The organism is Streptomyces sp. NBC_01352 (assembly GCF_036237295.1).
Lineage (GTDB): Bacteria > Actinomycetota > Actinomycetes > Streptomycetales > Streptomycetaceae > Streptomyces > Streptomyces plumbiresistens.
This window is the reverse complement of record NZ_CP108354.1, coordinates 511,856-627,198: the sequence shown is the minus strand read 5'-3', so window position 1 is coordinate 627,198 and position 115,343 is coordinate 511,856. Positions and strand designations below refer to the sequence as shown.

The following is a 115,343-nucleotide window of genomic DNA, read 5'->3' as shown; positions in this document are numbered from 1 at the left end:
CGACGGCCGGCTCACCCTGGATCCCGGCCGGCGGAGCGGTGGCCGGCCCACCGTGGTCGCGGCCCGGATCGCGGCCCGATCGGCAGGTGTCGTACGCGTTTCGGTCCGCGTGCCCGACGCCCCACGATGGAGCCCGGCCTCGCCCCACACGCTCACCGCCCGCGCCACCCTGACCGCCAGGAAGCCCTCAGGGTCGCGGGTGGACACCTTGTCCACCGTGTACGGGGTGCGGGAACTGTCCGTCGGTGACGCGCAGTTGAGGTTGAACAACAAGCCTCTGTTCCTCAAGGGCCTCAACTGGCACGAGGAGACGGCCGCGCACGGCAGGGCGATGACGCCCGCCGAGTACGACCGGGAACTTGGCCACTTCACGGCGCTGGGCGCCAACTTCCTCCGCAACTGCGTCTACAACCGGCACCCGTACGTCTACGACTGGGCGGACGAGCACGGCGTGCTGGTGATGGACGACATCGACACCATGTGGCTCAACACCGCCCAGGAGAAGCTCCAGACCGAGCGCTACGGCCTCGCCCGCGCCCAGGCCCTGACCATGGCGTGGAACCAGCACAACCACCCCTCGGTGATCCTCTGGGGGCTCCAGAACGAGTCGGAGATCGACGCCGAAGGCGCCCCGGTCTACCGGGCCTGGCTCGCCGACCTGAAGGCGGCCGTGAAGGCGGTCGACCTCACCGCTCGCCCCGTGACCTGGGCCTCCAACACCAGCAACGACCCCGCCTTCGATCTCGCCGACGTGATCGGGTTCAACGAGTACTTCGGCTACTTCTACGGCAAGGACTCCGACCTAGGCCCCACCCTGGACGCCGTGCACGCGAAGTATCCCGACAAGCCGATCCTCATCACCGAGAACGGCACCTGGTCCCTGGCGGGCGAGCACGGCCCCAGCACCACGCAGGGTACGGAGGAATGGCAGGCGGCAAGCTTCACCGCCCACTGGGCACAAGTGGCCGCGCGCAGCGAGTTCGTCGCCGGTTTCACGTACTGGGTCCTCAAGGACTACAAGCAGCGGGCCGGGTACAACCAGACCTACAACGGCATCTCCGTCATGGGCCTGCTCACCTTCGCAGAGGAGCGGCCCAAGCTCGTCTACGACGCGTTCCGGAAGGCTGTCCGTCCCGAGGGCAGGTGACTTTCAGAAGCGGCCGACGAGGCGGCGCCAGGGGTCGGGGTCGGCGAGTACCTCCTCTACGGCGCCGTCACGGCCGTCGGTGCGGTACTGCCCGCCCGCCATGCGCAAGGGCGGCCGCCGGGGCGCTGCTGTTCACCACCGGCGGGCTCCGTGCAGATGGTCGGCAACGTCAACGCCGCCGCGGCGGCACAGCGCATCTGCGTGATCAACCTGCACCCTCCCTACGTCCGCACCCGAGCAGACCGCTTCCCTGTACTGGGAGTTGTACGAACGCAGCCACCGCTCCGAGGCCGTCTGCAACGGCTGACCGGTGGCCTGCTGTCAGGGGGAGGGGCGAACAGACCCTCCCCCTCTCTCAGCCCTTGACGCTGCCCTGGGTCAGGCCGGAACGCCAGAAGCGCTGCAGGACGAGCATCGCGGCGGCCAGCGGGAGGATCGAGAGGAACGCTCCGCCGATCGTGAGCTGGTAGAGCTCGGGATTGCGGTCGGCCGCCGACTGCCAGGTCGTCAGGCCCAGGGTGATGGGGTACTTCCGGTCGTCGGAGAGCATGACCAGCGGTAGGAAGTAGTTGTTCCAGATGCCGACGAACTGGAAGAGGAAGACGGTCACCAGCGCGGGCGTCATCGTGCGCAGGACGAGGGTGCCGAAGATCCGCCACTCGCCGGCGCCGTCGACCCGTGCCGCCTCCAGCATCTCGACGGGCACCGCCGCCTCGGCGTAGATGCGGCACAGATACACCCCGAACGGACTGACCATGCTGGGGATCAGCACGGCCCAGTAGGTGTTGGCGAGGTCCACCTTGCTGAACAGCAGGTACAGGGGGAGCGCGAGTGCGGTGCTGGGCAGCAGCACACCGGCCAGCACCACTTTGAAGACCGTCTCCCGGCCGCGGAAGCGGTACACGGCGAGGGCGTACCCGGCGGCGCACGCGAGCAGGGTGGCCAACGCGCCGCCGACACCCGCGTACAGCAGGCTGTTCCACGTCCAGTTCCAGAACACGCCGTCGTCGTAGGAGAAGACCTGCGACAGGTTGTGCAGCCACTGCGGGTCGGAGAACCACAGTCCGAAGGTGCCGAAGAGGTCGGCGCCGCTCTTGGTGGAGGCCACCAGCAGCCAGTAGACGGGCAGCAGGAAGTACAGGGCCGCCACGGTCAGCAGTGCGACGAGCAGGATCCGCGAGGGCTTCACGCTGCGGCGCGGTCTGCTGTCATGGGGTCCTCCGGCGGTCCCGGGAGCCTGGGCGGAGGCGGCCGTCGGCTTCTTGGCGTGGGATGTGGACACGCTCACCGTGCATCACTTCCGTTCCTGCGGTTCACCAGGCTGAGGAAGCCGAAGGACAGCACGCTCGCGACGAGGGCGAGGATCACCGACTCGGCCGCGGCGAGGTAGATGTTGTTGTTGGCGAACGCCTCGTTGTAGGCGCTCAGGTTCGGTGTGTACGAACTGGTGACCGTCGAGGTGAGCGGCTTGATGACCAGTGGCTCGGCGAACAGCTGCAGTGTGCCGATGATGGAGAAGACACCGGTGAGCACGAGGGCGGGCCGGATCAGTGGCAGCTTGATGCGGATCGCCGTCTGCCACGCACTGGCCCCGTCGATGCGCGCGGCCTCGTAGAGATCCTGCGGGATCGCCTTGAGCTGGGCGACGATCACCAGCATGTTGTAGCCGGCGAACTCCCAGATCACGATGTTGGCGATGGACCACAGCACGGTGTCGTAGCCGAGGAAGTCGGGTGCGAGGCCGACCCTGTCGAGCAGGTCGACGATCGGGCTCACGCCCGGTACGTACAGGAAGCCCCACAGGATCGAGGCGATGACGCCCGGGACGCCGTACGGCAGGAAGTAGGCGGCACGCAGGATGCCCGCCCAGCGCTGGGAGAGTGTGTCGAGGGCCATGGCCAGCGCGGTGGCCAGCAGCAGCATCACGGGGATCTGCACGATGCCGAAGAGCAGCACCCGCGCGAAGCTCTCCAGGAAGGCCGACTGCTGAAGGGCGAGGGAGTAGTTGTCCAGCCCGGCGAAGCCGACGGTGGCCGGACCCAGGCCCAGCGAACCGGAGCGGACCGGCTTGAGCATGCTCTGGTAGACGGCGTAGCCGAGCGGAAGGACGAAGGTGAACAGGAAGAGGGCGACGAAGGGGAGGACGAACCCCCAGGCCGCCCGGTCCGGGCGGGCGGACCGCCGGCCGCCCGGTGTCGGCTTCTGCGTCCGGCTCTCCGGCCGGTTCTTTGTCCGGCTGATCGCGGTGCTCATCACGCGCTCCTCGCCTTGAGGCCCTTGGCCAGCAGGTTGTCCACGGCGCTCTTCTGGGCGTCGGCCAGCGACGAGGCGAGCGTGCCGTCTCCGGCTGTGGCGGCGCCGAAGGAGTCTCCGAGCCGGAAGAAGTCGGCGTCCGTGGTGGGCGACCACTTCCAGGAGGTGTCGATGGCCCGGTCGGACGCGGTGAACACGTCGTTGTACCGCTGGCCGCCGAAGAACGGGTCGGGCTTGTCGAGCGCCGACCCGCGGAAGATTCCGGTGGCGGCGGGCCAGCCGTAGCCGACCGAGATGTTCAGGTCGACGGCCTTGGGGTCGGTGTTGAGCCAGTGCGCGAACCGCAGAGCCTCACGTGGGTGGCGCGTGCCCTGGAGGATGGCGGTGGACGATCCACCCCAGTTGGCGGAGGCGTTCTCTCCCCGCGCCCACTGCGGCAGGGGAGCGACCCGCCACTTCCCCTTGGTGCCGGGTGCGTTGCTGCGCAGCATGGCATCGCCCCACTGCGGCCCGACCCAGGCGGAGATCTGCCCGGTCTGGACCTGCCGGAACCAGGCGCTGGACATGTCGGGCCCGACGAACACGAGGTCGTCGCGGACCAACCGCTCCCAGAAGTCGGCCACCTCACGTGAAAGGTCGCTGTCCATGTCGACGACCCAGTCGTCGCCTTCGGTCCGTATCCACCGCGCACCACGCTGCCAGCACATCGCGGCGAACCAGCTGGGCTGGTTGGGCGCGAAGGTGCACAGTCGGGCGCCGCCGCCGCGGGCCTTGACCACGCGGGCGGCCTGTTCGAACTCGGCCCAGGTGGCGGGTGTTTCGATGCCCCACTTCTCGAAGAGGTCCTTGCGGTAGAAGAGGCCCATCGGGCCCGACGCCTGCGGGATGGTACGGACCCGCCCGTCGAAGACGCCCTGGTTCCACTGCCACGGCACATAGCTGTCGCGCAGCTCGTCCCCGCCGTACGCGCTCAGGTCCGTCAGGCCGTTGACCAGCATGAAGCCGGGAAGCTCGTGGTACTCGACCTGCGCCAGGTCCGGGGGGTTCCCGGCCGTCAGCGAGGCGTGCATCTTCTGGTAGCCGCCCTGCACGTTCTGGGGGATGGTCTGCATCTCGACGTGGATGTCGGGGTGCGTCCGGTTCCACAGGTCGACGGTCTTCTGCATCGGCACCCAGGTCCAGAAGACGAGTGTGACCTTCTGGCCGGGGCGTGTGGGTTGCTGCCGGGTCGTGCGGGCGGCTCCGACGGTCTCGCCGCAGGCGGTGAGGGCCGGGAGTGCGGCCAGTGACCCGGCCGCTCCGGCACCCCAGCGCAGCACGGACCTCCGCGAGGGTGGTGAGGTGTTCATGTCCCTTGTGTTCCTTTGTCTACGGCTCGATCGACTGTCTACGGCTCGATCAGTACGGCTACTCCGGCCGACGGCAGCGTGACGCGGTCCGTGGGAGCAGCCCCTTGGGCCAGGGCGTCGGTCATCGGCGCGGGGAGCCTGATCTCCACCGCGTCCTGACCGTGGTTCAGCAGGAAGACGAAGCGTCCGCCCCCGCCCTCGCGCACGGTCGCCTGGACGTGCTCGGGAAGCCCGGGGAGTACGGGGGCGACGGACGCCGTACGGCACACGTCGTCGGTCAGGGCCCGCATGGCCTCCGGCGCGAGACGCGTCGCGACGTACCACGCGTTTCCCTCGCCGAAGGAGTGCCGGGTGACGGCCGGCTGCCCTGCAAGCTGCCCGGATCCGAACTCGGCCACCGCCTGGGCCCCTTCGGGCACGACGGCCTCGGACCACAGGTCGGCGCGGCTCACCGTGCCGTCCGAGTGCCGGACGTCGACCGTCTCCTTCTCCGCGAGCGGCCAGAACTCCTCGACGCGCAGGCCCAGTGCCTCGCGCAGCGGCGCGGGGTATCCGCCCAGGTGGACGCGGTCGCACTCGTCGACGATGCCGGAGAAGAAGGAGACCAGCAGGTGGCCGCCGCCGCGTACGAACTCGGTGAGGCGTTCGGCGTCCTCCTCCTTCAGCAGGTACAGATTGGGCGCGACGACCAGGCGGTAGCCGGACAGGTCGCGGTCGGGGGGTACGACATCGCAGGCGATCCCGGCTTCGAACAGCGGCCGGTAGTGGGCGAGCGCGATGTCCATCTGGTTCAGCGCGGTGGAGGGGTGCGAGTCCAGCTCCAGGGCCCACCAGCTGTTCCAGTCCAGCACGAGGGCGACCTCGGCGGTGGAGCGGGTGCCGGCGATCTGCGGCACGGAGGCCAACTCGCGGCCCAGTTCGCTCACTTCACGGAACGTACGGGTGGCGGTGCCGCCATGCGGGACCATCGCCGAGTGGTACTTCTCGGCGCCGCCCCGGGACTGGCGCCACTGGAAGTACAGCACCGCGTCCGCGCCCTGGGCGACCGCCTGCCAGCTCCACAGCCGCATCCGCCCCGGCGGCTTGGGCCCGTTGCGGTCACGCCAGTTCACCGCGCTGGGCGCCTGCTCCAGCAGCATCCAGGGCTGGCCGGCGCGGGCGGAGCGGGTGACGTCGAAGATGAATCCCGCCGAGATGTGCGTGTCCGCGTCGTGCGGGTCCTGGTAGACGTCGACGGAGACGACGTCCTCCTCGGCCGCCCATCGGAAGGTGTCGACGGGCTTGTGCACGCCGATGAAGTTGGTCGTGACGGGAACGTCCGGGGTGATCCGCCGCAGCACCGCTTTCTCGGCCAGACAGCACTGGAGCAGCGCGTCGTCGGAGAAGCGGGCGAAGTCCAGCTGCTGGGCGGGGTTGGGGAAGGTGGGCGCGAGCCGCGGCGGCAGCACCTCGTCGAAGGTGTCGTAACGCTGGGCCCAGAAGGCCGTCGACCAGGCGTCGTTGAGTGCCTCGACGTCGCCGTACCGGTCGGACAGCCAGCGCCGGAAGTCGGCGGCCGACTCGTCGCACCAGCACTGCGGGGTGTGGCAGCCGTACTCGTTGCCGATGTGCCACATCTCCAGCGCGGGATGGTCGGCGTACCGGGTGGCCAGTCGCTCGACCAGGCGCGCGGCGTACTTGCGGTACACGGCGCTGGAGGGGCAGTAGTGCTGGCGTCCGCCGGGCCACATCCGGCGGCCGTCCGATGTCTCGGGGAGGATCTCGGGGTGCAGCCGGGACAGCCACGGCGGCGGGGACGCCGTCATGGTGGCCAGGCATACGGCCACACCCGCCCCGGCGAGGTTGTCCATGACCCGGTCGAACCAGGTGAAGTCGTACTCGCCGGGCCGTGGTTCCACCTTGGCCCACGAGAAGATCCCGGCCGTCACCATGGAGACGCCCGCCTCCTTCATCAGCGCGACGTCCTCGGCCCACACCTCCTCGGGCCACTGCTCGGGGTTGTAGTCGCCTCCGAAGGCGATTCCGGCCGGGCGCAGGCGCCGCCGGGCGTCGATCGGTACTGAAGGTGCCTGATGCATGCCGGTCAGTCTTGGAGCGGTATCGCCACGCCGTCAAGATATATTCATAATTAATTGAAAGAGCTATGGTGGGTGCAGGCATCAGAGGGGAGACACACGCGATGACGGAGTGCCACAGGATGGCCGGGCGCGTGGCGGTGATCACCGGCGCCGCACACGGAATCGGCGCGGCCACGGCTCGAAGGTTCGCCGACGAGGGCGCGAACGTCGTGGTCACGGACGTGGACGACACGGCGGGCAAGGCGCTCGCGACGGGCATCGTGGAGAGCGGGGGACGGGCGGAGTACGTACGCTGCGACGTGACCTCGGCCGCCGACTGGGAGAACCTGGCCCGTCACGTGGACGAGCATCACGGGCGGCTGGACGTACTGCACAGCAACGCCTTCGCCCAGCTGAACAAGCCCGCCCACGAACTGAGCGAGGCCGAGTGGGACGGTCAGATGGCCGTGCTGCTCAAGCCGGCCTGGCGTGGGATGAAGACCTTCGCGGCCATGCTGCGCGAGGCATCGGGGTCCGTCGTCCTCACCTCCTCGGTGCACGCGGTCATCGGACTGCCCGGCCATGCCGCCTACGCTGCCGCCAAGGGCGCGCTGTGCTCGCTGGGGCGGCAGTTGGCCGTCGAGTACGGGCCCGACATCCGGGTCAACACGGTGTTGCCCGGCCCCATCCTCACCGCCGCGTGGGAGGGGATCCCGGAGTCCGACCGGGCGCGCAGCGCGGCGGCCACGGCGGCCAGGCGGTTCGGGCAGCCGGAGGAGGTGGCCTCGGCCGTAGCCTTCCTGGCATCGGCGGACGCCTCCTATGTGACCGGAGCGAGCCTGGTGGTCGATGGAGGATGGAGCGTCATGAAGGAGTCCTCGTGAGCGGCGCACACCATGCCGGGCATGCGCCGACAGCACCTGAACGGAAACGGAGAACGTGGTGACCCATCCCACCAGGGGGCTGCACGGCCAGGCCGTGGAGGAACTGGGCCGGCGCATCATCCGCGGCGACTACCCTCCGGGCTCCGTCGTGGACCCGGTCAAGTTCGAGACCGAACTCGGCGTCAGCAAGACCGTCGTGCGCGAGGCGCTGCGCGTGCTGGCGTCCAAGGGCCTGCTCGAGTCGAAGCAGAAACGCGGTACGACCATCCGGCCCCGCGCCGACTGGAACCTCCTCGACAGCGACCTGCTGCGCTGGCAGGGCAGCAGCGATCCGACCGAAGGCTTCCTGGAGGACCTCGCCGAGGTCCGCGCGATAGTGGAGCCCGCGGGAGCCCGCTTCGCTGCGGCTCGCCGCACCGCAGCCGACCTGGACGCGATGCGCCAGGCCCTCGAATCGATGGCGGCGGCAGGGACGGACGCGGATGCGATGGTCGAGGCGGACCTGGCCTTCCACCGCGCGCTGCTGGACGCCGCCCACAACGAACTGCTCAGCCGGATGGAGGTCGTCATCGAGGCCGGCCTGCGCGTTCGTGACCGGATCGTGCACGGTGCCCGGCACTTCTCCGACTCCATCCCCGTCCACCAGGAACTGCTCGACGCGGTCGAAGCGGGCGATCCGGAGGCCGCCGTGGCTGCCGTCGAGTCACTCCTGGCGCAGGCCTCCGACGACCTGGCGGCCGTGCGGGCCGGGGACGACGGGGGAGACGAGGCCGACGTCGTGACCGACACGCTGCCGAAGGAAGTGCCTTGAAGATAACCGGACTTGAGACGTTCCTGGTGGCTCCGCGCTGGCTGTTCCTGCGCGTCGCCACCGACGAGGGCGTCACCGGCTGGGGCGAGCCCGTGATCGAGGGCCGCGCCGAGACCGTACGCGCCGCGGTCCACGAAATGGCCGACTACCTCGTCGGCCGGGACCCGCTGCGCATCGAGGACCACTGGCAGGTACTCACCAAGGGCGGCTTCTACCGTGGCGGCCCCATCCTCTCCAGCGCCGTCGCAGGCATCGACCAGGCCCTGTGGGACATCGCCGGCAAGACCTACGGTGTCCCGGTGCACCGCCTCCTCGGCGGCCCGGTACGTGACCGCGTCCGGATGTACGCGTGGATAGGCGGAGACCGCCCGAGCGACGTCGCCGAGCTGGCCGAGGAACAGATGAAGGCGGGCTTCACCGCCGTGAAGATGAACGCCTCGGCCGAACTCGCCGCGATCGACACCCCCGCCCGCACCGCGGAGGTCGTCGAACGGGTCGTGGCCGTCCGCGAAGTGCTCGGCGACGAGCGGGACATCGCCGTCGACTTCCACGGCCGGGTCTCCACGGCCATGGCGCGTCGCCTGCTGCCCCTGCTGGAACCGCTGCACCCGCTGTTCGTCGAGGAGCCCGTCCTGCCGGAACACTTGGGCCACCTGCGCAGCCTGGTGGAGTCCACGAGCATTCCGCTCGCGACCGGCGAACGCCTCTACTCCCGCTGGGACTTCCGCGAGGTCATGACCAGCGGCATCGCCGTCGCCCAGCCCGACCTCTCGCACGCCGGCGGCATCTCCGAGGTCCGCCGCATCGCGGCCATGGCCGAGACGTACGACGTCGCCATGGCTCCCCACTGCCCCCTCGGCCCGATCGCCCTGGCCGCCAGCCTCCAGATCGCCTTCGCCGTACCGAACTTCCTCATCCAGGAACAGAGCATGGGCATCCACTACAACCAGCAGTGCGACCTGCTGGAGTACGTGATGGACCCCGAACCCTTCCGCTTCGAGGGCGGCTACGCCGTCTCCGGGTCCCGCCCGGGTCTCGGCGTCGAGATCGACGAGAAGGCCGTACGCCACGCCGCCGAGACCGGACATCGCTGGCGCAACCCCGTATGGCGCGGCGCCGACGGGGCGTTCACCGAATGGTGACCCTCGTCAGGCCGACCCCCGGACCCCACGCCCAAGGAGAGCCCGCTCCCATGAACCTGGTGGAATCCCTCCGAGCCCACCGCCTGTTGGCGATCGTACGTGGCAAGGATCCCGCCGCGGCCCTGCGCACCGTACGTGCCCTCACCGAAGAGGGCATCGCGGCCATCGAGGTCTCGCTGACCACCGCTGACGCCCTGACCGTGATCCGGCAGGCGCGCACAGAACTGGGCCCCGACGCACTCCTCGGCGCCGGAACCGTGCGCTCGACCGCGGACGCCGCCCGCGCCGTGGACGCCGGTGCGTCGTATCTCGTCACCCCGGCACTGGTCGACGGGCTGGAGCCCTACGGCGTACCCGTACTGATGGGAGCCCTGACGCCGACCGAGATCGAAACAGCCCTCGCACGGGGCGCCGCGGCGGTCAAACTCTTCCCCGGCACGCTCGGCGGACCCGACTATCTGCGGGCCCTGCGCGACCCCTTCCCCGACGTGCCCTTCGTGCCCGTCGGCGGAGTGGACGCGCAGGCCGCCCGCGACTACCTGGACCGTGGCGCCATCGCCGTCGGCGTCGGCTCGCCCCTCGTCGGGGACGCGGCCGACGGCGGCGACCTGGACCAACTCCGCGCCCGCGCGGCCGTGTTCCGCTCGGTGGCCGCGGGGGAGACGCCGTGACGACTCCGGCCGTCCAGGCCCCGCCCGAAGTGGTGACCTTCGGTGAGACGATGGCGGCGCTCCGGGCCCACAGCGTGCTACGACTCGGCGGCAGCCTCGGCCTGTCCGTTGCGGGAGCCGAGTCCAACGTCGCCATCGGCCTCGCCCGGCTCGGCCACCGGGTGCGCTGGGCCGGCCGGGTCGGTGCGGACGAACTCGGCGCACTGGTACTGCGCACACTGCGCGCCGAGGGCGTCGACACCGACCACGCGGTCACCGACGACACCGGCCGCCCCACGGGACTGCTGCTGACCGAACCCCGCCTGGGCACGCTCACCCGAGTCAGCTACTACCGTGCCGGATCAGCGGGTTCGGCCGTCTCACCGGCCGACATACTGCCCGCGCTGGCCTCCGGATCCCGCATCCTGCATCTGACCGGCATTACGCCGGCGCTCAGTCCGTCGGCGGCCGAGGCGGTCCTGGCCGCCGCCACGACCGCCCATGACGCAGGGATCACCGTCTGCCTCGACGTCAACTACCGCTCCAGGCTGTGGACCGCCGACCGCGCCCGCACAGCGCTCCGGCCGCTGCTGGCCCACACCGACCTGCTGATCGCCTCCGAGGACGAGCTGCCGCTGGTGCTGGAACGGTCCGACGCGGGCGAATCCCAGGCCGTGCACAGCATCCTGGCGGCAGGCGTCAACGAGGTGGTGGTCAAGCGTGGCGCACACGGCGCGACCAGCTTCACCGCCCACGGGACGACCGACTGCGCGGCGCGACAGGTCGACGCGGTCGATCTGGTCGGCGCGGGCGACGCCTTCGTGGCCGGATACCTGTCCGGACTCCTCCACGGCGCCGACATCCCCACCCGTCTGCAGCGAGCCGTCACCACCGCCGCCTTCGCCGTCGCCACCCGCGGCGACTGGGAGGGCCTTCCCACCCAGGACGAACTCGGCCTGTTCGACCAGCCCGACGGCACGACGATTCGCTGACCCAGGAGACTCCTCATGACCTTCACGGCAGCGCATGCGACGGTCGTCGTGGACGGAGCGTACGAACTCGCGGAGGGCGGCCGCTGGTTCGACGGCCGGTACGTGTACCTCGACATCCTCAGCGGCCGGCTCTTCGAACTGCGCGACGACGGAGCCGACCCCCGCCAACTGGCCTGCACGGACGTGCCGTTGGGCGCCGTCGCGCCGGTCGACGACCGGCCGGACGCGTGGATCGCGGCCGCGGGCACCGGCATCGCACTGCTCACCGCCGACGGCGCCCTGGAATGGCTCGACCGACCCGAGGACCGCACCCCGGTCCCCAGCCGGATGAACGACGGCGTCGCCGACCCCGCCGGCCGCTTCTGGGCCGGCAGCATGGCCTACGACGGCACGCACGGCGCGGGCTCCCTCTACCGAACGGACCCCGACGGCACGGTCGTACGCGTCCTCGACGGCCTGACCATCGCCAACGGCCCGGCGTTCACCGCCGACGGCACGACCATGTATCTCGCCGACACCGCCGCCGGCACCCTCCTCCGCTGCCGCGTCGACCCCGTCTCCGGCGACCTCTCCGGCAGCCCGCAGACCTTCGCGCAACTGGGGGACGGCGAAGGAAGCCCCGACGGAATGACCGTCGACGCCGAGGGCTGTCTGTGGGTCGCGATGTGGGGCGCCGGCGCGATCCGCCGGTACCACCCCGACGGCCACCTGATCCACACCCTGACCGTGCCCGCCCCGCACCCCACGTCGGTGTGCCTGCACCCCAGAGACAACCGCCTCTTCGTCACCACGGCTCGGTACGGGGTGAAGGACCCGACGACGGCCTCCGGCGCGGTGCTCAGCGTCCCCGTCCCCGTCAGGGGAACAGCGGCCTGCTCCTGGCGGGGCCGCCGCTGAAACCCTCGGCACGCGGCAGGTTGTCCAGGGTGGGGTGACGCTCCAGCACGATCACGTGCTGGTCGCGGAGGAGGCCCGGCTCGCGCGCGGCCTGCTCGCCGCGGTCATCGGCGCGACGACGCTCCACGCATCGCGGGGGCCGTCGTCACGTCGTCCCCGCGGCTACTGCTTCCTTGCGCGCGGAGTTACTCCTTCAGGCCTGCCGTCGCGCAGGCGGCGGCGAGTTCGGGCGTGCAGATGTCGGACGGCTTGTACATGCCGTCCCTGATGACCGTGTCCTTGATGTTGCCCTTGGTCAGGGCGACGACGGGCACGAGATGAGTGGGGATGCTCTTGAGGGAAGGGCTGTCGACTCTTTCGCCGGTGAGGGCGTCGAACAGGAGGTGCTTGCCCTGGGCCAGCGTCACGGCCATCTCTGCGGCGTTCTCGGCCTCCTGCGGGTAGGGCTTGTACACGCTCATGTACTGCTCGCCGGTGATGATCCGCTGCACCGCCGGGAGTTCCGCGTCCTGTCCGGTGATCGGCGGCAGGTCGCTCACGCCTGCGGCCTTCAGCGCCTTGATGACGCTGCCCGCCAGACCGTCGTTGGCGGCGTAGACGGCCTTGATGTTGTCTGATCCGATTTCCTTGATCGCCTCGGTCATGTTCTTCTCGGCGTTCTGCGGCTTCCAGTCCTTGGTGTCGAACGACTTGGCGATCGTTACGTTGCCGTCGAGGACGAGGAGCGCGCCTGCTTTGAACTGCTGGGCGTTGGGGTCGGTGGGCGAGCCGTTCATCATGACGATCTTCTCGGAGCTGTCAGGGTCATCGCCGAGGGCGGCCAGCAGGGAGCGGCCCTGTACCTCGCCGACGAGCTCGTTGTCGAAGGTGATGTACGCGTCGATCGGGCCTTCGGCCAGCCGGTCGTAGGCGATGACCGGGATGCCGGCCTCTTTGGCCCTTCTGACCCCGCCGGCGATGGCGTGCGTGTCGACGGGGTCCAGCAGGATCACGTCGACACGCGCGTCGATCATCTGCTGCAGCTGTCGGGTCTGCTTGCCCGCGTCCGCCTCGGCGTTGGCGTACTCGGTCCTGCCCTGGCCGTGGGTGAGGGACTCGACCTTCGCCTTGATGACGGGGTAGTGGAATTGCTCGTACTGCGGGTTCGATCTTTCCGGCAGCAGCAGCCCCACGGTGATGTCGTTGCCCTTGGTCGGGCTGGCGTCGTCGCTGCTCCCCGCCGCGTTGAGCGTGCCGCAGCCCGTGAGCGAGACGGCGATCGTGGTGGCGGCCGCGGACAGGGCGATACGACGCATCGGGAGCTCGCTTCAGGTGCGATCGGGAGGTGGGCACCGCATTGCTGCCCACCTGGCGGACAGGTCGGCGCGGAGGGAACCTTCGGCGCCGAGCAGGAGCTACTTTACGCGATGAGAGATGGTATCTCGTAGGCTGATGCCCGAGTCGCCGGCATGGCTGCCTGCCGGTTGAGGCTGAGCTTGGACGGCCGGGGGGAGTTCTTGGTCTCCTGGGGATGGCGTGCGCCGGCCTGCCCGGGCCGTGAACGGATGCCCGGCGTCGATGGCGGACCTCATGGGAGAAGAACTGCCTGCGGTGCCTGTGGGGCCGACGCCGACGCTGACGCCGACGACCTTGAGGTCGCCGACGGCGGTGTCGCCCAGGGAGTTGTTGCCGCGCCCGAACTCCGCGTCCTGGTCGGCGAACCGGGCCACCCCGGTCGCTGCCCGGCCGGGCACGGGGACCCGCGCGGCAGCCCGCGCTGTCCAGGCCGGCCCGCGCGGCTCACGTCAGTGAGCCTCGGCCCGCCGCACATTGTCGCGGGTGGGGGTCACGGCCCGGGTCCTGGGTCCGGGTGCACGGCGTCGGTGATTCCGGCCCGGGCCGCTTCGAGTTGTGCGGCGAACGCGATGCCCAGGAACAGCACCACACCGGTCAGGTTGGCCCACAGCAGCAGGGCGACGAACGCCGTCAGCGGTCCGTACACGGCGCCGAATGATCCGCTCTTGGCGACGTAGAGAGCCAGCAGCCACGTGGAGGTGACCCACAGGACCAGGTGGACCGCTGAGCCGAACGCGAGCCAGGTGTAGCCCGGCTGGTCCCTGCGCGGGGCCCAGCGGAAGATGACTGCCGATGCGGCCCAGGCGAGGACCGTGCCCAGTGGCACTTCGAGGGGCCGCCACCAGTCGAGCCACTCCCGGGGCCAGCCGAGGGCTTCCACGACCGCGTTGCCGATGGCATCGCCCGCGACGAGCACGAGGAATCCCAGGACCATCGGCATGCCCGCTGTGAGGGCGAGGAGCAGGGCTCGTCCGTACTTGGGCAAGAACGGCCGGTCGCGTTCGATGCCGTAGATGCGGTTGGCGCCTCGCTCGACCTGGCCCATCGCCGAGGCGAGATTGAGTACGGCGAAGGCCAGCCCCAACCACATGGCGACGGCGTTCCAGACTCCGGAGCCGGCGCTGCGGGCGGTGGCGTCCACAGCGTCCTCGACCAGACTGGCACTGGCGCCCGGCACGATCTGTCCCAGGGTGAGTTCGATGATCCGCCCCACGCTCTGCGTGTGCACGGTGGTGGCCACGCCGATCAGCGCGATGGTGAACGGCACGAGGCCCAGGACCACTTGGAAGGCGAGCGAACGGGAGTTGGTGAAGCCGTCGGCGTAGCGGAACCGGGCGAACGCGTCGAGGAGCAGTCGGCGGCCGCCGTAGTGCCTCAACGCGGTGAGCGCCTCGTCTCCGGAAAGCTCGTCCCCGATCATGTCCCGGGTCTGCGGGACGTGCACAACGGTCCCCATCGAGAACGCCTCCTCCTGTCGTTCGTACGGCCAGATGAGGAACGCGATCTTGCCGCCGGGAGAACCGTACAGCCGGACGACTGCGGCGGTCGGCCGTCAGGAGGATTGAGGGGGCTGCAGGGCCCGCTGGTGCGGTGGGGCGTGCGGCGACCGGCCGAGCCGCCGCCCTGTGCCCGGCGAACTCCGTGACGATCTCGGTCGGGATCCGGGTCGGGCCCCACTCGACGTGCCCCTGAACAACGCCCTGGTCGTCGGCGAGAATGGCGCCGGTGCATCATGATTCATGCGACACACGCATGAGCCATGTGATGTGCGTGGTAGCTTCGGCGTCATGGGTATGAGTCTCGATGAGCGAGCTCGTTCTGCCGTGGCCGCGCTGCTGCACGCGACCGGCGAGTCGCAGGTCGATCTCGCCGCCGCCTTGGGGGTGAGCCAGACCCAGGTGAGCCGTCGTCAGACGGGCGAAGCCGCATGGAGCCTGGCCGCTTGTGACGCCGTTGCCGCGCACTACGGCATCGACGGCCTCGATCTCCTGGCGGGCCCGACCCGGGCCACCGAGGTGCTGCCCGCGGAACGCCGCCGTCTGCCCGGCCGCCACGCCAACACGACGCGTCTTGAGCCCGTGCGGGAGAAGAGCGCGGGATGACGGACTTCAACGCGATCGACGCCCTGCTCGCCGGGGCCAAGCAGGAGGTCCCGCTGCCGCCCGCCGCGGAGCGGCGCGCACTGCGCGAGGGGCTGAACGTCTCTCGCGCGCAGCTTGCGGCCGCGCTGAACGTCAGCCGGTGGACGGTGGACGGTGGGCGGGTGGGAGTCCGGGAGTGACCCGAGCGGCGAAGTGCGGGAGAAGTACGCGTACTTCCTCGAGGGGCACGGACCAAGCTGTCCCCCGCAGCTGCGGAAGCACTGGCCGAGGAGCCTGCGGACGCGGATCGCGCGACCGATCAGGACGACGTCCTGGACGACGTCCAGGACCACGGCCCGGACGTGGGCAAGGACGACGTCGAAGCCCTTCCCGCCTCCCAGGCGTGTGTACTGTGCGGGCAGCCCGTCCGTCATCAGGTCGCGGGATTCCCGCAGCACCTGGACCCCGCTGAGTGCGGCGCTGTCGAGACCGCGCAGTCGCGGAAGCCCGCACCTCACGGTGAGCCGCGGCCGCAGGCCGCCGCCAGGAAGGACACGGCGCAGGGCGGGGTCAGGGTCGTCCCAGTGGGGCGACGCCTGCAGACCGCCGACACCCCGGACGTCATCGGCTCCGCTGTCGCGACCGTACTCGCCGAGCACGCGGGCGACGTCGAGGCGGCGACCAAGGCGCTGGTGAAGCGGGCGATCCCGGACGCGATGGCGCTGCTGGACCACGCGCGCAAGGGCGGGCGGTACGACGTCGTCGCGCACCCCTGGCTGCCCGACGTCCTGCGCAAGCAGACCGCCCGCGGCGCCGACCAGATCTGGGAGGCCCGCCCCAAGTGGACGAGGCCCGAACTCCCGCCGGGCGAGCACGAGGTGACCGCCCTCGACATCAACGGCGCCTACCTGTCCGCGCTCAAGACCCATCTGCCGATCGGCCAGCTGGAACACTCCACCGGCGACCACCACGACCGCCGCCGAGCCGGCGTCCACCTGATCACTCCGCCGGAGTGGGACCACGAGGCGGTGCTGCCCGACCCGATCGGCAACCGGGACGAGCCGGGCCCGCTGTGGGTGACCGAGCCGACCTTGCGGCTGCTGCTGCTGCGCCTGGCCGGTCCGAAGTACGGCCTGTGCGATCCGCCTCAGATCCACGAGTCCTGGACCTCCGGCGCCACGGAAGCACTGCTGGAGAAGATCCGCGTCGCCCTGAAGGACGCCCGGGACCGGGCCATCGCCGAGGACGACGAGGTGACGCTTGAGTACGTCAAGGCCATGTACTCGAAGTTCGTCTCCACGCTGGGGGAGTCGAACTACAACCGGGAGCTGTACCGCACCGACTGGATGCACCTCATCCGCTCCCAGGCCTTCGCGAACCTGTGGTGGAAAGCGCATCGTGCCTACGACGAGGGCCTCATGGTCGTCCGCGCCATGGGCACCGACGAACTGCACGTGATCGGCGACTGGCGGGCCGTCTTCCCCGAGGGACGCGGCGTCACCGAGGTCAAGCTCAAGGACGTCTACACCGTCGGGGCCCCCGACACCACGGACCCGGACCTGAACTGAGCCGAGAACGAACCATCTCTCACGAGGGCCTGAGACGCGCGAAGGTTGCCCGCCCACAGGCGGTTGAGGGGCTTTCGGCCCTTCTTCAGGACCAGCTCCGCGGCGCGCCGGCCCTCCGAGATAGGAAGGGTTCGCGCCTGCCCGGCGCGTTGAACGACAGCTCCCGGCGGAGGGCAGGCGGGCAGGATCCCGCACGCCACTTGGCACACACCCACTCCATATCAGGTGTGCTGTCCAGGGCCGGTTCGTGAGAGGCGGACCATGGCGCGGTAGAGAGCAGTGGGCCTGGGGGCTTCGGGCAGTGCGGGGATCGGTGCGTCGGGGGCGGCGTAGGAGCGGAGCATGTGACCGACGAGGCGACGCCAGGTGTCGGGGGCGGCGTCGCCGGTGGCGGTGATGACGCCGGCGTTGGCCATGAGCAGGATGACGACGTCCTCGTGGGTGAAGTCGTCGCGCAGGTGTCCGCTGTTCTTGGCTCGGGCGATGAGCTCCAGCAGCCGGTCGTACGCCTCGGCGCGGCGGGCCTCCAGGGCCTTGGCGGCGGGGAAGGTCATGGTCAGGACGTCGGCGAAGCCGCGGTCGGCGGCCTGCATGGCGCAGACGGCGTGGAGGTAGCCGATGAAGCCGTGCCAGGGGTCGGGGTCGGCGAGTGCCTCGGTGACGGCGTCGGCGTAGGCGTCCATGCGGTCGGCGAAGACCGCGTTGACGAGTTCCTCCCGGGTGGCGAAGCGCCGGCCGAGGGTGGCTTTGCCGACGCCTGCCTCGCGGGCGACCGAGGCCATGGAGACGCCGAGTCCTTCGGTGGCGTAGAGGCGGCGGGCGGCGGCCAGGATGCGGCAGCGGTTGCGCTCGGCGTCGGCGCGCAGTCCCGTGCCGGGTTCTTGGGCCGGTGTCTGGTCGCAAGGTGGCGAGGTCATGCACCCACTCTAGCCAAGTGGAACGCCCGGCCCGGTTCCGGTGTACGGTGAGTGACAGTGAAAGTGGGCCGCCCGGCCCACTTAATCGGAGGATGCTGTCATGCGTGCTGTAACGCTGGAATCCGTCCCCTCGGCCCCGGCCGTGACCGAGGTGGACCCTCCTCGCCCGGAGGCCGGGGAATTGCTGGTCAAGGTGGCCGCCACCTCACTGAACGGCATCGACCTCGCCACCGCCGCCGGCTACACGCAAGCGTTTATGGAGCACCGGTACCCGCTGGTCCTCGGCCAGGACTTCGCGGGCACGGTCGAGGCGCTCGGCGAGGGCGTGGAGGGCTTTGCGGTCGGCGACGCGGTGTTCGGTGTGGTGATGAGGCCGTTCCTGGGTGCCGGCTCGCTGGCCGAGTACGTCACCGTGCCCGCCGGACACGGCGTTGCCCCGATTCCGGCGGGCCTGAAGGCGGGGGACGCGGGTGCGCTGGGCGTGGCCGGGGCCACTGCCCTGGTGAGCCTGGACGCGGTGGCCCTGGCCGATGGGCAGACGCTGCTGATCTCAGGGGCCTCCGGCGGCGTGGGTTCGCTGGCGGTGCAGCTCGCCGCCGCCCGTGGTGCGAGGGTGATCGCGACCGCCCGCCCCGGCGCGCAGACCGACTTCGTCACCGGCCTGACCGACGCCGAAGTCCACGTGGTCGACTTCACCGGTGACCTGGAGGCGCAGGTCCGCGCGATCGCCCCGGACGGTGTGGACGCGGTGCTGCACCTGGCGGGCGACGGCGCCCAGCTCGCCGGCCTGCTGCGGCCGGGTGGTCAGCTCGCCTCGACCACCGGCTTGACCCAGGACGCCGTCAAGGGGCACGACGTCACCGTCCACACGATCATGGCCAACCCCGACGCCCAGGTCCTGACCTCCCTGGCCGAGCAGGTCGTCTCCGGCGCACTGCGCGTGCCGGTCACCGCCACCTACCCGCTGGAGCAGGCCCTCGAGGCGTTCGCCGCCTTCGGCGCCAGTACCCCGGGCAAGATCGCCGTCTCCTGCTCCTGAAACACACATCCAACGGAAGAGAAACGACCGTGCCCAGTATTGCCGTCATCGGCGCCGGCCCCGGCATGGGCCTGGCCATCGCCCGCACCTTCGGCAGCCGCGGCTTCGACGTCGCCCTGGTCTCCCGCACCAAGGAGAAGCTTCAGACGCTGGTCGACCAGCTCGGCCAGGAAGGCATCACCGCCGAGGCGTTCACCGCCGACGTCCTGGACCGGCCCTCCCTGACCGCCGCCCTGGACGCCGCGAAGGCCCGCTTCGGCGGCATCGACGTACTGGAATACTCCCCGGCCCCGCACTCCCCGGTACCCGGCCTCACCATGGCCGCCCCCTCGGAGGCCACGGTGGACAACCTGCAGCCGCAGATCGAGTACATCTTCTACGGCGCCGTCGCCGCTGCCCGTGCCGTGCTGCCCGCGATGCGCGAGGCGGGCGCCGGCACCCTGCTGTTCACCACCGGCGGCGGTTCGGTGGATCCCATTCCCATGCTCGGCAACGTCAACGCCCCCGCGGCAGCTCTGCGCAACTGGGTCATCAACCTGGACAAGGAACTGGCAGGCAGCGGTGTGCATGCCGCGCACGTGGCGATCAACGTCTGGATCGGCGGGGGCGGACCCGAGGGCTTCCCGACGGCCACGCCCGAGCAGATCGCCCCCCTGTACTGGGAGTTGCACGAAGACCGTGACCGCTCCGAGGCCGTCTTCAACGCCTGACCGGCCGGTCCGGCCCGCTCCGGGGGAGGGAGCATCCGCTCCCTCCCTGCCTGCCCCGTCCCCCTCTGCCAAGGAATCCGTACGTGAACGTCTTCTTGTGGATCGTGCAGGCCGTGCTGGCTGCCATGTTCTCCATGGCCGGTGTCATGAAGTCCACCCAGCCCAAGGAGAAGCTGGCCGGCCAGCTGCCCTGGACGGCCGACTTCTCCCAGGGCACCGTCCGCTTCATCGGCATCGTGGAGTTCGCCGCCGCGCTCGGGCTGATCCTTCCCGCGGCCACCGGTATCGCCCCTGTGCTGACCCCGCTGGCCGCGAGCGGCCTGGTCGTGGTGATGGTGCTGGCCGCGATCACCCACGGCCGCCGCAAGGAACCCGGCGCAATCGCCTTCAACGCCGTCCTGCTGATCCTGGCCGCCCTGGTGGCCTGGGGCCGCTTCGGCCCGTACGGCTTCTGACCCCCTCCTGCTCACCACTACCGCGAGGAACCACCCCTGATGCGTGTCACCGCCTTCGGCGCGACCGGCGCCATCGGCCGCCTCGTCGTCCAGCAGCTCCTGGACGACGGCCACCAGGTCACCGCCCTGATCCGCAGCCCCGCCAAGCTCACCCTCACCCACTCCCACCTCACGGTCGTCACCGGACAGCTGTCCGACCGTGATGCCGTCGAGCAGGCCGTCATCGGCGCCGACGCGGTGATCAGTGCGCTCGGCCCCTCCCTGAAACGGTCCACGACCGGCACCCAGGTGACGGACGGAACCCGCACCATCGTGCAGGCCATGGAGGCGCAGAAGGTGGACCGCTTCATCGGGCTGGCCACGCCCTCACTGGCCGATCCGCAGGACAAGCCGCACTGGAAGCACAAGGTGCTGCCCGTCATGGCCGGGCTGACGATCCCCAACGCGCTGGCCGAGTTGAAGGGCATGACCAAGGCTGTCACCGGCTCGGATCTCGACTACACCATCGCCCGGATCACCAACCCGACGAACAAGCCCGCCACCGGCCGCATCCGCTCCGGCTTCCTCGGCCACGACAAGGTCGCATCCGCCATGAGCCGCGCCGACATCGCCGCCTTCCTCGTTTCCCAGCTCACCGACACCCGCTACCGGCGGGCCATGCCCGCCATCAGCAACTGAGCCAGGAGACCGCCATGACCTTCGAACTCGGCGTCTACTCCTTCGGCAACACCCCGCGCCTGCCCGACGGCAGCCGTGGCCCAACCGCCCAGGCCCTCCGCGATGTGCTGGAGGCCATCAAGCTCGCCGACGAGGTAGGACTGGACTTCTTCGGGGTGGGTGAGCACCACATGTGGGCGATGCCGCTGTCCTCGCCCACCTCCGTGGTCAACGCCGCCGCGGCCGTCACCCACCGGATCAAACTCAGCACCGCTGTCACCGTCCTGTCGACACAAGATCTGCGCCCGTTCATCGAGCGCGTCTATCCCATGGACGAAATCCAGGACGCCCGCTGAGCCACGGAAACCTTGGCGGTCGCCGTATCGTCGCACCACGTGACCGGCTCAGCCGACGGCCTGGTCGGCGGCCTTGGGGGAGGGGCCGTACTGGTTGGTGCCTGGCGCGCTGTTCACCGTCATGCCCAGGATGTAGAGGGCGGGGCCGATAGGCGGCAGGCCGCCTCGGGGCGATCTCGCAACGCCCGTTGTCGCGCCATTGCGGCGGGAACCCTTTCCGGATCGCGCCGCCGCGGCAGGAAGCGCGGCGGCGCGATCCGGCTCCGCCGAAGGAGGCTGGGTCCCTGGTGCGGTCTCAGAGACTGAAGACGAGTTCGGGCTGGTCGCGCTTGGTCGTGTGCAGCTCCCAGTAGACGGGGGAGATCTCCTCGGGCTGGGCTGTCGGGAAGCCGGGGACGGCCGGGGTGCCGATCGACACGTCGATGCCTACGTGGGCGGCCTGGACGCCGGTGCCGTCCAGCTCCTTGTGGAGGTTGATCGCCCAGTTGCGCAGCGCGGCGGCGGCCGCGTTGACGTTGCCGACCTGCGGCACGGGGTCGATGGAGCCCGCGCCGGTGGTGTAGAGCAGCGTGCCCGCGCCGGCCTCCCGCATCGTCGGCAGCACTGCCCTGGTGGCGGCGATGGCACCGTAGAGCTGGAACTCGATCTCGTGCTGCACATGAGCCGGCTCGGTCTCGACCGGGGTGGTCAGCGCAGTGGAGTCGAAGCCCCCGACCGGGGAGTACTCCAGGACGTCGATGCGGCCGAACTTCGCGACGGCGTCCTTGAGGGCCTGGGTGAGCGCGTCGCGGTCGAGGACGTCCGCGGGGAAGGCGGCGGCGGTGATGCCCTCGGCGGTGAGCTTGCCCACGAGATCGTCGAGCTTGTCGCGGTTGCGGGAGATCAGGGCGACGTTCAGGCCCTGGGAGCCGAAGGTACGGGCGATGGCCAGGCCCAGCTGGGGGCCGGCTCCGATGATGGCGATGCTGGTCACAGCGATCCTTTCGCAAAAGCTGGTCGAAGGAAGCAGACATTTGGATAGAGCTATCCGTATCAGGATCCGGATAGCTCTTTCCGGTTCACTTGCTGCCACCGTACCATCAAAATGGATAGGGCAATCCAGTTGCTGCGCTGGTCGTTATGAACCCTGCTGGCCCGGCATCCCGACGGCCCGCCGCCAGCCACTGCGCAGCGACCCGAGCGCAACCGGGAGCGGATCGTCGCTGCGGCGCGCAAGGTGTCGCGCGGGCCGGTGGCCGCCGAGACGGCAGCGGAGCCGGAAGCGGCTAAGAGTCGGCCGGCTGTCGCTCCCAGTGCCGTGGTGGCGTCCTTATGGTGTTCGTCCTGGTCGCCCGGACAAGTCCAAGGGCTCCCTCAGCGCCGCCAGGGAAGGGCACCGACTGGGCAACCGTTCTCGGTGCCCAGTCGGTACTGACGCTGACCTCGGCGTGCGGATCAGGTCGGCTCCGCCAGGGAGCGCACGGTCGTGTCCGTACGCGCGTGTCCCAGCGGGACTTCCTCTCCAGGAGCACGGGGAACCAGTCCGGTCAGCGCGGCACCGATGACTGCGGGTACGGCGAGGGCGTAGAAATTCCACTGGAACGCCAGTCCGGCCCCGATGATGAGCCCGAGTAGCGGCGGGGCGAGCATGGAGCCGATGCGGCCGAAGCCGAGTGTCCAGCCCAACGCTGTGGCGCCCACTCGCGCCGGGTAGTACTTGGAGACGTAGGCGAGGAGGAACGTCTGCGTCCCCATCGCCCCGACACCCCCCAGGGCGACGGCCGCGTACAGCACAGCCGTGGGCAGCCGCAGGCTGAGCAGGATGACGGCGACGCCGGCCAGCAGGTACGTCGTGACGATGATCGGCTTCGAGCCGAGCCGGTCGGCGGCCAGGGAGATGAGGAGTTGGCCGACGACAGCCCCGAGGTTGAACATGAGGAGGAAGCCGAGTGCGGAACCGGAGGAGTAGCCGGCCCGGCGCATGATCTCTGGGAGCCAGGTGTTGTATCCGTAGATCATGAACAGGCACAGGCAGGACATGACCAGGAAGCACAAAGTCGCCACGACGTAGTCGCGCGAGAGCAGGGTTTTCACCGGCGACATGCCGTCCGAGCCGGTTCCGGTCGGCGCCTGCGTCGACGCCGGTGCCTTGTTCTCCGTGTCGTCCAGAGTGATGTTCCAGCGCCGTGCTGTCTGCTCCGCCTCGGCGTGCCTGCCCTTCGCCCTGAGGAAAACGATCGACTCGGGCAGGAACCTCAGGGCCACAGGCACGATCAGGACGAGCGGGAGGAGACCGAGCAGGAACATCGCCTGCCAGCCGAATCGGGGTATCACGAACATCCCGGTGAACGCGGCGATGATGCCGCCCACGGGAAATCCGCTGAAGATGATCGCGAAGACCAGGTTGCGTGCCTTGGGGTGCGAGTACTCACTGCTGAGAGCGGAGGCGGTCGGCAGCACGCCGCCAAGGCCGAGGCCGGCGAGGAACCGGAAGATGCCGAACACCTCGGGGGAGGTCGCGATCGCGCACAGGCCCGTCATCACCGAGAACCAGGCCAGACAACCGATCAGCATCCGGCGTCGGCCCAGTTTGTCGGTGAGCGTGCCGACGGTCGTGGCCCCTATGAGCATCCCGATCAGAGCGAAGGAACCGATCAGACCGGCACCGGCAGGAGTCAGGCCCCAGCTGTGTTCGTGGAGCAGGGACGGGATGACAGCGCCGTAGATGACCACGTCGTAGCCGTCGGCAACGATGGCGATTCCACAGATCGCGAGTACCAGCAAGGTCACCGGAGGCCAGGTGGCTTTGCCGACACTTCCTTCGCGGCTCTCTTCGTGCATGACGATTCCTCTCACTGGGCTTCGGCGGTGGTGTCTCTCTCGCACTTGATGCGGCGTGCGCAGGTTCGTTGGTGGTAGTCGCAGGCCGGCCGACGTCAGGCCAGGGCAGTCAGGGGGAGGCCGCAGGCACACAGCCTTGATGGGTGAGTGCCGCGGAGGCGATGGTCTGGCTGCCTCGCTCGCAGCTCGTGCTGCATCGCTAAGTGTGCACACTATTGCGGGGCTGTAAAGGGTTCCGTACGCGAAGCCCGCACCAGGTGTGCGATGCGGGTGGGCGTGGAACATGCCACCCGCGCCGCTCTTGGCTGGTCTGCGAAGATCACTTGGCGGTTATGCGGCGAACGTCCTGGCCGCGTTACGGCTCGAGGGTCCTGGCGACGTCAGGATGGGTTCCGCTTAAAGGTGCGGTGTGTATGCACATTGAGGGTAGGCGCCTTACGGAACGGCGCTCGCCCCGAGGCCCCGTTCTCGCATACGAGCGGGACGCCGGTCCGTCGGCAGTCCGCCGGCGTCAGACGAAGTGCGGCCGGGTCTGTAGTGGTCCTGGGCGTGAAGAAGGCCGAGCCGTCCCGTACGACTTCGGTGAACAGCTCCTCGCCGGCGTGGCCGGCCGGTCGTGCCGGGCGTAAGTCCGGTTCAAGCGCCCTGAGTTGTGTGGTTGCGCGAAGCAGCGCGCTGATCCCTCCCAGAGGGGCGGCCGGACCCGCTGATGTGGTGAAGTCCTGGCGGGACAACCCGTGGGACGACTGTTCCGCATCGTCACCAAGGCTGTCCCACAGGGACCGGCCGCGGCCGGGTGCCGCTACGCCTCCCAGTCCTCGGTGCGGAGCGTGAGTGCCACACGCCCGAGGCTGTTGTCGTCCTCCATGTAACGGTGGGCGTCGGCGGCGTGGGCGATGGGGAAGGTGCGGTCGACGACGGCGCGGAATCCGTGCTCCACCTGCGTCCACAGCGCCTTCACCGCGGCCGGGTTGCCGGTGCGTACTCCGATGATGCGGTGACAGTCGGAGTACACACGCCGCAGATCGATGCCCACCTTGCCGCCGAGGAAGGCGCCGGAGGTGACCACGGTGCCGCCGCGGGCCAGGGAGTCGATGGTGGCGTCCCAGACGGCCGGGTCACCGAGGTTGTCGACGGCGATGTCCACACCGCGACCGCCGGTTACTTCGCGTACCCGCTCCACGAAGTCCGGGGCGTTGGTGTCGAGTACGACGTCCGCTCCCGCCGCGGCCATGGCCGCCCGCTTCTCCGCGGAGCGGGAGGTCGCGATGATCTTCGCTCCCAGGTGCTGGGCGTACGCGGCTGTGGTGGAGCCGAGCGCGGAGGCGGCGCCCTGGACGAGCACCCAGTGTCCGGGGCGGAGTCCTGCCTGGGTCATCTGGTTGGCGGCGACCGCGCCGACGAGCGCGAGCGAGGCGGCCATCGCGGCCGGAATACCGTCCGGGACCTTGTGGACGTTGCGCGCCGGCACCGCACAGTACTGCGCGTAGGCGCCGGGGCGGTGGGTGCCTATCACGGTCAGGGCGTCGCAGACTTCATCGCGGCCTTCGGCACAGTACGTACAGGTGCCGCAGGCGACACCGGGCAGGACGGCCACGCGGTCGCCGACCCGTACGGAGTCCACGCCCTCGCCCAGTGCGGCGACGGTGCCGGCGTGGTCCGCGCCCAGGATGTGGGGCGGTTCGATGGCGGCGTAGGGGTGGTTGCCCGCGCGTGCCGTGAGGTCGAGCAGTCGGCCGATGCCGACCGCGGCGACCTGAACCAGGACCTCTCCGGGACCGGGGCGCGGTGTGTCCACCGTGGCCTGCTCCAGGACGTCGGGCGGTCCGAATCGGTGGAACACCATGGCTTGCATGGTCGCGGGAACCGGCAGCGCTTGCGACCAGCCGAGCTGAGAAACGGTCAACGTGTTGCTCATGACGCCACCACCGTGTTCTCCAGGCGGCCGATCCGCTCGATCTCAATGACTATCTCATCGCCTGCGGCCAGGAACTCCCCGCGCGGTACTCCGCAGCCGGCAGGTGTGCCGGTGAGGATGACGTCCCCGGGTTCCAGTCGGGTGATGCGACTGGCCGCCGCGATCACCTCGGGGATCTTCACCATCATCTGCGCGGTGGAGGAGTCCTGTTTCAGCACGCCGTTGATGCTGAGCTGGATCTTCAGGTTCTGCGGGTCGGTGATCTGCCAGGCGGGCACCAGCCCGGGGCCGAGCGGGCAGAAGCCGTCCTGTCCCTTGTGGCCGACCCAGTCGTAGGTGAACGGCGCGGCGACCGGCTTGGCGGCCTCGAGCCGGTCCCGGGCCGAGACGTCGTTCGCGGCCAGGTAGCCGGCCACATGGTCCATGGCCTGCTCGGGCGCGAGGTTGCGGCCGCCACGGCCGATGACGACGGCCAGTTCGGCCTCCCAGTCGACACGTGCACCCTGGTAGGCGGGCAGCGGCACCGGGTCTCCCGGTCCGGTCACGGTCGTCGTCGGCGGCTTGAGGAAGAAGAACGGTTCACCCGGCTCATCGGGGCGTTCGCAGCCCATCTCGGCGATGTGGTCCCAGTAGTTGGCGCCCGCGCAGAGCACCTTGCCGGGATACGTCAGCGGCGGAGCGAGCCGGGCGCCCGCAACGGCGTCGGACGCTGCCGGCGTCCAGTCACGCAACAGCGGCGCGAGCGACTCCCACCGGCCCAGCACCTCCATCAGTGTGAGGCCTTCTGTCCCGGGCGGCCCCTGGACCACGGTGCCGTCGGTGTACACACCGACGGCGAGTTTCTCCGAGTCATCGACCCGGTACTGCACCAGCGACCATTCAGGCGGTGTCATGTTTCCTCCGGCAAGCGGCTCTGTGGAAGCAGCAGAACCATAGTGCATACACATTGAGAGAGGAAGACTAGGTCTCGGGATACATAACGGTCGGTGGCGGGGCCGGCCCTCATGGACCGGACGTGGATGGTGGGAGCGGCGCGGACGGCGGTGGGCGGTCCGCTCGACAGTCTGCCCGGCCCGTCATCCCGCGCCCCGGACGCACCAGCATGGAGAGCCGCGACCACGTGCGACGGCTGATCCTGGATGGTTTCCTGCTGCCGGGCGCGGAGTTGGCACAGGCCGAACTCGCCCGGGCCTTCGGCGTCAGCCGCACTCCGCTCCGCGAGGCGTTCCGGATGCTTCGGGAGGTGGGGCGGATCGCCGCCGACGTCAACCACCGCCGACAACAACCACCGCGGACGGATGGCGTCGCGGAGCGGGGACTCCATGGTCTGGGGCGTGAGGCCCACCGCGACTTTCACCGGCTCCTCGTCGTCCGGTGCACGCCCACCGTGCTGATCACCTTGGCCTCCTGCTCGGAGCGCGCACTACGGCCGGTTCTCAAGGGTCGCGGCCGGGCCGGCGGACGGGATCCTTCGCCCTGAAATGGAAAAGGTTTCACCCGACACCTGGACGTCAAACCCGGAAGGTGTACACACTTATCTCGGTGTCCGTGCGGTATGCGGGTCACCAGAACCATGAGGAGTGCACATGTTGCGTGTCAAAGGTCTCCTGCACTACGGACTCCAGGTGCCGTCGCTCGATAGAGGTGCGGACTTCTACGGCGCGTTCGGGCTGAAGACGGCGGAGCGCGGCAACGCGGTGGTGATCCGCTGTGATGGCCGGGAGCAGGACCAGACGGTGCTGATGGAGGGGCCGGTCAAGCGGCTGAACCACGTGGCGTTCGCGGTGGACCCGGACTCGCTGCCCGAGTGGCAGCGCCACCTGGAGGGCTTGGGCCTGAAGCTGCTGGACGCGCCGGAGGAGATGCCCGGCGGGCTGTGGTTCCGCGATCACGAGGGGAACCTGGTCAACCTTCGTGACGAGGGGATCGCCCCCTGGAGCGAGTTCGGGACCACGGACGCGCAGGACGCCAACGTCGGCGACCGGGTCCGCCGGATCGACCAGGCCCGCTGGCCGAGCGCGACCGAGAAGACGCGCCCCCAGCGTCTCGGCCACATGCTGATCTTCAGCTCAGATGTGGGCGCCTCCGAGACCTTCTACACCCGCACGCTCGGGCTGCGCCTGTCGGACCGCATCGTCAACGGGCCCGTCTTCCTGAACTCGGGGCCTGGCGACCACCATGTCTTCGGCTTCGTCCCGGCGGAGCACCCCGGCCTGCACCACTCGAGCTGGATGGTGTCCGACATCGACCAGATCGCCAGAGGCGCGCAGAACATGGCCTCCGTGGGCTACACGAAGGGCTGGGGTCTGGGCCGCCACACCCTGGGCTCGAACCTCTTCCACTACATCCAGGACCCCTGGGGCAGCTGGATCGAGTACTCCAGCGACATGGACTGCATCACCGAGAACTGGCAGCCGAACGACTGGGAAGACCTCCCAGCCGCGGTCTGGAGCCCCAAGGCGCCGGCCGACTTCATCACCAACCAGGAAGAAAGGCCCGCTTGACCGTCGCCGCGTGACCGTCGGAACGCTCCGAGCCGCCGGCCTTGCGCGTCCCTGCCCTCCGACTCGAAGGAACCGTCCCATGCAAGAGAGTCCGCCATGCTTCCCGCGGTGAGCGCGCTCCGCCCGCCCGGCGAGCCCGTCCGGCAGCTGACCGTGGGTGTGTTTCCCGGCGCCGGCAACGTGCATCTGTACCACGCCATCGACTCCGGGCTCTTCCAGCAGGCCGGGCTGGAAGTGAACCTCATGCAGGTCGTCTCCTCCGACCAGCAGATGGCCGGCTGGAACGATGACGACTACGACATCATGCACACCTCTCCCGACCACCTGCTGCGTGGGCTGCTGAAGCGGGATCCGGTGGCCGTCAGAGCCGAAGGTATCGGCGAACTGGCTGTTCACCGGCGTCCCGGAGCGCCGTTGCCGACGGACCGGTGGGCGGTCGACAACGCTCGGAGTGCCTTCGCGTTCGTACTGCGCGCCGTGCTCGCCGACGTGGCCGACCGGCCGGTGTCCGAAGACCAGCTCGTCCCGGTGGGGGGCACCTTGCAGAGGTTCCAGGCCCTGCCGACGGATGCCGTGGACGGGACCACACTCCACCCGCCGTTCGACGTCCTCGCCGCCGAGCAGGGCTTCCCGCGCGTGGGCGGCCACCTCCAGGTCGCACCCGACCTCATCACCAACGTGGTGGTCACCCCGCGTGAGACCGCCACTGCGTGGCACACCCGCGTCTACACCGAAGTCTGCCGCATGAGCACCGAGGAACTGGTGTCCTCCGGCGCACCGGGCATCGAGGCGGCTCTGCTGCGGCGCGGTCTGCCCGAGGCCGCTGTCCGGGCCGCCGTCCTAGGCCTTCTCGGGCCCGCCGGCCTGTCGACTTCTCCCGAGGTGACCCTGCGCGGCATCGAGGCGGTGGCCGGCCTGCGCCGCCGCTTCGATCCGGACTGGCAGCCCGCCGGCCCGCTCAGGTCCCTGATCGGTCCCGGTCAGGAACGCTGAAGCAAGCCGCCGCTGAGGCGGACGTCCCGCCCGCCGGAGATCGCGGCGGTGCGGATGAAGACGTTCGTCTCGCAGCGTCCGGTCTACGGGGGTGCCTCGCGGAGCGGACCGAGTTCGATCCCGCGAGCCCCAACCCGCCTGGCGGGGGGCCATCGCCATCGGCCATTCGCTGGGCGGGGACCCGCAGCCCAGGTGAATACAGTGACAGGCTGCCTGAACCAGGCCGGGCGCAGTCAGGCGAGCCATAACTGGGCAGTTGGGAGGGGTTTCCGTCTCGGCTGCATACACACTGGGTAGACTCCCGGCGTGAGCAGGAGCAGGAACAAGTCCTCCAGGGACCAGAGGTCGGCCGACGTCGGCAGCGAGGGGCAGGCCGATTCCGTGCCGCCGGACGAAGGCCCCGCGGTCGCCGCGGGCGGTCGCCGCCTTGCTCTCGACGTCCACGGGCGGTTGCGCAACATGATCCTCAGCGGTGAGCTGCCTCCAGGGTCGGTGTTGCTCCAGGCCGAAATGGCGCGGAATCTGGGCGTCAGCCGCACGCCCATGCGGGAGGCGTTCCGGCTGCTCCAGGAAGAGGGGCTCATCGACGCGCGGCCCGACCAGCGGGCCCGGGTGCGGGCGGTGGACCCCGAGGACCTGGACGCTGTCTACGGGGCTCGCATCATGCTCGAAACGCTCGCCGTCAGCATGACGGCCAGGTCGCTCACGGCTGAGGACCTCAAGCGCATGAGCGACGTCCTGCAGCGGATGCAGGAACTGGCGGGCGGCGACCGGCCGGACGAATGGCATGCCGCGCACAGGGAGTTCCACCGCATCGCCACCCGGGCGGTGGGGCCGCATCTGCAGCGCATGCTCGTGTCGCTCGGCGAACACAGCGATCGTTACATCCGCCTGGCTCAGCTGGGCGTGCCCAGCTCATGGGGGCGGGCACACGCGGATCACGAAGCGCTCCTGGAGGCACTGCGCCTGAGCGACGCGACCGAAGCCGCACGCTTGATCGCCCGCCATCTGGCGCGCACCGCTCTGAGCGTGCTTGCGGACGTCGCCCCGGAGTACGAACCCGCGGCCACTCGGACAGCGCTCGGGATCGCGGGCAACGGTCAGTCCTGACGCCGACCTCGATCAGCGGCTCCGGTACCGCGTAGGTGGCAGGGCCGCGTACCTGGTGTAGTGCCGCGGTCCGGTCGCTTCGGCGGACGGTCAGCGTGGCTCGCGGACGACGGCCACGCCTCCCGGTGGGACGGTGACGGTTCCGGTGGTCGGTGTGCCGGTGAGGAGTTCCACGCCGTCGGCGGGTGCTTCGGCTCCCTTTCCGGCGTGGTCGATGAGGAACAGGTAGTCGGCCTCCGTGCCGCGGCGCCGGACCGCCTCGATCCCGGCGGGCGCCTCGTGCTCCGGTGTGACGCCGGCCTCCCGGCGCATGTGGTGGAGCAGGGCGGCGAGCGTGTCCTGGTCGGGGTGGGTGGCCAGATACCAGGCGGTGCCGTCGCCGTGATGGTGGCGGGTGACGGCAGGGTGGCCGGCCAGTGGGCCGTCGGCGTAGGAGGCGACGCCGCCGGCAATGGCAACACTCCCGTGTGGGAGCCGTTCTTCCTCGTCTCCGACGGCAAGCTGATCGTCTACTACTCCGACCAGCGCGACCCCGACCACGGTCAGAAGATCGTCCACCAGGTCTCCACGGACATTCGCAACTGGGGCCCGATCGTGAACGACGTGGCGATGCCCACCTTCAGCCAGCGCCCGGGTACGGCCACCGTCGCGAAGCTGCCCAACGGCAACTACGTCATGACGTACGAGTACGGCGGCTCCCCTGCCGGTAACTTCGCCGTCTACTACAAGATCTCCTCCGATCCGGAGGCGTTCGGCTCCGTCATGGGCGTTTCGCTGAGATCGACGGACGGTCTGGTCCCCACCAGCACTCCCTACTCACCTGGCTGCCCACCGGCGGACCGAACGGCACCCTCGTCGTCGGCGCCTACAGCACGAGCGACCTGTTCCCCAACTCCCAGAACGGCGCCGCGAACGCCTGGACACGCATCAGCTCGAACGTCGTCGGCGGATACAGCCGGGGCATGCTCCCGCTGACCGACGGCCACAGCCTGCTGGTGCTCAGTGGGGGAAGTGGCGGCAGCAACGTCCGTAACCCTGTCACGTACAGACCATCGACCTGGGCGGCGGCATCCGGAACGTGAACAGCACCCTCGTGGCCGGTGTCGCCCAGTCCTCCAACGCCGGCGGCGCGGCCGTCGTCCAGTGGAACAGCGTCAACAACGACGACCAGCTCTGGAAGATCGTCCGCATCAACTGACCGGAGAGGCACGGAAGAAGACCAGCATCCCGCTTGCCTGGCAAGCTGTGTCATCCTCGGCGCGGAGGGAACCGTTCCGCCGTGGTGCGATATCTGGCCCGGCATGGGTTTAGTGATGTTGCTCTTCGGGCTGTGCTTCATGGGCGGGTGGGCGGTGGCCATCGGCGCGTCGGTGTACGCCGTCGTCACGCTGGTGCGCATTTGGCCGCAGGACTGGGTTCGGCACGACGGACACCTGGCGGTACGGCTACTGGTGCCGACGCCCGCGTACGTGCGCCTCGACGTGGCGCTTGCCGTGTTGGCCTTCCTGGTCGACCTGTGGCTCGTGTCGGCGGTCATCGTGTTCGGTTCGGACGGCGTCTTCACCGAGGACTGGATGGGCTACCCCGGCATGACGGATCCCTCCGGGCAGGGATTTCAGGCGGGAGTGGTGAGCGCACTGCGGACGATGGCGTGGTGGACCTCCGGGATCGCGGTCCTGTGCCGGTGCTGGACCACAGCCGGCGTACAGGTGTGCGTCCTGCCGTTGGCGGCGTGGTGGATCGGATCGTTCGACACCTACTACACCTGACGTGTGCGGCCGACCACAGGCCTCGGCATCACACCCAAGCCGCGTGGGTCAGGTAATGGGACCAGCGCCCCACGGCGAAGCAGGCGCGGGCGGCCCACTTCGCGCGCCGGGCGGCCTTGGCCTGCTCGAAGCCGGGTTCGTGGGCCCGCCAGCGCCGCCGTCGGGAGCTTGGGTGGGGGAGGAATGCGGGACGCTGGAGCGACCCACAGCCCGGCGGCGGCCACGTGGGCGATCCGACGGCTGCGGCAGCGTTCGATGAGCCTTCGGAGTCCCCTCCGCGTTCAGAGGGCATTCGCATGCGTCACTGGAGCACCTCGGCGCGTAGGCCGGCCGCGAGCACGGCGCGGAAGGGGAACGCGATGAGCAGTGTGATCGCGACCAGGAGCCCGCTTGCCCACAGCGGCCCGAGGTTCCCGGCCGCGGTGCTGAGGGTGGTTGCGGCGAGGAGGGGGCCGACGGCGGCGCCGACGTTGAGTGCCGCGGTCGCATACGACCCGGCCATGGTGGGGGCTTCCGCGGCCTCATAGAGGACCCGGGTGATCAGGGTGCTGCCCGGCGCGAACGACAGGGCGCCCTGCACGAACGCGAGGGCGAACAGGGCGAGCGGCTCGTCGGCCAGCACCGCCAGGGCCGGCCAGCCGACGAGCAGCAGCGGGCCGCCGACTGCGATGACCAGACCGGGACGCCGGTCGGACAGCCGACCGGCGACGGTGACCCCTGCGAAGGAACCGGCACCGAATAGCACAAGAACGACAGAGATCCACATTTTTCCCAGCCCGGCGGTGTCGGTCACGACGAGGGCGAGGAAGGTGAAGCTCCCGAACGTGGCTGCGTTCACCAGCGCGCCGAGCAGCATCACCAGAATCAGTGGCGGCCTGGTGAGCTGGGCGAGCTCCGCTCGCAAGGCTGGTCCGCCAGTCGCGTCTTTGACTCAGGACTCGACATGGCCCGCACGGTACCCGGCTGATGCCCGTCGAGACACCTTGGTTTTACCGGCATGAGACCACCGATCGCCCGGTCCGGCGGCCGATGGTTGTGCAAAACGTTTTGGATATCTAGCTTGAGCGCCATGAGCGACAGAACGCCTCCGCGGACCGGCCGCCTCCTGGTGAGGGGCTGTGATGTGCTGCGCGTACCGTCCCACGGCGAGTGCGAGATCCAGCGGGCACAGGACATCGTGGTGGCGGACGGCGTCATCGAGGAGGTGCGGCCGACCGGCACCCTCGGTGCGACCGGCAGTCCCGGCGCGCTCGGCGCCTCAGGTCCGCTCGACGTCTCCGGGCCGACGGTCCCCTCCGGTGCGGGCCACGCGGTGGACGTGATCGACGGGCGCGGGCTGCTGGCCGTTCCCGGTCTGGTCAACGCGCACACGCACAGCCCCATGGTGCTGATGCGCGGCGCGGCCGAGGACGTGACGGTCGAGGGCTGGTTCAACGACCGGGTCTGGCCGATGGAGTCCAACCTCACCCCCGCCGACGTACGGATCGGGGCCAGGCTCGCCTGCGCCGAGATGATCCGCTCCGGTGTGACCACCTTCGCCGACCACTACTTCTTCCCCGAGCAGATCGCCGAGGCGGTCGCCGAGACCGGCCTGCGTGCCGACATCGCGCCCACGTACTTCAGCAGCCGGGGCGAGGAAGCCCTTGAGGACACGGTGAAGTTCGCGGAGGCCTGGCACGGCCGTGCCGACGGCCGGGTCACCGTCTCGCTGGGACCGCACGCCCCGTACACGGTCGACGACGGCGACCTGCGGACCCTCGCCGGGCACGCCCGGCGGCTCGGCCTGCGGATGCACATTCACGCCGCCGAGCACCTGGAGCAGACGCAGTCCAGCCTGGAGCGGCGCGGTATCACGCCGATCCGGGTGCTGCACGAGACCGGGGTTCTGGACGCCGGCGCGCTGATCGCGCACGGCTGCGGGATCGTCGAGCAGGATCTGCCGTTGCTGGCCGAGTACGCCGGCACGACCGCCGTGGCCTGCTGCCCGAAGGTCTATCTCAAGCACGCCCTGTCCCCGCTCACCCCGGTCCGTGACCTGCTCGCCACCGGAGTGACGGTCGCCGTCGGCACGGACGGCGCCGCCGGGCACAACACGCTCGACGTGTGGGAAGCACTGCGGCTGGTCGCCCTCACCCAGAAGCAGGCGGTACGGGACGCCACCTGGATGACCGTCTCCGACACCCTGCGCATGGCCATGCGCGGCGGGGCCCGCGCCCTAGGCCTGCAGAAGGAGATCGGGGCGCTGGAGCCGGGCATGCGCGCCGACATCGTCCTCACCGACCTGTCCGGGCTGCACTGCCGTCCGCTGCACGATCCGCGCGCCGCGCTGGTCTACAGCGCCCGTGCCAGCGACGTACGGACGGTCGTCGTCGACGGCCGGGTGCTGATGCGCGACGGCCGGCTGCTCACCGTGGACGAGCCGGCGCTGCTCGCCGAGGCCGACGCCCGGGTGGCCCGCATCCTCGACACTTCACACGGCGGGGCGGTGCAGCACTATGACCCCTGAGCCGTACAACCGGGCGGCTGTCCGGCGCCCCGCGTCCATCAAGGACGTGGCCGCCGCGGCAGGCGTCAGCGCCACCACCGTCTCCCACGTCCTCAGCGGCAACCGGCCGGTCAACGAGCACACCGCCGCACGGGTCCGCAGCGTCGTCAACCGGCTCGGCTATGTCCCGGCCTCCCTGGCCCGCAGCCTCCAGGCCGGTTCCACCTCGGTGATCGGCCTGCTGATCCCCGACATCAGCAACACCTTCTTCGCCGAACTCGCCAAGGGCGCCGAGGACGCCGCCCACGACCTCGGCTACGGCCTCATCCTGTGCAACACCGAGTTCGACGCCGACCGCGAGGACCGTTACCTCGGCATGATCCGCAGCCGGTTCATCGACGGCATGGTGTACGCCTCGGGGTCCGCGCCGTCCCGGCGGCGGCTGGAGGCACTGATGGGCAAGTTCCCCATCGCGCTCGCCGACGAGGAGGTCGAGGGCCTGGAAGGCGCCCTCATCGCCACCGCCGACCACGAGGCGGGCGGGCGGCTGGTGGGGGAGCACCTCCGGTCGCTCGGCCACAGCCGGGCCCTGATGCTGACCGGCCCGCGTGCCCTGAAGAGCAGCAACGCCCGTGCGAACGGTTTCGTGCGGGCCTTCCGCGGCGAGGTCGTCGAACGCGTCGGCGACTTCAAGGAGACCTCCGGATACGGCCTCGTCGCCGAACTCCTCCAGGACGGCGGTCTCCCCGGGGACTGCACGGCCGTCTTCGCGGCCAACGACCTGATGGCCTTCGGTGCCCTCCTGGCGCTGAGGGAGTCGGGGCTGTCCGTACCGGACGACGTCTCGGTGGTCGGCTTCGACGACATCCGGGCGGCCTCGCTGGCGCATCCGCCCCTGACCACCGTCCACCAGCCGGCCTACGACGTGGGCCGCACGGCCACCGCACAACTCCTCCAGTACGTCACCCGGGGCGAGGTCCCGCCCGCCTCCCGGCACACCCTTCCCGTCGAACTCAAGGTCCGCGGCAGCACGGCACCCGCCACCCGCTGATCCCCAACTGCCAAGATGCGGCGCGCACTTGTCGTACCGCGCGGCCATACCCCCTGCCCCGAAAGGCGGTTTGCCATGCCCAGAGTGCTCGTTGTCGGCGAGTCCTGGTTCACCTACACCGTCCACCAGAAAGGCTTCGACGCCTTCCACAGCTCCGAGTACACGGAGGGCGGAGGCGCCTTCCTCGACGCGCTCCGCTCCCGAGGCCACGAGGTGACCTATGTGCCCTCGCACGAGATCCCGACCCGGGTTCCGGCCACCGCCGACGGCTTCGACGCCTACGACGTCGTCGTCATCAGCGATGTGGGCGCCAACAGCTTCCAGCTCCCGCCCGAGACCTTCAACGACTCCGTCCCCTCGCCCGACCGGTCCGAGCTGGTGCGCGGCTTCGTGGAGCGGGGCGGCGGGGTGCTGATGATCGGCGGCTATCTGACCTTCAGCGGGATCGACGCCCGCGCACGATGGGGACGCTCCCCGCTCGCCGCCGCCCTGCCGGTGACGATCCTGGACCGCGACGACCGCGTGGAGCTCCCGGCCGGCGCCGTCCCCGAGGTGGTGGGCGAGCACGCCGTCGTCCAAGGACTGGACCGGTCCTGGCCGGCGCTCCTCGGTCTCAACGAGGTCACCGCGCGACCGGAGGCGACGCTGCTGGCCGAGTGCGCCGGGCACCCCCTGCTCGTCGTCGGCAGCGGCCACGGCGCGGGCAGATCCGCGGCGTTCACCTCCGACGTGGCACCGCACTGGGCGCCGCCGCCCTTCCTGGACTGGAAGGGCTACCCCGAGCTGTGGGACCGGCTGGTGCGCTGGCTCGCGGGATCGGAGCTGTGATGCCCGGACAGATGAGCAGGTCGGTCACCGGCACCCCGCACATCGCGGCCCGGCCGGGCGACTTCGCGCCGATTGTGCTGATGCCAGGCGATCCGCGCCGCGCCCGCCGGATCGCCGAAACCTTCCTTGAGGACGCACGGCAGGTCACCGACGTACGCGGCATCCTCGGCTACACCGGAAGCCACCGGGGCGTACCGATGTCGGTCCTCGCCTCAGGGATGGGCATCCCGTCCGTGACGATCTACGCCACCGAGCTGTTCCGCCACTACGGCGTGCGCAGGATCGTCCGGGTCGGCACAGCCGGCGCGATCCCGGCCTCGGTGTCCGTACGGGACGTGGTGATCGCCTCCGCCGCGCACACCGACTCCAGCCTCAGCCGCGTCCTCATCGACGGCGCGACCCTCTCGCTCGCTCCCTCCTACCGGCTGCTGCGCGCCGCCGCGGACGCCGCCGAGAAGGAGCCCACGGCCGTACACATCGGGCCGGTGTTCAGCAGCGACCACTTCTACCTCGACCGCTCCGCCCTCTTCGACGCCCTGGAGCGCCGGGGCACGCTCGCGGTCGAGATGGAGGCGGCGGGACTGTACGCCGTGGCCTGCGCCGAGGGCGCCGAGGCCCTCGCCGTGCTGACCGTCTCCGACCATCTCCGCACCGGTGAGGCCCTCACCGCAGAGGAACGCGAGACGGACTTCGACCGGACGCTGCGTATCGCCGCGTCCGCGCTGCTGACCGATGTGTGAAGACCGATGTCTGATGACCGATGTCTGAAATTCCCACACCGGAAATCAAACAGAAACCGGGCAACGTAGCCAAAACGTTTTGCACTTTCTACTGTCAACGCAGCCGCTCACTGCAGCCGCTCACTCAGCAACGAAATGATCAGGAGACCGATGATGCGATACGGAAGAAGCGCCGCCCTCGTGGCCACAGGGATGCTCGCGCTGACCGCGTGCGGAGGGTCGGGCGGAGACGATTCCGGAGCGGCATCCTCCGGCAAGCCGCGTATCAAATTGGTGATCAATGGCGGGCTGGGCGACAAGTCGTTCTTCGACTCCGCCTACGCGGGTCTGAAGAAAGCCGAGAAGGACCTCGGCTACGAACTCAAGGTCGTTGAGCTGGGTTCCGACCGCACCAAGTGGGAGCCCGGATTCGAGGACGCCGCCTCGGCCGACGACTACGACATCCTCGCCGCCGGGACCTTCGAGGTCACCGAGTACATCGGCGAACTCGCCCCGCAGTTCCCGGACAAGAAGTTCTGGCTGTTCGACGCCCCGGTCGACTACAGCGGCAAGAACGGCGGCTGTTCCAACAAGTGCGAGAACGTCTACTCCGTCACCTTCAAGCAGAACGAGGGTGGTTATCTCGCGGGATTCCTGGCCGAGAAGCTGGTGGCCGCGAAAGCACTCAAGGGAACCGAATCGCTGAAGAAGGTCGGCGTCATGGGCGGCGTGAAGATCCCGTTGATCGAGGACTTCGTCGTCGGTTTCAAGTCGGGCTTCCAGGCCGCCGGCGGAAAGAACTCCGACGTCCTCGTGCAGTACGTGGGCGGCGACAAGCCGTTCGGCGACCCCGCAAAGGGTAAGGAGATCAGCACCGCCATGTACGGCCAGGGCGCCGCGCTGGTGTGGCCGGTCGCCGGGCTCTCCGGACTCGGCACCTTCGAGTCGGCCGTCGGCGCCAAGCGGTACACGTTCGGTGTCGACTCCGACCAGTACCAGACCCTCACCGACCAGGCGCAGAAGAACACCGTCGTCACCTCCATTCTCAAGAACGTCGGCAACGCCCTGTACAAGGCCGCGGAGGAGGACCAGAAGGACTCCCTGAAGTACGGCGCCGTCTCCACCGTCGGTCTCGCCGAGGACGCGGTCGGTTACGTGAACGACGACCACTTCAAGGAGTTGGTGCCCGAGACGATCCGCACCGAGGTCCAGGAAGCCGCAGACAAGGTCAAGTCCGGCTCCGTCACGGTGCCCAGCGCCCTCTAAACCGAACGGCCTTGATGATGAACGAGCCATGGGGCAAGGACGGACCGGCCGTCGCCGCCCGCCAGGTCACCAAGACCTACGCCAACGGGGTACGTGCGGTGCGCGCCGTGGACCTGGAGGTCCCGCCGGGCGAGATCCGGGCGGTCGTCGGTGAGAACGGCGCGGGCAAGTCCACGCTGATGAAGCTGTTCTACGGCCTGGAGCAGCCGAGCGCGGGCGAGATCCTGGTCGGCGGACGGCCCCGCGTGCTGCGGGGCCCGGCCTCGGCGATCGCGCTGGGCGTGGGCATGGTGCACCAGAACCTCATGCTGGTGCCGTCCTTCACCGTCGCCCAGAACGTCGTCCTCGGCGTGGAGCCGGGCCGTCGCGGTCTGGTCGACCCGAAGGGTGCGGTGGAGACGACCGCCCGGCTCGCGGAGGAGTCCGGACTCGTCGTCGACCCCAAGGCGCGCGTCGACGAGGTGTCGGTCGGCATGCGGCAGCGCACCGAGATCCTCAAGGCACTCCACCGGCGGGCCCGCGTGCTGATCCTCGACGAGCCGACCGCCGTGCTCACCCCGCAGGAGACCGAGGATCTCTTCGCCGCCGTGCGCCGGCTGCGCGACGGCGGGATGACCGTGCTGTTCATCTCGCACAAGCTGCGCGAAGTACGGGAGATCAGCGACAAGGTGAGCGTGATGCGCGCCGGCTCCCTCGTGGGCACGGTCGCCACCGCCGACGCCACCGAGCGCTCGCTCGCCTCCATGATGGTCGGCCGCGACATGTCCCTCGACGTGGACCGTTCCCCCGCCCGTCCCACGGAGACCACCCTGCGGGTCCGCAGCCTCCGTTACGACGCCCCGACCGGCCAGTCCCTGCACGGCCTCGACTTCGACGTGGCCGCCGGGGAGATCGTCGGCGTGGCCGGTATCGAGGGCAACGGCCAGAGCGAACTCGCCGAGATCCTCGCCGGGTTGCGCCGAGTCACCTCGGGCACCGTCCACGTCGGCGGTACCGACACGGCCGGCCTCGACGTGGCAGGACACCGCAGGGCCGGCATCGGCTACGTACCGGAGGACAGGCTGCACAACGGGGCCGCCCTCGACGCGTCCATCGCCGACAACCTCGTCGTCGACCGCCACGACCGCCCGCCCCTCGCCCGACGCGGCATCCTGCACCCGGGCGCCGTACGCGACCACGCCGACCGGCTGATCGACCAGTACGCCATCCGTACCCCCGACCCGTCGGTCCCGGTACGCGCACTGTCCGGCGGCAACATGCAGAAGGTCATCGTCGCCCGCGAACTCTCCGCGGGACCACGCCTGTTGATCGCCTCACAGGTCACCCGCGGGGTGGACATCGGCGCGATGCGGTTCATGTACGAGCGTCTCGTCGCCGCACGTGACGCGGGCGCCGCCGTCCTGCTGATCTCCGCCGACCTCACCGAACTCCTCGCCCTGTCCGACCGGTTGCTCGTCCTCAAGGACGGCCGCCTGGTCGCCCGGTTCGACGACACGAGCGGCCTCACCGAGAAGCGGGTCGGGCTCTACATGCTCGGCGTCGAGGAGCAGGACCCCGACGACCTGACGGCCGGTCTGGAAGACCTGGGGGAGACGTCGTGACCACCACCCCCATGACCGCGATCGAGATCGAGGACCGGAGCCAGTACCGGACGACCCGGCGCCGCGACTTCGCCGTCGACCTCAGCATGGCCCTGGCCACCATCCTCGCCGCCCTGGCCATCGGCTTCCTCGTCATGCTCGCCACCGGCAACGACCCGATCCGCGCCTACGAGGCGATGCTCACCGGCCCGCTCGACCGCTCCTTCCGCGTCGGCCGCTGGCTGGAGGACGCCACCACGCTCACCCTGCTCGGGCTGTCGGTCGCCATCCCCTTCCGCGCCCGCCAGATCAGCCTCGGCGCCGAGAGCCAGGTCTACGCCGGTGCGCTGGCGGCCGCGACCGTCGCGATCTTCCTGCCGCTGCCGCCCGTCGTCGCCGTGATCGTGCCCATGGCCGCGGCAGCCGCGGCGGGCGCCGGAATGGGCCTGGTCCCGGGATCGATGAAGGCACGCCTCGGCGCCAACGAGATCGTGGCGACGCTGATGCTCAACGCCATCGTCGTCCGCGTCTACGACTACCTGGTCAACGGCCCGCTGAAGGAGCCGGGCAGCAGCGCCGTGCACTCCGAGTCCATCCAGCAGGACTCTGTGCTCACGCCGCTGAGCGACGTCTTCGGCATCCCACTGGGCCGGGCCAACATCGGCCTCGGCGTGATGCTGCTGACCGCCGTCGCACTGTGGCTGCTCATCACCCGCACCCCGCTCGGCTACCGCATCCGCATGACCGGCGCCAACCCCGACTTCGCGGCCTACGGCGGCATCCGCGTGCCCCGCGTCATCGAGTGGAGCTTCGTCATCGGCGGCGCCGTCGCCGGGCTGGCCGGCGCCCATCTCGTCCAGGGCGTGTACGGGCGGCTCGAACCAGGGCTCGCCGGAAGCCTCGCCTTCGAAGGGATCGTGGTCGCGTTGCTGGCCAGGAACAACCCGCTGGTCGTCGTGGTCGCCGGATTCTTCTACTCCTACCTGCGCGCCGGGGGCGACATCATGGAACAGCAGACGGACGTCGGCACCGAGATCGTGGTGGTCATCCAGGCGGTCATCGTGCTCCTGGTCACCGCCCAGGCCCTGCCCAACCTCCTCAAGCGGCGCATGGCGCGGAGGCAGGTGGGCGTCCGATGAGTTCCGTGCTCGACGTCGTCCTCAGCAGCGCCTTCCTGGCGGCCGTACTGCGGATCGCCACGCCGTACCTGCTCGCCGCGTTCGGCGGGCTGGTCGCCGAACGCGCCGGCATCAGCAACATCGCCCTGGACGGCCAGATGCTCTCCGCCGCCTGCACCGGGGCGCTGGTCGCCGGCTACAGCGGCTCCGTCGCGCTGGGCGCGGTCAGCGGAGTCGCCATGGCGACACTCCTGGGCCTGCTGCTCGCCGCGCTGCGCCTGGAGTTGGGCGCCGACGCGATCATCGCGGGCATCGGCCTCAACCTCCTCGCCTCCGGCGGCACCGCCTACGCCGTCTACAGCCTCCTCGACGACAAGGGCGGCACCACCGGCCTGAAGAGCGGCAGCCTGCCGACGGTCACCCTGCCGGGTATCGAGAACATCCCGGTGGTCGGCGATGTGCTGAGCGGCCAGAACATGGTCACCTGGCTGGCCTTCCTGGCCGCTCCGTTCGTCGCCTGGCTGTTCTACCGCACCCGCTTCGGCTTCCACCTGCGCGCGGTCGGCGAGATGCCGGACGCCGCGGCGTCGGTCGGCATCGGGGTACGGCGCGTCCAGTACACCGGCCTCGCCCTCAGCGGAGCCCTCGCAGGCCTCGCCGGAGTCTTCCTCAGCATGGGTTATGTCTCCTTCTTCGTAAGGGACATGACGGCCGGCCGCGGTTTCATCGCCCTCGCCGCCGTGTTCCTCGGCGGTCTGCGGCCGTGGGGTGTCTTCCTCGCCGCGCTCGGCTTCGGAGCGGCGGAGGCACTGGCCGTGCAGCTCGGCACCCTCGACGTACCACCGCAGCTGGTGTCGACGATCCCGTACGTGATGACGCTGGTCGCCCTCGCCCTGTACGCGTGGCGCCGCAAGCGCCGGGGCCGTGCCGTGCCGGCGGCCGCCTCACTCTGACGCCTCACCACCCCCCTCTCACTGGGCTCTCCCACCCGCCCGCCCACACCTCGCCGGGAGAACGGGTCGGCGAGCCATGCCCGCACGCCTCCCTTCGGAAGGACACTCATGCGCCACAAATCCCCAGTACGCCGCAGACGCGCGCTCCTCGCCTCCCTCGCCGCGGCCGGCCTCCTCGGCAGCCTGGCCCTCACCAACGGTTTCGCGGCGGAACCGGAGGCGGATGCCTCCGGGAAGCCGCAGGACGTGCGGCTCCTCGACACCGTCACGGTGCCCGCCGGAACGACGGAGTTCGGCATGCCGTTCGGCGGGCTGTCCGGCATCGACTACGACCCGCGGTCCGGCGAGTACGTCGCCCTCAGCGACGACCGCTCGGAGAACGGCAAGGCCCGCTTCTACCGCCTCCGACTCCCGCTCGACGGGGCGGCCTTCGCCGGTGACAAGCCCGACCTCGACGGCCTGACCGTGCTCGCCGACACCACCGGCGACCCCTTCGCCCCCAAGGCGGTCGACCCCGAGGCGATCCGCTGGACCCCCGGCGGCAAGAGCCTGCTGTGGACCAGCGAGGGCGCCTCCTCCGCCGGGCAGCCCGCATTCGTCCGCGAGGCGGACACCTCCGGCGGGTACGTACGCGAACTGCCGCTGCCCAAGGCGTACGCCCCCGTCCGCTCGGCCACGGGCACCCTCACCGCCGGAGTGCGCAACAACCAGGCCCTGGAAGGGCTCACCCTCTCCCCGGACGGGAGCAAGGTGGCCACCATCACCGAGAACGCCCTCGTCCAGGACGGCCCCGCGGCCGGACTCACCGCCAAGAGTCCCTCTCGACTGCTGCTGATGGACCGTGAGACGGGCGAGCCGGAAGAAGAGCACGTCTACGAGGTCGACCCGATCTCCGACGCACCCACCGCGCCCCTGCCCGCCCCGGTCGGCACGTACGCGGCCGACCGCGGAGTCTCCGAGATCCTCGCGATCAACGAGACCGACTACCTCACCGTTGAGCGGTCCTTCGCCTCCGGTGTCGGCTTCTCCATCCGCCTCTACTGGACCAGCACCCTCGGCGCGACGGACGTAGGCGGCAAGGAGGCCCTGTCCGGCATCGAGAAGCCGATGCCGAAGAAGCTGCTGTACGACTTCACCACCTCCGGTACCGAGGCCGACAACGTCGAGGGCATCACCTGGGGGCCGCGGCTGCCCGACGGCTCCCGCTCGCTCGTCCTGGTCGCCGACGACAACTTCGGCTTCAACGGCAGTGTCACCAAGTTCCATCTGCTGTCGGTCCGTTCGGGGCTGCTGGCGCAACGCACACCGGACGTCGACGGTGACGGCTCCGTGAACGCCAAGGACCTGGCCGCCGTCCCGACCGCTGGCGCGGCCGGAGACCTCGACGGCAACGGCCGTACGGACGCCGCCGACGTCCGGTTGTGGATCTCGTACACCCGCGCCTTCCCCACAGCCCAGAAGCCGCCGTCCACCGTCGACGTCCAGCTGCTGTCCTTCAACGACTTCCACGGCAACCTGGAGCCGCCCACCGGGCGCGACGCCAACCTCGGCTCCAAGCTCGACCCGAAGTCCACGCCGGTCGGCGGCGCGGAGTACCTCGCGGCCCGGCTGGGCCAGCTCCGGCAGGGCACCGACACCTCGCTGACCGTCGCCGCGGGCGACATCATCGGCGCGAGCCCCTTCCTGTCCGGCCTCTTCCACGACGAACCCACCGTCGAGTCCATGGAGAAGCTGCACCTGGACGTCACCAGCGTCGGCAACCACGAGTTCGACGAGGGCACCGAGGAACTGCTGCGGATGCAGAACGGGGGCTGCCACCCCGAGGACGGCTGCTTCATCGAGGGCGAGCCGTACGACGGCGCGGCGTTCCCCTGGCTGGCCGCCAACGTCATCGACCGCGAGTCCGGCAAGCCCCTCCTGGCGCCCACCTGGGTGAAGAAGGTGGACGGCGTCAAGGTCGGCTTCATCGGCATGACCCTGGAGGGCACCCCCGAGGTCACCGGCCAGTCCGGCATCACGTCCGTACGCTTCCTCGACGAGGTGCAGACCGCCAACGCCTCCGCCCGTGAACTGCGCCGCCAGGGTGTTGAGGCGATCGTCGTCCTGCTGCACGAGGGCGGAGTGCAGGCCGGATCGTACGGGCAGTGCGACGGCATCTCCGGCCCGATCGTCGACATCGCCAAGAACCTCGACCCGGCGATCGACACCGTGGTGACCGGCCACACCCACCAGCCGTACATCTGCTCCCTGCCCGACCCGGCCGGCAACCCCCGCCTGGTCACCTCGGCGTCGTCGTTCGGCCGCGTGGTCACCGAGACGCGGCTGCCGGTGGACCGCCGTACCGGCGACGTCGTACGGGACCAGGTCGCCGCGATGAACCACCTCGTCACCCGCACCGGAAGCAGGGACGCCGACCAGACCGCCGTCATCGACAAGTGGAAGGCTCTGTCGGCGCCGCTGGCGAACCGGGTCGTCGGCAGCGTCACGGCCGACATCACCCGCTCCGAGACCCGCGACGCCGAGTCCGATCTGGCGAACCTCGTCGCCGACGCCCAACTCGCCGCCACCTCGGCACCGGAGCGCGGCGGGGCCCAGATCGCCCTGATGAATCCGGGCGGGGTGCGGGCGGACCTGGTGCACGCGTCGTCGACGGGCGGGGAGGCACCCGGCGAGATCACCTACGCCGAGGCCTTCGCCGTACAGCCCTTCGCCGGGTCCCTGGTCTCCGTGAACCTGACGGGCGCGCAGATCGAGAAGATCCTGGAGGAGCAGTTCAACGACTCCGGCACCCGGGCACCCACCCTCATGCTCGGCGTCTCCAAGGGCCTGACGTACTCCTTCTCCCGGGGCGCCCCGGTCGGCGACCGCATCGATCCGGCGTCGATCACGCTGAACGGCGGGCCACTGAAGCCGGACACCACCTACCGGGTGACCGCCAACACCTTCCTCGCCGCCGGCGGCGACGGCTTCACCACTTTCGCCGAGGGCACCGACACCGTCGGCGGCGGGGACGACATCGCGGCCCTGACCGACTACCTCACCGCCCACAGCCCGGTCGCCCCACCCGGCACGGACCGTGTGACCGAGCTGCCCTGACGAAAGCCGAGGCCGAGAGCGGTTCCGAGCTCCGCCGCGACTGCGTAAACCGATCGGTTTTCATTCCGATGGAATCGAGTTAACCTCGCAGTGTGACCACCAAGGCGAAGCTGAGTCCCCGAGAGCGGCTGCTGGACGCGGCGGCCACCCTCACCTACCGAGACGGTGTCGGCGTCGGCGTCGAGGCGCTGTGCAAGGCGGCGGGGGTGTCCAAGCGCTCCATGTACCAGCTGTTCGAGAGCAAGGGCGAACTGCTCGCGGCGAGCCTGGAGGAGCGCGCCTCCGCCTACGTGGCGAGGGCCCTGCCCCCGGCGGACGACGACCGTTCACCCCGCGAGCGGATCCTGCACGTCTTCGAGGGGGTGGAACTGCAGGCGAGTGCGCCCGAGTTCCAAGGCTGTCGGTACCTGGCTGTGCAGATCGAGCTGAAGGACCGCAGTCATCCTGCGAGCCAGGTGGCACACCGGATCAAGGCGGGGCTGACGGCCTTCTTCCGTGGCGAAGCCGAACGGGGTGGCGCGAGCGATCCCGACCTGCTGGCCCGGCAGCTGATCCTCGTCTTCGACGGCGCCGGTGCCCGCGCGGGGATCGGCGCCGACAACCTGACAGGGCTCATCATGCCCACCGTGGTGCCCCTGCTCGATGCGGCGGGCATGCGCTGACGCATCGCCCTTGCTGAGGCACGGCTGCGTGACGCCACCACGCCTGGCAATCGCCCCGGTAGAGCTGCCGTAGTAGCCCTTCAGCGCGAACTCGGTTATCGCATCGCGGGGATGACACTCTCGCGTCTCTCCTGCCTGCCCATTTCGGCCCGTGCCGCCATGCCGATGGGGCGCCGGTCTGCTTGACCTGAAGACAGCCGGTGACGCGGACCGGGACCAGTTCCTTGCTTGAGCTTGTGCATGGAAACCGATCGGTTTACAGTGAGACGGAGGAGAAACCGATCGGTTTCCCAAAGGGATTCGGGAGTGCATGATGGCGACAAATCGGCCGGTGGCACTGGTGACGGGGGCGTCATCCGGCATCGGGAAGGAAGCCGCGCTCGCGCTGGTCGCAGCGGGTTTCGACGTGGCCGGCACAGGCCGCGACACCTCACGCGTCACCCCGCTCCACGGTGTGACGTTCCTCGACCTCGACGTGGTGAGTGACAAATCGGTCACCGCCGCGGTCCAGCAGGTGATCGAGCGGTTCGGGCGGATCGACGTCCTGGTCAACAACGCCGGCATCGGCTCCATAGGCGCGGCCGAGGAAACCTCCGTCGCACAGGCCCAGGGCGTCTTCGACATCAACGTCTTCGGGACCATGCGCATGGTGAAGGAGGTCCTGCCGCACATGCGTGCCCAGGGACGGGGGCGCATCATCAACCTCTCGTCAGTGCAGGGGTTCATCCCCGCTCCCTACATGGCCGTCTACGGCGCGTCCAAGCACGCGATCGAGGGCTACTCCCAGTCCCTGGACCACGAGGTCCGGGAGTACGGCATCCGGTCGCTTCTCGTCGAACCCGCCTACACCAGGACCGGATTCGAGGCCAACAGCGCGAAGCCCGACACGCCCCTGCATGCCTACGCGGATCAGCGGCGGGTCTTCGACCGTCTGATGACGGAGGCGATCAAGGACGGCGACGACCCCGCCGTTGTCGCCAAGGCGATCGTCGCGGCAGCGACCGACGCGAAGCCGAAGCTGCGCTACGCCGCGGGCCCCATGGCCGGACGCGCGCGCATGCTCCGCTTCGTTCCTGCCTGGGCCCTCGACAGGCAGATCCGCAAGATGAACAAGCTCGCCGGCTGACACCCGCCACCCGCGCATCTCGCCACCCACAAACGCGTTCGCGCCGTTGATACCGGGAGAGACCCGTGTCCGAGACCCTGCACTCCGCCGCCACCATCGCGCGCTGGCGCGCCGCCGAGGAACGCGGGGATGTCGAAGCCGCAGTCGCGTGCCTGAGCCCGGACGTCGTGCTCAGCTCGCCGCTCACCGACCAGTTTTCCTTCGAGGGATCTGACCAGCTGCGCGACTTCCTGACCGTGGCGTTCGCGGCGGTCAAGGACGTCCATTACCACACCCAGACCGGCGAGGGCGACGCGTACGCCCTGGTCTACCGGGCGCGGGTGGGTTCCCAGTCTTTCGAGGAGGTGCAGATGCTGCGGCTCGACGACCAGGCACGCATCACGGAGATCACGCTCTTCGGGCGTCCGATGCCGGCCCTCACCGCCCTGATGCACCTCATGGGTCCGGCGCTCGCTCGCCAGCAGGGCCGCCGGGGCCTTGCGACGCTCATGAGCGTCAGCACCGTACCCATTCACGCGATGGTCTCCTCGGGGGACCGCAGCATGGTCGCGAAGACCCGCCCGGCAGCTCGGCGGACCTGAGAGCACCAGGTCCACCGGCCGTTTGACCCCGTTCCCCTTCCAGGAGTTGGCGGTAGCCGCAGGCGGTGTCCTCGGCGGACAGCGCTGCTGAAGGCGGCGGCCTCCACCGGCCACGGCAGCGTCCTGCCGATCCCTCCACGCGCCGAGGTGGTGCGCCAACTCGCCGCGTCCTCCGCACACTTGACCCAGCAGGAGACGCTCGCATGAAACGACGTGCATTCCTTACGGCGACCACCGCGTCGCTGGCCGCCACCCAACTCGCCGGGCCCGCCTACGCCACCGGTTCAACAGCCAAAAACCACGAGGTCGTTGCCCGTTTCTGGGGCGCGATGCCGACGGGTGTCACCGTCTCGCGCCGCGGCCGGGTCTTCGTCAACTTTCCCCGCTGGGGCGACGATGTCCCGTTCACCGTCGCCGAACTGCGGGGCGGGAAGCCGATGGCCTACCCCGACGCCGAGGTGAACCGCGAGGACGCCTCCGACCTGGCCGGACACTTCCAGTCGGTGCAGAGCGTCGTCGTCGACCCGGCCGACCGGCTGTGGATCCTCGACACCGGAAGCCCGCTGTTCGCCGGGTCCTCCTACGGCGGTCCGAAGCTCGTGGCGGTCGACCTGCGCACCGATCGGATCGTACGGAAGATCCTCTTCCCGCCCGAGGTGGTGCCGACGAACAGCTACCCCAACGACGTGCGCTTCGACCTGCGGCGCGGCGCCGAGGGCATGGCGTTCATCACCGACTCGGGCGGCTCGAACGGCGTGATCGTGGTCGACCTGGCCACGGGCCGCTCCTGGCGGCGACTGGCCGGGCATCCCTCGGCGCTCCCGGACAAGCAGTTCCTTCCGGTCATCGAGGGGGAGCCCTTCATGGTCCGCCCCCCGGGCGGCGAGCCCACGTACTACGAGACCGGCTCCGACGGCATCGCTCTCAGCGCCGACGGCACGCGCCTCTACTACTGCCCGCTGTCCAGCCGCCGACTGCACAGCGTGTCCACCGACGCCCTCGCCGACCCGGACGCCACGGACGCCGAGGTGGCGGCGACGGTCGAGGACCTCGGGTTCAAGCCGATGGCCGACGGCCTGGAGAGCGACGACAAGGGGCGGCTCTACGGCGGCGACCTGGAACACAACTCCCTCTGGCGCAGAAGCCCGAACGGCACCTACCGGACCCTCGCCCAGGGGAGCGACCTGCTCTGGGTCGACACCCTGTCCGTCGCCTCGGACCGGCATCTGTACGCCATCGCCAACCAGCTCAACCGGCTGTCGCCCTTCCACGAGGGCAAGGACCTGCGCCGCAAGCCCTATCTCCTGGTCCGCCTGCCGATCGACGCCGGGCCGGTCAGGCTCGTGTGACCTCTCCCGCTAAGACCTGAGGACTCCTCGGCGGGTCGTGGCCATGCGATGCCCAACGCGCCGTCCGCCCTGCCAGGCCGGCGATGATTACGCGACCTCTGGGTGATGTGTCAACCATCGGTTAGAGTGGGTTTGCATGGAAGACGAAACCCGCTGGCTCACCCCGTCCGAACAGCGCGCGTGGCGCGCCTTCACCGGCGTACACCAGAAACTCCCCAGCGCGCTGGCGCGCAAGCTGCAGGCCACGGGGAACCTGTCCGTCGCCGACTACGTCGTGCTCGTGGCCCTCACCGATGCGCCCCACGGCCGGCAGCACTTCCAGGAGCTGGCCAAAGCGGTGGACTGGGAGCGCAGTCGCATGTCCCACCATCTCAACCGCATGAACAAACGCGGCCTGGTGAAACGTGAAGACTGCCCCAAGGATGCGCGCGGGGTTCACGTGATCGTCACACCCACCGGCCGTGCGGCCATGGAAGGGGCCGCCCCCGGGCACGTCGCCACCGTGCGTCGGCTGATCATCGACCCCCTCAGTCCTGAAGAGCTCGACATGCTCACTGATCTCTGCGAAGGCATCCTTGGCCGGTTGGAGGCGGATCCACGCTGACGTCTCGCCCGTTGGATGCCTGTCCAGGGAGCCGACGTGCTGCCGGCCGTGGTGCGCGAGCGGGCCGAGCGTGGCTGTGACGTGGTGCAGGTGATGGCCGGCGGTGACAACGTGACGCCCGGCTCCGACTCCCCGCACCAGCAGTACGGTCCGGCCGATCTGCGGCTGATCGTCGAGGAGCCGCATCGACTCGGGCTCACCACGGCCGCGCACGTCGATCGCCACGCCCACCTTGCTGACCTCGCCGCTCGCGATCGGCGCGTCGGAGTCGTGGCCGACCGGGTGTGAAGCAGGGGATCTTCGGCAGTCTCACGTTGGGATGGGTGCCGGGGACACCACCGCCGCCACCGGCCGTTGCCGCCCGCGTCGGCGTCGGCAGTGACGCGGGCATCGAGCCGTCAAAGCTGCAGCGCCTCTTGCCGTGCGCGCTGGTGCAGTTCGCCGAGCTGGGCATGCCCACTCTCGACACGTTGCGGTCCATGACGACCGAGGCCGCCGAAGCGGTGGGCCTGGCCGCGGCCGCAAGGGTGTAGTGCGGTCCGGCGCGGACGCGGACGTCCTGGTCCTCGGCGGCGCACTCGTCGCCGACCTCTCCGCCGTCACCGACATCCGGGCCGTGTACCGAGCCGGCCACCGAGCACTCCATCAGTTGATACATCAACCGATTCGCGCTAGGTTGTTGATGCGTCATCTAGAAGCCTTTTCTGGCAAGGAGACCTGTCATGAGCAACAAGAAGATCATCGCAGTCGCCGGAGCAACGGGTGCACAGGGCGGTGGCGCCGCACGAGCGATCCTGGCGGATCCGGAGTCGGGCTTCACCGTCCGCGCGCTCACCAGGAATCCCGACTCGCCCGCGGCCAGGGAGCTCGCCGCGCTCGGGGCCGAGGTCGTCCAGGCGGACTTCCACGACGAGCCGACGGTGCACAAGGCGTTCGACGGTGCCTACGGCGCCTTCCTCGTCACCAACTTCTGGGCGCACGGTTCGGCGGCCAAGGAGACCGAGGAGATCAATGTCCTGGTCCGGGCCGCCAAGGCCGCAAACCTGCGCCACGTGGTCTGGTCCACCCTGGAGGACACCCGCGACCTGCTGCCGGTGGACGACGACCGCATGCCCGTCCTGCAGGACAAGTACAACGTGCCGCACTTCGATGCCAAGGGTGAGGCCAACGAACTGTTCACGCAGGCCGGAGTACCGACGACCTTCCTGAACACCACCTTCTTCTTCCAGGGCTTCGTCCAGGGCATGGGCCCCCAGCGTGCCGAGGACGGTGTGCTGACACTGAGCCTGGCGCTGGAGGACGGCAAGCTCCTCGCCGGGGTTGACGTGGCGGACATCGGCCGGACGGCGTTCGCCGTCTTCAAGCGCGGGGAGGAATTCATCGGCGCCACCGTCCACCTGGCCGGCGACCATCTGACAGGTGCGCAGTACGCGGAGAAGTTCGCGACGGTGCTGGGTGAGCCGGTGCGCTTCCAGTCCGTGCCCTACGACGTCTTCCGCGGTTTGGACTTCCCCGGGGCCGAGGAGATCGGCAACATGTTCCAGTACTACGGCGACTTCGATCAGGAGTTCACCGGCGCCCGTGATCTGAACCGGCTGCGCGAGATCAACCCGTCGCTGAAGAGCTTCGACGACTGGCTGGCCGAGAACGCCTCGAAGTTCGAGTTGAGCTGACGAGGCGCGACCACTCCCGGGCACCAGAGGTTCGACCGCGGGAACTTGAATGGCGTGAAGCGGCTTGCTGGTCAACCCAGTGAGATTGACGCCGAAGCGCGGCAGCCGCGGCACTGGCCGTGACCACCGGCCCGGCCCAGGCGGTGAGTCAGCCGCCCCGGTGCCAGGCCGCCGCAGGCGCCTGCGTGGCCGTCACCGACGGAACCAGAGGCCATGTCCCCAGCATCAGCGTGAACGGCCAGTGGGCGTGCTGAGGTGGCGTCAGCTCGCTCGGATTTCTCGTCGAGTTCGTCCACGAGACCGACCGCGCCGAGTGAGGGGCTGGCGCCACCCGCCCGACTCTCCCTACGAGGATCCGTGGGTCATCGCCGAGCAGGACACCGTCTCACCCACTCCGGTCCGCCCGTACCGGATGCTTGCTCATGATCGAGACCCGGTTGAAGGCGTTGATGGTGACCGCCACCCAGATCACAGCGGAGATCTGGTCATCGGTGAGCACCCGGCGAGCGCCCTCGAAGGCGGATTCCTGTGCCACGGCATCGGTGGGGTCGGTCGTGGCCTCGGCCAGTGCGAGGGCCGCGCGCTCCGTGGGGGAGTACACCTCGGTGTCCCGCCACGCGGCCAGCACTCCGAGCCGCTGCGACGACTCACCCGCGCGTACGGCCGCCTTGGTGTGGGTGTCGAGGCAGTAGGCGCAGCCGTTGATCTGCGACACGCGGAGGTTGATCAGCTCCACGACGGTGCGGTCGAGCCCCGCCTCGGCGGCGACCGTGCGCACCGCTTCCGACGTCTGTACCAGGGCGTGGAAGGCCTTGGGGCTCTGTTTGTCGATGAAGATTCGCATGTCTCCCGCTCGTTGTCTGCTTGCTGTGGCCTTCACCCTATGATCATGACATAGTAGTTGATGCAACAACTACATTCCACGGGAGGTGGTCTCGGTGAGCAATGTCGAAGCCGAGCCGGCAGCGATGAGGTGCGGGGCGCCGGTCGGCGACGTACGGCCGACCGGGGCGCCCAGGGTCGACGTGCTCCCCGCACGGGAGGTACCCCTGGGCGGACCGCGCTCGATGACGGTGCGGCGGACGCTGCCGCAGCGCGACCGGCCGCTGATCGGGGCCTGGTGCTTCGCCGACCACTACGGTCCCGACGAGGTCACCGACCGCGGCGGCATGGCGCTGCCCCCGCACCCGCACACCGGCCTGCAAACGGTGACCTGGCTGTTCAGCGGAGAGGTCGAGCACCGCGACACGCTCGGCACCCACGCCTTGGTGCGTCCCGGGGAGATCAACCTCATGACGGGCGGGTACGGCATCGCCCACTCGGAGGTCTCCACCCCGCGTACGACCGTCGTCCACGGCGTTCAGCTGTGGGTGGCGCTGCCGGAGGAGCACCGCAACGCGCAACGGGACTTCCAGCACCATGTGCCCGCGCCCGTGCGAATGAAAGGGGCCGAGATCAGGGCCTTTCTCGGCTCGCTCGCCGGTGAGGTCTCCCCGGTGCGGACGTTCACACCGCTGCTCGGCGCCGAGATCGTCCTCGAACCGCGTAGGACGGTCGCCCTCTCCGTGGACACCGACTTCGAGCACGGCGTTCTCGTGGGCAACGGGGACGTCCGTGTGGCCGACACCCTGCTGCACCGGGCGGAGCTGGGCTATGTTCCGCCGGGTGCCGACGCCTTGACGCTGGCGAACGAGTCGGACGGCCCGGCGCGGGTGATTCTGCTCGGCGGCACCCCGTTCGAGGAGGAGATCGTCATGTGGTGGAACTTCATCGGCCGCACTCACGAGGACATCGTCAAGGCCCGCGAGGACTGGGAGGCCTCCTCCGACCGCTTCGGCACGATCGAGGGATTCCCCGGGGGGCGGCTCCCCGCCCCCACCCTGCCCAACGCCACCATCAGGCCGCGCCGCAATCCCCCGCGTCGCTGACCTCTGATATCAAGCAGATGGTTCGAGGCGAGTGCGGCTGAGTCGTTCCGATGTCTACGACGGCTCGGGCGCCGGCTCCAAAAGGGCGGCCCGCGCGGCGGCGACGGCACGTCCGCGGTCCGACTCCGGGAAGCGGCTGAGCATCGCGCGCAGTTCCTCGGCGTCCACGTTGGCGCCGAACGGCTCGGTGCCCGGCTCCAGCCGTACCCCCGAGGCCAACGGCCCCGCGACGACGGGTTCGAAGCCGAAGTCGTCGACGAGGCGCGCGACGAGGAGGAGGTCGTCAGGATCGTCACCGGCGAGCGCGATCGCCTTGCGCCCGCGTGTTCCGGCGGGCCGGGCCTCGTCCTCGAGGTCGTGGTAGCCCATGTGGTTGAAGGCCTTGACCACGCGAGCACCGGACAGGAAATCCTGCACGAGCTCGCTCGACGAGGTGAGCGGGTCGGTGAGGTCCGCGCGGATGCCGTCGACTTCCCACCAGTAGTTCATCGCGTCGATGACGGGCTTGCCCTCCAGCGCTTCGGCGGGGATGGTGCGGTACTTCCCGAGCGGGAGGGCCAGGACGACGACGTCCGCCTTCGCCGCCGCCTGGGCCGCGGTGACCGGGACCGCGCCCGGCGTGAGTACTTCGACAGTGAGGGCGATCTTGGCGGGGTCGCCCGATCCGGCGATGAGCACGCGGTGGCCGGCTGCCAGAGCCAGTCGTGCGAGCACGGTGCCGACCTTCCCCGCACCCAGGATGCCGATCGTGCGCACGTTGGTGGTGGCCATGTCTTCTCCGTTCACGGTGTCAGCCGGCGAGGAGGTCGCGGACCATGGGGAGGACCTTGGTGCCGTACAGCTCGACGGCGCGCAGGCGGGCGCTGACCGGCTGGGCTCCGGTGGTGTAGATGAGGTCGAAGCGGCCGACGTCGAGCGCCTTGATGGCGGCGGCCATCTTGCGGGCCACCGTCTCGGGCGAGCCGATGTACAGGGAGCCGTGCTCGATCTCGTTCGCGTACTCGTCCTTGCTGACCGGCGGCCAGCCGCGCAGTGCGCCGATGCGGTCCCGGATGACCTTGTAGTGCGGCCAGTGCAGCTCCCGGGCCTCCTCGTCCGTGTCGGCGATGAAGCCCGGTGAGTGCATGCCCACCGGGTGGGCGGTCGTGCCGAACTTGTCGGCGGCGCGCTGGTAGAGGTCGATGTAGGGCGCGAAGCGTTCCGGGCTGCCGCCGATGATGGCGATCATGAGCGGGAAGCCGTAGTGCGCGGTGCGGACGACCGACTGGGGCGAGCCGCCGACACCGACCCAGGTGCTGAGGTGCCCGGACTCGGTCTTGGGGAAGACGTCGGCGTGGTCGAGCGCGGGGCGTTTGGTGCCGCTCCAGGTGACCGGCTTCTCCTCCAGCAGCTTGGCGAAGAGCTCGATCTTCTCCTCGAAGAGCACGTCGTAGTCGGCGAGGTCGTATCCGAACAGGGGGAACGACTCGGTGAAGGAACCACGCCCGAGGATGACCTCGGCCCGCCCGTTCGAGAGTGCGTCCACGGTCGAGAAGCGCTGGAAGACCCGGACCGGATCGTCGGAGCTCAGCACGGTCACGCCGGAGGACAGACGGATCCGCTCGGTGCGGGTGGCGATGCCGGCGAGGACCGTCTCCGGGCTGGAGATCGCGTACTCGGGGCGGTGGTGCTCACCGAGGGCGAGGACGTCGACGCCGGTCTCCTCCGCGAGAACGGCCTCCTCGACGACCTGCCGGATGGCCCGCGCGTCGGACACGGGGGTGCCGGAGTCGTCCTGCGGCACATCGCCGAACGTGTCCAGGCCGAAGACGAGATCAGACATGGCTGGGCTCCTTCGTGAGTAGGTGCTGCACCTGTGGGCGACTTCGTGGCACCAACGGTTGACGTATCAATAATGACCCTTTTTGATTGATGCGTCAACTAAATGGGTCACCGCCCTCACGCCGGCCCAGCTCGCTGTGGCCGAACAGCTCGCGGTGACGCTGCGAACACGCCTGGACCGGACCGACTTCCCGACCTGTCAGAAGCGGGCACGGACGGGACGACCCCGCTGCTGCCACCGCTGGCGGACGGTGTCGCCCCGCGGCCACGGAGGCCCTTCGCCAAGCTGGATGACCCATCAACTCATTTACACTCGCTTGTATGGATGAGGAAGTGCGGTGGTTGACGGCGGAGGAGCAGCGCGCCTGGCGGGGCTTTGTTCGGTTGCATGAGCGGTTGGGGGGCCGTCTGTCACGCATGTTGCAGAGCGAGTCGAAGCTCTCGGCCGCGGATTTCGCCGTGCTGGTCAGCCTCACGGATGTGCCGGACGGCCGGCAGCGTTACCAGGATCTGGCTCGGGCGCTCGAGTGGGAGAAGAGCCGGATGTCCCACCACATCGCACGGATGGCCGGACGAGGGCTGGTGATCCGCGAGGAGTGCCCCGAGGACGCCCGGGGAGCGTTCGTGGTGATTACGGACGCCGGGCGGGAGGCGATCGAGGCGGCGGCTCCGCTGCACGTGGAGGCCGTGCGAGAGCTGTTCCTGGACCATGTCACCCCGGCGGAGCTGCGGACGCTGGCCGACATCTCCGAGCGAGTAGTGGCGAAGCTGGACGAGGACCCCGCCTGAGCGGCTGCACGGGCCTGCGGCCGCGTCGGCAGGGCCGGTGCCCCGGTTCTTGTGACGCGCAGCGGTGGTTGGGTCCAAGGCAGTGCTCCTCGGCCGCAAGCGCCCTCGCAGTGTCCTGGACGTCGAAGCCGGAGGCCCCTCCTGCTCGTCAGGCGTGGCGTGGCGTGGCGTGGGGCCGGTGGTGCTCCGGCGCTGTGCAGCACCTCTGGCACCGCTTGCGCGATGACCTGGGGCCGCAGCACCCTGGTCCGACCACCCGCTCCGGTCCTGGCCGGCGCCGCGGACAGCGTGGGCGGCGTCGAGATCCCGGCCGTGTTCGGCTTCAGCGTCTCCTTCCTGATCGCGACAGCCGCCACACCCCTCCGACTGATCCTGGCCCTCTTCCTGCCCCGCCAGTGCCTGAGGCCCCGGCCGAGGCAGCGGGCTGAGCCCCGATCCGCATGGCGGCTCTCGGTCCGTCGTGCGGTCCCTCAGTCGAGTTGTGTTGCGGCCCGCGTGAGGCTCCCCTCGATTCGGCCCAAGACCTCGAGAGTCTCGGCACTCGGTCTGTTTTGGGATATCCACCGGCCGGGGGTGGCTCTCAGGGATCCGGGGCGGCCTGACGAGCCGCGTAGGCGGCGGGTGTGAGGCCGGTGTGCTGGCGGAAGAAGCGGCCGAAGTTGGCCGTGTCGGTGAAGCCGAGGTGGTCGGCGACCGCGCGGGCGGTCCACCGGGCGTGGCCGAGCAGTCGGCGCGCTTCGAGCAGTCGGCGCTGATCGATGACCTGCCGTGCTCCGGCGCCGGCGGCCGCCCGGGTGGCGCGGCTGAGGGTTCGTACGGAACAGCCGAGCAGCCGGGCGTAGTCGTCGACGCGGTGCAGCTCGCGGTAGTGCATCTCCAAGGCGTCCAGGAATCGTTCGTAGACCGGCATGTCTCCCGGGTTCCTGGCCTCAGCGTTGTTGGCCGAGGAAGTGTTTCCGGTGGTGACCGGAGTTTGTGCGAGGTCCAGTGAGTTGGCGAGGCGCAGCAGCAGGGCTTCGAGGAGGCTGCATCGCAGGGCGTGATGGGTCGCGAGCGGGCGGCGTCCCAACGCACGGTGTTCGTCGAGGAGTTGGAGCGCGGTTTGTTCCAGCCAGGGCGCGTCGTCGGGGTGCGGGGTCAGCACGGCGGGGGCGTCGTGCGAGGTGACAGGAGCCAGCCGGCGGGCGATGTCGGGCCGGAGCGCCTCCGGTTCGAACAGGATGAAGGGCCACGGGCGGTGCTGGGGTCGTGCCAGCACTGCACGTGCCCGGGGCGCACCCACAGCCACTGGCCGGGAGCGACGGTGCGTGTGACGTGATCGACGTCGTGCCGAAGTTCACCCTCCGTGACGAGGATCAGGTAGTGGAAGGTGGCACGGCCCGGACGGGGCGGATTCCACGGCCAGTCGTCGTGGTCGGCGTGGAAGTCCTCGACGGTGGTCACTTCCAGGCCGTACGGCGTACCGACCGGGGGCTGGAAGCCGTACAGCGGGACGGACTCGGGCTCTGCGCGTGCGGCGGAGTCGGGCCGCGAGACGAAGAGGGTGGAGGAAGCCTGCTCCGGCCCCGGCTGGTGTCGCCTGTCGACCATCATGTGTCCGCAGTTTAGCGGCCGCATTGTCGTCCGCAGGGAAAGGATGGTGATGCGGCCCGAGCATGTGCGTGCCGTCGGCGTGGGGAGTGCCGGGCACTCACCTTCGATCCTCCGTGAACGAGAGAAGGCACGGCCGCGAGCGCATGCAGGCGATGGCCGAGGCGGGCGTCGACAGCACGCTGCGCTTCATGCCTGGGCTGTGCCACGGGGGACCTGATGTCACCGGCGCGGAGGCCGGACGAGTACGCGGCCGCCGTGTCGGTGTACGCGGACCTCGCCGCGCGCGTGGCGCCGACCGAACAACAGTCGAAGGAGCTGATGGCCATGGACGGAGAGACGCTGCAGAAGACCGCGGCCGACTGCGCCGAGGAACTTCCCGGGGCTGGGCTGGAGCACCCGTTCGGGCCCGAGTGGGAGGTGTACAAGGTGCGCGGCAAGGTTTTCATGCTCATGACGCAGGTGACGGGTGTGCCGATGGTGATTCTCAAATCGGCCCCCGACGAGGCGGCCGCCCTGCGTCACGAGCACGCGGAGATCACCCCCGGGTACCACATGAACAAGAAGCACTGGATCACGCTGGAGGGCGGACACACGATCGACGAGACGCTGGTGAAGGAGCTCGTGACCGACTCCTACCGACTGGTCGTCAGCAGGCTCGCCAAGTCCCAGCAGCCAGTCGACCCGCACACCTACGGCCTCCGCGCCTGACCTCCGGGATGTCCTCCAGCGGCACGAAGCTCCAGGACACCGCGCGCCACACCGCACTCGCGCTGCCCGGAGTCAGCCACGGGCGCCCGTTCACCCAGCAGTTGGACGTCTACAAGGTGGCGGGCAAGGTCTTCCTGATCGTCACCGACGACCCGGACGAACTCATCGTCACCCTCAAGGCGGAACCGGAGTACGGGCGGCTGCTGCAAGGCCAGTACCCCTCGCTCACTCCGGGCCGCTACCTCGACAGGCGGCACTGGATCTCCGTAGGAGCCGGCCGGGGCGTCACCGCGGACCTCGTCGCCGAACTCGTCGACCACTCCTACCACCTCGTCCTGGAGACGGTTCCGCGCAACCGCCGTCCCAGATGACCAACCGGCCAACCGGCCAACCGACCAACCATGGAAAGGACCGCCCATGCACAGCATGTCGACCGAGGAATGGCACGCCTTCGTCACCCGCGGCGCGGCCACCGGACGGTTCGCCACCGTCGGGGCCGACGGCACGCCGAACATCACCCCCGTTTGGTACGTCTTCGACGGCGAGGCATTCCTGTTCACCACGGGTGGCGCGACGGCCAAGGCCCGCAACCTGCGGCGCAATCCCCGCGCATCCCTCTGCGTCGCTGACGACGCGCCTCCCTTCGCCTACGTCGAGGTGCGTGGCGAGGTGACGCTCAGTGAGGACCTCGACGAACTCCTCCATGTCGCCACCAGGGCCGGTGCCCGGTACATGGGTGCGGACAAGGCTGAGGAGTTCGGCAAGCGCAACGCCGTACCCGGCGAACGCGTCGTCCGCCTGCACCCCACCAAGGTCATCGCCTACGGCGGCGTCACCGACTGATGAACCACCCGGCCGCTCGCCACGTCCACCGCACGCGGCCCGGAGCCAAGGACCCGCCATGAAAAACCGGCGAGTACGGCCTGTACTCCGAGCGGCTGCGGGATCAGTTCGAGGTCGTGATCCGGAGGTTCAGGGCACGCGCGCAGCGGCGGGAGATGCCGGGAGAGTTCGGGCCCTGGCCGACCGTCTACGGACGCTTCCGGGTCTGGCGGAACGCCGGGGGCGGCACCGCGGCGCCGACTGCGCAGACTCGCCCTGGTGACCACCGTGGAGGGACGGGCCGCCGCCGATGCCGGCGGTCGGCCTGACCTCCGAGGCCTCCTGGCGAGGCACCTACTGAAGGGTGTGGCTTCAGGTGTAGCGGCGCAGGACGAGGCGGCGTTGGCCGTTCTCCTCGAGTACGTCGGAGTCCACCTCGTAGCCGTTGTCCTCCGCGTAGCGCAGGGCGGCGGTGTGGCCGTAGGCGCGGGCGAGTTCAGTCAGCCATGGCTGGTCGTAGCTGGACCTGTCGTACTCGCTGATGACGGCTTCGAAGGTGTCGTCGGTGCGGCGGCGGAAGCCGATGTCGTTGCTGAGGCGGCCGATGTGGCGGCGGCGGATGACCACTTCGGCGCGTTCGGGGCGGGCGTCGCCCTGGTAGCCGTAGAGGGTCTGCGGGGTGTCGTGGCTCTCGACGGTGGTGAAGCCGAGCGTGGCGAGGGCCTGGACGAGCAGGTCGGGGTCGCGCAACGCGGTGCGGACACGGGTGAAGTGGGACATGAGGACTCCTCGTTTGTCGTGACGGGAGAGGCAGCGCCGGCCGGTCACGCCAGGCGGACGACCGGTTGCCGGTCCAGGACCAGCGTGTGGCGGCGCAGGTCGTAGGCGGTGACGGTGAGGCGTTTGTGGGCGTCGATGCGGAATTCCAGGCGGAAGCGGTCCTCTCCGGCGGTGGCGGGAGGGTCGGCCTCCAGGAAGGTGGGGCTGTCCTCGTTGAGCCAGAGCATGGACCGCTGCTGGCGTTGTTGCGGGGTGACGGTCACGGCGCGGGCGCCGCCGCCGGCGTCGAAGGCGATCTCCAGTTCGGCGCCGGCGTCGCGGTAGGTGGCGTGGGCCAGTTCGTAGACGGCCAGGCCCAGCTTGCGCTGTTTTTCGTGCACGGCTCTGACGGTGAGCGTCCTGACCGGCTCGTCGGTGGGGTAGGGGGTGCCGGCTTCGACCAGGGTCTCGAACTCGTAGGCGCCGGTGTCGTGATCGACGTGGCGGATGGCGTAGTCGTGCTGGATGTGGTCGAACAGCTCGCTGCCGCCGGCGATGGAGGCGGCGCCGGCCGCGACCGCCTCCAGTGGCCGGTCCAGGCGCACCACGTCGGGGTCGAAGTGCAGATGCACCAGGTCCTGCACGGCGGGGATGAGGCAGCTGCCGCCGACGAGGAAGACCTCCCGGATGTCCTGGGTGCCGAAGCCGCGGGTGCCGGCCAGGTCGAGGCAGGAGCGCAGGGCCTGGTTGATCCGGCGCAGCACGCCCTTGTCGCGCAGCAGCGCGTCGAACTCGCCGCGGGTGACGGTGACCTGGTGCGCACGGTCGGTACGGGCGTCAGCGGCGCGGATGACGGCCTGTTCGGCGGTGGCGAGTTCCCGCTTGGCCCGTTCGGCCGAGGCCAGGAGGCGGCGGAAGACCTGGTTGCGGCCGATCTGGTCGCCGTTCGGGAGCGAGAGGCGGTTGATGGCGTGTTCGGCGAGGAGCGCGTCGATGGTGTTGCCCCCCAGGTCCAGGCCCCGCTTGGCGATCGTGCGCACCCCGGCGCCGGAGCCCGCCTCGTCCGGTTCCTGGACTCGGACGACGGAGACGTCGAGGGTGCCGGCCCCGAAGTCGATTACGGCGAAGGCGTCACCCGGGTTGAGTCGGGCGCTGTAGCCGACGGCTGCCGCGGTGGCCTCGTCCACGACCCGCATCCGGGCGCTGGGCAGGCCGTCGCGGACCTCGCGCACCAGCCAGTCGCGGTAGCCGTCGAAGGACTCCACGGGTGCTGTGGCGACGATCTCCAGATCGTCGTCCTCGATGGCGAGCACGGCCAGCGCCATGATGTCGCCGAGGAACTGGGTGGCCGCTTCCCGGCCGGTGATCCTGCGGTCGCCGATGGTGCGGGCCGCGTCGTAGGCGTGTCCGGCGACGTTGCTCTTGGTGGAGGCGAAGACGGTGTGGCCGGGGTCGTCGTCCATCTCGGGGGTGACCTGGGCGCCGAGGCGGCGGGGGCCGCCGTCGTGTGCGTAGGCGATGAGGGAGGGCACCACCCGCTGGGTGGGACCGGGGCCGGCCTCGCGCAGTACGTCGACGCCGGGCAGCGGGACGGGGACGCCGCGGCCCGTCTCGTGGTCCCAGCCCGCCACGACGGTGTTGGCGGTGCCGAAGTCGATGCCGATCCGGGTGGTCATGCGTCTCCCTGGGGTTGGTCGGGGTGGCGGGCGAGGGCGATGTCGGTGGGGCCGCTCGCCGGCACGGGACCGGCGGGCCCCAGCGCGATGTCATGCCCGAACCGCTCCTCAAGACAGCGCCGCAGCACGTCGAGGGCGTCCCGCACCGTCGGGTCACCGATCTTCGGCAGCAACTCCTCGACCGGCCCCAGCTGTTGCGGATCGCAGTGCGCGAGCGGCCGTCGCAATAGTTCGCGTGCGGTGGGCAGGTGAGGGCTCTCGACTTCGAGGCGTACCTGTCGCCCTTCCACCCTGGCGAGGACCCGTACGTCTCCCCAGGGGGACTGATCGACGACGTCCCAGCCGAACGCGGTTCCGTGCCTCGGGGCGTAGGGCGAGTCGGGGCCCGCCGCCCACCGGAACGGGCCGGCCTGCACGTCGGGGACCCGCTTGGCCGCCTGCGGCGAGAACTCCCACGTGCGGACGAGCTCGCCGTAGCGCATTGCCAGGGTGTTCGGCTCGTGGAAGAAGAGGCCGTGGCTGGTCACCTCGCCTTCGGCACGCTTGAGGCGCGCCGGCATCCGATGGACGGTCCTCCCGTCCTCGTCCACCACATGGACGCTCGCCCCGAGACGGAACGCGATGAGCCGGGCGGACGGCAGTGTCGCCAGGGCGCAGGAGCGGACGTACGCCGCGAACCCCTGAGGGCCGGTCATGCGCTGGAAGCCCGGAATCGGCTGATACCGCAGGGCCTTCGCGCCCCGGTCGGCGAACACCAGTCCCTCGGGGCCGAGCATCACGGCCCCGCCGCTCGCCCTGCGGATGACGGAGACGGCGGGTGCCGGCAGGTCGAACGCCAGGTGGTCCGGCAGCACGCGGATGATCTGCGCCGGTTCTCCGTCCGGCCAGGTCTGGACGAGGACCTCGTCGCCGAGGTGCAGGACCGCGCTGTAGAGGACGGAACGCGAGCTCCGGGTCCAGCCGCGCCGGTGGGTCACCTCTCCGGAACCGACCCGGAGGGCGTGAAGATCAAATTCGCATACGACGTTCTCGAATGCGGTGCGGTAGGGCCGCCGCGAACTCGCGCGGACCACGGCCAGTTCCGAGAGATCCGGGGAGAACGACGCCCGTACGTGATGGTGTTTGTGCACCTCTCCGATGTCGTACCGGCCGAACCGCCCGGCGGGCAGCCGTTCGGTCAGCGCGCGCAGCCCCTCGGCCGACTGCCCGGCCAGCAGCGCGAGCGAGTCGGCGTCACGGCCGGTGCGTTCGTGCGGCGGCAGCAGGCCGGCGGCGGCCGCCGCAGCGGCCAGGGGCAGGTCGGCGGCGAGCCGGCGCAACTCGTCCCAGTCGCGGTGGTGGGCCAACTGGCGGCTCAGGTAGTCGGCTTCGTCGTACGGCAGTGTCGCCAGGCGGTCGCGCCGGTCGCCGGTGATCACGACCCGGATCGCCGTGCTGTCGCCCGCAGCGGTCAGCACCGTACGCAGCCGTTCGCGGATCTGCGGACGCGCGGCCCGGTATGCCAGGGCCAGCAGAGAGCCGTCGGGGTCCAGGGCCTGGCGCTGGGCGTGCTGGCCGACCAAGGTCAGGTAGGCGGCCTGGTCGGTGGGCTCCTCGGGGGCCGCCGCCAGCAGGCCGAGGACATCGGGAGCGGGCAGTTCGGCGGTCCGTAGCGCCTCCTGCGCCATCGGGTCGCCCTGCGCGCACGCCCGTAGCAGCTGCCGCCAGGCCCACCGGGCGCGCATCCCGCGGGAGCCGTCGGCCCGGTGTCGCAGCGCGTGCCGCACCAGTCGGGAGGCGCGCTTGGCGGTGATTCCCTCGGCCACTGCGCTACTCCTCTCGTAGCTCGATGTCGAAGTCCGACACGTTCGCCGTGCGCGTCGTGTCGCCGATCCCGATGTCGTGGTGGTACCGGTACTCCCCGCAGGCCTGCAGCATGGTCAGGGCCTGAAGGGCGATGCGCCCGAGGCCCGGACGCCGCAGCAGTCCGGCCACTTCGGCCAGGTTCTCTCGGCTCAGGGAGCCCATGGGGCCGGTGAGCGCCGATTTCCGCGGAGTGAGGTCGTAGAGGTGGACGGTCGGCCACTCACCCGCGACCGCGAGCATGTCGCCCTTGGACGACAGCCGTACGCGGGGCCTCCAGTGCGGGGCACCGACCAGGCGGATCCGCCGGAGCACGAGGTCGTCGGGCAGCGGCACGTCGGGGCTCGGTGGCACGGAGAGCAGCTCAAGATGACCGTCTCTGACCGCCACGAACCGGTGCAGGGCGGACGACCATGCGAGGCCGATCGGGAGGTTGTCGGGAGGCCAGACACGAGCCGTGGCCGGCGCGGATGTGGAGGTGAGTGGATCGTGCCAGACGTTCAGATCGCCGGAGAGCGTGACGCGGACCAGGGCGAACGGCGACAGGGCGGCCTGCGCCTGGCAGAGCACCCCGCCCACGAGAGCGACGTCGAGCACGTTGACGGCACCGGTGGCGAGATCGGCGACCACGATGTCTTCCGCGCCGAACACCGCGACTCGCCGCCTGTCCGAGGCCACAGCCGTGCCCCGCGGGGAGAAGCCGTTCCTCCCACGAAACAAGCCCGTCTCGGTCGGGGAGCCGTCCCCCGAGCCCAGGAGGACATTGAACCGCGCGGATGCGCCGGTGGCGTCCTGCTCCGCCGCTACCAGGAACCTCCGGTCACCCACGACGCGTTCCGGCCTGCGGATGTGTCCGGCGGTGGAGCCGAGCTGCCGCACACCGCGCGGGCCGACGTGGTGGAGCTTCGTCTTCGCCTGCGCGGGTCCGGCAGCACCCGGACCGTCCTCCACGACGACGACGGCGTCCGGCGCCAGGTGCGCCACTGCGGACAGCTGGTGCACTAAGCCGTCATGGAACAGCGCGGCCCTCCGGGTGCGCAGATCCAGCACGCCGGCGAAGTAGCGGAGCCCGCCGTGGGTTCCGGTGAAGGCGAGTTGCCGCCCGTCCGCGGAGAAGTCGAGGGCATGGAGAGCGGTTCCGACGTTCTCGGTGAGGTCGACCGCTAAGGGCTTGATGCGCGACGGCAGGACGGACACGGCCTTGAGACCGTCGCCGATCACCCATGGGTCCGCCGCACGCAGCGCGTCGAACAACTCGCGGTCCGCCTCTGCGGGGGGCCGCCACGTCCCGAACCAGCCGACCGTGTCGACGGCTTCTGGCAACGGCATCAACCGGACCAGCCGCCACAGCCGCCCCCAGTCGCCCTGACGCGTCAACTGCGTGACCAGGTAGTCGCGTTCGGTCTGCGCGAGCGAGGCGAAGTCGTGCCGGTCGGAACGCTGTCCGGCCAGGACCCGCAGCATGTCGACACCACCCATGGCGGCCATCGCGATCCGCAGCGCCGTCCGCTCCGCCGCCCCGGCGGCGCGGTAGCCGAGGGCGAGCAGCGTGCCCTCGGGATCCAGTGCCTCGTACTGTTCCTGCTGCCCGGTCCGTACGAAGAACACGGCGCGCTCGGTCTCGTCGACCGGGGCCAGTCCGTGCGCGAGGCAGTACTCCAGCGCGTCGGGCGATTGGACCGCCGTCGCGCAGAAAAGGGAGACGGCCGATGGGTCGGGATCTGTGAGCAGCCGTTCGCGGGCCGACGCGCCAAGGGGGTGGTCGAAGCGGGCGGCGGTGTCGGCGAGTATGAGCGGCGAAGGGGACAGGTCGGCTGCGCCGAGCACCAGTCTGCTGAACAGCCGCGTGCGGGAGCCGACGGCGGCCGTGGCGGGACGGTTCCACCGCCGCAGGAGGGACCACAGGGCGGGGTCGGGGTCCGCCAGCCAGGCGCGCCATGCGGAGTTGACGACCCAGGCGGGAACCGTCGAGACATCGACCGTCAGTCCGGCCAGTGCCGGGGAGTCCCATGGCCGGGTCGGCCCGCCGGACTTCCCCGGCTCCAGCCAGACCCGCCACGCACGCTCGTGGCCATGGCGCGCGACGGCTCGTGCGAGGGCCCGCAGGGCTGCGGGATCACCGGAGTCCGCCGCGCCGAGGACCGTCTGAAGAGCATGTCGGCCACGGCGGACGTCCGTCGGGGAGATGCGCAGCAGGAAGGAGGCGGTCCGCAGACGCATCTGCCTCATCCCGCCGTTCCGGGCTCGCCCAGGGCGATGTCGGTGGCGCTCCCCGCCGTCCCGGAACCTGTGCCCAGCGCGATGTCCTGGCCGAAGCGGTCCGCGAGGCAGGTCCCCAGCAGATCGAGCGCGTCCCGCACCGCTGGATCATCGATCCTTGAGCGCAGGTCTGCTGCACGTCGCAGATCCTGGCGGGTGCTCCGCAGCAACGGCTGCTCGAGGAGCGTGCGCGCCGAGGGCAGGTGAGGGCTGTGCACTTCGAGATCCCGGTCGTCGGCCTGTACTCCGATGACGAGGGTGTCTCCCCCCGGAGACAGGGTGAGGAGCTGCGGAACCGTCGCGGAGCGCTGGCGCGAGCCCGGCCGGAAGAGGTCCCGGAGCCAGGGGATGTCGGTGTCGATCGGCCCCTCGCCGTAGGGCGCACGAGGGGACAGCATCCGCACGCCGAGGTACGCGTCGGGGGACAGCCCGCGCCACTCCTCCAGGGGCCACCGCTCTCGGATCGGACCCCTGTGCTCGTCCGTGCGACGCGCGGTCCCTCCCGGCGGGAACTCCCATATCTCGGTGTACTGTCCCGGTTTTCCGGTCTTCGACGAGTAATCGGGCACGTAGTGATGTACCGCGAGCGAGCTCTCGGAGAGAAAGGAGAGCCCAGGACAATACCAACTGGCTTCGGAGGTGCCACGCGTCGGTATGTCGTGGAGCACGTTTCCGTCCTCATCCACTACGTACGTGCCCACCAGGTGGCTGGAGAATGCGATGAGCCGGGAATCCGGCAATGTCGTGAGAGAGCAGGTGTTGGGGCGGCATACGAGGCTCCCGGCTCCTCTTCCTGCGTTGTCACGTCCGCTGAACCGTGGAATCTGCTGGTATCGCACGCGATCCGCGCCACGGTCGACAAAGGCCAGACCCTCGGAGTAGATCATCACCGCGCCACCGCTCGACCTCCGCATGTCCGAGATGTTCGGGTCATGGCCGAGGCCCTCCCTGTCGGGCAGGACGCGCACGATGCTCGCTTTCCCCGATCCGGATACGTGCTTCCTCATGAGGATCTCGTCGCCGAGATGAAGCAGCGAGTTCAGCCATGAATCGCGGTTCGGGTTCAGGTCCAGGGTTGGGCCATGGCTCACCTGACGAGTGACTTCACCCGTGTGAGTCCGGAGCGTTTCCACATGGAGCCACTCCTGCGCCCCCTGCCGGACCACGGACGTGACGGCCAGTTCGGACGCGTCCGGCGAGAAGGATGCCAGCAGCCTGTGCCCGGGAGTGTTGTGAGTGATCAGCCGGACCTGCGGCAGCCGGCCGACAAGGGCCCGAAGCTGCCCGGGAGGCCGCGCCGCCAGCGTCGAGAGCGACAGGGCCGCGCCGCCCGTGCGCTCCCGTTCCGGCAGGAGACGGGCGGCCTCGGCTGCCTCGGCCAGCGGTAGGTCGAGCGTCAGCCGGCGCAGTTCGTCCCAGCTCTGATGCTCCGCCAGCTGATGCCTCAGGTAAGCGAGCTCGTCGGTGGACATCTCGGCGATCCGGTCCCGCTGATCACCGGTCACCACCACCCGGATCACCTCGGCGTCTCCCTCGGCCGCCATGACCGTACGCAGTCGCTCGCGCACCTCCGCAGCCGCCGCCCGATAAGCCAGCGCCAGCAGTGAGCCGTCCGGATCCAGTGCCCGGTACTGGGCGCTCTGCCTGACGAGGACCAGATAGGCGGCGGCGTCGGCGGGCTCCTGCGGGGCCGCGGCCAGCAGCTCCCGCACATCGGTCTCGGGCAGCTCGGCGGCTATGGCCCGCACTGCCTCCTGCGCGGCCGGATCCCCCGCGGCGCACCTGAGCACCAGCCGCCGCCAAGCCCGCCGAGCCCACAGCCCGCGGGAACCGTTCGCCCGCCGCCGCGTGGCCTGCCGCACCAACCGGGCGGCGTCTTCCGTACTGAACACCATCGTCCCTACACCTCGCCCAGCTCGATCTCGAAGTCCCCCGCGTCAGCCGTTCACGCGTCTCGGGCACGGCCGTCCGGTAGGCCAGGGTCGGCAAGGAGCCGTCGGGATCGAGGGCCCGGTGCTGCGCGCCCTGGCCGATCAGGACGAGGTAGGCGGCGCGGTCGGCGGGTTCGGCCGGTGCCACCGCGAGCAGCTCCAGCACGTCCGGGTCCGTCAACTCCGCTGTCCGTACGGCCTCCTGGGCCGCCACGTTCCCGGCCGCGCACGCGCTCACCAGCCGCCGCCAGGCGCGTCGGGCGCGCCACCCGCGGGAGCCGTCGTCCCGCCGCAGACCCGCGCGTCCGGCCGGCCGGACGACCTCCTGTGCGCGGATCGTCCTCACGACGCCCCTCACCCTCACCACACCCCTCATCCGCCCAGCTCGATCTCGTGGCTCCCCGCCATCGCCCCGTGGCGGGTGTGGCCGATCCCGATGTCGTCGCTGAGCCGGCGCTCCAGGCATGCCCGCAGCAGCGTCAGCGTCGTTCGGGTCCCCTCGTCGAGGGCCGGGTCTCCCAGCACCCTGACCACCTGTGCCAGGTTCTGGGGGGCCATCAGGGCCATGGGCCGGGCGATGAACGGGCGCAAAGAGAGGGTGGTCAGGCGGTAGAGGTCGAGTGTGCTCGCGTGTGCCACGGCCAGCGTGTCGCCCTTCGGTGACAGCCGGGCGACGGGTGCCAGGTGGGTGGCGCCGGCGAGTGCGATAGACGCGGACACGAGTGTGTCCGGCACCGGGGCGTCACGGGTCGGTGGCACATCCAGGAGTTCCAGGCGCGGTCGGCGGACGAGGTGGATCCCGACGAATCGGTTCAGTGCGGGCGACCAGGCCAGGGCGTCCGGACGGGTCGCCGGGGACCAGGCGGGAATCGTCGCCGTCGGTTTCTTGACGGTGAGCGGCTCGTGCCACGCTTTGAGGACACCCGTGGCGGTGCAGCAGACCAGGGTGGAAGGCGACAGGGCGGCGGTCGTCGTGGGGACGTTCTCCAGTGTTCCCGAGCCGTCGTCGAGCCTGTTCACCACGGAACCGGTGAGGTCGACGACCACGGCATCCTCCAACTCGTCGACCAGGGCGATCAGCCGGCCGTCCGGATCCACCGCGGCGATCACGGGCTCGAAGTCGTCCAGACGGTCCAGGCCGTCGAGCAGCCCGGCGGGGACGAGGAACCCATCGGGAACGCCGACCAGCAACCTGCGCCTGCGGTCGGACGTTTCGAAGTCACATGCGGTCACGACGAAGGCACGGTCTCCGGCTGTGCGCTTCAGGCCGAGAATCACGTCGGCTTCCGGGTCGAGCGCCCGCACGCCGTCGCGGTCCATGTAGTGGATCTTCAGCTTGTGGAGGCGTTCGCCCGCTGTGTCGTACGTCAGCTTCTCCGCGGCGACGACGGTGTCGGAGCCGAGATGCGCGACGCGCTCCAGAAGCCGTGGGAAGTCGCAGCGCAACTGGGACAGCGTTCTGCTGCCGAGATCCACGACTCCGGCCCAGGCGACCGGCTCGTTCAACGGGTCGGGGCTGTCGGGCGCCCTCCGCACGCGGAGCGCGCCGACCAGGGCGAGCTGGGTGCCGTCCGGTGAGAAGTCGAGGTCGGTGACGGCACCCAGCCGCTGGTGGAGGCCGGCGAGGTGGATCCGGACGTGCGGGGCGGGCGCCGACGTGGACCCTTCGGACAGGGTCTTCACACAGTCGGCCACAGCCCGCGGATCCGCTCCACGCAAGGCCTCGAAGACGCCGCGCTCGTCCTCGTCCATGGGCCGCCAGTCGTCGCCGCAGCCTCGGACCGCCTTCACCGCCTCGGTGAGCGGCATCAGCAGGGTGCAGCTCCACAGGCGGTCCCAGTCGCCCCGGTCGGTGAACTGTCCCACCAGATAGGCACGTTCCCGCTTGGTGAGGCGGCCGAAGTCGTCCTGTGCGACACGCTGGCCCGCCAGCACCCGGAGCACATCCACGTCGCCCATGTCCGTCATCTCGGCCCGCAGCGCCGCGCGCGCCTTGGCCGACGAACCCCGGTAGCCGAGCGCCAGCAGCGACCCGTCGGGATCCAGCGCCCGGAACTGCTCCCGCTGACGGGTCCGGACGAAGAACACCGCCCGTTCCACGTCATCGGTGGGGGCCAGGTGGTGTTCGACGCAGAAGGCCGTGGCCTCCGGCGACTTCAGTGCCGTACGGCAGAACAGGTCGACGGCCGTGGCGTCGCTCAGCGCCAGGAGGCGGGCGCGGGCCCGCTCACCGAGGGGATGGCCGAAGCGTGCGGCGGCGTCGGCCAGCACCCGCGCGTCGACGGCCGTGTCGCGGCTGTTGCCGTCGTCGAGCGCCAGACGGCTGAGCGCGCGCACGCGGGGCTTGGCTGTGGCCGTCGCGGCGCGGTTCCACCGCTTCAGCAACGACCACAGCTCGTCCTGGTGGGCGTCGAGCCAGTCGTACCAGCCGGCGTCCACGAGCAGGTCGGGAACCCGCGCCGCATCCTCGTCCAGCAGCTCGGCCGCGAGAGGGGAGTCCCACGGGCGCCGGGGCGACTCGGCCCACGTCCGCCACACCGTCTCCGGGCCCAGGGACTCCAGAGCGCGGGCGACGGCGCGCAGGGCCGCCGGGGTACCGGCGTCGGCCGCGCGCAACACGGTCACCAGCGCCTCGCGACGCCGTCGGGAGTGCTGCCCGAGCGGCAGCCGCAGCACCAGCACGGCGGTCCGTACCCGCATGGGCCTCACTCCGTCCGGTCCGGGTCGAGGGTGAGGTCGTGCGGGCCCGCCGCGACCGCGGGGCCGTCGCCGAGGGCGATGTCCGCGCCGAACCGGTCGGCGAGCGTGTGTTCCAGCAGAGCGAGCGCCCGCCGCACCGCGGGGTCACCGACCTTCGTCCGCAGTTCCCGCACGTGGTGCCACTGCCGCGGAGTGGCGCGCAGCAGTGGCTGTTCCAGGGCTTCGCGCGCGGTGGGCAGATACGGGCTGTGCAGTTCGAGCGTGCCCCAGCATCGGGCCCGGCGGTCGCCCTCATAGCGGCTCAGGGGCAGGGGCCCTTCGAGCCGCGAGGTGACGAACATGTCCCCGTAGGGCGATATCGCGAGCAGCATCCGGCGGTCCCCGTTCCTCAGCGACTCCGGCGCGGCCTCGTCGCGCAGGGCCTCGTAGGTGGGACCCACGATCCAGTGGGCGAATTCGTCGTCCAGAGCGATCCCCCGCAGCTCGTCGAGTGCCGCCCAGCTCCGGGGACTTCCCTTCTCGCGCCGGGCCCGGCCGGACCCCGCGAGGGTCAGGATCTCGTAGCGTTGCTCCTGCGGATGAGGGACATCGGGGATGATCGCCAGCCGGTCCGGTGCGAGGAAGGCCGACATGTACCCGGCCTGGTGCTCGTCATGGAGCACGGTTCCGGACTCGTCCAGGACGAGGACATGGTCCGCGACGGTGACGGCCAGCAGACCGTGTTCCGGCAGCGTCGCGAGGTGGCACTCCATGCGCTGCTCACCTTCGGCGTATGCGTCGATCACTTCGGTGATCCGGGGGACCGCCACGTGGCGCCGCCGGACGGCATGCCGGTCGACGAAGCCGAGCCCGGACACCGTCACCGCGACGGCGCCCGTGCTCGCGCGTCTCAACTCCGAAAGAGTCTCCGGCCCTTGGACGGGAATGCTCTCGTCCCGGGGATGGAGACGGCTCATGGCGTTGCCCGGATACGCGAGCGGCGACTCCATGCGGAGGATCTCGTCGCCCAGGTGCAGGATCGAGTGGACGTGTACCGGCGTCCGCCCCTGCTGGCGATGGCGGAGGGTGCTCTCGCCGGTCACGAGCCGGACCGTCTCCGTCAGGACTCTGGGGATCACCGTCTCGGGCGGCAACTGCGTGGTGCTGATCGCTAGTTCCGCCTGGTCGGGTGAGAAGGAGACCTGTGCCGATCCCCTGCGGTGGCTGAGCACTGTCCTGCGCGGCAGCCGCTCCAGTACGGCGCGCAGCCCCTGCGGAGAGCATGCGGCGAGCGCGGCGAGGCAGGTCGAAGCGGAGTCCTCGCCGAGTTCGCCGGACGGCAGGAGCCGGGCCGCCGCGACGGCCTTGGCCATGGGCAGGTCGAGGGCGAGGCGGCGCAGTTCGTCGTAGCGTCCGTGCTCGGCGAGCCGGCGTCCGAGGAGGTCCAGCTCGTCGTACGACATGGCGGCGACGCGGTCGCGTTGTTCCGCGCCGACGACAGCGCGTACGGCCTCCCCGTCCCCCTCGGCGGCCAGGACCGCGCTCAGTCGTCCGCGGGTCTCCAGCGTCGCCGCCCAGTAGGCCAACCCCAGCAGCGTCCCGTCCGGGTCCAGGGCCTGCCGTTGCGCCCGCTGCCCGAGCAACGTCAGCCAGGCCGCCCGGTCCGTGGAGTCGGCAGGCCCCGCCGCCAGCAGCTCCAGCACTTCCGGATCCGTCAACTCCGTTGTCCGTACGGCCTCCTGGGCCGCCGCGTCCCCGGCGGCGCACGCCCGTACCAGCCGCCGCCATGCCCGCCGGGCCCGCGCTCCCCGCGAGCCGTCCGCCCGCCGTCGCACGGCCTGCCGCAGCAGCCGGGCCGCGCCGTCCTCCGTCAGTCGTGCCACCCCCTACACCTCCAGCACCGGCACCTGGTGCTCGGCCGCCTGTGCCGCCCCCGCGAAGGACGCCGACTGGGCGCGGCCCTCGCGCAGCCAGGCGCGCAGGTCCTCGATGACCTCGCGCTGGGAGCGGCTCAGCGGCACGGTGCGGGCGGTGGCGCGGGCGATGTCGTCCGTGGTGATGTCACGTTCCTCGGCGAACGCCTCGTACATCGCGTCCACGACGACCTGTTCCAGCTCGGCGCCGACGAAGCCGTCGCAGTCCCGGGCCAGTTGGTACACGTCGAACATCTCCGGCTTGCGGCCGCGCTTGCGCAGATGAACGGTGATGATCTCGCGGCGTTCCTCCTCGGTGGGCAGGTCGAGGAAGAACACCTCGTCGAACCGGCCGCGGCGCAGCGTCTCCGGGGGCAGCGCGCTGACGTCGTTGGCGGTGGCCACCACGAACACCGGCGCGGTCTTCTCCTGCATCCAGGTCAGGACGGTGCCGAACACGCGCTGCGAGGTGCCCCCGTCGTGGCCGCCGGACGCCAGCGCCTTTTCCACCTCGTCGATCCACAGCACACACGGAGAGACGGTCTCCGCCAGCCGCAGCGCCCGCCGTACCCGTTCCTCCGACTCGCCGACCAGCGAGCCGAACAGCGCGCCGACGTCCAGGCGCAGCAGCGGCAGCCGCCACAGTCCGCCGATCATCTTCGCGGTGAGGCTCTTGCCGGTGCCGGGGATGCCGATGAGCGCGATGCCCTTGGGCGCCGGCAGGCGGAACTCGCGGGCGGCGTCGCTGAAGGCTCGCTCGCGCAGCCGCAGCCACTCCTTGAGCACGTCAAGGCCGCCCAGGTCGTCGGGGCTCTCCTCGGCGCCGTAGAACTCCAGGGCCTCGTTCTCCCGGATGACGGCCTTCTTCTCCGCCAGTACGGCCTCGATGTCGCGGTCGTCGAGCACCTCGTCGCGCACGATGGCCTTGGCGAAGGCCCGGCGGGCCTGGGCGGCGGTCAGGCCCAGGGCGGCCTGTGCCAGGCGGCTGCGGCCCGCCGCGGTGAGCGTGGACTTCACGCCCTTGGTGCTGTCGATGAGGTGGTCGAGTTCGCGGCGCAGGGCGTCGGCCTCGGGCAGCGGCATCTCCACCACCACGGCGTCGTCGCCCAGCTCCACGGGGAGGGTGCGCACCGGGGTGGTCACGATCAGGGAGGAGCCGGTGAAGACGAGCTTGTGAGCGAGGTTGCGCAGGCGCCGGCGCACCGCCGGGTCCTTCTCCCAGAACGCGTGAAAATCCTTGAGCACGTACAGGTCGCGGCGGCGCGGCTCCCTCCGCGCCAGCTCCTGGATCTTCGTCAACGCGTCCGCCGGGTTGCCCTGTCTGACCTCGGGCAGTTGCCGGCCCCCCGCGGACTGCATGCCGTCGGCGATGTCCCAGGTGACCAGGTCGGACGAGGGGTCCCGGTCTCGCCGCACCTGGTCCAGTACGTCCAGGGCGCGCTGTTCCTCGACCGTGACGAGCACGATCAGCGCCACCCGGGCGCGCAGATACAGCCGGATCTCGTCAGCGATGCCCGTGGTGCCCACCGAAGAACTCCCCTCCCGGCGCGGCCATGCCGGTGAATGTGAGCGTCGCGTCGTCCGCGACGGTGATCTCCAACTCCGGTACGTCGGCCAGGTCGTCCGCCGTGTAGCGCCCGGTGCGCGTCCAGTACTCCTTGTTCGACGAGCCGCGCAGCCCCCGGGCCAGCCGCAGCCGCGCGTTGTAGCGTCCGGCGATCACCAGATCGGCGTCGGCGACGGCCGCCGACCGTGCCGGGTCCGTCTCGATCTCGGCGCGGGTGAACCCGGTGAGCACGATCACCGACAGCCCGCTGCGGGCCCGTAGTTCGGCGCAGAACGCGGCGACCGCGGCAGGCTGCTCCAGCGGCTCGCCGCCGGTCAGGGTGACGCCCTGCAGATGCGCCGCGTCGGCCAGCGCCTCCTCGGCCACCTCGCCGGCCGTGCGAACCGGAGCGGAGCCCGCCGCCGAGTGGGTCTCGGGATTGAAGCACCCCGGGCAGCCCAGAGCGCACCCCTGGCTCCAGACGACGTACCGAACACCCGGACCGTTGGCGCTGCTTCGGGGCACGACGGCATGCAGCCGCCACGGCGTGCCCGGGCCGCTCACCCCTGCCACAGCCGGTCCTGCTCCTCGTCCGCGTTCTGCTGGTAGGCCTCCTCGGTGAGCACCTGGTGCTGCACATCCCCGCCGAGCAGCCGGACCAACTCGTCGGTGTCCTGCAGACACCGTGTGCCCGAGACCCCTTGGACATGCACCTCCACGGTGCCGTCCGCCGAGATCACGACCTCGACGCTCTCCTCCGCCATCAACTCGCCCTTCGCCCGCGGGGAAATGACTCCGCCCACTGTGCCGGGCGGGACCCGGGAGGGGTCCCGAGGGAAGCCGGCGGCCCCGCTTCCGGGACCCGTCCCGGAAGCGGGGCCGCACCATGCGGTCACCCAACCGATGTGCGACCGGGGGAGATCAGGATGAGCAACCCGACGTATGCCGAGCCCGTCGTGCCGGTGCCCGCACCCGACGGGGGCCGGGCGAACGACCCCCTGGCCGTCGCCCTGGGCAACGCCTCCCTGCTCGGCGTCGGCTATCTGCTGATGCGGCGGTGGAGACTCGCCGTCGCCTCCGTGGCCGTCACCGTCGTGCTCGTCTCCCGGCTCCTCTCGACCGAAGAGACCTCGTACGAGATCGCCATGCTCCTGTGGTGGGCGGCCGTCATCATCCACGGGTGGTACCTGGCCGGCAGAGGCGGCGAGCGGGTCGCGGTACGCCGTCAGCGCCTGGTCGCGCTCGGCGTCACGCTGCCGGTGCTGCTGGCCGCGGGGCTCCTGCGGTTCGACGCCGCCGGCATCGGGCAGAGCGTCACCGACGCCCGCGAACGCGGCGACTGCGCAGGGGTGTCGAGCGCCCAGGACGAGGTGTGGTTCGGGCACCGCATCGCCGACGCGCCACTCGCCGCCCGCGGCGACGAAGCCGTACGGGCCTGCGAGCGACTCCAGACGGCCCGGGCCGAACTGATCACCGCGCTGAGCGGGGACACCGACGCCCTGGAGGACGGCTTCGGCACACTCGCCTCGGTGCTCGCGGAGCCCGGCAACGAGAAGACGGTCGAGACGACCCTCAACGGATTTCTCCGCGACCTGCCCGCCAAGGACCCCTGCGACACCGTCACCGTCACCGACTGGCTCCGCGACCGCAAGCACAGCAACGACGTCCTGGACCGGACCTCCGACACGGTCGCACGGACCGAGCCCGCCGCGCTCGTCGCATGCGGTGGCGACCTGATGGCCGAGGACAGCTGGGATGCGGCCCGCAAGCACTACGAGAGCCTGCTCGACCGCTATCCCCAGGACGCCCTCGCGGACGAGGCCCGCAAGGGCGCCAGGAAGGCCACGCTGAGCATCGAGCTGGCCAACGTCCGCAGTCTGCTCACGGGCGGGTACGGCTCACAGCCCGCGTACTGCTCCAACCCGGCGAAATACAGCGGCGCCAAGCCCATGGGCAAGGGCACCAACCGCGCGCTGTTCTACGCCTACGACGAGTACAACACCGACTTCTCCAAGCAGCTCCCCGGCTCCTGGAAGGCGGGCGACGCCGCCAACGCCGTCCTGGTCGTCTGCGCGGGCGAGCAGACCTACGGAGACGGCGTCGAGACCTGCTCGTACTACAAGAGTGGGTCCTCCGGCGCCGCCTCGAACGTGACCTTCCACAAGATCGCGGTCCCGGTGAAGGTGTACGAGTTGCGCACGGGCAAGCTCGTCGCCGACCGCACGATCCAGATCAACGGCACGGGCTGCCCGTCGTCCATCTTCGCCTCCGCGGACTCGACAAGCGAGTACGTATCGGAATCCAAGTCCGACGTGCGGTCCGCGTTCAAGCCGCTGGTCGTCCGGTGAGCGGCGGCGCGGACCGCGCCTTCGGCGGGCGGGCGGTCCGGGACGGTTCCCGGGCGAGGCGAGTGAGCATGAGGCCGGCGGCCGCAAGGAGCCTCGGGCGGCCGGTCGGGAAACACGGCAGGGAAGGGGACGTTGGTGCCACGCGATGAACGGGTCGTCGCCGGGCGGTACCGGCTGCGCCAGCGGCTGGGGTCCGGGGGCGGAGGAGACGTCTGGCTGGCCGAGGACGAGCAACTCCGGGTCCAGGTCGCGGTCAAGGAGATCGACGTACCGCGGGAGCCGGACGCGTTGGGCGGTGACCCCGCCGCCCGGGGGCACAAGGAGGCGCTGAAGGCGGCACAGCTGCGCGAGCACCCGAACGTGATCACGGTGTACGACGTGGTGGAGGACGACGACCGCCCGTGGATCGTGATGGAGTACCTGCCGGGTACGCGGGATCTGCGCGCCGTGGTGACGGAGCACGGCCCGCTGCCCAGCGGCGAGGTGGCCGGGATCGGCGCGGCCGCCCTCGACGCGCTCTGCGCCGGGCACCGGCTCGGCATCATCCACCGGGACGTGAAGCCCTCAAACATCCTGCTGGCGCCGGACCGTTCGGGCGCCGCCGACCGCCGAGTCCTGCTCACGGACTACGGCATCTCGCTGTGGCCCCGGGAGACCCGGGTCACCCAGAGCGGCATGGTGGTCGGCACCCCGGGCTTCGTGGCGCCGGAGCGGCTGTCCGGCGGCGAGGCGACACCCGCGACCGACCTCTTCTCCCTCGGAGTCACCCTCTACTTCGCCGTCGAGGGCACCGCCCCCTTCGAGCGGGACACGCTCGACGCCGCCCTCATGGCGGCGCTGACTTCACAACCCGACGTGCCGCAGCGGGCGAGCGACCCACTCTGCCGGGCGATCATGGGGCTGCTGGCCAAGGATCCGGCGGAGCGTATGCAGGCGGCGCAGGCGCGCGAACTCCTCGCCGAGGCAGCGGGAACCACCACCCGTGGTGCTCCGTCCGCCTCGGCCGGGGCGGACGCCACGGCCGGCGAGCCGGAGCAGGGCGCGGCGAGCGACGGATCGGGGCCGGGCCAGACCCGGGGCTCCGACGAGCCCGGGCGCACGGATCGGCCCGACGGCTCGGCCGCCGCCGAAGCCGCGACGGACTCCACCGCAGCCGGTGCCACCCGTGGCCCCTCGGACGGTGCGCGCCGGGTGCCGGGCCGGCTGGCGGCCGCGCTGCTGGCGCTCGCCGCCGTGCTGGTCGGGGGTGGCGGGTTCGCGCTGGGGGCCGTCGCCTACCACGACGAAGGGGCCGCGGCACAGGGCTCAAAGGTCCGGGCGAAGGCCGCCCCAAGCTCCTCCCCGACTCCCTCCCCGACCGTGACCCGCAGCGCGTACCCGTACGGCAGGCAGGTGGGGCTGCGCGAGGCGCTCACACCGGGCCAGTGCGTCGACGCCGACTGGAAGGACGGGGAGTTCGAGGGGCGGCCCGGCCTGAAGCTCGTCGACTGCCACGACGACGACCCCGAAGGACAGGTCATCGCGACCGTGGCCGCCGACAGCACCGCATCTACATCCGGCACTGAGGCCGTACGGAGCGAATGCGCCCGGCGCACCGCCGAGCTGCGCGCAACCATGGCCGCCCCGGCGCTGTCCGTCCTCACCCCCGAGACGGGGCAGAGCGAACCGCCCGCCTCCGCCTGCCTGCTCTTCCTGAAGAACGCCACCCTCGGCGGCCCGCTCGGCGACTACCGGAAGTTCGGCGACGAGGTGTACGTCACACAGCTGGGCCCGGGTGACTGCTTCGACGAAGAGGAGGACGAGGACGGCTCGTACACCAAGACCCTGGTGAGCTGCGACGAACCGCACCACACGCAGGTCGTCGGCTGGACCTGGGCCTCGGGAGACGGCTCGTCGGACAGCGTGGACACGGCGGACCTTTGCGACGAGAAATACGGCGTCAACTGGGCTCGAGGCAAGGGACACGAGATGTGGGCCTGGTCCTCCTCCGACGAGGAGTGGGAAGCAGGGTTCCGCCACGTGCTGTGCACCGTGGGCCGGGAGGACGAGAAGAAACTCCCCGCAGGAGCGCTGAAACCGGCGTACTGACCATGGCCGGCGCCGAACCGGCCGGGCCAACCCCTCAACCTCTTTAAGACGGGCCAGGATTGGGGAGGGGTCCCACAGCGGGTGCGGACACTGGTCAGAGCGCCGTGCGCGCGCCGAGAAGCCCACACACCGACGATCCCGGAAACCGAGGAACCAGCGATGCCCTACTCCGCCAGCCTCGCGCGCGGTGTCACGCCCACCATCCCCGGGACCCTGCACGCCCGCACGGTCACCGGTGAGCTCAGTGCCCCGCCCAGGCCGGGTCTGACCCTCCGCTTCGGGCGCGGTGAGGAGCCGGACGTGGACCTGGGAGTCGGCGTGGACGACCTGGGGGTGAGCCGACAGCACGGCGAGCTGTCGTACCGCCAGGGGCTGTGGTGGCTGCGCAACACCGGGCAGCAGCTCGTCCGGCTGCCGCGCGGCGGGATGATGCACCTCAGCACGGAGGCGATTCCCCTCGACACCGGTTACACCCCGCTGTTCGTGAAGGGCTCCGGCTACCGAGAGCACCTGGTCGAGCTGTATGTCTCGGGCCACGACGACCAGGGGCCGGTGTCGCGACGCACCGCCAAGACCGTGTCGCCGAAGATCTGGCCCCTCGACGACGACGAACGGCTGCTGCTGGTCGTCCTGGGCCAGCGGTATCTGCTGTACGAAGAGGACCCGCGCCCTCTGACCTACGCCACCGCTGCCAAGCAGCTCGCCTACCTCCGCCCGGACGCGCGCTGGACCGAGCGCAGGATCGAGCACCGGGTCGAAGCCGTACGCCGCCGTCTCGACCGCGACGGCTTCAGATACCCGCTGTTGCACGACAAGTCCGAGGGCCGCCCCGGCGACAACCGCCTGCTGCACAACCTGATCAAGGGACTGGTGGAGTCGACGACGCTCGTACCACCGGATCTGGACCGGATGGAGGACGACACCGCCTGGCCGGACTCCGCGCCGTGAGGAGGCGCGTACGCCCCCTGTGTCATCGCGCGCGGAGTTCGGTCGCGGCGGAGGCCGCCAGACTCCTGGTCATCGCGCAGAGCTCCTCCGCGGGCCGCCCACCGCCGACTTCGAGGCGCACCATCTCGGCGGCGGTCTCGGCGCCCTGACCGCTGTACCTGTGGTCCTCGACGAAGGCCGTGCAGGTGTCACCGTCGTCGTTCGGTTCGACGACGGTGCGGTATCCGCTGAGCGTGAGGGCCGTGCCGTCCTGAGCCGACTTGGGCTGGTCGCGGAAGAAGCTCACCTCCGCATCCAGTTCGTCCACGTCGCTCGACCACTCGCAGCTCCAGTTCGCGACGCCGACGTCCGGCACGTCGACCTTGAGGCCGGGAACGACGGACAGCGCCTTCGCGTCGAGGAGCTTGCAGGCGTTCGCCCAGGCGAGCGACCTGCGCGGGTAGGCCGGTGAACGGCGGGGGACCGGACCCCGGTCGAGGACCTCGGCCGCGCTCGTGGCGGCCTCGTTGGCGACCGTGCACAGCGTCGCCTTGCCGCCGACCACCGAGCCCTTGCCCATGTTGGCGCGGACCTCCACCAGGGTGTCCTCGGTGTCGCCGCCCGCGGTCAGCAGCAGTTTGCACTCGTCGCTCTCCGCCTCGTCCTCGCGGATGCCGATCCGCCCGACGGTGCGGGAGGGCTCGGACCCCTCGGGCGGCGAGCCCTTGAGGACCCGGATCGACACATCGATGCGGGTCTTGTCGTCGATGCCCACGAGCACGTCGCAGCGGTCGAAGTTCCCGTAGTCCACGTCCGTGCGGACATCGCCGTCGCCGAACGAGTCGAGAGCGGCCGGGTCGGCCAGGGCGCACACGTCGGCCGTGTGCGGATCGCCCACCAGGGCCTGCGTCTCCTCCTGTTGGCTCTGGCCGGGTGTGGGGGTGGCGTTCCCGTCGTCGCTGTCGCCATGGCCGGGGATGACCACGAGCCCCAGAGCCAGTACGGCGCCGATGCCGAGCGCGGCCGCGACCAGTGGCCGGCGCCGGCGTCGGCGCACGGTGACGGTGTCGGGGGTGACGGTGTCGGGGGTGGTGGTGCCCTGATGGACTTTCGGACCGGTTCCGGCGACGTCCTCCAGCAGCCGCTTGGCCTCGGTGGCGTCGGGGCGTTGCCGGGGGTCGCGTCGGAGCATGGCGGCGAGCACGGGGTGCAGCGGTCCCACGGCGTCGGCGTCCATCTCGACGGCGCCCTGCTCGGCCTGCCAGTGCCTCAGCCGCTCGGCGCTCTCCCAGGAGTCCGGATCCTGCGCGTGGCCGTCGTTCTCCACAGGCTCGCTGCCACGCGGCGGCACACCGGTGACCAGGGCGTGCAGGGTGGCGGCCAGGCAGAACACGTCCGAGGCCGGCTGGGGGATGTTGCCCCGGGCCAGTTCCGGGGCGGCGTAGTCCGGGGTGTAGCTGTACGGGCCGTTGACCGTGATGGTCTCGCTGCCGCCGGCACGGTAGGCGGCACCGAAGTCCAGTAACTTCGCGTCACCGCGCCGGGTGAGGCCGATGTTGGCGGGCTTGACGTCGCAGTGGACGATGCCTTCCTCGTGCAGAGCGGCCAGCGCGTCGGCGAGCTGGGCACCGATACGGGCCGCCCGCGCGGGAGAGACCGTCGGCTGCCGGTCCAGGCCGCCACCGGGCACGTACTCCATGACGAACCAGTACGTGTCTGTTCCGTCCCCGTCCCCGGCCTCGTCCGGCGGCACGGTCACGACGTCGAACAGCGTCACGACGTGAGGATGACCCCGGAACTTGGCCATGGCGCGCGGCTCGCCCAGCAGCCGCCGCACCGCGGTCTCGCCCCCGCCGTCCGTCCGTTCCGGTTTCAGCGCGACGTCCTGGCCCACCACCGTGTCGTGGGCCAGCCACACATCACCGCCGCGCCCCGCGCCGATGACCTCCTTGAGGACATAGCGGTCGGCGAACTCCTCCCCGGAACGCACGGATCTTCCCCCTCGGTCGAGTCCGGAACGCAGACGGCCATGGTTCAAGTGCCGCACGCATGCGTCGAACCGTACTGCGTACGGCGGACCGTACGCAGTGTCTACCCAGAGCCTTCATCGGATTCCTTTCGTTTCCTCCCTCGGTTTTAGCCGGGGGAGGAAACGAAATTCCTGCGGAGCAGGGCAAGAAACTGGGATGTGCCGCCGGGCGGATCGCAGTGACCTGACCCGCAGGTTTGATGTCGACCTGCGGTCTGGTTAGTTTGTGGGCGTGGCCGCGAACCGTACGAAGCGGGCGTTCAGGTACCGCTTCTATCCGAGTGATGTGCAGGCAGCGGAGCTGTCGCGCACGTTCGGGTGTGTGCGGAAGGTCTACAACCTGGCGCTCGTCGCCCGCACCGAGGCGTGGGCGCGCAAGGAGCGGGTCAACTACAGCCAGACGTCGGCGATGCTGACGGCGTGGAAGAAGACCGAGGAGTTGGCGTTCCTGAACGAGGTGTCGTCGGTGCCGTTGCAGCAGACGCTGCGGCACTTGCAGACTGCGTTCACCAACTTTTTCGCCAGGCGGGCGAGGTATCCGCGTTTCAAGTCGCGGAAGAGGTCGCGGAAGTCGGCGGAGTACACCGCCAGCGGGTTCCGTTTCCGGGACGGCCGGCTGACGTTGGCGAAGATGGCGGAGCCGTTGGACATCGTGTGGTCCCGGCCGCTGCCCGACGGGACGAAGCCCTCCACGGTGACCGTGTCGCAGGACGCGGCCGGGCGTTGGTTCGTCTCGATGTTGTGCGAGGACCCTCATGTCACACCGCTGCCCGCCACCAACGGCGCGGTCGGGATCGATGTCGGCCTGGACCATCTCCTGACCCTCTCCACAGGGGAGAAGATCACCAACCCCCGGCACGAACGCCATGACCGCACCCGCCTCGCCAAGGCCCAGCGCAAACTGTCCCGCAAGGCCCCGGGCGACGGTGCCAACCGCCGTAAAGCCCGGCGTAAGGTCGCCAGGATCCACGCCCGGATCGCCGACCGGCGCCGGGACATGCTCCACAAGCTGACCACTCGGCTCGTGCGTGACAATCAAACGCTCGTGATCGAGGATCTGACCGTGCGCAACATGGTCAAGAACCGCACGCTCGCCCGGGCCATCTCGGACGCGAGCTGGAGCGCGTTCCGCTCGATGCTGGAGTACAAGGCGGCCTGGTACGGGCGTCAAGTGATTGCGGTGGACCGCTTCTTCCCCTCCTCCCGGCTGTGCTCCGTCTGCGGCACCGTGGAGGACAAGATGCCGCTCAGCGTCCGAACGTGGACGTGCGGCTGCGGTGCGGTCCATGACCGGGACGTGAACGCGGCGAAGAACGTTTTGGCCGCCGGGCTGGCGGTGTCTGTCTGTGGAGCCGGTGTAAGACCTCAACGGAGTTCTCCGGGCGGGCAGTCGGCGGTGAAGCAGAAAACCCCACGGCGCGAGCCGTAGGAACCCCTCCTCGTTCACGAGGGGGAGGAAGTCAACAGTCGCACTCATGCGTAGCAGGCAGGGTTCCGGGACCCCTCCCGGCAAGGACGCCTACGGTACGCATCGGCACCCACCGAACACCCTGACCGGGAGGGACCCTCCATGCCAAGCACTCGGACCGTCGTACTGGCCGGCATCACCGCGGCTGTCTCGGCCGCCGCGCTCACGTTGCCCGCCCACGCGGACGCCTCCGCCGGGTACAAGCCGGCGGCCGCCGCATGCACGTACCCCTCCGAGGTCCTGGACCTGACGAACTGGAAACTGACCCTGCCCACCGGCGAGGACGAGGATCCCACCGAGATCACCCAGCCCGAGCTGGCGAGCTTCTCCGCCGATCCCTGGTTCCGGGCCGAAGCCGGCTGTGACGCGGTCAGATTCCGGGCCGCCGTCAACGGCGTGACGACGGGAGGTTCCAGCTACCCGCGGGCCGAGCTGCGGGAGATGACCGACGGCGGCGAGGACGAGGCCGAATGGTCCACCACGGACGGCACCCACACCCTCGTGGTCAGGGAGGCGTTCACGGCGTTGCCGGAGGAGCGGCCGTGGCTCGTCGGCGCGCAGGTCCACGGCGGGGACGACGACGTCACGGTCTTCCGCCTCGAAGGCAGCAGCCTCTACGTCACCGACGGCGACGACCGCCACCACCACCTCGTCACCGACGACTACGAGCTGGGCACCGAGTTCGAGGCCAGGTTCGTGGCCGAGGACGGGAAGATCAAGGCGTACTACAACGGTCGGCTGCAGACCACGATCTCCCACGACGGCGACACCAACTACTTCAAGACAGGCGCCTACACGCAGGCCAACTGCACCAACTCCGAGCCGTGCGCCGACGACAACTACGGTGAGGTCCGCATCTTCGACATCGAGGTCACCCACTCCTGACCGGAGCGCGACGTCCGGGACACACGCCGGATGGTTCAGAGCGGTGGGCGTCGTCAGCACGACGCCCACCGCTCGATGCTCGGACTCAGCTGCACTTACGTCCGGTGTTGATGCACTGGACCGCCTTGTTCATCAGCTTCGCGTCGAAGACGTTGATGAAGTCACCGTGGTCGGTGACCGGCTTGTGCTGCTGTTCGGGGAAGCTGTCCAACGAGAAGAACGGACGGGTCTTGCCGTTGTCCTTGACGCTGGGCGCGTCCACGTCGTACACGAGACGCTGCACCAACTGCGGAATGGCCTTGAAGCCGGCCGCGCAGTTGCCGTTGGCGTCAGCGAAGGCCACGTGCGTACGGTGGTTGGCGCTGTCGATGTTCCTGCCGTCCCAGCAGCTCTGGAACTTGAAGGTGCGCACCACGTCGCTGCCTGACGGGCAGAGGGGGTACTTGTCCTTCAACTGCACCTTGTTCTCGAAGCCGGTGCAGCTCCAGGAGGCGTTGGCGTTGGCCGTGCCGTTGACGAACGCCTTGGCGTCACCGGTGATGATGCGCAGGAACTGGGGCATCGCCACCACCTTGCCGCGGGGACTGCCCACGAAGTCCAAGGTGGCCTTCTTGGCCGTCAGAATCCGGCCCGTGTTGCCCTCGGCGCCGCCGCCCTGCTTGTCGGCGTCGAACTCCTTGGTGCCGTCCTGCAGGCGCAGCACCGGCCAGTAGTAGGACGACTTGTCGCCCTTGTTCTGGCAGCTGGTCCCGGCCTTGGCGAAGTCCTGGTCGCTCGAGAAGGCGTCGTTGTCCTGGTTGCCGACGTAATCGTGCACGTGGTGTGCGCCGTTGGTGACACCGGGCGCGACGATGACGTTGTCGCTGTTGTACAGCTTGTTGGCGTTCACCCCGCACTTGCTGACGAAGACACCCTTGGAAGCCTTCGCCGACTTGGCGGGCGTGCGCACATTGGACTTCACCTTGGTGATGTCCACGAAGTCGGCGGAGACGGGGCCGTTGCCGGTCGCTCCGGCATTGGTGTTGTTGCCGCCCTGACCGGCGGTGGGCTGACCAGTGGGCTGGTTGCCGGTGGCGCGCAGCGTGCAGGCCGCCAAAGCGTCAAGGCCCTGCGGCTTGGCTGCCACACGGCCGATGGCGGTGGCGATCCGGTCGATCGTCGCCTTCCGCTTGTCCTTCAGCGGACCCACGATCGCGTTCTGGGCGAAGTTGGGGTCCTGCTGAATCGCCCTCTGGGAGGTGGAAAGGCGCTGGTATGCCTCGGATATCTGCTTGTCCAGGAGCGCCAGTTCCTTGTCGACCTGGGCCTTCGCCTGGGCGGGCACTGATGTCAACTGCTGGCCGACGTCGGGGCAGTCGATGGTGGAGGTGCCGGCCGCGAGCACCTGGTTCTGGGCGGAGCCCTTCGACGCGCTGGTCTCGTCGGCCGAGGCGTAGATGTTGACCGCCACCAGGCCACCGGCCCCTATGGCCAGTGCGGCCGCCGCGCCTACCGCCCGGCGGGCAGTCTTCGATCTTTTTCGCGTGTTGCGTCTCATCAGGCCTCTCAAGGACATCTCCGGAGTCGGCAGGACTTCCGGCATGGGTGCAGCGCATCCTCAGATACGAATGTGCGCGCCGAATGCTCAGCGGATTCTCAGGTTCGTAGGTTCCTCCAAGCCGTAAACAGTGCATGAGTGCCCAATCCGGGCCACGGCTTCGAAGAATTGCTACGACCAGTGCACTGACTGACTGTCATCGCCACGCCCCTGGCCGGAAGTTCGGGTGGTCTCGGGGATGGCGGACTACGGGCAGCAGCGTGCCCGGTTGGATCTGGTCCAGCACCTGGGCGAGGGGCGCCGCTCCTGGGCCGCCACCCTCGCCGCGGGGCCGACCGTCTCGGCCGCCAGGTCCGCACCGCAGGGCGACCCTGAGTCGCCGCAGATCTGCGGTTCCTGTTGACCTGCTGCGCGACGACGAGCGCCTGGCCGCACAAGCCCGCTGCCGTCGACTTCCACGCCGCGAGGGTCGCTCCTCGCGCCTCTCGCTCTCGGCCGGCGGCGCACGGGCCGCCCGCCTGCCGGCACCCGGGCCCTGAAGGCCGACGGCGACCGACGTCTCTGCTGCCGACCGACAAAATCGATGCTCCCGGCATGGCCGGTGTCTAGCTGCCGAAGACGTCTTGGCGGCTGGCTGGGCTGGCCGGCCGGATCGGCACCGGTTTCCGGACCGGGCGGGTGCGCGTCAGCCGACCGGGTCGGTCGGCTCCGGCGACGGGACGGGTGACGGCTGGGGGAGCGTGGGCGGCTGTGCCACCGGTGCCGTGACCGTCGTCGGCAGGACGGCGGACAGTGGAAGCGTCTGCGTCGGGATCGTCGGCGTGGGGACGCCCGCAGGCGCCTGATACGACGGCGCCTGCTGCTCGGCCAGGACCAGGGCGCTGGACGGGACGGCGGCGCGCAGTTCGTGCAGGCGCAGGAGGGCGATGTGCAGGTGCTCGGCGCCCTCGTAGGCGTCGTAGGCCAGGACGAGCCTGGCGCGCGTCTCCAGATTCTGCCAGGCATAGCGTCTTCGGAGGTTCGTCATGTGGCGGGCGTCCGCCCGTAGGAAGGTCGACCCGGCCGAGAACCCGGCGGCCAGGAGAGCCAGGATGGCCGCGGTCACCCGCGCCCCGGCGGAGGCCAGACCCGCCGCGCCCGAGATGCCGGCGAGGACCGCCGCGGGGAACCCCAGGCTGAGATAGGCCGCGTGCCAGAGCTTGGCGCGTCGCTGCGCCCGCCGCGCACCGATCTGGGCCTCGGTGACGATCTTCTCGACTTCGGCGCGCAGCGCGAGCAGCCGCGCATCTCCGGCGGCACCCTGCGCGGCTCCGGCGGATGTGCTGTCGGGCACGAATACCCCTGTTTGGAAAGGGAGTTGAAGGTCACGTCGGAGTGTAGGGCCTGCGCCCGGGTTGGCGACAGGGAACGCAATCCGCGTCATCAACCGACTGTGGAAGGCCCTGTGCCGGTCACCCGGTACCGCTCCCGCCGGAAGCGACCTGGGCGAGGCAACGCACTGCACTCAGCTCCGGGGATGTGAATGAGCCCGACCGCTTCGTGGATCGTCCGAGTACTGTCCGAGTACCGGCTGGGGAACGCCCTGGCGCGGCGCGTGTTGCGGCGGTGAGTGGTGTTCCGGGGCCGCGCACAGTAGAACTGGGCCCATGTCTGACCAGCAGTCAGCCCCTCACCCGGCCCAGATGCCCGGTGCGCCCTGGGCGTACGCGCCACTGCAAGCCCGGGGGGTCAGCGACGGCTACCGACGATGGGCCGGCATTCTCATCTGGCTCGCAGTCGTCATCGCGGTCCTCGTGGTGGTTGCGTTCGCGGTGAGCCTTGTCCTCCTTGCGAAGGCGGACGCGGACGTGGGGAACGCTGCCTACGGTTACCTCGCCATCTTCCTCTGGTTCGGGATCGCCGCCGCGATCCCCGTCCTGCTCGCGGTCGCCATCCCCGGTGCGGTCATGACGCGGCGGGTGCGGCAGCAGCGGCAGGCGGGGATCTCACCTTCATAAGCCACCCGGCGTGCACGGCGGCGGTGACCAGCGGGGTGACCGCGGCGTCGGGCCAACCCATGTCCGTTCACAGGGATGGCGTCGCGGTGCAGGAGAACCACGCCCCTCCACCGAGGCGACCGGAGCTCTGTCCGGTCGGAGGTACTGGCGGTGTCAGCCGGTCGTGATGCCGTAGTACTCGCGCACCTTGCCGACATGTGGCGAGCCGTCGCCCAACGGTCCTCGATGTTGCGCGATGCGGCGAATGGCCCGCAGTACCGTGTCCATTACCGCGATGGCCTCGTCCTCGGTGGTCGCCTCGATCACGACGTCAGCGCGCTGCCTGCCGCCACCGAACTGTTGCTGCAGTCCCACCCCGGGGGTGAGTGAGATCAGGGCCGCCTTGGCCGCACCCTACGGGCCGGGCCCGCGCCGGGCTGCTGGAGGTGAGACCGCGGTTCACGATGCCCCCTTGGAAGCCGAGGCACCCCGGCCAGGACTTGCCGCCACCAGAAGTGGCGAACCGGCGGTCCGGGGCTGCCTCGGAGGTGAGGCGGGCCTCTGGTGTCCCGGTCAGATGACGTTGACGGTGTCGAGGAAGCGGGCGGCGAGTTCGGTGTCGCCGGTGACCGTCACGTCGCTGTCGCGCCACGACGACCGCTGCGTGCCCCAGTCGGGGAAGGTCAGCGCGGGGGCGGTTATGTGCGCGGCGACCTTGCCGTCGGAGGGAGGCAGGGCGCCTGCCTCGTCGAACCACCAGGTCCCGCCGCCGGGGCCGGCGAGCGTCAGTGCGACGCGGGCGTCGAGCCCGGCGACCGGCGCCTGCGCGACCTGGTTGCTCAGTACGGCGATCATCCACGTCAGGACCGCGCGCATGCGGTCCGCGTCGGTGGACGGTATGGGTCGGCCGAGCGCTGGGGCCATGTCGTGGCGCAGGTGGGTGTGGTGGTCGAAGACGAGTGCGCCGCCGATCATCAGACCCAGGGGGTGGCGGCCGAGTTCGGCCATCTGTGCCCGTACTCGGGCGGCGGGTGTGCGTCTGACGACGTTGAGGAGTGTGGTGGCGCGCCGGCCGGCGCGCTGGTACTCGGCCATCACCTGGGCACGGCTCCAGTTGCGCCGTCGGTCGACGGGGTCTTCGTTCGCCTGTTCGAGGCTGGCGGCGAAGCTCGTGCGCAGCCCGGCGGGTGTGTAGAAGCTGCGCGCTGTAGCACCGATGTGGGCGACGACGTCGGCGATGCGCCATCCGGCTGCCGCGCTGGGCGCGGTCCATTCGTCGTCGGTGAGGCCGCGGGTGAAGTCCAGCATCTCGGCGCGTTCGGCGCGCAGGGCGGCGGCCATGTTCGGCAGGTCGGCGGGGGGCAGGCGCTTGCTCATGTCGTTGTCTTCTCTGGTGGTGAGGCGGGGCGGCGGATGGCCTGTACGGCCGTGTCGTAGAGGTCGAAGATGTCGGCCTGTGCGCCCAGGCGCATCCACTCTTCTGTTGCTGCCTGGAGGCAGGTGATCGCCGCGGCCGCGATCGCGCGTGCCTGCAGGGTGCGGTGGTCAGAGTCGGGCAGGCGCGGCTCGATCAGTGGTGCGAACAGGTCCTGCCAGCGGGCCTGCTTCTCGGCGTGGCCGGCGCGCAGGGATTCGTTGCCGAACAGAAGCGTGGTCATCTCGAGCCGGCGCTCGGCCGTGAGGTCCATCTCCTCGAGCACCTGGAACGCCGCACGCAGCGACGCCCACGGATCCTCGTCGGCCGGGCGCTCGGCGAGCCGCGCGGCGATCAATTCCCCCTGCTCGGACAGGCCGTTGAGCGCGAGGTCCTCCTTATTGCGGAAGTAGTTGAACAGGGTCCGTTTGGAGACCCCCGCCGCGGCGGCGATCTCCTCGAGTGTCGTGTCGTCGTACCCCTTGGTCGCGAACAGTTCGAGGGCGGTTTTGGTGAGGAGCGCGCGGACCACCGAGCGGGTCTGTTCCCGGAGGGGTGTCGGTTTCTGGGCCATGCACCGATGGTACATCCCTTCGCTAGATGCAACTACTTGCACTCAGTGCAAGCATGTGCGTAGAGTGCAGGCATGAGCAAAATCGACTATCGCCGCCAGACCGTCATCGTCACCGGAGCCAGCTCCGGGCTCGGCGCGGAATTCGCCCACCAGCTGGCCCGCCGCGGCGCGGATCTCGTACTCGTCGCCCGCCGCGCGGACCGGCTCAAGGACCTGGCCGACGAACTCACCCGCGCCCACGGCGTCACGGTGAACGTCGTCGCCCGCGACCTCGGCCGGCCCGACGCCGGCCGCACCCTGCGCGCCGAACTCGAATCCCGCGGCATCCACGCCACCGGACTGGTCAACAACGCCGGCTTCGGCACCCACAACGCCCTCACCGACGAGGACCCGGACCGCCTGCAGAGCATGATCGCGCTGAACGTCAGCGCGCTGGTCGACCTCAGCCGCGCCTACATCGACCCGCTGACCTCCGCCGACACCGGCATCCTGATCAACGTCGCCAGCCTGCTGGGCTTCCAGCCCACCCCGTACCTGAGCGTCTACGGCGCGACCAAGGCCTTCGTCCTCAGCTTCACCGAATCGCTGTGGGAGGAAAACCGTGGCACCGGTCTACGCGTCCTCGCCCTGTGCCCCGGCGCCACGAAGACCGAGTTCTACGACGCCGCCGGCAGCGAGACGGCCGACTACGGCGCGAAGCGAGTCACCCCCGAGCACGTCGTCAAGACGGCCCTCGACACGCTCGACCGCCGCTCCGCGCCCCCGTCGGTGATCACCAACGGCCGCCCGATCGCCCTCGCCGGCAAGTTCCTGCCGCGCCGCCTGATCGTCCGGTTCATGGGCCGCATGGCCCGCCCGTAGCCGGCACTGCTCCTCCGTCGTCCCCACCAGCAGCAAAGGACCACCATCGTGACCATCACAGAAGTCACCCCACAGCCCACGGACGCGGAGCGCTTCGGCCACATGCTCGCCGTTCAGCGCGCTGCCTACCGCCGCGACGGAGCGCCCTCACTGGCTGCGCGGCGCAGCGACCTGAGCAGGTTCAAGGCGGCGCTGATCGCCCGGCGCAGCGCCATCGAGGAGGCCATCAATGCCGACTTCGGAAACCGCTCGCGCCACGAGACCGCGATGATGGAGCTCGGCGGCGTCGTCCAAGGCATCGACTACCTTCAGCGCCATCTCCGTCGGTTCATGCGCCCGACCGGCCGGCACACCGCCTGGCCCATGCGTTTCGGCAGCAACCGCATCGAATACCAGCCGCTCGGCGTGGTCGGGGTCATCTCACCGTGGAACTATCCCGTCAACCTCTCCCTGATGCCGGTCGTCACCGCGATAGCCGCCGGCAACCGCGTCATGCTCAAGCCGTCGAAGTTCGTCCCGGCGACGAACGCCGTGCTCGCGTCGATGCTGAGCGAGCTCTTCCCACCGGAGCAGGTCACGATCGTCAGCGGCGACGGTGCCGCGTTCTCCTCCCTGCCCTTCGACCATCTCGTCTTCACCGGCAGCACCGAGGTCGGACGGGCCGTGATGAAGGCGGCGAGCGAGAACCTCGTCCCCGTCACGCTGGAACTGGGCGGCAAGTCCCCGACCATCGTCGCCAAGGGACACGTAACCGACCGGACCGTGTCCGACATCGTCTTCGGCAAACTCCTCAGCGGCGGGCAGACCTGCATCGCCCCCGACTACGCCCTGGTCCACGAATCCGAGATCGACACCTTCATCGACAGCTACGACCACCTCGTGAAGACCGCCTACCCCGACGGCCCGAACAGCAGGGACTACACCTCGATCGTCAACGACAAGCAGTACGCGATCCTCACCGACCTGATCGAGGACGCCCGTAACCACGGGGCACGGATCATCGAAGTCGGGCACCGGCCGGGCGAGGCCGCCCACCGCCCGCACACCCTCGCACCGACCGTCGTACTCGGCGTCACCGACGACATGCGGATCGCCCACGAGGAGATCTTCGGCCCCATCCTGCCGATCTTCCCCTACCGCGACATCGACGACGCCATCGACTACGTCAACGCACGACCCCGACCGCTCGCGCTCTACTACTTCGGCAACAACGACACGGACCGGCGCAAGGTCCTCGACCGCACGACCTCCGGCAACGTCACCGTCAACGGCACCATCATGCACGTCGGCCAGGACGACCTACCCTTCGGCGGCGTCGGCGCCAGCGGAATGGGCCAGTACCACGGCATCGAAGGGTTCCGGACGCTCAGCCACCCCAAGGGCATCTACGTCCAAGGCCGCTTCAACGCCGCCCGCCTCCTCTACGCCCCCTACAGCAAGCGCACCGACGCTCTCCTCAACTTCTTCCTTCGATAACCGGCGGCTCCCGCCGCCTAAGCCTCACCCGCGGCGAAGCCGATGTCCTGCCCGACGGTCCACAATCGCATCGCCCCACGGTCCGGCCGGGCGATAGAATCAAGAAGTGCGTTGATCCTCCGGGCGGCAGCCATGTGCAGCCGCGGACGGTGCAGGGTGCCTCGCAACGAGGTCGCCCCGGCAGGTATACCCGTCATCACTCCACCGGAGATCCACGCTGATGACTGATCAGCAGCCTCTCACCTACGACGCGTTCGTCGAACTCGCTGCCGCTGACCCAGCCGTCGTCGGCCTCGTTCTCAAAGGGTCCCAATCCCACGACGGCATGGTCACCCCGTACTCCGACCACGACCTGTACGTGGTCGTCGCCGACGACGCCAGGACCGATCTGACCCGCTTCGCGGACCACCGTAGCGCCGCCCTCGACCTCGTCATCGTCACTCTCACCGAGTTCCGTGAGGCCGGGATGCCCGGTTGGGAACGGTACGCCCTCGCCCGTGCCCAGATCGTGCTCGACCGGCTTGACGGAGAGTTGGCCCGGATCCTCGCCGACAAGGCTCGTCTGGGTGCCGATGAGGCATTCCAGGACGCACGTGGCTGGCTGGATGCCTATGCCAACTCGCTCTATCGCTCCGTCAAGAACCACCGGGACGGCCAGACTCTCGCTGCTCGTCTCGACGCCGCCGACAGCATCCGGTTCCTGCTCGAGCTTCTGTTCGCCATCGACCGTCGCCCCCGCCCCTACAACAAGTACCTGGAGTGGGAGCTCGCCCGGCACCCGCTGCCGGGCTGGGACACCGACGTACTGCTCCGTGCCGTGGACCGCGTCTCGGCCACGGGTGACGTGCCCCTGCAACGGCACCTCTTCGCCCTTGTCGAGACGGCGGCCCGAGAAGCCGGACACGATGAGGTGCTGGATGCGTGGGGCGACGACCTTGACCTCATGCGACCGCAATAGGGACTTGACCTCACGCGACCGCAACAGGGAGGGGCCGGACCTCGCCGGTCGTCAGGGTTGACAGCTACCGACCCCGCGCCCGCCACACCGGCCGCGCACCCTGATCGCGGTGATGACTCAGATGGCCTCCTTACGAGGTGCGCGGCGGCGGGTCAGGCGCGTGCGGAGGCCCAGCCGGCCGCCGGTCACGACCAGGGCGACGATCAGGACGAGACCGGTGAACAGGCTGGGGGCCCACTGGGCGGAGGTCGCGAGGCCGAGGCCCACCGTCCCGGTGCCCAGCAGGAGGACCGCGATGACCGTGCCCCAGGAGTTGAAGCGGCCCGCGCGGAGCTGGGTGGCGCCGACGAAGGCGGCGGCGTACGACGACAGCAGATAGGGCGTGCCGGCCTCGGGAGAGCCCGAGCCGATCTGCGAGGCGAAGACGACGCCCGCGCATCCGGCGATCGCCGAGGACGCGACGAGGGTGAGGAAGCGAAGACGGTCGGTGGGCACGCCCTGCAGACGCGCCGCGTCCGAGTTGAAGCCCGTCGCGTACAGGCGGCGCCCGGTCGCGGTGTGCTCCAGGATGAACCACAGCGCGATCGCCACCACCAGGAGGTAGAGCACGGGGATGGTGAAGCCGCCCGCGCTCTTCTGCCCGATGCCTGCGAAGGGTTCGCGCAGGAGTTTGACGCCGGTGATCGACGTGCCGTTGGTGAACATCGTGATGAAGGCCTGGATGAGTGACCCGGTCGCCAGGGTCGCGATGAACGAGTCCACCCGAAGCGTCACTACGACGATTCCGTTGATCACGCCGATCACCAGGGCGGTGCCCATGGCGAGGGCGATCGCGCCCCCGGCGCCGATGTCCGTGGACACGATCACCTTGGCCGTGATGACTCCAGTCAGCGACATCGTGTAGGCGAGTGACAGGTCGAAGACGCGCGCGGCCAGCGGCGGCACCACGCTCAACGCGACCAGGCCGGTCACCGCGTTGCTGTTGAGTATCTGCTGGAAGGTCTGCCAGGTGGGAAACGTGTCCGGCGCCCAGAACGAGAACACCACGATGATCACGATCCACACGTAGACCGCGCCGATGTTCGTGAAGGACAGACCCGTCAGCGCACGGCGTCCCAGCGGGGGTCGAGTCGGTGGCGCGGCGGGTGGCGCCTGTGTCGACTCGCCGACGGACGGGCCGGTGCCGGTGGGTTCGGCGGCGGTGGTGCTCATTCTTCGGTTCCTTCCATGGCATGGACGAGCGTCGGCTCGGTGATGGCCTCACCGGCGATCTCCCGTACGACCTGGCCGTCGCGCAGCACGAGGACCCGGGTGCACAGGGCGAGCAGGTCGCCCACGTCCGACGAGGAGACGATGACGCCGAGTCCTTGGGCCGCCTGCTCCTTGATCAGGTCGTAGAGCTGGAGCCGGGTGGCGATGTCGACACCGGCCGTCGGCTCGCACAGCACCAGCACCTCGGGTTCGAGGGCCAGGCAGCGGGCCATGACGACCTTCTGCTGGTTACCCCCGCTGAGTGTGGTGATAGGGGCGTCGGGGCCGGCGGTACGGATCCCGACCCGCTCCACCCAGTCGTCGACGACTGCGGCTTCGTGCCGGCCGTCGAGGAAGCGTCGTCCCGTACGGAGCCGGGACAGCAGCGGCAGCGTGAGGTTCTCGGCGACGCTGAAATCGGCGATCACACCGTGGGCGGCCCGGTCGCCGGGCACCAGGGGGATGCCGAGGCGGGCGGCGCGGGAGGCGTCGGACCACTCCGGCGACCGGGCGGGACAGCGCAACTGCCCTTGTACGTCACCGGGCCAGGCGCCGGTCACGACGTACGGCAGCACGTCGTGACCGGAACCGGCGAGCCCGGCGATACCGAGCAGTTCACCGCGCGCCAGGGAGAACCCGAGCCCCCGGAGCGGACCGCCGGTCAACTCCCGGGCTTCCAAGGCCGGTTCACCGGACCGCGAAGGCGCCGGGACCTTCGGGCGCTCGGCGGAACGCTCCGTCGCCTCGCCGGCCATGAGGGAGGCGAGGCTCTGCGGCGTCAGTCCCTGCACGGGCCGGGTGGCGATGCGCCGGCCGCCCCGGATGACGGTCACCCGGTCCGCCACCTGGAAGATCTCGTCGAGGCGGTGCGACACGTACAGCACGCTCGCCCCGCCTCGCCGTACCTCCCGCACGATGTCCAGGAGCTTGCCGACCTCGCCCGGCGGGAGTACGGCGGTCGGTTCGTCCAGCACCAGCAGGCCCTGACGGGCCTCCCATCCCTGGAGGGCGGCGGCGATGGCCACCACCGTGCGTTGCACGGGCGTGGCGTCCACCAGGGGGCGGCGCACGTCGATGTCCAGGCCGAACCGGTGGACGAGCTCCACGGTGCGGTGCTCCTGCTCGCGCCAGCGGATGTTGCCGAGTCGGCTGCGGGCGAAGCCCCGGCTGAGGGCCAGGTTGTCCATCGCGCTCAACTCGCCCACCAGGCCCAGCTCCTGATGGACGAAGCGCAGCCGGTCGTGGTCCGAGCCGAGTTCGAAGGGCTCACCGTCCAGCCGGGCGTCGGCTCCCGCGTCGGCCTGGTGGTAGCCGGCGAGGATCTTGATGAGGGTCGACTTGCCGGAGCCGTTGGGGCCGACCAGGGCGTGGATCTCGCCTTGCGCGATGTCCAGGTCGACGTCCCTCAGCGCCTGGGTCCCGCCGAAACGCTTGGACAGTCCGGTGATGCTCAGCACCGGTCTTGTCGTCACTGTGTCCGGCATCCCGATCACGACCCGCCCGGTACGGCCAGGCCCTCGACTGCGGTGATCGGGTTCGTGCGACCTGTCATGAGGTCCGCGAGCCGTTCCGCGGCGGCGATGGTCGGCAGGTTGGTGTTGGCCCGCGGCACCTCGGGGAAGACCGAGGCGTCGGCGACCCACAGCCCTTCGACGCCGAGCACGCGGCCGGCCGGGTCGACCACCGCGCGCGGGTCGTCGGGCGCGCCCATGCGGCAGGTGCCGCAGATGTGGCCGGTGTCGCCGATCGTCTCCAGCAGCCACCGGTCGATGGCGGTGTCGTCCGCGAGCGCGTCGATGCCCGTGCCGGCGAGGTCGAGGGCGATGTGCTCGAAGGCGGTGTCGAACGAACCGGACCGGACCAGTTCCAGGCAGCGGTGGACGCCGTCCCGCATCCGTGTCAGGTCCCCGGGGTTGTGCAGCAGGTCCTGTTCGATGACGGGGTGGACGTCCGGGTCGGGTGAGGCCAGGCGCAGTGTGCCGCGGGAGAACTCCTGGTTGGCCCACAGGCAGAGCAGCCCCGGACCGCCCGAAACGTGGCCGCCGCCCGCACCGCCCCAGGTGCCGCGGGCCCCGTCGGCCACCAGGTGCGAGTCGTTCATGTCGGGCATGGCGAGGGTCTGGTTGATCGACACGATCATCATGTCGTTCTCGCCGGCGCCCGCGAGCCGGGACGAGTAGCGCAGACAGCAGTTGGTCTGCCGTTCGTCCAGGCCGGGCCGTGCCTCGGGACGCTGGTGGAGCCAGAACAGCGCCAGCGGGTGCTCCTGCATGCCCTCACCGACCGGCAGCGACGCCACCGGACCGCCCGGTCCGATGCCGGAACGCAGCAGGATCGAGGGGGAGTGCACGGCCCCGGCGCAGAGCACGACCCGCGCGGCGCGGACCTGCGTCCAGGTGCCTTCCACACGCACCCGCACCCCCACCGCGCGACCGCCCTCGACGATCACCTGGTCGACCGTCGCGTCACCCACGATCCGCAGGTTCGGCCGCTGCCGGGCGGGCTCCAGGTAGCCGTCGTTGGCGGTGACCCGAGCGCCGTCGCGGGCGTTGATGCCGTAGGGCGAAACGCCGGTGCCCGTGGGGCCGTTGTGGTCGTCGCACCACGGGTGGCCGAGGTGCAGCGCGGCTTCGGCGAGCGCGTGGTCGGCGGGGCCCCATGCCTCGCGCCCGAGCCGCTGCACCGGGATCGGCCCGTCGGCGCCGTGGTGGGGCCGGTCGCCGAAGTCCGCGTCGCTCTCCATGCGCCGCAGGTACGGCAGCATCTCCTCGTACGACCAGCCGGGACAGCCGTAGGACGCCCAGCGGTCGTAGTCGTCGGGCAGCGCGCGGATCGCGATCATTCCGTTCACCGACGACGAGCCGCCCAGACCCCGGCCGCGCACATGCGGGCGGCGCTCTTGAGCGCTGCTGCGCCGTGACTCCAGACCGGGCCACTGGAACGGTGCGCACGCCGTCTCGTCCAGCGCCCGCCAGCCGTTCATGCTGCGCATCTCGGGCGGGGCCTCGGCGGACCGCCAGTCCGGTCCGGCCTCGAGGAGCACGACCTGCTGGGCGGGGTCCTCGCTCAGCCGGGCGGCCAGCACGCTTCCCGCGCTGCCACCGCCGACGACCACCCAGTCGGCCTCGATCACCTTGCCCATCACGCGCCCACCTCCACTCGCGGGCGCTCGGGGGCGGTCAGGGGGTGAAGGGAACGGGAACAGGTGAGATTGAGTAGCTGTGTGGACATGCGGTGACTCCCATATGCGCCTCGTCGCGCGATCGGGTCGTGAGCCAAGCTGAAGTAGCTTCAGTAGTGCGAAGCGTCAGTGCTGCGGTGGAAGGACGTCGGGGACCGACGTCAGCTCTTGCCCCACAGCTTCTTGAACTGGGCCTGGTAGTCCTCGACGAGCGGGAAATCCGTCTTCGTCGAGATCAGGTTGTCCTTGTCGATGAGCATGAACGGCAGCTCGGCGTCCTGCGTCACCTTCATCGACTGGCCGGTGAAGTGCCGTGCCAGCCCGTCGGCCTGCGCCCACGCGTTCTCGATGTTGTTGAACGCGACAGCGGCCTGTGTCTGACCCGACTCGATGTACTGGTAGTTCGTGGACTCGCCGACGTTGACGATCGTGTGGACCTTGTTCTGCAGACCGGCGGCCCGCAGCGCGGCCGGCACGCCCACGTTGAGCAGGGCGAGCGAGAAGGCGATGTGGGTGACCTTGGGGTGCGCGCGGACGTAGGAGACCACGCGGTCCGGCATGTCCTTGCCGATCGCGCTGATCGGCACGTCGACCTTGTCGTATCCGCAGCCGGCGCACCACTTCTCGTAGTCGCTGCGGAAGGTGTCGGCGACCGGCTTGAGGATGCCGTAGACCGGCAGGTCGAAGTAGACGGTGTCGGCGTCGCCCCCGCTGTCGGAGGTGACCCAGGACGCCATGATCTTGCCCTCGACGTCCACGACGTCGGGCCCGTCGATGAGCATGCTGATGCCGTCGCCCGGGGTGTCGTCCGTGGAGGACTCGACGACGGGGATGTTCATGTCCTTGAGCTGCTTCAACTGCTTGGCGAACACGCTGCGCGGGAATCCGGAGGCGATGACCGCGTCGGGCTTGTTGCGCACCGCCTGCGTCCAGGCGGCCTGCACGGACTGCGGGGTGCCCTGGGTGGGGATCTTGTTGACGGTCCAGCCGAGCACCTTGGCCGCCTGGGTGAAGTAGTTCGCCAGGTCCTGGCAGGACTGCACGCCGCACAGGATGAAGTCGATCTTCTTGCCGGCCGGGATCGGTTTGCCCACCGGCTGGGTGATGCCGATGCTCGTCGGACGCTTCGCGTACTGGGCGAGGACTTCCTCGGCCGCCGTGACGCCGGCGGGGTTGCCGCCCGCCGCCTTGGCCGGGCTCCCGGCGTCGGAGTTGCCGCCGCACGCCGCCAGGGCGAGGAGTGCGGCGGTGGTGAACAGGGCCGTTGTGGTGCGGGTACGGCCCTTGGAGCTGGTTCTGCGACGACTCATGGCACTTCTCCTGTCGACCGGGCTGCGGCTCGCACCGCGCCTCCATGCCGTACAACCTGAGTTCAGTTCAGGTGAATGTAAGCGTGCCGGGTCCGGCAGGCAACAGTCGTGCACACGATTGATCGCGTCTCTTCAATCAGCGTCGATCGGCGTCCATCGGCGCGGAGGGCAGGAGGCACGTGTCAGTCGGGCAGCAGAACCGCTCGGCCTCGTACCCGCCCCTGGCGCAGCCGCCCGAATGCCTCGGGCGCCGCGGACAGGGGGAACTGCTCGGTCTCGACGTGGAGTGAGCCCGCGCGTGCCAGGGCGATGACCTCGGCGAGTTCGGGGCGGGTGCCCCAGAACGGCAGGGAGAGCCGGAAGCCCGCGGGAAGGAAGCCCGGCTTGCGTACCGTCAGCCGGCCGCCGCCGCTGCCGACCACCGCCAGTTCCCCGCCGGGGCGCAGCAGATCGACGGCGAGGGTGAACGTCGCCTCGTTGCCGACGAAGTCGAGGACGGCGTCGACTCCCACACCGGCGGTCTCCGCCCTGAGCACCTTGGCCGTGTCCGCCCCCATCGGGACGCCGAGATGCGCGCCGGACCGCAGGGCGAGGTCCACCGCCTCCTCGCGGATGTCGACCGCCAGCACCCGGCTCGGGGTGGTCGCACGCACCATCTGCACGGCCAGGTGCCCGAGCCCGCCGACACCGATGACCAGGGCGACGGTGCCCTCACCGAGCGCGTGCCGCACCCCGGCGAGGGCGTGATACGACGTCAGGCCCGCATCGGAGAGCGGCGCCGCCTGCGCGGCGGACAGGTCACCGATCGGCACCAGGTGGCGGGCGGAGGGGACGAGGAGGTACCCGGCCATCCCGCCGTCCCGGCCGAGCCCGACCCCGTGCCAGCCGAGGTCGCCCCGGCGGTCGCAGTAGTTGTCCCGGCCGGCGGCACAGCGGGTGCAGTTCCCGCAGCCCCACGGGCCGTAGACCACCACGCGTTCACCCGCCGCCGTTCCTTCGGCGTGCGGGCCGAGGGCCGCCACGCGACCGGCGACCTCGTGGCCGAGGGTGAACGGCGGCCGGTAGGGGAGTGCCCCTTCGGCCGCGTCGATGACATGGACGTCGGACTGGCACAGCCCTGCGGCGTCGACCCGCACCAGCACCTCGGTCCCGCGCGGTACCGGGCGCTCCAGCTCGGCGAGCGCCGGTTCCCGGCCCCATTCAGTCAGCCGCACCGCTTGCATGCACACCGTCCCGGGTCTTGTCAGTTGGCCGCCGGAGACGATAACAGAGGTGAAGTCAGTTCAGGAACGATGGGCCGACGCCGTAACGCGGCCGAGAGGGAGTGGGCGGGATGGACGGGAATGAGCGAGGGGCCCGGTTCGAGGGCGGCGTCGTACTGGTGACGGGGGCCGCCTCCGGGATGGGGGCGGCGGTCGCCAGGCAGGTGGCCGCGGAGGGGGCGCGGGCCGTGGTCGTCGCGGACGTGAACGGCGGAGGGGCCGAGGCCGTCGCCAAGGAGCTGACGGCCGGCCGTGCGGTGTCGCTCGACGTTGCGGACGCCGCCGCGGTCGACGCGGTCGTCGAGGACATACTGCGCCAACACGGGCGGCTGGACGTCGTCGTGCACGCGGCTGGCGTCGACGACCCGCAGGCCAAGCAGCTCATCGCGGACGCCCTGGTCGAGGGGCGGCCCATCGAGGTGACCGACCGCCTCGACGACGCGGCCTGGCGGCGCGTCACGCGCGTCAACCTGGACGGCACCTTCCATGTGCTGCGGGCCGCGGTGCGGGCGATGCGGCCGGTGGGGGCGGGTGCGATCGTCGTCATCGGCTCCTCCTCGGCCTTCGACACCCCGGTCGGTTATCCCCATTACGCGGCTTCGAAGGCGGGGGTGCACGCGTTGAGTCAGGCGGTGGCCAAGGAGGTCATCGCGTCCGGGATTCGCGTGAACGTGGTCGCGCCCGGCCCGACGGAGACCGGGATGGCGGCGCGCACGCCCGAGGTCCTGCGCAGCGGCTTCGCCGACCCCCGGGTGCGCCCTTATGCGACGCCCGAGGAGATCGCCGACATCGCCCTGTTCCTCGCGAGCGAGGCCTCGGTGAACCTGGTCGGCGCGGTGCTGCTGGCCAACGGCGGCCGCTTCACGGCCTGACCGGGCCGGGCCGGGCCAGGCCGGGGGTGTCGGTCCCGACTCTCCATGGTCGAAAGCGCTCGAACCAACTCGTGCACGGGTATTGCCCCTCCCCGGCCCGTTGCTTACGGTTCATGAATTGAGTTCAGTTTGTAATGCGCGCGAGTGCTGCTGAGTATGCCGGGCGCGCGGGTCTTGGGTGCGAGGAGACGGTCGACGTGGATCAGTTCCTGCTCATCCTGGTGAGCGGTCTCGCCAGTGGTGCGGTGTACGGCCTGATGGGCCTCGGGCTGGTGATCATTTACCGGGCGACCGACGTGGTCAACTTCGCCCTCGCCAGCCTGGCGACCGTCGGGCTGTACGCGGCGCTGGCGCTGAACGAGCGCGGTCTGCCCCTGCTGTTGGCCGCCGTGGCGGCGATCGTCACGACCGCAGCGGTCGGCCTGGTGGCCCGCGAAGCGGTGATCAGGCCGCTCGCACAGGGGGAACTCCTCTCGGCGCTCGTCATGACCATGGGCGTCTCACTCATCGCGGAGAGCGTCATCAGCACGATCTGGGACGACCAGCCACGGCTCTTCCCGAGCCTGGTGGAGGGCTCCGTCTCCCTCGGGAGCGCCGCGATACCGGCACAGAGCCTGCTGACCATCGCGGTGGCCGCCGTCGCGATGGCTCTGGTGGCGTATCTCTTCGGACGCACCAGCATCGGTACCGCGATGCGCGCCGTCGCGGAGTCCGCCGACACCGCGCGAATCCTCGGCCTCGGTTCGCAGCGCATCGCCCGGATCGCCTGGGCGCTCGGGCTCGGCCTCGCGGCGCTCGCCGCCTTCCTGTACGCGCCCCGGGCCGGACTGGTGCCGACCGTACTCAGCGCGCCGCTGTTCCGCGCCTTCGCCGGGATCTTCCTCGGCGGTCTGACCAGCATGTACGGGGCCGTCATCGGCGGACTGACGGTCGGCGTCCTGGACAACCTGGCCGCAGGTTATGTCTCGGCCGGCTACCGCGACACGTTCGTCTTCTCGTTCACCATCCTCGTGCTGCTGATCCGCCCGCAGGGGCTGTTCGGCGTGCGCACCTTCCAGCGGGTCTGAGGGAGCGGTCCATGTCCGTCGTCAGTCGATCCAGCAACTCCCTCGTCAGCCGTTCCACGCTCTCGCTCGTCAGTCGCTCCACCGTCACCAAGGCGGCGCTCGGGCCGCTCGCCGCGGCCGTGCTCCTCGTCGTGCTGAACACCGGCGCCATCCCGCCCTACCAGGCCTATTCCGTGGGCCTCGCGGCCATCTACACGATCCTCGTCCTCTCGGTGAACCTGCTCGCCGGATGGGCCGGCATCTGGTCGATCGCCCACCCCGCGTTCTTCGCCCTGGGCGCCTACTTCGCGGCGTACGGCAGCACGCACGGCTGGTCGCTGGAGCTCGTGCTGCTCGGCGCGACCGGGTGCGCCGCGGCCTTCGGGGCGTTCCTGGGGGCCGCGGGTGCCCGCTTCTCGATGCTGTACGTCGCACTGCTCACGCTCGCGTTCACCATGGTGTCGCTGGAGGTCATGGGCCAGTGGACCGGCGTGACCGGTGGCGACCAGGGCATTCCGATGGAGGAACTGCACAGTGCCCTGGGCCTGGGCACGGTGGCCAGTGCCGGCACCCAGGCGCAGTACCTCGCGGTGGGTGCCGCCGGGATCGCGCTCGCCGCGGCCGCGGTGGCCCGGCCCAGCGCCCTGCGGATGCGGCTGGTCGCCGCCAAGTCCCATCCGATGGCCGCCCGTTCGATCGGGATCGCCCCCGAGGCCCAGTCGGCGCTGGCCTTCGCGGCCAGCGCCGTGTTCGCAGCGCTGGCGGGTGTGCTGCTCGCCCTGGTCGTCGGATTCGTCAGCCCCGACCCCTTCTCCCTGGCACTGGCGATCGCCCTCATCTCCGCGTGCGTGCTCGGCGGCGCGGGCACGCTGCTGGGCGCGGTCGTCGGCGGCGCCTACCTCACCTGGGCCCCGACCGTGGCCGAAAGCGCCGGAGTGGCGCAGCCGATCCTTCAGGGGGCCGTCCTCATCGCCGCGTTGCTGTTCCTGCCGGGCGGAGTGGTGCTCTTCCTCGGACGCACGGCGCGTCGGCTGCTGCGGCGTCCGTCCGCGCGCCCCGCGACACCGGTGGTGCCGCCCGAGGAGTCCCCGCAGCGCGTGCCGGCACCGGCGGCAACCGCGGAGGAACTGCTGCGACTTGAGGAGATCGCGGTCACCTTCGGCGGGCTCAAGGCGCTCGAGGGCGCCTCCTTGTCCGTGCGGGCCGGCGAGACCCTCGCCATCATCGGGCCCAACGGCGCGGGCAAGACGACCCTGTTGAACGTCCTGTCCGGCCTCGTCGGAGGCGGACGGGTGGCGGGCAGCGCCCATTACGAGGGCAAGCCCCTGCTGAAGAGCCGGGCCACCGCTCGCCGCCGGCTCGGCATCGGGCGCACCTTCCAGCACGCCGAGACGTTCCCCGAGCTGACCGTCCTGGAGAACGTGCTCTGCACCCGTCGCCGTATCACCGCGCACGACCGGGACCGGGCCGCCGAACTCCTGGACCGCTTCGGTCTCGCGCACGTCGCGGACCGCTACCCGGCCGACCTGCCGTTCGGCCTGCACAAGCGCCTCGACCTGGCCCGGGCGCTCGCTGAGGAACCCGGACTGCTCATCCTGGACGAGCCGTTCGGCGGCCTCGACGCCACCGAACGCGCACTGCTGACGCGGCAGATCGTGCGGCAACAGGAACACGGCACAGCCGTCGTGATCATCGACCACGTCCTCGACGACCTGTTCGCCGTAGCCCATCGGGTGGTCGCCTTCGACTTCGGCCGGCCGATCGGCGAGGGCGGTCCCGGCGAGATCCTGGACGACCCCCGAGTGCGCTCCTCCTACCTCGGCCAGGGAGGCACACGCGACGAACTCCCCGCCCGGCACGGCACCGAGAGCCCCGCCGTGCACCTCGACGCGGTGGACCACGCCTATGGTGGGGTCACCGCGCTGCGCGAGGTCGGCATCACCGTTGCCCGGGGCAGCGTGGTCGGAGTCGTCGGCGCCAACGGCGCGGGCAAGAGCACCTTGGGCAGGATCCTGCACGGGAGCCTCTCGCCCGCCCGGGGCCGACGCAGCGCCGCGGACGACCTGCGCACCGCGCTGGTACCCGAGGGCCGCGCCCTGTTCAAGACGCTCTCCCTGCGCGAGAACCTGGAGGTCGCCGCCTACGCCGCCGGCATCCGGGGGGCCGAGCTGCGAGCACGGCTCGCGGAGACCACGCAGTGGCTGCCACCTCGACTGCGCGAACGCATGGGGATGCCTGCCGCCGGGCTCTCCGGAGGCGAGCAGCAGGTCCTGGCGATCGCCCGGGCCCTGATGGCACGGCCGGACCTGCTGATCGTCGACGAACCGGCGCTCGGACTGTCCCCCGCGATGGTCGACGAGGTGTACGCCCGTATCGGCCGCCTCGCCCGCGAGGGCATGACGATCGTCCTGCTGGAGCAGTCCCTCGGCCGCGCCGCGTCCGCCTGCCACGAGGTGGTCGTGCTGCACGAGGGCGGCATCGCGGTCCGTGGCGAACCCGCCGACCCGACCTTCCTCGCCCGCGCAGAACAGGCCTACTTCGACGGTCAGGACGATGCCGCCGTACCTGTCCCACAGGGCTGAGACAGCCCGGATCCCGTAGCCAGATGTCCCTTTGCCCGAGGAGCGCGGCGTGCACACAGAAGGCGTGGATCTGCTGATCATCGGTGCCGGGATGGCGGGGCTGACCGCAGGCGCCCGCGCCGTCCGCAGCGGCCTGTCCGTTGCGATCGTGGAGATCGCCGCGGACGTCGGCGGCTCGGCACGCTTCGCCGGCTACGCCTGGACCGCCCCGAGCCATGAGGTCATGGACCAGCACAATCCGCGCGGAGACCGCGCGCTGAAGCGCGCGCTGGTGGACCGCTTCGCCGACGGCATCTCCTGGATCCGCTCCGTCGGCGTGGCGGCCAAGGACGAACAACGCGTTCTCAGCTTCGGCCGCGGGCACCAGTTCGACACCAACCACTACGTCGACACCTGCCGACGACTGATCGTCGAAGGCGGTGGCCGCCTGCTGATGGAGACCGACACCGAACGGCTGGTGGTCGAGCGGGGAGCCGTGGTCGGAGCGGACGTGAGAGCGGCCGACGGCACGCGCAGCCGTGTGCGAGCCCGCACCACGCTCGTCGCGACCGGCGGCTTCCAGGGCGACCCCGCCCTTCGCACCGCGCACGTGCACCCTCACGCCGACCGGATGCAGCTCCGTTCCAACCCGCACAGCCGCGGCGGCGGTCACCGTCTGGCCACCCAGGCCGGCGCGGCGACCGGTCACGACGACGCCGGCTTCTACGGCCACCTCATTCCCAGCGGCATCCCCTTCGCCGACCCGGCCGACTTCGTCGACATGTCGCTCTACTACAGCGAGCACGCACTGCTCCTCAATCTGCAAGGCGAGCGGTTCGCCGACGAGACGCTGGGCGACCACCTCACCGCCATGGCGCTGCTCGACCAGCCCGAAAGCCGCGGTCTCCTGATCGCCGACGCCCGCGTCTTCCGCGACTGGATCATCGGCTCGTACGTCGTGGGTGCCGTCGCCGTCGACAAGTTCGCCCTCGCGAGCAGGCGAGGGGGCCGCGTCGGACTCGCCGAAGACCTCGACGAACTGGCCTACCTGCCCGAGGAATGGGGCTACCACGGCGAGACCGTCCGCAACGCCGTCAAGCTGTTCAACGAGCATGCCTCGGCAGGGTCGGCACCCTCGCCCGGCCGGCAGCTGGACCGCCTGCCGCTGGACGAACCGCCGTACTACGTCGTCGAGACGGTGCCCGCCATCACCTTCCCGTTCCACGGCGTACGCATCGACGACCAGGCCCGCGTGCTCGGCGAAGACGGCCGGCCGATCCCGGGACTCCTCGCCGCCGGATCGGACACCGGCGGTCTGTGGCACCGCGCATACGCGGGCGGCCTCGCCTCCGCCCTCGTCTTCGGCCTCACGGCCGCGGACACCGCCACCCAACCGACCCACCGCACGTGACCACGTCGTTCCACGACATCACCACCCTCGCAGGAGCCAAAGATGACAACGATCGATCACAAAGCCTTCTTCATCGACGGGGCGTGGAGAGCAGCCTCGGGCACGGACCACTTCGACGTGATCTCCCCGAGGTCGGAGCAGCGCATCGGGAGCGTCCCGGCCGCCACCAAGGAGGACATCGACGCCGCGGTCGCCGCGGCCCGGCGCGCGTTCGACGAAGGGGAGTGGCCCCGGCTCACTCCCGCGGAGCGAGCCGGCTATCTCTCGCGTCTGGCAGACGGCATCGAGAGGCGGCAGACCGAGCTCGCCGAGCTGATCACCGAGGAACTCGGCTGCACGCTGTTCCTGTCGCAGGTCTACCAGGCCGTGTCGCCCGTCATGAGCTTCAACTACTCCGCCGAGATCGGCCGAAGCCTGCAGACCGCCGAGGTGCGCATCAGCGACCTCTCCTCGCTCGCGGGCAAGTCGGCAGGAGGCAGCATCATCCCCATGGCGGGTGCCAGCCTGGTCGTCAAGGAACCCGTCGGCGTGGTCGCCAGCTTCCCCGCGTACAACTTCGCGCTCCCGGCGATCGGCCAGAAGGCCGGGCCGGCGATGGTCGCGGGCTGCACCGTCATCGTCAAGGTCACCGAACCCAACCCGCTGGCGATCTTCGTCATCGGTGAGATCTGTGAGGAGATCGGCCTGCCGCCCGGTGTCCTGAACATCGTCGCGGCGCGAGCCCCGGAGTCCGAGTACCTGGTGCGCCACCCCGGTGTGGACATGGTCAGCTTCACCGGCTCGGCCGAGGTCGGCGCCAAGATCGCGGCGGCCTGCGGAGAACTCGTCCGACCCTGCGTGCTGGAGCTCGGCGGCAAGTCCGCGGCCATCGTCCTCGAGGACGCGAAGCTGGAGGACGTGCTGCCCACCCTCGTCGGGGCCACCGCCGGCACCAACGCGGGCCAGAGCTGCGTCGCCCTGTCGCGACTGCTGGTCCCCGAGTCCCAGTACCGCGCCTATGCGGAGGCCCTGGCCGACGGCTTCGCGTCGCTCAAGGTGGGCGACCCCATGGAAGCCGACACCGTGGTCGGACCGCTGGTCACCTCCCGTCAGCGCGAACGCGTCGAGTACTACGTGGATGTGGCACGCAAGGAGGGCGCGACGATCGCCTACGGTGGCCGCCGCCCGGCGCACCTGGAGCGTGGCTGGTACTACGAGCCGACACTCGTCACCGACGCGCACAACGACATGAGGGTCTCCAGGGAGGAGATCTTCGGACCCGTCGCCTCGCTCATCCCCCACCGCGGTGAGGACGACGCCATCCGTATCGCCAACGACAGTGACCTGGGGCTGGCGGGCTCCGTGTTCACGGCGGACACGGCACACGGCTTCGAGGTCGCCCGACGCGTGCGCACCGGCACGTTCTCGGTCAACACGTTCGCGGCCGACCTGGGCTCGCCGTTCGGCGGGTTCAAGAAGTCGGGGATCGGCCGCGAGCACGGTCCCTACGCCGTGGAGGAGTACCTGCAGACGAAGACGATCTCGATCGACCCCGGCCAAGAGCTTCCGGAGTCGGTCACCAGGAACGTCCCGCACGGAACCGGACCCGGGACGCGCGGCTCCGCCGGCTGACCTCAGCCCCGTCCAGTCGCCCACTCCCGCTCCGCCACCCGAGCACGATGGAGACGCCATGCACCACCGTCACCCCGACATCGACCCCCAGCTGCTGTCCGAGACCGAGGAACAGCGCGAACTGCGCATGGTCCTGCGGGACTTCTTCACCGAGGAGAGCGGCCCCGAGGATGTCCGCAAGCATCTCGCTACCCCGCGCGGACACGACGAGACGCTGTGGGCGCGGCTCGCGGGCGAGATCGGGGTGCACGGTCTGGCGATTCCGGGGGAGTTCGGCGGATCCGGCTTCACCTTCGCCGAACTGGCCGTGGCGCTGGAGGAAGCAGGGCGTGCGCTGTACTGCGCGCCCCTGCTCCCGACGGTGGTCCTCGCCGCGCACGCCCTGCTGAACAGCCAGGACCAGCAGGCGTGCGAGCGCTATCTGCCGCGGATCGCGGACGGCACTCTCACCGCGACGGTGGCCGGGTTCGACGAGGACGAGCCCGGCGTCGGCGCCGAGCGGAGCGGGCCGGGGTGGGTGCTGCGCGGGGCTGCCGACTTCGTCCTGGACGGAGCCGGCGCGGATCTGATCGTGGTCCGGGCCCGAACCACCGAGGGCGCCCGTCTGTTCGCCTGCGAGCCGGCCGAGGACACCTGCTCGCGGACACCTCGCCGGGTCCTGGACGAGACGCGCCGCCAAGCGCTGGTGGAGTTCCGCGGCGCACCTGCCACACCCGTGGGCGAGTCGGGCGAGGTGACGGCGGCACTCGACGCCGGGCGGGCCGCGCTCGCCGCCGAGCAGGTCGGCGGCAGCGGCCACGCGCTGGACGCCACCGTCGAGTTCGTCGCCCAGCGACAGCAGTTCGGGCGCCCCATCGGCTCCTTCCAGGCGGTCAAGCACCGCCTCGCCGACGTACTGGTCGCCCTCGAGGCGGCACGCTCGGCGTCCGCGTACGCGACCGCCTGCGTGGCCCTGGCGTCGCCGCACCTGCCGGTGGCCGCGAGCGCCGCCGCCGCGGTCTGCTCCGAGACCTACCGCCTGGCCACGGCCGAATACGTCCAGCTGCACGGCGGGATCGGCTTCACCTGGGAGCACCCGGCACACCTGTACGTGCGCAGGGCACGCAGCAGCGAGGTGCTCTTCGGCACCGCGGACCACCACCGCACCCGGCTCGCCGAACTCGTCGGCCTCACCACTCACCCCGCGGCCTGAGCGGGCACGGAGAGCCCCATGACGCCACGCACCGACCTCACCCTCGCCACGCCGTTCACCCTCGGTGATCTCACCCTCCGCAACCGCCTGGTCGCCACCGCCCACGCCACCGCCGCCGTCGCCGACGGCGCCCCCACCGACACCGACGCGGCCTACTGGCGGCGACTGGCCCGGGGCGGCGCCGGGATGGTGATCACCGGAGGCACCGCCGTGGCCCCCGCGTCGACCCTGCCGCAGCGCTACCTGACCGAGGCGTGGCGCCCCGAGATCAAGGACGCCGTACGCCGCCGCGCCGAGGCCATCACCGACGGCGGCGCCGTCGCCGTCGCCCAGCTCGTCCACCTCGGCCGCGAGACCCTCGGCGCGGGCACCTACTACCCCCCGGTCTCCGCCGCCGCCGTCCGATCCCCCCGTGAGGCGACCGCGCCCCACCCGCTGAGCACGGAGGAAGTGCGCCGAGTCGTCGACGCCTTCCGCGTCTCGGCGGCGAACAGTGTGCAGGCGGGCTTTCACGGCGTCGAACTGCACGCGGGCCACGGCTACCTGCTCGCCCAGTTCCTCTCCCGCGTCAACAACACCCGCGACGACGAGTACGGCGACCGTATCGCCCTGCTCGCCCAGGTGATCGACGCCATCCGCACGGAGATCGGCCGACTCCCCATCGGCGTACGGGTATCGGTGGAGCCCGGTGACCGATCCGGGCTCGGCCTGGACGACCTGACCGAGCTGCTTCCGCGCCTGTACGAGGCATCGCCCTTCGCCTACGCCAACGTCACCACCGGCGTCCGCAACACCTACGTCCCCGGCATGGCCACCACCCGCCCGCCCCTGCTGGAGTCAGTGGCCCGCTTGCGTACGGCGGTAGCGGTGCCGTTGCTGATCAGCCAGGGGTTCCGCTCGGTGGCCGACATCGAGCGGGCGCTGGACTCGGGGGCCGACCTGGTGGGCATGGCACGGCCCTTCATGGCGGACCCGGACTTCGCCCGCAAGGTGATCGCGGGCGACGAGCGCTCGGTACGCCCCTGCACGGGCTGCAACGAGGGCTGCCGGACCTTCGAGCCCACTGGATCGTGCTCGGTGAACCCGGAGCTCGGCCCGCCGGGAGCCACGTCCCGCCCGGCCGTCCCGCTGTTGCTCACCCGGCGCGGGTCCCGCACCGGACCCGTCGCCGTCCTCGGCGCGGGCCCTGCGGGCATGGAGTGCGCCATGGCCCTCGCCCGTACCGGCGCCGAGGTCGTCGTCTTCGACCGTGCCCGGGAGGCCGGCGGTCAGGCGCGTCTAGCCGCACGCGCCGCGCACCGCTCGGGCTGGCAGAAGCTCGTCGCATACCAGCGCGACCAGCTCGCCGACCTCGGCGTGCGCCTGCGGCTCGGAACGTCCCTGACCTCCCCCGAACTGGCCGAGTACCCCCAGCTCGTGCTCGCCACCGGCGCCGAGGAGACGGTCGTCCCCGTGCCGGGGGAGCTGCGCACACTCACCAGCACGGACTTCCTCGAGCAGTACGCCGACATCGTGCCGCATGCGCCCAGGGTGGCCGTCCTGGACGACGGCTTCGGCTGGTGGCAGGGCATCAGCGCCGTCGAGAGCGCGCTGGCGGCGGGTGCTCGCGAGGTCACGGTCGTCACCTCCGGCACCGGGTTCGCGACGGGCCTGTCACCGGAGAACCGGACCCAGCTGATGAACCGTCTCACCGGCGCACCGCTCCGTATCGCCGCGATGAACACCGTGACGGCCACGACAGCCGGCGAACTGCGCCTGCGCAACGTCATGGACGGCCACGAGACGTCCCTCGCCGCCGACCTCCTGGTGACGGTCGGCGAACGCCGCCCGCGCCGCCCGGACTTCACCGCGGCCGACGGCCAGACCGTCCGCGCGATCGGCGACTGCGTCGTGCCGCGCCGCATCGCGCACGCCCTCGCGGAGGGGCGTGCGGCTGCGGAGGCGGTCGCGTCGAAGGCACCGTGAGCAGCCGATCGTAGACCCACCCTCAGGCACAGGGATGACGCGTGCTCAGGCCTCGTACAGGGGCTCCTTGAACTCTCGTCGTACACCGAGTCGGCGACGGCCTGTGCCGTGTCCGATCCGATCAGGCACAGCAGCCGCAGCGGACCCGACATTCTATTGAAGTCAGTTCAGTTCAGTGGCAACCTCAAGGGTGTCGTACGGGACCGACACCGAGGAGGAAGCATGCTGGCCGCCAGGCTGTACGGAGCCAAGGATCTGCGGATCGAGGAGATGTCCGAGCCCGAGCCGGGGCCGGGCGAGGTGAAGCTCCGCGTGGCGTACGCGGGGATCTGCGGCACCGATGTGCACGAGTACTTCGAGCTGCCGCGGGCCACGCACGTGCCCAACCCGCTCACCGGCGCCACCCTCCCGCAGACCCTGGGGCACGAGTTCGCCGGGACCGTGGTGGCGTGCGGGGAAGGGGTCGACCGGGTCGCGCCCGGCGCCCGGGTCTGCGTGCGGCCGATCCGCACCTGCGGGGTGTGTCCGCGCTGTACGTCGGGGCTGTCCCACCTGTGCACGGACCTGGCGGCGATCGGTGTGACCGCCCCGGGCGGCGGCCTCGCCCAGTACGTGGCCGTGCCGGCCGACTCGGTGCATCAGCTGCCCGACGGTGTCCCGCTGGAGCAGGGCGCCCTGGTGGAGCCGATGGCGGTGGCCCTGAACGCGGTGGAGCGGGCCCGAGTGCCGCGCGGCGGCAGCGCGCTGGTGACGGGCGCGGGTGCGGTCGGGATGGGCGCGTTGTTCGCGTTCAAGGCGCACGGTGTCGAGGACGTGCTGGTGGTGGAGCCCTCGCCGGCGCGCCGTGCGGCGGCCGAGCGGCATGGGGCCCGGGTGCTCGACCCCGGCGCGGTCGACGTGGCGGCGGAGGTGATGGCCTTCACCGGGGGCCGTGGCGTGGACGCCGCCGTCGAATGCTCGGGCCGGGTCGATGCGCTGAACGCCGCGATCCGCTCGTTGGCCGCCCGGGCGCCGGTGGTGATGGTGGCCCTGTACTCCGGCCCGGTGGCCATCGACGCGTCCGTCGTGCGCCTGGCCGAACTCGCCCTGCTCGGCTGTGAGGCCTACCCGGACGGGGTCTTCGAGAGGGTCATCGAGCACATGGCCGGCGGTCGCTACCCGACGGACGGCTGGCTCGATCACATCCCCCTCCACGGCACCGTCACCGGGCTGCACGACGTCCGGGACGGGCGACGGCTCAAGGTCCTCGTGGACATTCCGGACGGCAGCGGGAGCTGAGCCGGGCGGACCGGCGGACGTCTGTCGGGGCAATCCCGGCCAGGGGGTTGACAGTGGATCAGCACCTCCGCAGACTCGTAGTGAATTCAGTTCAGTTTGGAGGATCTGAGATGGCAGTGGAAGACGAAATCCAGTTCGAGCGTGACGGTCATGTCGCCCGCGTCTGGCTGAACCGACCGTGGAAGAAGAACTGCGTCACGGTGCCGATCCTGGACCGGCTCGACGAGATCATCACCGAGGTAGACGAGGACCCCGAGTTGCGGGTCCTGGTGTTCCGCGGCCGTGGGGGCACGTTCTGCTCGGGGTTCGACCTCGACAGCCTGAAGGCGGACTTCGTCGGCAAGTCGACCGCCATCGAGGTCGCGGTGAAGTCCGCGAAGGTGTGCGACCGCCTCTACTCGATGAAGACCCCCTCGGTCGCGGTCCTGGAGGGTTACGTCACCGCGGGCGGCTTCGAGATCATGATCTCCTGCGACTTCGCCATCTCCGCGGACGACGCCAAGATCGGCGACTTCCACATCCGCCGCTCGCTGTTCGGCGGCGCGGGCCCGATCTACCGGGTGCCGCGCATGATCGGCATCCGCAAGACCAAGGAGCTGATGCTCACCGGCAAGCTGCTGTCCGGCATCGAGGCCGCCGAGTTCGGCCTGATCAACAAGTCCGCCCCGGCCGACAAGCTGGACGAGACGGTCGAGGACTTCATCGGTGACCTCACCGACAAGAGCCCGTTCACGATGTGGCTCACCAAGATGACCATCGACCGCAGCCTGGACGCCGACACCCAGTCGCTGATGGTCATGGAGCACCTCGCCGTGGGCGTGGCGCTCAACTCCGAGGACGCCGCCGAGGGTGTCTCGGCGTTCCTGGAGAAGCGCGAGCCGAAGTGGCAGGGGCGCTGATCCGCATGACCACGGATCCGCGCAGTCCGGCGACCGTACTCCAGGGCTCACGCTGCTCCGGCTGCTCGGTGTCGGTCTACCCCGCGGACGACGCGTGTCCGCGCTGCGGAGGGCCGGCCGACCCGGCGGCCCTGTCCGGCGCGGGCACCCTGTGGACCTGGACGGTGCAGCGCTACGCACCCAAGTCACCGCCGTACCAGGCCCCGCCGGGCGGCTTCGTACCGTTCGCGCTCGGCTATGTCGAACTGCCGGACGGCGTACGGGTCGCCGCCGTCCTCGACGTCGACGACTTCGAGGAGGTCCGCATCGGCATGCCCCTCACGGTGACCGCGGGTGACGGAGTTCCGCGGGCCCGCCCCACCACCGGCCACCAGGGGAGCTCATGAGCGCCGACGTCCTGATCTGCGGTGCCGGTCGCACCCCGTTCGGCCGCACGGAGGCAAGCGGTCGCCAACTGGCCGTCGGCGCGGTGAACACCGCTCTCGCGGACGCCGGAATCGAGTGGTCGCGGGTGAAAGCGGCGTTCGGCGGCAGCGACAGCGCCGGGCTCGCCGACACCCTGGTGGCCCAACTCGGCCTCACCGGACTGCCGTTCGTCAACGTCAAGAACGGCTGCGCGACCGGCGGCAGCGCCCTGATCTCCGCCGTGAACGCGATCCGCTCCGGCATGGCGGACGTCGTCCTCGCTGTCGGCTTCGACAAGCACCCGCGCGGCGCCTTCGACCCGCGCCCCGAGGACTGGGGACTGGGCGCCGAGTACGGCAGCGACGGACTGATGGTGACCACCCAGTTCTTCGGCATGAAGATCCAGCGCTACATGCACGACCACGGAATCACGCCGCGGACCCTCGCCCTGGTCGCGGAGAAGGCGTATCGCAACGGAGGGCTGACCCCCGAGGCATGGCGGCGCAAGCCGGTGTCCGCCGAGGAGATCCTCGACTCCGGCATGGTCAGCGATCCCCTGACCCGCTTCATGTTCTGCTCGCCGGGAGCGGGCGCCGCCGCGCTCGTCCTGTGCTCGCCCGAGGTCGCCCGCACTCTGGACGGCCCGTCGGTCACCCTGCGCTCGGCGGCCGTACGCACCCGCCGCTTCGGCTCGTTCGAGGTGTTCAGCCCCTGGATCCCCGGGGGCGAACTCACCAGCGTCAGCCGCGATGCCTCCGCCGCCGCCTTCGAGGAGGCGGGGCTCGGTCCCGGGGACGTGGACGTGTGCCAGCTCCAGGACACCGAGAGCGGCGCCGAGATCATGCACATGGCCGAGTGCGGGTTCTGCGAGAACGGCGAACAGGAGCGGCTGATCGCCTCCGGCGCCACCGAGATCGGCGGCACCCTGCCGGTCAACACCGACGGCGGCTGCATCGCCAACGGCGAACCCATCGGTGCATCGGGACTGCGCCAGGTCTACGAGGTCGTCCAGCAGCTGCGCGGCCGGGCCGGCGAACGCCAGGTCCAGGGCGGACCGAGGGTCGGCTTCACCCATGTGTACGGCGCCCCGGGCGTGAGCGCCTGCACGGTGCTGTCCCGCTGATCCGCGACAAAAGGATCCGCGACAAAGGGATCCGCGACAAAAGGACCCGCGACGGAGGAAGGAGAGGAAGGCAATGAGCGGTATCCCGGACCCCGACGCGTTCCGCGCGCAGGCCCGGCAGTGGCTCGGCACGGTCGCCCGCCCGCGCACCGCCGACGGGGCGTGGGGCAGCGGCTCCGACTCCGTCGCCGTGTTCGAGAACTGGACGCAGCAGCAGGAACGCGAGCACACCGCCCGCACCCAGGACTGGGAACGCACCCGGTACGACCAGGGCTGGGGCGCCCTCAACTGGCAGACGGGGTACGGAGGCCGCGAGCTGCCCGCGTACTACGAGCAGCTCTACCGCACCGAGGAAGCGGCCTTCGACGTGCCGCACCGCACCGAGATCTTCCCCGTGACCCAGCAGCTCGTCGCCCCCGCGATCGGCATCTGGGGCACCGACGAGCAGAAGGAGCGCTGGCTGCGGCCCATGCTGCGCACGGACGAGCTGGCCTGCCAGCTCTTCTCCGAGACCGAGGCGGGATCCGACCTCGCCGCGGTGCGGACGAAGGCGGTTCGTGAAGGGGATCACTGGGTGCTGCGGGGCCACAAGCTGTGGACCTCCGGGGCCGGGGTCGCGACCTGGGGGGTCGCGGTGTGCCGCACCGACCCGGACGTACGCAAGCACGCCGGCATCACCGTCTTCCTGGTGCGCATGGACGCGCCGGGCGTGACCGTACGGCCCATCCAGCAGATGACCGGCGGGACCAGCTTCAACGAGGTCTACCTCGACGACGTGATCGTGCCCGACACCGACCGGCTGGGACCGGTCGGCGAGGGCTGGCGGGTCACGCTGAGTGTGCTGGCCGCAGAGCGGCTCGACTCCGGAAACCTGGGCCTCGACAACGCCGACCGAGCTCTGGACCTGGCCAGGAACCTGCCCCGCCCGCTCACCGGCGGCGAACAGCGCCAGGCTGCGGACCTCTACCTCCGCGCCCTCGTGCAGCGGCTCATCGGACTGCGGGTGACCGGCGCCCTCGTCGCCGGACGAGAGCCCGGAGCCGAGGCCTCGGTCGGCAAGCTGTACGCCACCGAGACCATGCGCCGCACCAGCGACCTGGTGTCCGAGCTGCTCGGGCCGCGCCTCGTCGCCGACACGGGGGAGTGGGGCACGTACGCCTGGACGGAGCACCTGCTCGGCGCGCCCGGTTACAGCATCGCGGGCGGCACCGACGAGATCCAGCACAACATCCTCGCCGAGCGGGTGCTCGGCCTGCCCAAGGAGCCCGTCCGATGAGCACGGTCACGCAGGTGACAGAGCTGGCCGCACGGGTCCGTGACGCTCTGGGCCGCCGCCATCCGGGGGCGCCCGTCGGCGAGTTGAGGACCCTGCCCGGCGGCCACTCGGGGCTGACGTACGCGGTGAACGCGGGCGAGGCGGCGTACGTCATCAAGGCGGTGCCTCCCGGACAGCGGCCCGTCGGACGCAACGACGTCCTGCGTCAGGCACGGGTACTGCGCGCGCTCGCCGCAACCGCGGTGCCGGTGCCGGGTGTCGCCGCCGTCGACGAGAGCCAACCGGCCTGGTTCGCCATGGACTTCGCCGCCGGCGAGGCCGTCGAGCCCGTCCTGGACGAACCCGAGGTGCCCGCCGCCACGGCCCGCGCGCGCATGCTGCGGATCGC

Annotated in this window: 101 protein-coding genes and 5 pseudogenes (2 of these 106 running past the window's edge); 66 read left to right on the top strand and 40 right to left on the bottom strand. The window is 70.3% G+C overall.

Going from position 1 to position 115,343, the window contains the following annotated elements; all coding sequences use genetic code 11:
- Positions 1-1,147 carry the 3' portion of a glycoside hydrolase family 2 protein gene (locus tag OG252_RS03130; protein WP_329333508.1) on the top strand. The gene continues 902 nt to the left of window position 1, outside the view, so 1,147 of the gene's 2,049 nt are visible here — the last part of the coding sequence; the start codon falls outside the window, past its left edge; its stop codon occupies positions 1,145-1,147.
- 355 nt (positions 1,148-1,502) lie between these two features.
- Here OG252_RS03130 and OG252_RS03125 read toward each other — a convergent pair whose 3' ends face one another.
- From OG252_RS03125 to OG252_RS03110, 4 genes are read right to left on the bottom strand one after another with little or no spacing between them, the layout of a single operon-like run.
- A complete protein-coding gene (locus OG252_RS03125) occupies positions 1,503-2,429 on the bottom strand; it encodes a carbohydrate ABC transporter permease (protein WP_411152121.1) in 927 nt (308 codons plus the stop codon).
- Between the two features lie 2 nt (positions 2,430-2,431).
- Positions 2,432-3,400, bottom strand: a complete 969-nt coding sequence (locus OG252_RS03120) for a carbohydrate ABC transporter permease (protein WP_329333505.1) — start codon at positions 3,398-3,400, stop codon at positions 2,432-2,434.
- The gene (locus OG252_RS03115) at positions 3,400-4,749 is read right to left on the bottom strand and encodes an ABC transporter substrate-binding protein (protein ID WP_329333503.1); all 1,350 of its coding nucleotides are present in this window, start codon (positions 4,747-4,749) and stop codon (positions 3,400-3,402) included. Before OG252_RS03115 ends, OG252_RS03120 begins: the two co-directional genes overlap by 1 nt.
- Positions 4,750-4,787: 38 nt before the next feature.
- Complete coding sequence (locus tag OG252_RS03110) at positions 4,788-6,827, bottom strand: beta-galactosidase (RefSeq protein WP_329333501.1); 2,040 nt, start codon at positions 6,825-6,827, stop codon at positions 4,788-4,790.
- Between the two features lie 119 nt (positions 6,828-6,946).
- Between OG252_RS03110 and OG252_RS03105 the strand changes: the two genes are divergently transcribed.
- From OG252_RS03105 to OG252_RS03080, 6 genes are read left to right on the top strand one after another with little or no spacing between them, the layout of a single operon-like run.
- A complete protein-coding gene (locus OG252_RS03105) occupies positions 6,947-7,690 on the top strand; it encodes an SDR family NAD(P)-dependent oxidoreductase (RefSeq protein WP_329333499.1) in 744 nt (247 codons plus the stop codon).
- 58 nt (positions 7,691-7,748) lie between these two features.
- Positions 7,749-8,501, top strand: coding sequence for a FadR/GntR family transcriptional regulator (locus OG252_RS03100; protein ID WP_443068379.1), 753 nt, complete (start codon positions 7,749-7,751; stop codon positions 8,499-8,501).
- On the top strand, positions 8,498-9,643 hold the full coding sequence (gene dgoD, locus OG252_RS03095) for a galactonate dehydratase (protein WP_329333494.1): 1,146 nt from the start codon (positions 8,498-8,500) through the stop codon (positions 9,641-9,643). The genes OG252_RS03100 and dgoD overlap by 4 nt, the downstream gene beginning before the upstream one ends.
- A gap of 50 nt (positions 9,644-9,693) precedes the next feature.
- Positions 9,694-10,314 (top strand): bifunctional 4-hydroxy-2-oxoglutarate aldolase/2-dehydro-3-deoxy-phosphogluconate aldolase, encoded by a 621-nt coding sequence (locus tag OG252_RS03090; protein ID WP_266452028.1) that lies wholly within the window; start codon positions 9,694-9,696, stop codon positions 10,312-10,314.
- 50 nt (positions 10,315-10,364) lie between these two features.
- A complete protein-coding gene (locus OG252_RS03085) occupies positions 10,365-11,285 on the top strand; it encodes a sugar kinase (RefSeq protein WP_406499270.1) in 921 nt (306 codons plus the stop codon).
- A gap of 15 nt (positions 11,286-11,300) precedes the next feature.
- Complete coding sequence (locus tag OG252_RS03080; protein WP_329333490.1) at positions 11,301-12,182, top strand: SMP-30/gluconolactonase/LRE family protein; 882 nt, start codon at positions 11,301-11,303, stop codon at positions 12,180-12,182.
- 185 nt (positions 12,183-12,367) lie between these two features.
- Here OG252_RS03080 and OG252_RS03075 read toward each other — a convergent pair whose 3' ends face one another.
- Both OG252_RS03075 and OG252_RS03070 read right to left on the bottom strand, forming a co-directional pair.
- Complete coding sequence (locus tag OG252_RS03075; protein ID WP_329333489.1) at positions 12,368-13,477, bottom strand: sugar ABC transporter substrate-binding protein; 1,110 nt, start codon at positions 13,475-13,477, stop codon at positions 12,368-12,370.
- 530 nt (positions 13,478-14,007) lie between these two features.
- A complete protein-coding gene (locus tag OG252_RS03070) occupies positions 14,008-14,973 on the bottom strand; it encodes a YihY/virulence factor BrkB family protein (protein ID WP_329333487.1) in 966 nt (321 codons plus the stop codon).
- 331 nt (positions 14,974-15,304) lie between these two features.
- On the opposite strand from OG252_RS03070, the gene OG252_RS03065 reads away from it, so the two are divergent.
- Complete coding sequence (locus tag OG252_RS03065; protein ID WP_329333485.1) at positions 15,305-15,619, top strand: helix-turn-helix domain-containing protein; 315 nt, start codon at positions 15,305-15,307, stop codon at positions 15,617-15,619.
- Positions 15,616-17,166: pseudogene (locus OG252_RS03060) on the top strand (helix-turn-helix domain-containing protein). The gene OG252_RS03065 and the pseudogene OG252_RS03060 overlap by 4 nt, the downstream one beginning before the upstream one ends.
- A 221-nt stretch (positions 17,167-17,387) precedes the next feature.
- Here OG252_RS03060 and OG252_RS03055 read toward each other — a convergent pair.
- Positions 17,388-18,083: a TetR/AcrR family transcriptional regulator gene (locus OG252_RS03055; RefSeq protein WP_266452040.1), complete on the bottom strand. Its 696-nt coding sequence runs from the start codon at positions 18,081-18,083 to the stop codon at positions 17,388-17,390.
- A 100-nt stretch (positions 18,084-18,183) separates the two neighbouring features.
- Between OG252_RS03055 and OG252_RS03050 the strand changes: the two genes are divergently transcribed.
- The 5 genes from OG252_RS03050 (at position 18,184) to OG252_RS03030 (ending at position 21,300) form a co-directional block, all read left to right on the top strand.
- The gene (locus OG252_RS03050; RefSeq protein ID WP_329333482.1) at positions 18,184-19,122 is read left to right on the top strand and encodes an NADP-dependent oxidoreductase; all 939 of its coding nucleotides are present in this window, start codon (positions 18,184-18,186) and stop codon (positions 19,120-19,122) included.
- 29 nt (positions 19,123-19,151) lie between these two features.
- On the top strand, positions 19,152-19,832 hold the full coding sequence (locus OG252_RS03045; RefSeq protein WP_329333480.1) for an SDR family NAD(P)-dependent oxidoreductase: 681 nt from the start codon (positions 19,152-19,154) through the stop codon (positions 19,830-19,832).
- An 83-nt stretch (positions 19,833-19,915) separates the two neighbouring features.
- A complete protein-coding gene (locus tag OG252_RS03040) occupies positions 19,916-20,287 on the top strand; it encodes a DoxX family protein (protein ID WP_329333478.1) in 372 nt (123 codons plus the stop codon).
- A 39-nt stretch (positions 20,288-20,326) separates the two neighbouring features.
- Positions 20,327-20,965 (top strand): NAD(P)-dependent oxidoreductase, encoded by a 639-nt coding sequence (locus tag OG252_RS03035; RefSeq protein WP_329333477.1) that lies wholly within the window; start codon positions 20,327-20,329, stop codon positions 20,963-20,965.
- 14 nt (positions 20,966-20,979) lie between these two features.
- Positions 20,980-21,300 (top strand): LLM class flavin-dependent oxidoreductase, encoded by a 321-nt coding sequence (locus OG252_RS03030; protein WP_329333475.1) that lies wholly within the window; start codon positions 20,980-20,982, stop codon positions 21,298-21,300.
- Between the two features lie 295 nt (positions 21,301-21,595).
- Here the strand turns inward: OG252_RS03030 and OG252_RS03025 are convergent, their stop codons facing one another.
- The 4 genes from OG252_RS03025 to OG252_RS03010 all read right to left on the bottom strand — a co-directional run bounded on the left by OG252_RS03025 (position 21,596) and on the right by OG252_RS03010 (position 26,931).
- A complete protein-coding gene (locus OG252_RS03025) occupies positions 21,596-22,273 on the bottom strand; it encodes an SDR family NAD(P)-dependent oxidoreductase (protein ID WP_329333473.1) in 678 nt (225 codons plus the stop codon).
- A 461-nt stretch (positions 22,274-22,734) separates the two neighbouring features.
- Positions 22,735-24,120 carry an MFS transporter gene (locus OG252_RS03020; protein ID WP_329333471.1) on the bottom strand — a complete coding sequence of 462 codons (1,386 nt, stop codon included), beginning with the start codon at positions 24,118-24,120 and terminating at the stop codon, positions 22,735-22,737.
- Between the two features lie 802 nt (positions 24,121-24,922).
- Entirely contained in the window at positions 24,923-25,966 is a 1,044-nt protein-coding gene (locus OG252_RS03015; protein WP_329333469.1) for a zinc-binding dehydrogenase, read from the bottom strand.
- A 68-nt stretch (positions 25,967-26,034) separates the two neighbouring features.
- The gene (locus tag OG252_RS03010) at positions 26,035-26,931 is read right to left on the bottom strand and encodes a fumarylacetoacetate hydrolase family protein (protein ID WP_266452058.1); all 897 of its coding nucleotides are present in this window, start codon (positions 26,929-26,931) and stop codon (positions 26,035-26,037) included.
- A 209-nt stretch (positions 26,932-27,140) separates the two neighbouring features.
- On the opposite strand from OG252_RS03010, the gene OG252_RS03005 reads away from it, so the two are divergent.
- The 4 genes from OG252_RS03005 (at position 27,141) to OG252_RS02990 (ending at position 30,645) form a co-directional block, all read left to right on the top strand.
- Positions 27,141-27,518 (top strand): GntR family transcriptional regulator, encoded by a 378-nt coding sequence (locus OG252_RS03005; RefSeq protein WP_329333467.1) that lies wholly within the window; start codon positions 27,141-27,143, stop codon positions 27,516-27,518.
- 106 nt (positions 27,519-27,624) lie between these two features.
- The gene (locus OG252_RS03000) at positions 27,625-28,542 is read left to right on the top strand and encodes a VOC family protein (RefSeq protein ID WP_266452062.1); all 918 of its coding nucleotides are present in this window, start codon (positions 27,625-27,627) and stop codon (positions 28,540-28,542) included.
- 108 nt (positions 28,543-28,650) lie between these two features.
- Positions 28,651-29,535, top strand: coding sequence for a hypothetical protein (locus OG252_RS02995; RefSeq protein WP_329333465.1), 885 nt, complete (start codon positions 28,651-28,653; stop codon positions 29,533-29,535).
- 306 nt (positions 29,536-29,841) lie between these two features.
- Positions 29,842-30,645, top strand: a complete 804-nt coding sequence (locus OG252_RS02990) for a GntR family transcriptional regulator (RefSeq protein ID WP_329333463.1) — start codon at positions 29,842-29,844, stop codon at positions 30,643-30,645.
- 90 nt (positions 30,646-30,735) lie between these two features.
- Here OG252_RS02990 and OG252_RS02985 read toward each other — a convergent pair whose 3' ends face one another.
- Both OG252_RS02985 and OG252_RS02980 read right to left on the bottom strand, forming a co-directional pair.
- A complete protein-coding gene (locus OG252_RS02985) occupies positions 30,736-31,203 on the bottom strand; it encodes a beta-galactosidase trimerization domain-containing protein (RefSeq protein ID WP_323186321.1) in 468 nt (155 codons plus the stop codon).
- Positions 31,204-31,510: 307 nt separating this feature from the next.
- Complete coding sequence (locus tag OG252_RS02980) at positions 31,511-31,687, bottom strand: hypothetical protein (RefSeq protein ID WP_329333460.1); 177 nt, start codon at positions 31,685-31,687, stop codon at positions 31,511-31,513.
- Between the two features lie 36 nt (positions 31,688-31,723).
- On the opposite strand from OG252_RS02980, the gene OG252_RS02975 reads away from it, so the two are divergent.
- Positions 31,724-31,843 (top strand): RICIN domain-containing protein, encoded by a 120-nt coding sequence (locus OG252_RS02975; protein WP_266453194.1) that lies wholly within the window; start codon positions 31,724-31,726, stop codon positions 31,841-31,843.
- Between the two features lie 103 nt (positions 31,844-31,946).
- Positions 31,947-32,414 (top strand): hypothetical protein, encoded by a 468-nt coding sequence (locus OG252_RS02970; RefSeq protein ID WP_329333456.1) that lies wholly within the window; start codon positions 31,947-31,949, stop codon positions 32,412-32,414.
- Positions 32,415-32,715: 301 nt separating this feature from the next.
- On the opposite strand, the pseudogene OG252_RS02965 reads toward OG252_RS02970, so the two are convergent.
- Positions 32,716-33,336: pseudogene (locus tag OG252_RS02965) on the bottom strand (Cmx/CmrA family chloramphenicol efflux MFS transporter); the annotation flags it as partial.
- 147 nt (positions 33,337-33,483) lie between these two features.
- Between OG252_RS02965 and OG252_RS02960 the strand changes: the two are divergent.
- The 10 genes from OG252_RS02960 (at position 33,484) to OG252_RS02915 (ending at position 46,172) form a co-directional block, all read left to right on the top strand.
- Positions 33,484-34,920 carry an amidohydrolase gene (locus tag OG252_RS02960; protein ID WP_329333454.1) on the top strand — a complete coding sequence of 479 codons (1,437 nt, stop codon included), beginning with the start codon at positions 33,484-33,486 and terminating at the stop codon, positions 34,918-34,920.
- The gene (locus tag OG252_RS02955; protein ID WP_329333451.1) at positions 34,910-35,950 is read left to right on the top strand and encodes a LacI family DNA-binding transcriptional regulator; all 1,041 of its coding nucleotides are present in this window, start codon (positions 34,910-34,912) and stop codon (positions 35,948-35,950) included. The genes OG252_RS02960 and OG252_RS02955 overlap by 11 nt, the downstream gene beginning before the upstream one ends.
- Positions 35,951-36,025: 75 nt before the next feature.
- Positions 36,026-36,778, top strand: coding sequence for a glutamine amidotransferase (locus OG252_RS02950; protein WP_266452075.1), 753 nt, complete (start codon positions 36,026-36,028; stop codon positions 36,776-36,778).
- Positions 36,778-37,518 carry a purine-nucleoside phosphorylase gene (gene deoD, locus OG252_RS02945; RefSeq protein ID WP_329333449.1) on the top strand — a complete coding sequence of 247 codons (741 nt, stop codon included), beginning with the start codon at positions 36,778-36,780 and terminating at the stop codon, positions 37,516-37,518. The genes OG252_RS02950 and deoD overlap by 1 nt, the downstream gene beginning before the upstream one ends.
- Positions 37,519-37,671: 153 nt before the next feature.
- A complete protein-coding gene (locus OG252_RS02940) occupies positions 37,672-38,763 on the top strand; it encodes a BMP family lipoprotein (RefSeq protein ID WP_329333447.1) in 1,092 nt (363 codons plus the stop codon).
- A gap of 17 nt (positions 38,764-38,780) precedes the next feature.
- Positions 38,781-40,364, top strand: a complete 1,584-nt coding sequence (locus OG252_RS02935) for an ABC transporter ATP-binding protein (protein WP_329333445.1) — start codon at positions 38,781-38,783, stop codon at positions 40,362-40,364.
- Positions 40,361-41,482: an ABC transporter permease gene (locus OG252_RS02930; RefSeq protein WP_266452083.1), complete on the top strand. Its 1,122-nt coding sequence runs from the start codon at positions 40,361-40,363 to the stop codon at positions 41,480-41,482. The genes OG252_RS02935 and OG252_RS02930 overlap by 4 nt, the downstream gene beginning before the upstream one ends.
- Positions 41,479-42,414: an ABC transporter permease gene (locus tag OG252_RS02925; protein ID WP_329333442.1), complete on the top strand. Its 936-nt coding sequence runs from the start codon at positions 41,479-41,481 to the stop codon at positions 42,412-42,414. Before OG252_RS02930 ends, OG252_RS02925 begins: the two co-directional genes overlap by 4 nt.
- A gap of 108 nt (positions 42,415-42,522) precedes the next feature.
- Positions 42,523-45,510, top strand: coding sequence for an esterase-like activity of phytase family protein (locus OG252_RS02920; protein WP_329333440.1), 2,988 nt, complete (start codon positions 42,523-42,525; stop codon positions 45,508-45,510).
- 92 nt (positions 45,511-45,602) lie between these two features.
- On the top strand, positions 45,603-46,172 hold the full coding sequence (locus OG252_RS02915) for a TetR/AcrR family transcriptional regulator (RefSeq protein WP_329333438.1): 570 nt from the start codon (positions 45,603-45,605) through the stop codon (positions 46,170-46,172).
- 15 nt (positions 46,173-46,187) lie between these two features.
- Here the strand turns inward: OG252_RS02915 and OG252_RS02910 are convergent.
- Positions 46,188-46,315, bottom strand: a pseudogene (locus OG252_RS02910) (TetR family transcriptional regulator); the annotation flags it as partial.
- Positions 46,316-46,485: 170 nt separating this feature from the next.
- Between OG252_RS02910 and OG252_RS02905 the strand changes: the two are divergent.
- The 7 genes from OG252_RS02905 to OG252_RS02875 all read left to right on the top strand — a co-directional run bounded on the left by OG252_RS02905 (position 46,486) and on the right by OG252_RS02875 (position 51,505).
- Complete coding sequence (locus OG252_RS02905; RefSeq protein WP_329345063.1) at positions 46,486-47,298, top strand: oxidoreductase; 813 nt, start codon at positions 46,486-46,488, stop codon at positions 47,296-47,298.
- Between the two features lie 65 nt (positions 47,299-47,363).
- A complete protein-coding gene (locus OG252_RS02900) occupies positions 47,364-47,879 on the top strand; it encodes a nuclear transport factor 2 family protein (protein ID WP_329333436.1) in 516 nt (171 codons plus the stop codon).
- A 203-nt stretch (positions 47,880-48,082) separates the two neighbouring features.
- Positions 48,083-49,228 (top strand): L-dopachrome tautomerase-related protein, encoded by a 1,146-nt coding sequence (locus tag OG252_RS02895; RefSeq protein ID WP_329333435.1) that lies wholly within the window; start codon positions 48,083-48,085, stop codon positions 49,226-49,228.
- A 136-nt stretch (positions 49,229-49,364) separates the two neighbouring features.
- Positions 49,365-49,832: a MarR family winged helix-turn-helix transcriptional regulator gene (locus OG252_RS02890; protein ID WP_329333433.1), complete on the top strand. Its 468-nt coding sequence runs from the start codon at positions 49,365-49,367 to the stop codon at positions 49,830-49,832.
- A gap of 36 nt (positions 49,833-49,868) precedes the next feature.
- Positions 49,869-50,120 (top strand): hypothetical protein, encoded by a 252-nt coding sequence (locus OG252_RS02885; RefSeq protein WP_329333431.1) that lies wholly within the window; start codon positions 49,869-49,871, stop codon positions 50,118-50,120.
- 35 nt (positions 50,121-50,155) lie between these two features.
- Complete coding sequence (locus tag OG252_RS02880; RefSeq protein WP_329333429.1) at positions 50,156-50,365, top strand: hypothetical protein; 210 nt, start codon at positions 50,156-50,158, stop codon at positions 50,363-50,365.
- Between the two features lie 189 nt (positions 50,366-50,554).
- Positions 50,555-51,505 carry an NmrA/HSCARG family protein gene (locus OG252_RS02875; protein WP_329333427.1) on the top strand — a complete coding sequence of 317 codons (951 nt, stop codon included), beginning with the start codon at positions 50,555-50,557 and terminating at the stop codon, positions 51,503-51,505.
- Positions 51,506-51,890: 385 nt separating this feature from the next.
- On the opposite strand, the gene OG252_RS02870 is transcribed toward OG252_RS02875, so the two are convergent.
- Positions 51,891-52,349 carry a carboxymuconolactone decarboxylase family protein gene (locus OG252_RS02870; protein WP_329333425.1) on the bottom strand — a complete coding sequence of 153 codons (459 nt, stop codon included), beginning with the start codon at positions 52,347-52,349 and terminating at the stop codon, positions 51,891-51,893.
- Between the two features lie 94 nt (positions 52,350-52,443).
- On the opposite strand from OG252_RS02870, the gene OG252_RS02865 reads away from it, so the two are divergent.
- Positions 52,444-53,433, top strand: coding sequence for a pirin family protein (locus OG252_RS02865; RefSeq protein ID WP_329333423.1), 990 nt, complete (start codon positions 52,444-52,446; stop codon positions 53,431-53,433).
- A gap of 54 nt (positions 53,434-53,487) precedes the next feature.
- Here the strand turns inward: OG252_RS02865 and OG252_RS02860 are convergent, their stop codons facing one another.
- Both OG252_RS02860 and OG252_RS02855 read right to left on the bottom strand, forming a co-directional pair.
- The gene (locus OG252_RS02860; RefSeq protein WP_329333421.1) at positions 53,488-54,204 is read right to left on the bottom strand and encodes an NADPH-dependent F420 reductase; all 717 of its coding nucleotides are present in this window, start codon (positions 54,202-54,204) and stop codon (positions 53,488-53,490) included.
- A gap of 19 nt (positions 54,205-54,223) precedes the next feature.
- On the bottom strand, positions 54,224-55,255 hold the full coding sequence (locus tag OG252_RS02855) for an LLM class flavin-dependent oxidoreductase (RefSeq protein WP_329333419.1): 1,032 nt from the start codon (positions 55,253-55,255) through the stop codon (positions 54,224-54,226).
- Positions 55,256-55,575: 320 nt separating this feature from the next.
- On the opposite strand from OG252_RS02855, the gene OG252_RS02850 reads away from it, so the two are divergent.
- Positions 55,576-56,043 carry a MarR family winged helix-turn-helix transcriptional regulator gene (locus OG252_RS02850; protein ID WP_266452108.1) on the top strand — a complete coding sequence of 156 codons (468 nt, stop codon included), beginning with the start codon at positions 55,576-55,578 and terminating at the stop codon, positions 56,041-56,043.
- Between the two features lie 580 nt (positions 56,044-56,623).
- On the opposite strand, the pseudogene OG252_RS02845 reads toward OG252_RS02850, so the two are convergent.
- Positions 56,624-57,486: pseudogene (locus tag OG252_RS02845) on the bottom strand (helix-turn-helix domain-containing protein).
- A gap of 474 nt (positions 57,487-57,960) precedes the next feature.
- Here OG252_RS02845 and OG252_RS02835 point away from each other — a divergent pair.
- From OG252_RS02835 to OG252_RS02820, 4 genes and pseudogenes are all read left to right on the top strand, one after another.
- The gene (locus OG252_RS02835) at positions 57,961-58,344 is read left to right on the top strand and encodes an MmcQ/YjbR family DNA-binding protein (RefSeq protein ID WP_329345062.1); all 384 of its coding nucleotides are present in this window, start codon (positions 57,961-57,963) and stop codon (positions 58,342-58,344) included.
- Between the two features lie 8 nt (positions 58,345-58,352).
- Complete coding sequence (locus tag OG252_RS02830) at positions 58,353-58,715, top strand: MmcQ/YjbR family DNA-binding protein (RefSeq protein WP_329333412.1); 363 nt, start codon at positions 58,353-58,355, stop codon at positions 58,713-58,715.
- A 46-nt stretch (positions 58,716-58,761) separates the two neighbouring features.
- Entirely contained in the window at positions 58,762-59,187 is a 426-nt protein-coding gene (locus OG252_RS02825; protein WP_266452112.1) for a PPOX class F420-dependent oxidoreductase, read from the top strand.
- A 68-nt stretch (positions 59,188-59,255) separates the two neighbouring features.
- Positions 59,256-59,420 (top strand): annotated as a pseudogene (locus OG252_RS02820) (transposase); the annotation flags it as partial.
- Between the two features lie 118 nt (positions 59,421-59,538).
- Here the strand turns inward: OG252_RS02820 and OG252_RS02815 are convergent.
- The 10 genes from OG252_RS02815 to OG252_RS02770 form a co-directional block, all read right to left on the bottom strand.
- Positions 59,539-59,946, bottom strand: coding sequence for a DUF1257 domain-containing protein (locus OG252_RS02815; protein ID WP_329333410.1), 408 nt, complete (start codon positions 59,944-59,946; stop codon positions 59,539-59,541).
- A 44-nt stretch (positions 59,947-59,990) separates the two neighbouring features.
- Positions 59,991-61,601, bottom strand: coding sequence for an Hsp70 family protein (locus tag OG252_RS02810; protein WP_329333408.1), 1,611 nt, complete (start codon positions 61,599-61,601; stop codon positions 59,991-59,993).
- Positions 61,598-63,406: a hypothetical protein gene (locus tag OG252_RS02805; RefSeq protein WP_266452122.1), complete on the bottom strand. Its 1,809-nt coding sequence runs from the start codon at positions 63,404-63,406 to the stop codon at positions 61,598-61,600. Before OG252_RS02805 ends, OG252_RS02810 begins: the two co-directional genes overlap by 4 nt.
- Before the next feature lie 4 nt (positions 63,407-63,410).
- Positions 63,411-65,672, bottom strand: coding sequence for a hypothetical protein (locus OG252_RS02800; RefSeq protein ID WP_329333403.1), 2,262 nt, complete (start codon positions 65,670-65,672; stop codon positions 63,411-63,413).
- Positions 65,669-67,414, bottom strand: a complete 1,746-nt coding sequence (locus tag OG252_RS02795) for a hypothetical protein (RefSeq protein ID WP_329333401.1) — start codon at positions 67,412-67,414, stop codon at positions 65,669-65,671. The genes OG252_RS02800 and OG252_RS02795 overlap by 4 nt, the downstream gene beginning before the upstream one ends.
- 591 nt (positions 67,415-68,005) lie before the next feature.
- Positions 68,006-70,333 (bottom strand): hypothetical protein, encoded by a 2,328-nt coding sequence (locus tag OG252_RS02790; protein ID WP_329333399.1) that lies wholly within the window; start codon positions 70,331-70,333, stop codon positions 68,006-68,008.
- A 5-nt stretch (positions 70,334-70,338) separates the two neighbouring features.
- A complete protein-coding gene (locus OG252_RS02785; protein ID WP_329333397.1) occupies positions 70,339-72,195 on the bottom strand; it encodes a hypothetical protein in 1,857 nt (618 codons plus the stop codon).
- 3 nt (positions 72,196-72,198) lie between these two features.
- The gene (locus OG252_RS02780; RefSeq protein WP_329333395.1) at positions 72,199-73,752 is read right to left on the bottom strand and encodes an AAA family ATPase; all 1,554 of its coding nucleotides are present in this window, start codon (positions 73,750-73,752) and stop codon (positions 72,199-72,201) included.
- Entirely contained in the window at positions 73,730-74,344 is a 615-nt protein-coding gene (locus OG252_RS02775; protein ID WP_266452134.1) for a 4Fe-4S cluster-binding domain-containing protein, read from the bottom strand. The genes OG252_RS02780 and OG252_RS02775 overlap by 23 nt, the downstream gene beginning before the upstream one ends.
- Positions 74,332-74,535 carry a DUF2997 domain-containing protein gene (locus OG252_RS02770; RefSeq protein WP_266452136.1) on the bottom strand — a complete coding sequence of 68 codons (204 nt, stop codon included), beginning with the start codon at positions 74,533-74,535 and terminating at the stop codon, positions 74,332-74,334. Before OG252_RS02770 ends, OG252_RS02775 begins: the two co-directional genes overlap by 13 nt.
- Positions 74,536-74,697: 162 nt before the next feature.
- Here OG252_RS02770 and OG252_RS02765 point away from each other — a divergent pair, with 162 nt between their 5' ends.
- From OG252_RS02765 to OG252_RS02755, 3 genes are all read left to right on the top strand, one after another.
- Entirely contained in the window at positions 74,698-76,119 is a 1,422-nt protein-coding gene (locus tag OG252_RS02765) for a hypothetical protein (RefSeq protein WP_266452138.1), read from the top strand.
- A 135-nt stretch (positions 76,120-76,254) separates the two neighbouring features.
- Positions 76,255-78,207 carry a serine/threonine-protein kinase gene (locus OG252_RS02760; protein WP_329333391.1) on the top strand — a complete coding sequence of 651 codons (1,953 nt, stop codon included), beginning with the start codon at positions 76,255-76,257 and terminating at the stop codon, positions 78,205-78,207.
- Between the two features lie 159 nt (positions 78,208-78,366).
- The gene (locus OG252_RS02755; protein ID WP_266452142.1) at positions 78,367-79,155 is read left to right on the top strand and encodes an FHA domain-containing protein; all 789 of its coding nucleotides are present in this window, start codon (positions 78,367-78,369) and stop codon (positions 79,153-79,155) included.
- Between the two features lie 22 nt (positions 79,156-79,177).
- Here OG252_RS02755 and OG252_RS02750 read toward each other — a convergent pair whose 3' ends face one another.
- On the bottom strand, positions 79,178-81,124 hold the full coding sequence (locus OG252_RS02750; protein ID WP_329333388.1) for a serine/threonine-protein kinase: 1,947 nt from the start codon (positions 81,122-81,124) through the stop codon (positions 79,178-79,180).
- Between the two features lie 271 nt (positions 81,125-81,395).
- On the opposite strand from OG252_RS02750, the gene OG252_RS02745 reads away from it, so the two are divergent.
- Positions 81,396-82,592 carry an RNA-guided endonuclease InsQ/TnpB family protein gene (locus OG252_RS02745; protein ID WP_329333386.1) on the top strand — a complete coding sequence of 399 codons (1,197 nt, stop codon included), beginning with the start codon at positions 81,396-81,398 and terminating at the stop codon, positions 82,590-82,592.
- 141 nt (positions 82,593-82,733) lie between these two features.
- Entirely contained in the window at positions 82,734-83,516 is a 783-nt protein-coding gene (locus tag OG252_RS02740; protein ID WP_329333383.1) for a polysaccharide lyase family 7 protein, read from the top strand.
- A gap of 85 nt (positions 83,517-83,601) precedes the next feature.
- Here OG252_RS02740 and OG252_RS02735 read toward each other — a convergent pair whose 3' ends face one another.
- Positions 83,602-85,053: a DUF1996 domain-containing protein gene (locus tag OG252_RS02735; RefSeq protein WP_266452150.1), complete on the bottom strand. Its 1,452-nt coding sequence runs from the start codon at positions 85,051-85,053 to the stop codon at positions 83,602-83,604.
- Between the two features lie 238 nt (positions 85,054-85,291).
- Between OG252_RS02735 and OG252_RS02730 the strand changes: the two genes are divergently transcribed.
- Positions 85,292-85,456 (top strand): hypothetical protein, encoded by a 165-nt coding sequence (locus OG252_RS02730; RefSeq protein WP_329333381.1) that lies wholly within the window; start codon positions 85,292-85,294, stop codon positions 85,454-85,456.
- Between the two features lie 282 nt (positions 85,457-85,738).
- Here OG252_RS02730 and OG252_RS02725 read toward each other — a convergent pair whose 3' ends face one another.
- Entirely contained in the window at positions 85,739-86,386 is a 648-nt protein-coding gene (locus OG252_RS02725) for a hypothetical protein (protein WP_266452152.1), read from the bottom strand.
- A 313-nt stretch (positions 86,387-86,699) separates the two neighbouring features.
- Between OG252_RS02725 and OG252_RS02720 the strand changes: the two genes are divergently transcribed.
- Positions 86,700-87,050 carry a hypothetical protein gene (locus OG252_RS02720; protein WP_329333378.1) on the top strand — a complete coding sequence of 117 codons (351 nt, stop codon included), beginning with the start codon at positions 86,700-86,702 and terminating at the stop codon, positions 87,048-87,050.
- Between the two features lie 153 nt (positions 87,051-87,203).
- Here OG252_RS02720 and OG252_RS02715 read toward each other — a convergent pair whose 3' ends face one another.
- From OG252_RS02715 to OG252_RS02705, 3 genes are all read right to left on the bottom strand, one after another.
- On the bottom strand, positions 87,204-87,404 hold the full coding sequence (locus OG252_RS02715) for a hypothetical protein (RefSeq protein ID WP_329333377.1): 201 nt from the start codon (positions 87,402-87,404) through the stop codon (positions 87,204-87,206).
- A gap of 198 nt (positions 87,405-87,602) precedes the next feature.
- A complete protein-coding gene (locus tag OG252_RS02710; RefSeq protein WP_329333375.1) occupies positions 87,603-88,406 on the bottom strand; it encodes a maleylpyruvate isomerase family mycothiol-dependent enzyme in 804 nt (267 codons plus the stop codon).
- Positions 88,403-89,017, bottom strand: coding sequence for a TetR/AcrR family transcriptional regulator (locus OG252_RS02705; RefSeq protein WP_329333373.1), 615 nt, complete (start codon positions 89,015-89,017; stop codon positions 88,403-88,405). The genes OG252_RS02710 and OG252_RS02705 overlap by 4 nt, the downstream gene beginning before the upstream one ends.
- A gap of 72 nt (positions 89,018-89,089) precedes the next feature.
- Between OG252_RS02705 and OG252_RS02700 the strand changes: the two genes are divergently transcribed.
- The 3 genes from OG252_RS02700 to OG252_RS02690 all read left to right on the top strand — a co-directional run bounded on the left by OG252_RS02700 (position 89,090) and on the right by OG252_RS02690 (position 92,312).
- Positions 89,090-89,878 (top strand): SDR family NAD(P)-dependent oxidoreductase, encoded by a 789-nt coding sequence (locus OG252_RS02700; protein ID WP_329333371.1) that lies wholly within the window; start codon positions 89,090-89,092, stop codon positions 89,876-89,878.
- Positions 89,879-89,926: 48 nt separating this feature from the next.
- The gene (locus tag OG252_RS02695) at positions 89,927-91,354 is read left to right on the top strand and encodes a coniferyl aldehyde dehydrogenase (RefSeq protein WP_329333369.1); all 1,428 of its coding nucleotides are present in this window, start codon (positions 89,927-89,929) and stop codon (positions 91,352-91,354) included.
- Between the two features lie 220 nt (positions 91,355-91,574).
- Positions 91,575-92,312 carry a hypothetical protein gene (locus tag OG252_RS02690; protein ID WP_329333367.1) on the top strand — a complete coding sequence of 246 codons (738 nt, stop codon included), beginning with the start codon at positions 91,575-91,577 and terminating at the stop codon, positions 92,310-92,312.
- A 117-nt stretch (positions 92,313-92,429) separates the two neighbouring features.
- On the opposite strand, the gene OG252_RS02685 is transcribed toward OG252_RS02690, so the two are convergent.
- The 5 genes from OG252_RS02685 to OG252_RS02665 form a co-directional block, all read right to left on the bottom strand.
- Complete coding sequence (locus tag OG252_RS02685) at positions 92,430-93,524, bottom strand: ABC transporter permease (protein WP_329333366.1); 1,095 nt, start codon at positions 93,522-93,524, stop codon at positions 92,430-92,432.
- Entirely contained in the window at positions 93,521-95,035 is a 1,515-nt protein-coding gene (locus OG252_RS02680) for a sugar ABC transporter ATP-binding protein (RefSeq protein ID WP_329333364.1), read from the bottom strand. Before OG252_RS02680 ends, OG252_RS02685 begins: the two co-directional genes overlap by 4 nt.
- A gap of 17 nt (positions 95,036-95,052) precedes the next feature.
- Positions 95,053-96,705 carry a GMC family oxidoreductase gene (locus tag OG252_RS02675; RefSeq protein ID WP_329333362.1) on the bottom strand — a complete coding sequence of 551 codons (1,653 nt, stop codon included), beginning with the start codon at positions 96,703-96,705 and terminating at the stop codon, positions 95,053-95,055.
- 200 nt (positions 96,706-96,905) lie between these two features.
- On the bottom strand, positions 96,906-98,054 hold the full coding sequence (locus OG252_RS02670; RefSeq protein ID WP_329333360.1) for a substrate-binding domain-containing protein: 1,149 nt from the start codon (positions 98,052-98,054) through the stop codon (positions 96,906-96,908).
- 182 nt (positions 98,055-98,236) lie between these two features.
- Positions 98,237-99,277 carry an NAD(P)-dependent alcohol dehydrogenase gene (locus OG252_RS02665; protein ID WP_329333358.1) on the bottom strand — a complete coding sequence of 347 codons (1,041 nt, stop codon included), beginning with the start codon at positions 99,275-99,277 and terminating at the stop codon, positions 98,237-98,239.
- 110 nt (positions 99,278-99,387) lie between these two features.
- Here OG252_RS02665 and OG252_RS02660 point away from each other — a divergent pair, with 110 nt between their 5' ends.
- From OG252_RS02660 to OG252_RS02600, 13 genes are all read left to right on the top strand, one after another.
- Positions 99,388-100,188, top strand: coding sequence for an SDR family NAD(P)-dependent oxidoreductase (locus OG252_RS02660; protein WP_329333356.1), 801 nt, complete (start codon positions 99,388-99,390; stop codon positions 100,186-100,188).
- Positions 100,189-100,385: 197 nt separating this feature from the next.
- Complete coding sequence (locus tag OG252_RS02655) at positions 100,386-101,255, top strand: branched-chain amino acid ABC transporter permease (RefSeq protein WP_266452181.1); 870 nt, start codon at positions 100,386-100,388, stop codon at positions 101,253-101,255.
- An 11-nt stretch (positions 101,256-101,266) separates the two neighbouring features.
- Positions 101,267-103,816: a branched-chain amino acid ABC transporter ATP-binding protein/permease gene (locus tag OG252_RS02650; protein ID WP_329333353.1), complete on the top strand. Its 2,550-nt coding sequence runs from the start codon at positions 101,267-101,269 to the stop codon at positions 103,814-103,816.
- A gap of 49 nt (positions 103,817-103,865) precedes the next feature.
- Positions 103,866-105,206, top strand: a complete 1,341-nt coding sequence (locus OG252_RS02645; RefSeq protein WP_329333351.1) for an FAD-dependent oxidoreductase — start codon at positions 103,866-103,868, stop codon at positions 105,204-105,206.
- A gap of 42 nt (positions 105,207-105,248) precedes the next feature.
- The gene (locus tag OG252_RS02640; RefSeq protein ID WP_329333349.1) at positions 105,249-106,817 is read left to right on the top strand and encodes an aldehyde dehydrogenase; all 1,569 of its coding nucleotides are present in this window, start codon (positions 105,249-105,251) and stop codon (positions 106,815-106,817) included.
- A 58-nt stretch (positions 106,818-106,875) separates the two neighbouring features.
- Positions 106,876-108,009, top strand: coding sequence for an acyl-CoA dehydrogenase family protein (locus OG252_RS02635; RefSeq protein ID WP_329333347.1), 1,134 nt, complete (start codon positions 106,876-106,878; stop codon positions 108,007-108,009).
- An 18-nt stretch (positions 108,010-108,027) separates the two neighbouring features.
- Positions 108,028-109,974: an oxidoreductase gene (locus OG252_RS02630; RefSeq protein WP_329333345.1), complete on the top strand. Its 1,947-nt coding sequence runs from the start codon at positions 108,028-108,030 to the stop codon at positions 109,972-109,974.
- 222 nt (positions 109,975-110,196) lie between these two features.
- The gene (locus OG252_RS02625; protein WP_329333343.1) at positions 110,197-111,252 is read left to right on the top strand and encodes an alcohol dehydrogenase catalytic domain-containing protein; all 1,056 of its coding nucleotides are present in this window, start codon (positions 110,197-110,199) and stop codon (positions 111,250-111,252) included.
- Positions 111,253-111,362: 110 nt separating this feature from the next.
- Positions 111,363-112,151, top strand: a complete 789-nt coding sequence (locus OG252_RS02620; protein ID WP_266452198.1) for an enoyl-CoA hydratase/isomerase family protein — start codon at positions 111,363-111,365, stop codon at positions 112,149-112,151.
- Positions 112,152-112,156: 5 nt separating this feature from the next.
- Positions 112,157-112,537, top strand: coding sequence for a Zn-ribbon domain-containing OB-fold protein (locus tag OG252_RS02615; protein WP_329333340.1), 381 nt, complete (start codon positions 112,157-112,159; stop codon positions 112,535-112,537).
- The gene (locus OG252_RS02610; RefSeq protein ID WP_329333338.1) at positions 112,534-113,679 is read left to right on the top strand and encodes a thiolase family protein; all 1,146 of its coding nucleotides are present in this window, start codon (positions 112,534-112,536) and stop codon (positions 113,677-113,679) included. The genes OG252_RS02615 and OG252_RS02610 overlap by 4 nt, the downstream gene beginning before the upstream one ends.
- Positions 113,680-113,752: 73 nt before the next feature.
- Complete coding sequence (locus OG252_RS02605; protein ID WP_329333336.1) at positions 113,753-114,955, top strand: acyl-CoA dehydrogenase family protein; 1,203 nt, start codon at positions 113,753-113,755, stop codon at positions 114,953-114,955.
- A protein-coding gene (locus OG252_RS02600; RefSeq protein WP_329333335.1) for a phosphotransferase family protein crosses the window boundary here: on the top strand, positions 114,952-115,343 show its 5' portion. Its footprint extends 583 nt past the window's final position; the window shows 392 of its 975 coding nt (coding positions 1-392); the start codon lies at positions 114,952-114,954; the stop codon falls past the right edge of the window. The genes OG252_RS02605 and OG252_RS02600 overlap by 4 nt, the downstream gene beginning before the upstream one ends.

Bases quoted from the DNA above. Each gene is read 5' to 3' on its own strand.
- OG252_RS03120 (WP_329333505.1), bottom strand. From the start codon at position 3,400: ATGAGCACCGCGATCAGCCGGACAAAGAACCGGCCGGAGAGCCGGACG.
- OG252_RS03115 (WP_329333503.1), bottom strand. From the start codon at position 4,749: ATGAACACCTCACCACCCTCGCGGAGGTCCGTGCTGCGCTGGGGTGCC.
- OG252_RS03110 (WP_329333501.1), bottom strand. From the start codon at position 6,827: ATGCATCAGGCACCTTCAGTACCGATCGACGCCCGGCGGCGCCTGCGC.
- OG252_RS03105 (WP_329333499.1), top strand. From the start codon at position 6,947: ATGGCCGGGCGCGTGGCGGTGATCACCGGCGCCGCACACGGAATCGGC.
- OG252_RS03090 (WP_266452028.1), top strand. From the start codon at position 9,694: ATGAACCTGGTGGAATCCCTCCGAGCCCACCGCCTGTTGGCGATCGTA.
- OG252_RS03085 (WP_406499270.1), top strand. From the start codon at position 10,365: ATGGCGGCGCTCCGGGCCCACAGCGTGCTACGACTCGGCGGCAGCCTC.
- OG252_RS03080 (WP_329333490.1), top strand. From the start codon at position 11,301: ATGACCTTCACGGCAGCGCATGCGACGGTCGTCGTGGACGGAGCGTAC.
- OG252_RS03075 (WP_329333489.1), bottom strand. From the start codon at position 13,477: ATGCGTCGTATCGCCCTGTCCGCGGCCGCCACCACGATCGCCGTCTCG.
- OG252_RS03070 (WP_329333487.1), bottom strand. From the start codon at position 14,973: ATGGGGACCGTTGTGCACGTCCCGCAGACCCGGGACATGATCGGGGAC.
- OG252_RS03065 (WP_329333485.1), top strand. From the start codon at position 15,305: ATGGGTATGAGTCTCGATGAGCGAGCTCGTTCTGCCGTGGCCGCGCTG.
- OG252_RS03055 (WP_266452040.1), bottom strand. From the start codon at position 18,083: ATGACCTCGCCACCTTGCGACCAGACACCGGCCCAAGAACCCGGCACG.
- OG252_RS03050 (WP_329333482.1), top strand. From the start codon at position 18,184: ATGCGTGCTGTAACGCTGGAATCCGTCCCCTCGGCCCCGGCCGTGACC.
- OG252_RS03035 (WP_329333477.1), top strand. From the start codon at position 20,327: ATGCGTGTCACCGCCTTCGGCGCGACCGGCGCCATCGGCCGCCTCGTC.
- OG252_RS03030 (WP_329333475.1), top strand. From the start codon at position 20,980: ATGACCTTCGAACTCGGCGTCTACTCCTTCGGCAACACCCCGCGCCTG.
- OG252_RS03020 (WP_329333471.1), bottom strand. From the start codon at position 24,120: ATGCACGAAGAGAGCCGCGAAGGAAGTGTCGGCAAAGCCACCTGGCCT.
- OG252_RS03015 (WP_329333469.1), bottom strand. From the start codon at position 25,966: ATGGTGTTCCACCGATTCGGACCGCCCGACGTCCTGGAGCAGGCCACG.
- OG252_RS03010 (WP_266452058.1), bottom strand. From the start codon at position 26,931: ATGACACCGCCTGAATGGTCGCTGGTGCAGTACCGGGTCGATGACTCG.
- OG252_RS03005 (WP_329333467.1), top strand. From the start codon at position 27,141: ATGGAGAGCCGCGACCACGTGCGACGGCTGATCCTGGATGGTTTCCTG.
- OG252_RS03000 (WP_266452062.1), top strand. From the start codon at position 27,625: ATGTTGCGTGTCAAAGGTCTCCTGCACTACGGACTCCAGGTGCCGTCG.
- OG252_RS02970 (WP_329333456.1), top strand. From the start codon at position 31,947: ATGGGTTTAGTGATGTTGCTCTTCGGGCTGTGCTTCATGGGCGGGTGG.
- OG252_RS02960 (WP_329333454.1), top strand. From the start codon at position 33,484: ATGAGCGACAGAACGCCTCCGCGGACCGGCCGCCTCCTGGTGAGGGGC.
- OG252_RS02955 (WP_329333451.1), top strand. From the start codon at position 34,910: ATGACCCCTGAGCCGTACAACCGGGCGGCTGTCCGGCGCCCCGCGTCC.
- OG252_RS02950 (WP_266452075.1), top strand. From the start codon at position 36,026: ATGCCCAGAGTGCTCGTTGTCGGCGAGTCCTGGTTCACCTACACCGTC.
- deoD (WP_329333449.1), top strand. From the start codon at position 36,778: ATGCCCGGACAGATGAGCAGGTCGGTCACCGGCACCCCGCACATCGCG.
- OG252_RS02940 (WP_329333447.1), top strand. From the start codon at position 37,672: ATGCGATACGGAAGAAGCGCCGCCCTCGTGGCCACAGGGATGCTCGCG.
- OG252_RS02935 (WP_329333445.1), top strand. From the start codon at position 38,781: ATGAACGAGCCATGGGGCAAGGACGGACCGGCCGTCGCCGCCCGCCAG.
- OG252_RS02925 (WP_329333442.1), top strand. From the start codon at position 41,479: ATGAGTTCCGTGCTCGACGTCGTCCTCAGCAGCGCCTTCCTGGCGGCC.
- OG252_RS02920 (WP_329333440.1), top strand. From the start codon at position 42,523: ATGCGCCACAAATCCCCAGTACGCCGCAGACGCGCGCTCCTCGCCTCC.
- OG252_RS02905 (WP_329345063.1), top strand. From the start codon at position 46,486: ATGGCGACAAATCGGCCGGTGGCACTGGTGACGGGGGCGTCATCCGGC.
- OG252_RS02895 (WP_329333435.1), top strand. From the start codon at position 48,083: ATGAAACGACGTGCATTCCTTACGGCGACCACCGCGTCGCTGGCCGCC.
- OG252_RS02890 (WP_329333433.1), top strand. From the start codon at position 49,365: ATGGAAGACGAAACCCGCTGGCTCACCCCGTCCGAACAGCGCGCGTGG.
- OG252_RS02875 (WP_329333427.1), top strand. From the start codon at position 50,555: ATGAGCAACAAGAAGATCATCGCAGTCGCCGGAGCAACGGGTGCACAG.
- OG252_RS02870 (WP_329333425.1), bottom strand. From the start codon at position 52,349: ATGCGAATCTTCATCGACAAACAGAGCCCCAAGGCCTTCCACGCCCTG.
- OG252_RS02860 (WP_329333421.1), bottom strand. From the start codon at position 54,204: ATGGCCACCACCAACGTGCGCACGATCGGCATCCTGGGTGCGGGGAAG.
- OG252_RS02855 (WP_329333419.1), bottom strand. From the start codon at position 55,255: ATGTCTGATCTCGTCTTCGGCCTGGACACGTTCGGCGATGTGCCGCAG.
- OG252_RS02850 (WP_266452108.1), top strand. From the start codon at position 55,576: ATGGATGAGGAAGTGCGGTGGTTGACGGCGGAGGAGCAGCGCGCCTGG.
- OG252_RS02835 (WP_329345062.1), top strand. From the start codon at position 57,961: ATGGACGGAGAGACGCTGCAGAAGACCGCGGCCGACTGCGCCGAGGAA.
- OG252_RS02830 (WP_329333412.1), top strand. From the start codon at position 58,353: ATGTCCTCCAGCGGCACGAAGCTCCAGGACACCGCGCGCCACACCGCA.
- OG252_RS02825 (WP_266452112.1), top strand. From the start codon at position 58,762: ATGCACAGCATGTCGACCGAGGAATGGCACGCCTTCGTCACCCGCGGC.
- OG252_RS02815 (WP_329333410.1), bottom strand. From the start codon at position 59,946: ATGTCCCACTTCACCCGTGTCCGCACCGCGTTGCGCGACCCCGACCTG.
- OG252_RS02810 (WP_329333408.1), bottom strand. From the start codon at position 61,601: ATGACCACCCGGATCGGCATCGACTTCGGCACCGCCAACACCGTCGTG.
- OG252_RS02800 (WP_329333403.1), bottom strand. From the start codon at position 65,672: ATGAGGCAGATGCGTCTGCGGACCGCCTCCTTCCTGCTGCGCATCTCC.
- OG252_RS02790 (WP_329333399.1), bottom strand. From the start codon at position 70,333: ATGCGGGTACGGACCGCCGTGCTGGTGCTGCGGCTGCCGCTCGGGCAG.
- OG252_RS02770 (WP_266452136.1), bottom strand. From the start codon at position 74,535: ATGGCGGAGGAGAGCGTCGAGGTCGTGATCTCGGCGGACGGCACCGTG.
- OG252_RS02765 (WP_266452138.1), top strand. From the start codon at position 74,698: ATGAGCAACCCGACGTATGCCGAGCCCGTCGTGCCGGTGCCCGCACCC.
- OG252_RS02755 (WP_266452142.1), top strand. From the start codon at position 78,367: ATGCCCTACTCCGCCAGCCTCGCGCGCGGTGTCACGCCCACCATCCCC.
- OG252_RS02740 (WP_329333383.1), top strand. From the start codon at position 82,734: ATGCCAAGCACTCGGACCGTCGTACTGGCCGGCATCACCGCGGCTGTC.
- OG252_RS02735 (WP_266452150.1), bottom strand. From the start codon at position 85,053: ATGAGACGCAACACGCGAAAAAGATCGAAGACTGCCCGCCGGGCGGTA.
- OG252_RS02730 (WP_329333381.1), top strand. From the start codon at position 85,292: ATGGCGGACTACGGGCAGCAGCGTGCCCGGTTGGATCTGGTCCAGCAC.
- OG252_RS02720 (WP_329333378.1), top strand. From the start codon at position 86,700: ATGTCTGACCAGCAGTCAGCCCCTCACCCGGCCCAGATGCCCGGTGCG.
- OG252_RS02710 (WP_329333375.1), bottom strand. From the start codon at position 88,406: ATGAGCAAGCGCCTGCCCCCCGCCGACCTGCCGAACATGGCCGCCGCC.
- OG252_RS02705 (WP_329333373.1), bottom strand. From the start codon at position 89,017: ATGGCCCAGAAACCGACACCCCTCCGGGAACAGACCCGCTCGGTGGTC.
- OG252_RS02700 (WP_329333371.1), top strand. From the start codon at position 89,090: ATGAGCAAAATCGACTATCGCCGCCAGACCGTCATCGTCACCGGAGCC.
- OG252_RS02690 (WP_329333367.1), top strand. From the start codon at position 91,575: ATGACTGATCAGCAGCCTCTCACCTACGACGCGTTCGTCGAACTCGCT.
- OG252_RS02685 (WP_329333366.1), bottom strand. From the start codon at position 93,524: ATGAGCACCACCGCCGCCGAACCCACCGGCACCGGCCCGTCCGTCGGC.
- OG252_RS02675 (WP_329333362.1), bottom strand. From the start codon at position 96,705: ATGGGCAAGGTGATCGAGGCCGACTGGGTGGTCGTCGGCGGTGGCAGC.
- OG252_RS02670 (WP_329333360.1), bottom strand. From the start codon at position 98,054: ATGAGTCGTCGCAGAACCAGCTCCAAGGGCCGTACCCGCACCACAACG.
- OG252_RS02665 (WP_329333358.1), bottom strand. From the start codon at position 99,277: ATGCAAGCGGTGCGGCTGACTGAATGGGGCCGGGAACCGGCGCTCGCC.
- OG252_RS02660 (WP_329333356.1), top strand. From the start codon at position 99,388: ATGGACGGGAATGAGCGAGGGGCCCGGTTCGAGGGCGGCGTCGTACTG.
- OG252_RS02650 (WP_329333353.1), top strand. From the start codon at position 101,267: ATGTCCGTCGTCAGTCGATCCAGCAACTCCCTCGTCAGCCGTTCCACG.
- OG252_RS02640 (WP_329333349.1), top strand. From the start codon at position 105,249: ATGACAACGATCGATCACAAAGCCTTCTTCATCGACGGGGCGTGGAGA.
- OG252_RS02635 (WP_329333347.1), top strand. From the start codon at position 106,876: ATGCACCACCGTCACCCCGACATCGACCCCCAGCTGCTGTCCGAGACC.
- OG252_RS02630 (WP_329333345.1), top strand. From the start codon at position 108,028: ATGACGCCACGCACCGACCTCACCCTCGCCACGCCGTTCACCCTCGGT.
- OG252_RS02625 (WP_329333343.1), top strand. From the start codon at position 110,197: ATGCTGGCCGCCAGGCTGTACGGAGCCAAGGATCTGCGGATCGAGGAG.
- OG252_RS02620 (WP_266452198.1), top strand. From the start codon at position 111,363: ATGGCAGTGGAAGACGAAATCCAGTTCGAGCGTGACGGTCATGTCGCC.
- OG252_RS02615 (WP_329333340.1), top strand. From the start codon at position 112,157: ATGACCACGGATCCGCGCAGTCCGGCGACCGTACTCCAGGGCTCACGC.
- OG252_RS02610 (WP_329333338.1), top strand. From the start codon at position 112,534: ATGAGCGCCGACGTCCTGATCTGCGGTGCCGGTCGCACCCCGTTCGGC.
- OG252_RS02605 (WP_329333336.1), top strand. From the start codon at position 113,753: ATGAGCGGTATCCCGGACCCCGACGCGTTCCGCGCGCAGGCCCGGCAG.